General features: G+C 48.5%; 100 protein-coding genes and 10 pseudogenes (2 of these 110 running past the window's edge). 56 read left to right on the top strand and 54 right to left on the bottom strand.

The features are described 5' to 3' along the window. Positions 1 to 356: the beginning of a benzoate/H(+) symporter BenE family transporter gene (locus F4V72_RS05940; protein ID WP_053529055.1), read on the bottom strand. 823 nt of this gene lie to the left of the window's left edge; only the first 356 of its 1,179 coding nucleotides appear in the window; the start codon lies at positions 354 to 356; its stop codon lies beyond the left edge, outside the window. Positions 357 to 447: 91 nt separating this feature from the next. On the opposite strand from F4V72_RS05940, the gene F4V72_RS05935 reads away from it, so the two are divergent. Together F4V72_RS05935 and F4V72_RS05930 are read left to right on the top strand one after the other, a co-directional pair. Beyond that, the gene (locus tag F4V72_RS05935) at positions 448 to 984 is read left to right on the top strand and encodes a helix-turn-helix domain-containing protein (protein ID WP_136058284.1); all 537 of its coding nucleotides are present in this window, start codon (positions 448 to 450) and stop codon (positions 982 to 984) included. Between the two features lie 78 nt (positions 985 to 1,062). Continuing rightward, on the top strand, positions 1,063 to 3,027 hold the full coding sequence (locus F4V72_RS05930; RefSeq protein WP_136058283.1) for a peptidase U32 family protein: 1,965 nt from the start codon (positions 1,063 to 1,065) through the stop codon (positions 3,025 to 3,027). On the opposite strand, the gene F4V72_RS05925 is transcribed toward F4V72_RS05930, so the two are convergent. Beyond that, positions 3,028 to 3,258: a DUF2554 family protein gene (locus F4V72_RS05925; protein ID WP_023249425.1), complete on the bottom strand. Its 231-nt coding sequence runs from the start codon at positions 3,256 to 3,258 to the stop codon at positions 3,028 to 3,030. A 373-nt stretch (positions 3,259 to 3,631) separates the two neighbouring features. Here F4V72_RS05925 and F4V72_RS24065 point away from each other — a divergent pair. Both F4V72_RS24065 and F4V72_RS24730 read left to right on the top strand, forming a co-directional pair. After that, positions 3,632 to 3,811 (top strand): annotated as a pseudogene (locus F4V72_RS24065) (recombinase family protein); the annotation flags it as partial. A 297-nt stretch (positions 3,812 to 4,108) separates the two neighbouring features. Further along, positions 4,109 to 4,235, top strand: a pseudogene (locus F4V72_RS24730) (IS3 family transposase); the annotation flags it as partial. 178 nt (positions 4,236 to 4,413) lie between these two features. Here the strand turns inward: F4V72_RS24730 and pipB are convergent. The 5 genes and pseudogenes from pipB to F4V72_RS05885 form a co-directional block, all read right to left on the bottom strand. Further along, entirely contained in the window at positions 4,414 to 5,304 is an 891-nt protein-coding gene (pipB, locus tag F4V72_RS05910; protein ID WP_070801250.1) for an SPI-2 type III secretion system effector PipB, read from the bottom strand. Positions 5,305 to 5,745: 441 nt separating this feature from the next. Next, positions 5,746 to 6,164: pseudogene (locus F4V72_RS05905) on the bottom strand (PipA/GogA/GtgA family type III secretion system effector); the annotation flags it as partial. Positions 6,165 to 6,587: 423 nt separating this feature from the next. After that, positions 6,588 to 7,322 carry a non-specific acid phosphatase gene (locus F4V72_RS05900; RefSeq protein ID WP_136058282.1) on the bottom strand — a complete coding sequence of 245 codons (735 nt, stop codon included), beginning with the start codon at positions 7,320 to 7,322 and terminating at the stop codon, positions 6,588 to 6,590. 335 nt (positions 7,323 to 7,657) lie between these two features. Further along, positions 7,658 to 7,852 carry a PagK family vesicle-borne virulence factor gene (locus F4V72_RS24725; RefSeq protein WP_071790818.1) on the bottom strand — a complete coding sequence of 65 codons (195 nt, stop codon included), beginning with the start codon at positions 7,850 to 7,852 and terminating at the stop codon, positions 7,658 to 7,660. Between the two features lie 1,197 nt (positions 7,853 to 9,049). Then, positions 9,050 to 9,166 (bottom strand): annotated as a pseudogene (locus F4V72_RS05885) (transposase); the annotation flags it as partial. 243 nt (positions 9,167 to 9,409) lie between these two features. Between F4V72_RS05885 and F4V72_RS05880 the strand changes: the two are divergent. The 5 genes from F4V72_RS05880 (at position 9,410) to patD (ending at position 16,552) form a co-directional block, all read left to right on the top strand. Continuing rightward, positions 9,410 to 10,378 (top strand): hypothetical protein, encoded by a 969-nt coding sequence (locus tag F4V72_RS05880; RefSeq protein ID WP_070804391.1) that lies wholly within the window; start codon positions 9,410 to 9,412, stop codon positions 10,376 to 10,378. Between the two features lie 326 nt (positions 10,379 to 10,704). Next, the gene (locus F4V72_RS05875; RefSeq protein WP_053529060.1) at positions 10,705 to 11,205 is read left to right on the top strand and encodes a hypothetical protein; all 501 of its coding nucleotides are present in this window, start codon (positions 10,705 to 10,707) and stop codon (positions 11,203 to 11,205) included. Between the two features lie 1,455 nt (positions 11,206 to 12,660). Beyond that, entirely contained in the window at positions 12,661 to 13,422 is a 762-nt protein-coding gene (locus F4V72_RS05865) for a M15 family metallopeptidase (protein WP_088759921.1), read from the top strand. 144 nt (positions 13,423 to 13,566) lie between these two features. Continuing rightward, positions 13,567 to 14,976 carry a GntR family transcriptional regulator YdcR gene (gene ycdR / locus F4V72_RS05860; protein WP_079796382.1) on the top strand — a complete coding sequence of 470 codons (1,410 nt, stop codon included), beginning with the start codon at positions 13,567 to 13,569 and terminating at the stop codon, positions 14,974 to 14,976. 151 nt (positions 14,977 to 15,127) lie between these two features. Then, the gene (patD, locus tag F4V72_RS05855) at positions 15,128 to 16,552 is read left to right on the top strand and encodes an aminobutyraldehyde dehydrogenase (RefSeq protein WP_114048816.1); all 1,425 of its coding nucleotides are present in this window, start codon (positions 15,128 to 15,130) and stop codon (positions 16,550 to 16,552) included. A 104-nt stretch (positions 16,553 to 16,656) separates the two neighbouring features. Here patD and yncL read toward each other — a convergent pair whose 3' ends face one another. Next, positions 16,657 to 16,752, bottom strand: a complete 96-nt coding sequence (gene yncL / locus F4V72_RS05850) for a stress response membrane protein YncL (protein ID WP_001103198.1) — start codon at positions 16,750 to 16,752, stop codon at positions 16,657 to 16,659. 197 nt (positions 16,753 to 16,949) lie between these two features. On the opposite strand from yncL, the gene F4V72_RS05845 reads away from it, so the two are divergent. After that, complete coding sequence (locus F4V72_RS05845; protein WP_002952378.1) at positions 16,950 to 17,123, top strand: GhoT/OrtT family toxin; 174 nt, start codon at positions 16,950 to 16,952, stop codon at positions 17,121 to 17,123. A gap of 44 nt (positions 17,124 to 17,167) precedes the next feature. On the opposite strand, the gene srfC is transcribed toward F4V72_RS05845, so the two are convergent. From srfC to srfA, 3 genes are read right to left on the bottom strand one after another with little or no spacing between them, the layout of a single operon-like run. Continuing rightward, positions 17,168 to 19,312: a virulence-associated effector SrfC gene (gene srfC, locus F4V72_RS05840; protein WP_023249413.1), complete on the bottom strand. Its 2,145-nt coding sequence runs from the start codon at positions 19,310 to 19,312 to the stop codon at positions 17,168 to 17,170. Beyond that, positions 19,309 to 22,290 carry a virulence factor SrfB gene (locus F4V72_RS05835; protein WP_150342433.1) on the bottom strand — a complete coding sequence of 994 codons (2,982 nt, stop codon included), beginning with the start codon at positions 22,288 to 22,290 and terminating at the stop codon, positions 19,309 to 19,311. Before F4V72_RS05835 ends, srfC begins: the two co-directional genes overlap by 4 nt. Before the next feature lie 4 nt (positions 22,291 to 22,294). After that, positions 22,295 to 23,620 carry a virulence-associated effector SrfA gene (gene srfA, locus F4V72_RS05830; RefSeq protein ID WP_053529065.1) on the bottom strand — a complete coding sequence of 442 codons (1,326 nt, stop codon included), beginning with the start codon at positions 23,618 to 23,620 and terminating at the stop codon, positions 22,295 to 22,297. A gap of 223 nt (positions 23,621 to 23,843) precedes the next feature. Here srfA and F4V72_RS05825 point away from each other — a divergent pair, with 223 nt between their 5' ends. Then, positions 23,844 to 24,077, top strand: coding sequence for a YdcY family protein (locus F4V72_RS05825; RefSeq protein ID WP_000018717.1), 234 nt, complete (start codon positions 23,844 to 23,846; stop codon positions 24,075 to 24,077). A gap of 4 nt (positions 24,078 to 24,081) precedes the next feature. Here F4V72_RS05825 and F4V72_RS05820 read toward each other — a convergent pair whose 3' ends face one another. Together F4V72_RS05820 and mddA are read right to left on the bottom strand one after the other, a co-directional pair. After that, on the bottom strand, positions 24,082 to 24,531 hold the full coding sequence (locus tag F4V72_RS05820; RefSeq protein ID WP_023249410.1) for a DMT family transporter: 450 nt from the start codon (positions 24,529 to 24,531) through the stop codon (positions 24,082 to 24,084). Beyond that, the gene (gene mddA / locus F4V72_RS05815; protein WP_023249409.1) at positions 24,528 to 25,046 is read right to left on the bottom strand and encodes an L-methionine sulfoximine/L-methionine sulfone acetyltransferase; all 519 of its coding nucleotides are present in this window, start codon (positions 25,044 to 25,046) and stop codon (positions 24,528 to 24,530) included. The genes F4V72_RS05820 and mddA overlap by 4 nt, the downstream gene beginning before the upstream one ends. A gap of 221 nt (positions 25,047 to 25,267) precedes the next feature. Here mddA and F4V72_RS05810 point away from each other — a divergent pair, with 221 nt between their 5' ends. Continuing rightward, on the top strand, positions 25,268 to 26,305 hold the full coding sequence (locus tag F4V72_RS05810; protein ID WP_053529067.1) for an NADP-dependent oxidoreductase: 1,038 nt from the start codon (positions 25,268 to 25,270) through the stop codon (positions 26,303 to 26,305). A 331-nt stretch (positions 26,306 to 26,636) separates the two neighbouring features. Beyond that, the gene (gene mcbR / locus F4V72_RS05805) at positions 26,637 to 27,302 is read left to right on the top strand and encodes a colanic acid/biofilm transcriptional regulator McbR (protein ID WP_023249407.1); all 666 of its coding nucleotides are present in this window, start codon (positions 26,637 to 26,639) and stop codon (positions 27,300 to 27,302) included. A 45-nt stretch (positions 27,303 to 27,347) separates the two neighbouring features. Here mcbR and pqqU read toward each other — a convergent pair whose 3' ends face one another. Beyond that, on the bottom strand, positions 27,348 to 29,468 hold the full coding sequence (gene pqqU / locus F4V72_RS05800) for a TonB-dependent receptor PqqU (protein WP_136058281.1): 2,121 nt from the start codon (positions 29,466 to 29,468) through the stop codon (positions 27,348 to 27,350). A 263-nt stretch (positions 29,469 to 29,731) separates the two neighbouring features. Between pqqU and F4V72_RS05795 the strand changes: the two genes are divergently transcribed. Beyond that, complete coding sequence (locus tag F4V72_RS05795) at positions 29,732 to 30,793, top strand: YncE family protein (protein ID WP_070801238.1); 1,062 nt, start codon at positions 29,732 to 29,734, stop codon at positions 30,791 to 30,793. A gap of 142 nt (positions 30,794 to 30,935) precedes the next feature. Next, positions 30,936 to 31,157 (top strand): YgdI/YgdR family lipoprotein, encoded by a 222-nt coding sequence (locus F4V72_RS05790; RefSeq protein ID WP_023249404.1) that lies wholly within the window; start codon positions 30,936 to 30,938, stop codon positions 31,155 to 31,157. A gap of 76 nt (positions 31,158 to 31,233) precedes the next feature. Here F4V72_RS05790 and ansP read toward each other — a convergent pair whose 3' ends face one another. Then, positions 31,234 to 32,727, bottom strand: a complete 1,494-nt coding sequence (gene ansP / locus F4V72_RS05785; protein ID WP_023249403.1) for an L-asparagine permease — start codon at positions 32,725 to 32,727, stop codon at positions 31,234 to 31,236. Between the two features lie 384 nt (positions 32,728 to 33,111). Here ansP and F4V72_RS05780 point away from each other — a divergent pair, with 384 nt between their 5' ends. The 3 genes from F4V72_RS05780 to nhoA all read left to right on the top strand — a co-directional run bounded on the left by F4V72_RS05780 (position 33,112) and on the right by nhoA (position 35,390). Further along, positions 33,112 to 34,071, top strand: a complete 960-nt coding sequence (locus F4V72_RS05780) for a hypothetical protein (protein WP_053509706.1) — start codon at positions 33,112 to 33,114, stop codon at positions 34,069 to 34,071. A 112-nt stretch (positions 34,072 to 34,183) separates the two neighbouring features. Then, positions 34,184 to 34,417 carry a tautomerase PptA gene (gene pptA, locus F4V72_RS05775; RefSeq protein ID WP_023249401.1) on the top strand — a complete coding sequence of 78 codons (234 nt, stop codon included), beginning with the start codon at positions 34,184 to 34,186 and terminating at the stop codon, positions 34,415 to 34,417. A gap of 127 nt (positions 34,418 to 34,544) precedes the next feature. Further along, entirely contained in the window at positions 34,545 to 35,390 is an 846-nt protein-coding gene (nhoA, locus tag F4V72_RS05770) for an N-hydroxyarylamine O-acetyltransferase (protein ID WP_053529069.1), read from the top strand. Positions 35,391 to 35,426: 36 nt separating this feature from the next. Here nhoA and F4V72_RS05765 read toward each other — a convergent pair whose 3' ends face one another. The 3 genes and pseudogenes from F4V72_RS05765 to F4V72_RS05755 form a co-directional block, all read right to left on the bottom strand. Then, the gene (locus F4V72_RS05765; RefSeq protein WP_053529070.1) at positions 35,427 to 36,320 is read right to left on the bottom strand and encodes a PhzF family isomerase; all 894 of its coding nucleotides are present in this window, start codon (positions 36,318 to 36,320) and stop codon (positions 35,427 to 35,429) included. Positions 36,321 to 36,428: 108 nt separating this feature from the next. After that, positions 36,429 to 36,686, bottom strand: a pseudogene (gene narI, locus F4V72_RS05760) (respiratory nitrate reductase subunit gamma); the annotation flags it as partial. A 182-nt stretch (positions 36,687 to 36,868) separates the two neighbouring features. Next, on the bottom strand, positions 36,869 to 37,447 hold the full coding sequence (locus F4V72_RS05755; RefSeq protein WP_053529072.1) for a TetR family transcriptional regulator: 579 nt from the start codon (positions 37,445 to 37,447) through the stop codon (positions 36,869 to 36,871). Positions 37,448 to 37,564: 117 nt separating this feature from the next. Here F4V72_RS05755 and smvA point away from each other — a divergent pair, with 117 nt between their 5' ends. Further along, a complete protein-coding gene (gene smvA, locus F4V72_RS05750) occupies positions 37,565 to 39,052 on the top strand; it encodes a methyl viologen efflux MFS transporter SmvA (RefSeq protein ID WP_070804397.1) in 1,488 nt (495 codons plus the stop codon). A 24-nt stretch (positions 39,053 to 39,076) separates the two neighbouring features. Here the strand turns inward: smvA and F4V72_RS05745 are convergent, their stop codons facing one another. The 3 genes from F4V72_RS05745 to yddG all read right to left on the bottom strand — a co-directional run bounded on the left by F4V72_RS05745 (position 39,077) and on the right by yddG (position 42,100). After that, positions 39,077 to 39,457, bottom strand: a complete 381-nt coding sequence (locus F4V72_RS05745; protein ID WP_079813611.1) for a GFA family protein — start codon at positions 39,455 to 39,457, stop codon at positions 39,077 to 39,079. A gap of 145 nt (positions 39,458 to 39,602) precedes the next feature. Continuing rightward, positions 39,603 to 40,691, bottom strand: coding sequence for a porin OmpD (gene ompD / locus F4V72_RS05740; protein WP_136058280.1), 1,089 nt, complete (start codon positions 40,689 to 40,691; stop codon positions 39,603 to 39,605). Positions 40,692 to 41,218: 527 nt separating this feature from the next. Further along, positions 41,219 to 42,100 (bottom strand): aromatic amino acid efflux DMT transporter YddG, encoded by an 882-nt coding sequence (yddG, locus tag F4V72_RS05735; protein ID WP_023249393.1) that lies wholly within the window; start codon positions 42,098 to 42,100, stop codon positions 41,219 to 41,221. 277 nt (positions 42,101 to 42,377) lie between these two features. On the opposite strand from yddG, the gene fdnG reads away from it, so the two are divergent. Genes fdnG through fdnI form a run of 3 tightly spaced genes read left to right on the top strand, consistent with a single transcriptional unit; the run spans position 42,378 to position 46,972 of the window. Continuing rightward, the gene (gene fdnG, locus F4V72_RS05730) at positions 42,378 to 45,425 is read left to right on the top strand and encodes a formate dehydrogenase-N subunit alpha (RefSeq protein ID WP_077918502.1); all 3,048 of its coding nucleotides are present in this window, start codon (positions 42,378 to 42,380) and stop codon (positions 45,423 to 45,425) included. A 13-nt stretch (positions 45,426 to 45,438) separates the two neighbouring features. Then, a complete protein-coding gene (gene fdxH, locus F4V72_RS05725; protein WP_000061599.1) occupies positions 45,439 to 46,323 on the top strand; it encodes a formate dehydrogenase subunit beta in 885 nt (294 codons plus the stop codon). Next, entirely contained in the window at positions 46,316 to 46,972 is a 657-nt protein-coding gene (gene fdnI / locus F4V72_RS05720) for a formate dehydrogenase-N subunit gamma (RefSeq protein WP_023249391.1), read from the top strand. Before fdxH ends, fdnI begins: the two co-directional genes overlap by 8 nt. A 159-nt stretch (positions 46,973 to 47,131) precedes the next feature. On the opposite strand, the pseudogene F4V72_RS05715 reads toward fdnI, so the two are convergent. The 4 genes and pseudogenes from F4V72_RS05715 to bdm all read right to left on the bottom strand — a co-directional run bounded on the left by F4V72_RS05715 (position 47,132) and on the right by bdm (position 50,267). After that, positions 47,132 to 47,655, bottom strand: a pseudogene (locus tag F4V72_RS05715) (alcohol dehydrogenase catalytic domain-containing protein). Between the two features lie 283 nt (positions 47,656 to 47,938). Continuing rightward, complete coding sequence (locus F4V72_RS05710) at positions 47,939 to 49,636, bottom strand: NAD-dependent malic enzyme (protein ID WP_136058279.1); 1,698 nt, start codon at positions 49,634 to 49,636, stop codon at positions 47,939 to 47,941. A gap of 177 nt (positions 49,637 to 49,813) precedes the next feature. Further along, positions 49,814 to 49,957 (bottom strand): stationary-phase-induced ribosome-associated protein, encoded by a 144-nt coding sequence (sra, locus tag F4V72_RS05705; RefSeq protein WP_000841559.1) that lies wholly within the window; start codon positions 49,955 to 49,957, stop codon positions 49,814 to 49,816. Positions 49,958 to 50,051: 94 nt separating this feature from the next. Beyond that, positions 50,052 to 50,267, bottom strand: a complete 216-nt coding sequence (gene bdm / locus F4V72_RS05700) for a biofilm-dependent modulation protein (protein ID WP_000495700.1) — start codon at positions 50,265 to 50,267, stop codon at positions 50,052 to 50,054. A 515-nt stretch (positions 50,268 to 50,782) separates the two neighbouring features. Here bdm and F4V72_RS05695 point away from each other — a divergent pair. Further along, positions 50,783 to 51,214: an OsmC family protein gene (locus F4V72_RS05695; protein ID WP_023249386.1), complete on the top strand. Its 432-nt coding sequence runs from the start codon at positions 50,783 to 50,785 to the stop codon at positions 51,212 to 51,214. Positions 51,215 to 51,332: 118 nt separating this feature from the next. Here the strand turns inward: F4V72_RS05695 and hlyE are convergent, their stop codons facing one another. Both hlyE and F4V72_RS05685 read right to left on the bottom strand, forming a co-directional pair. Further along, on the bottom strand, positions 51,333 to 52,244 hold the full coding sequence (gene hlyE, locus F4V72_RS05690) for a hemolysin HlyE (RefSeq protein WP_023249385.1): 912 nt from the start codon (positions 52,242 to 52,244) through the stop codon (positions 51,333 to 51,335). 134 nt (positions 52,245 to 52,378) lie between these two features. Further along, on the bottom strand, positions 52,379 to 53,014 hold the full coding sequence (locus F4V72_RS05685) for a hypothetical protein (protein ID WP_024149762.1): 636 nt from the start codon (positions 53,012 to 53,014) through the stop codon (positions 52,379 to 52,381). 300 nt (positions 53,015 to 53,314) lie between these two features. On the opposite strand from F4V72_RS05685, the pseudogene F4V72_RS24340 reads away from it, so the two are divergent. The 6 genes and pseudogenes from F4V72_RS24340 to glgX form a co-directional block, all read left to right on the top strand. Next, positions 53,315 to 53,503 (top strand): annotated as a pseudogene (locus F4V72_RS24340) (efflux RND transporter permease subunit); the annotation flags it as partial. A 288-nt stretch (positions 53,504 to 53,791) separates the two neighbouring features. Further along, complete coding sequence (gene hdeB / locus F4V72_RS05675) at positions 53,792 to 54,121, top strand: acid-activated periplasmic chaperone HdeB (protein ID WP_023249382.1); 330 nt, start codon at positions 53,792 to 53,794, stop codon at positions 54,119 to 54,121. A gap of 140 nt (positions 54,122 to 54,261) precedes the next feature. Next, positions 54,262 to 55,047: an OBAP family protein gene (locus F4V72_RS05670; protein ID WP_064055841.1), complete on the top strand. Its 786-nt coding sequence runs from the start codon at positions 54,262 to 54,264 to the stop codon at positions 55,045 to 55,047. A gap of 130 nt (positions 55,048 to 55,177) precedes the next feature. Beyond that, entirely contained in the window at positions 55,178 to 56,962 is a 1,785-nt protein-coding gene (gene treZ, locus F4V72_RS05665; protein ID WP_136058278.1) for a malto-oligosyltrehalose trehalohydrolase, read from the top strand. Beyond that, positions 56,959 to 59,487: a malto-oligosyltrehalose synthase gene (gene treY / locus F4V72_RS05660; RefSeq protein WP_023249379.1), complete on the top strand. Its 2,529-nt coding sequence runs from the start codon at positions 56,959 to 56,961 to the stop codon at positions 59,485 to 59,487. The genes treZ and treY overlap by 4 nt, the downstream gene beginning before the upstream one ends. Positions 59,488 to 59,543: 56 nt before the next feature. Further along, on the top strand, positions 59,544 to 61,619 hold the full coding sequence (glgX, locus tag F4V72_RS05655) for a glycogen debranching protein GlgX (RefSeq protein WP_070804401.1): 2,076 nt from the start codon (positions 59,544 to 59,546) through the stop codon (positions 61,617 to 61,619). A 112-nt stretch (positions 61,620 to 61,731) separates the two neighbouring features. On the opposite strand, the gene F4V72_RS05650 is transcribed toward glgX, so the two are convergent. The 3 genes from F4V72_RS05650 to F4V72_RS05640 form a co-directional block, all read right to left on the bottom strand. Then, positions 61,732 to 62,934 (bottom strand): MalY/PatB family protein, encoded by a 1,203-nt coding sequence (locus tag F4V72_RS05650; protein ID WP_053509688.1) that lies wholly within the window; start codon positions 62,932 to 62,934, stop codon positions 61,732 to 61,734. A gap of 12 nt (positions 62,935 to 62,946) precedes the next feature. Beyond that, positions 62,947 to 64,398: a Na+/H+ antiporter NhaC gene (gene nhaC / locus F4V72_RS05645; protein WP_150342432.1), complete on the bottom strand. Its 1,452-nt coding sequence runs from the start codon at positions 64,396 to 64,398 to the stop codon at positions 62,947 to 62,949. A 143-nt stretch (positions 64,399 to 64,541) separates the two neighbouring features. Beyond that, the gene (locus F4V72_RS05640) at positions 64,542 to 65,549 is read right to left on the bottom strand and encodes a LacI family DNA-binding transcriptional regulator (protein ID WP_053509686.1); all 1,008 of its coding nucleotides are present in this window, start codon (positions 65,547 to 65,549) and stop codon (positions 64,542 to 64,544) included. Between the two features lie 449 nt (positions 65,550 to 65,998). Here F4V72_RS05640 and F4V72_RS05635 point away from each other — a divergent pair, with 449 nt between their 5' ends. Continuing rightward, the gene (locus F4V72_RS05635; RefSeq protein WP_023248440.1) at positions 65,999 to 66,355 is read left to right on the top strand and encodes a hypothetical protein; all 357 of its coding nucleotides are present in this window, start codon (positions 65,999 to 66,001) and stop codon (positions 66,353 to 66,355) included. Between the two features lie 542 nt (positions 66,356 to 66,897). On the opposite strand, the gene F4V72_RS05625 is transcribed toward F4V72_RS05635, so the two are convergent. From F4V72_RS05625 to F4V72_RS24335, 8 genes are all read right to left on the bottom strand, one after another. Further along, positions 66,898 to 67,095, bottom strand: a complete 198-nt coding sequence (locus F4V72_RS05625) for a hypothetical protein (protein ID WP_136058277.1) — start codon at positions 67,093 to 67,095, stop codon at positions 66,898 to 66,900. A gap of 225 nt (positions 67,096 to 67,320) precedes the next feature. Further along, entirely contained in the window at positions 67,321 to 67,521 is a 201-nt protein-coding gene (locus tag F4V72_RS05620; protein WP_136058276.1) for a hypothetical protein, read from the bottom strand. A gap of 121 nt (positions 67,522 to 67,642) precedes the next feature. Further along, positions 67,643 to 68,860, bottom strand: coding sequence for a type II secretion system protein GspD (locus tag F4V72_RS05615; RefSeq protein ID WP_136058275.1), 1,218 nt, complete (start codon positions 68,858 to 68,860; stop codon positions 67,643 to 67,645). Positions 68,861 to 68,870: 10 nt separating this feature from the next. Continuing rightward, positions 68,871 to 70,208 carry a zonular occludens toxin domain-containing protein gene (locus F4V72_RS05610; RefSeq protein WP_136058274.1) on the bottom strand — a complete coding sequence of 446 codons (1,338 nt, stop codon included), beginning with the start codon at positions 70,206 to 70,208 and terminating at the stop codon, positions 68,871 to 68,873. 11 nt (positions 70,209 to 70,219) lie between these two features. Continuing rightward, positions 70,220 to 70,585 carry a hypothetical protein gene (locus F4V72_RS05605; RefSeq protein WP_136058273.1) on the bottom strand — a complete coding sequence of 122 codons (366 nt, stop codon included), beginning with the start codon at positions 70,583 to 70,585 and terminating at the stop codon, positions 70,220 to 70,222. Between the two features lie 233 nt (positions 70,586 to 70,818). After that, the gene (locus F4V72_RS05600) at positions 70,819 to 71,154 is read right to left on the bottom strand and encodes a hypothetical protein (RefSeq protein ID WP_070801222.1); all 336 of its coding nucleotides are present in this window, start codon (positions 71,152 to 71,154) and stop codon (positions 70,819 to 70,821) included. A gap of 316 nt (positions 71,155 to 71,470) precedes the next feature. After that, complete coding sequence (locus F4V72_RS05595) at positions 71,471 to 72,427, bottom strand: hypothetical protein (RefSeq protein ID WP_088759929.1); 957 nt, start codon at positions 72,425 to 72,427, stop codon at positions 71,471 to 71,473. Further along, positions 72,414 to 73,622, bottom strand: a complete 1,209-nt coding sequence (locus tag F4V72_RS24335) for a hypothetical protein (RefSeq protein ID WP_232081667.1) — start codon at positions 73,620 to 73,622, stop codon at positions 72,414 to 72,416. Before F4V72_RS24335 ends, F4V72_RS05595 begins: the two co-directional genes overlap by 14 nt. Before the next feature lie 79 nt (positions 73,623 to 73,701). Here F4V72_RS24335 and F4V72_RS24330 point away from each other — a divergent pair. The 4 genes and pseudogenes from F4V72_RS24330 to F4V72_RS05575 all read left to right on the top strand — a co-directional run. Beyond that, a pseudogene (locus F4V72_RS24330) lies at positions 73,702 to 73,869 on the top strand (RHS repeat-associated core domain-containing protein); the annotation flags it as partial. Further along, positions 73,852 to 74,703, top strand: coding sequence for a YwqJ-related putative deaminase (locus tag F4V72_RS24325; protein WP_349251677.1), 852 nt, complete (start codon positions 73,852 to 73,854; stop codon positions 74,701 to 74,703). The pseudogene F4V72_RS24330 and the gene F4V72_RS24325, both read left to right, overlap by 18 nt. Then, positions 74,702 to 75,067 (top strand): annotated as a pseudogene (locus tag F4V72_RS05580) (recombinase family protein); the annotation flags it as partial. The gene F4V72_RS24325 and the pseudogene F4V72_RS05580, both read left to right, overlap by 2 nt. Then, positions 75,040 to 76,050, top strand: a pseudogene (locus tag F4V72_RS05575) (IS4 family transposase); the annotation flags it as partial. The pseudogenes F4V72_RS05580 and F4V72_RS05575, both read left to right, overlap by 28 nt. Positions 76,051 to 76,093: 43 nt before the next feature. Here the strand turns inward: F4V72_RS05575 and F4V72_RS05570 are convergent. From F4V72_RS05570 to F4V72_RS05550, 5 genes are all read right to left on the bottom strand, one after another. Continuing rightward, entirely contained in the window at positions 76,094 to 76,702 is a 609-nt protein-coding gene (locus tag F4V72_RS05570) for a hypothetical protein (protein WP_024149621.1), read from the bottom strand. Then, positions 76,689 to 77,117, bottom strand: a complete 429-nt coding sequence (locus tag F4V72_RS05565) for a hypothetical protein (protein ID WP_023247519.1) — start codon at positions 77,115 to 77,117, stop codon at positions 76,689 to 76,691. The genes F4V72_RS05570 and F4V72_RS05565 overlap by 14 nt, the downstream gene beginning before the upstream one ends. Further along, a complete protein-coding gene (locus F4V72_RS05560; protein ID WP_023247518.1) occupies positions 77,102 to 77,464 on the bottom strand; it encodes a hypothetical protein in 363 nt (120 codons plus the stop codon). The genes F4V72_RS05565 and F4V72_RS05560 overlap by 16 nt, the downstream gene beginning before the upstream one ends. Positions 77,465 to 77,752: 288 nt before the next feature. Beyond that, positions 77,753 to 78,829, bottom strand: coding sequence for an S-adenosylmethionine:tRNA ribosyltransferase-isomerase (locus tag F4V72_RS05555; protein ID WP_023247517.1), 1,077 nt, complete (start codon positions 78,827 to 78,829; stop codon positions 77,753 to 77,755). 196 nt (positions 78,830 to 79,025) lie between these two features. Beyond that, complete coding sequence (locus F4V72_RS05550) at positions 79,026 to 79,514, bottom strand: MarR family winged helix-turn-helix transcriptional regulator (protein WP_053510146.1); 489 nt, start codon at positions 79,512 to 79,514, stop codon at positions 79,026 to 79,028. 44 nt (positions 79,515 to 79,558) lie between these two features. On the opposite strand from F4V72_RS05550, the gene F4V72_RS05545 reads away from it, so the two are divergent. The 5 genes from F4V72_RS05545 (at position 79,559) to F4V72_RS05525 (ending at position 86,387) form a co-directional block, all read left to right on the top strand. Beyond that, entirely contained in the window at positions 79,559 to 81,076 is a 1,518-nt protein-coding gene (locus F4V72_RS05545) for an FAD-dependent oxidoreductase (RefSeq protein WP_136058271.1), read from the top strand. Further along, positions 81,057 to 82,298, top strand: a complete 1,242-nt coding sequence (locus tag F4V72_RS05540) for an MFS transporter (protein WP_136058270.1) — start codon at positions 81,057 to 81,059, stop codon at positions 82,296 to 82,298. Before F4V72_RS05545 ends, F4V72_RS05540 begins: the two co-directional genes overlap by 20 nt. 69 nt (positions 82,299 to 82,367) lie before the next feature. Continuing rightward, the gene (locus F4V72_RS05535) at positions 82,368 to 83,924 is read left to right on the top strand and encodes a PhoPQ-activated pathogenicity-related family protein (protein ID WP_079796720.1); all 1,557 of its coding nucleotides are present in this window, start codon (positions 82,368 to 82,370) and stop codon (positions 83,922 to 83,924) included. Between the two features lie 176 nt (positions 83,925 to 84,100). After that, positions 84,101 to 85,390 carry an MFS transporter gene (locus tag F4V72_RS05530; RefSeq protein ID WP_023247512.1) on the top strand — a complete coding sequence of 430 codons (1,290 nt, stop codon included), beginning with the start codon at positions 84,101 to 84,103 and terminating at the stop codon, positions 85,388 to 85,390. Next, on the top strand, positions 85,362 to 86,387 hold the full coding sequence (locus F4V72_RS05525) for a zinc-binding alcohol dehydrogenase family protein (RefSeq protein ID WP_053510154.1): 1,026 nt from the start codon (positions 85,362 to 85,364) through the stop codon (positions 86,385 to 86,387). The genes F4V72_RS05530 and F4V72_RS05525 overlap by 29 nt, the downstream gene beginning before the upstream one ends. A 59-nt stretch (positions 86,388 to 86,446) precedes the next feature. On the opposite strand, the gene F4V72_RS05520 is transcribed toward F4V72_RS05525, so the two are convergent. Together F4V72_RS05520 and F4V72_RS05515 are read right to left on the bottom strand one after the other, a co-directional pair. Next, the gene (locus F4V72_RS05520; protein ID WP_151347146.1) at positions 86,447 to 87,118 is read right to left on the bottom strand and encodes a FadR/GntR family transcriptional regulator; all 672 of its coding nucleotides are present in this window, start codon (positions 87,116 to 87,118) and stop codon (positions 86,447 to 86,449) included. Between the two features lie 165 nt (positions 87,119 to 87,283). Then, positions 87,284 to 88,375, bottom strand: coding sequence for a choloylglycine hydrolase family protein (locus tag F4V72_RS05515; protein WP_063390433.1), 1,092 nt, complete (start codon positions 88,373 to 88,375; stop codon positions 87,284 to 87,286). Between the two features lie 427 nt (positions 88,376 to 88,802). On the opposite strand from F4V72_RS05515, the gene F4V72_RS05510 reads away from it, so the two are divergent. Genes F4V72_RS05510 through hypA form a run of 9 tightly spaced genes read left to right on the top strand, consistent with a single transcriptional unit; the run spans position 88,803 to position 96,033 of the window. Then, positions 88,803 to 89,906, top strand: a complete 1,104-nt coding sequence (locus F4V72_RS05510; protein WP_001194448.1) for a hydrogenase small subunit — start codon at positions 88,803 to 88,805, stop codon at positions 89,904 to 89,906. Between the two features lie 2 nt (positions 89,907 to 89,908). Continuing rightward, complete coding sequence (locus tag F4V72_RS05505; protein ID WP_053530075.1) at positions 89,909 to 91,711, top strand: nickel-dependent hydrogenase large subunit; 1,803 nt, start codon at positions 89,909 to 89,911, stop codon at positions 91,709 to 91,711. Next, positions 91,662 to 92,405, top strand: a complete 744-nt coding sequence (cybH, locus tag F4V72_RS05500; RefSeq protein WP_000924456.1) for a Ni/Fe-hydrogenase, b-type cytochrome subunit — start codon at positions 91,662 to 91,664, stop codon at positions 92,403 to 92,405. The genes F4V72_RS05505 and cybH overlap by 50 nt, the downstream gene beginning before the upstream one ends. Before the next feature lie 5 nt (positions 92,406 to 92,410). Next, positions 92,411 to 93,019, top strand: coding sequence for a HyaD/HybD family hydrogenase maturation endopeptidase (locus tag F4V72_RS05495; RefSeq protein ID WP_053530074.1), 609 nt, complete (start codon positions 92,411 to 92,413; stop codon positions 93,017 to 93,019). Continuing rightward, positions 93,019 to 93,318: a HypC/HybG/HupF family hydrogenase formation chaperone gene (gene hypC, locus F4V72_RS05490; RefSeq protein WP_023247507.1), complete on the top strand. Its 300-nt coding sequence runs from the start codon at positions 93,019 to 93,021 to the stop codon at positions 93,316 to 93,318. Before F4V72_RS05495 ends, hypC begins: the two co-directional genes overlap by 1 nt. After that, positions 93,315 to 93,725: a hydrogenase gene (locus F4V72_RS05485; RefSeq protein ID WP_063390432.1), complete on the top strand. Its 411-nt coding sequence runs from the start codon at positions 93,315 to 93,317 to the stop codon at positions 93,723 to 93,725. The genes hypC and F4V72_RS05485 overlap by 4 nt, the downstream gene beginning before the upstream one ends. A gap of 17 nt (positions 93,726 to 93,742) precedes the next feature. Next, positions 93,743 to 94,804 carry a hydrogenase expression/formation C-terminal domain-containing protein gene (locus F4V72_RS05480; RefSeq protein WP_136058268.1) on the top strand — a complete coding sequence of 354 codons (1,062 nt, stop codon included), beginning with the start codon at positions 93,743 to 93,745 and terminating at the stop codon, positions 94,802 to 94,804. Then, on the top strand, positions 94,792 to 95,679 hold the full coding sequence (locus tag F4V72_RS05475; protein ID WP_053530073.1) for an ATP/GTP-binding protein: 888 nt from the start codon (positions 94,792 to 94,794) through the stop codon (positions 95,677 to 95,679). Before F4V72_RS05480 ends, F4V72_RS05475 begins: the two co-directional genes overlap by 13 nt. A gap of 12 nt (positions 95,680 to 95,691) precedes the next feature. Then, on the top strand, positions 95,692 to 96,033 hold the full coding sequence (hypA, locus tag F4V72_RS05470; RefSeq protein ID WP_000544772.1) for a hydrogenase maturation nickel metallochaperone HypA: 342 nt from the start codon (positions 95,692 to 95,694) through the stop codon (positions 96,031 to 96,033). Positions 96,034 to 96,162: 129 nt separating this feature from the next. Here the strand turns inward: hypA and ompC are convergent, their stop codons facing one another. After that, on the bottom strand, positions 96,163 to 97,281 hold the full coding sequence (gene ompC / locus F4V72_RS05465; RefSeq protein WP_023247502.1) for a porin OmpC: 1,119 nt from the start codon (positions 97,279 to 97,281) through the stop codon (positions 96,163 to 96,165). Positions 97,282 to 98,001: 720 nt separating this feature from the next. Here ompC and F4V72_RS05455 point away from each other — a divergent pair. Then, positions 98,002 to 98,529 (top strand): YybH family protein, encoded by a 528-nt coding sequence (locus F4V72_RS05455; RefSeq protein WP_023247501.1) that lies wholly within the window; start codon positions 98,002 to 98,004, stop codon positions 98,527 to 98,529. 55 nt (positions 98,530 to 98,584) lie between these two features. On the opposite strand, the gene F4V72_RS05450 is transcribed toward F4V72_RS05455, so the two are convergent. The 5 genes from F4V72_RS05450 to sad all read right to left on the bottom strand — a co-directional run bounded on the left by F4V72_RS05450 (position 98,585) and on the right by sad (position 104,228). Next, a complete protein-coding gene (locus F4V72_RS05450) occupies positions 98,585 to 99,499 on the bottom strand; it encodes a bestrophin family protein (RefSeq protein WP_023247500.1) in 915 nt (304 codons plus the stop codon). A 251-nt stretch (positions 99,500 to 99,750) separates the two neighbouring features. Then, positions 99,751 to 101,202: a tagaturonate reductase gene (locus F4V72_RS05445; protein ID WP_070801212.1), complete on the bottom strand. Its 1,452-nt coding sequence runs from the start codon at positions 101,200 to 101,202 to the stop codon at positions 99,751 to 99,753. Positions 101,203 to 101,481: 279 nt separating this feature from the next. Next, positions 101,482 to 101,841, bottom strand: a complete 360-nt coding sequence (locus F4V72_RS05440; RefSeq protein WP_063390429.1) for a DUF4186 domain-containing protein — start codon at positions 101,839 to 101,841, stop codon at positions 101,482 to 101,484. After that, the gene (glsB, locus tag F4V72_RS05435) at positions 101,841 to 102,767 is read right to left on the bottom strand and encodes a glutaminase B (protein ID WP_023247497.1); all 927 of its coding nucleotides are present in this window, start codon (positions 102,765 to 102,767) and stop codon (positions 101,841 to 101,843) included. The genes F4V72_RS05440 and glsB overlap by 1 nt, the downstream gene beginning before the upstream one ends. 72 nt (positions 102,768 to 102,839) lie before the next feature. Beyond that, positions 102,840 to 104,228, bottom strand: a complete 1,389-nt coding sequence (sad, locus tag F4V72_RS05430; protein ID WP_053530072.1) for a succinate-semialdehyde dehydrogenase — start codon at positions 104,226 to 104,228, stop codon at positions 102,840 to 102,842. A 102-nt stretch (positions 104,229 to 104,330) separates the two neighbouring features. Between sad and ptrR the strand changes: the two genes are divergently transcribed. Further along, positions 104,331 to 105,203: a putrescine utilization regulator PtrR gene (gene ptrR / locus F4V72_RS05425; protein WP_023247495.1), complete on the top strand. Its 873-nt coding sequence runs from the start codon at positions 104,331 to 104,333 to the stop codon at positions 105,201 to 105,203. 115 nt (positions 105,204 to 105,318) lie between these two features. Beyond that, complete coding sequence (locus F4V72_RS05420) at positions 105,319 to 106,509, top strand: sugar transporter (protein WP_023247494.1); 1,191 nt, start codon at positions 105,319 to 105,321, stop codon at positions 106,507 to 106,509. Between the two features lie 46 nt (positions 106,510 to 106,555). Here the strand turns inward: F4V72_RS05420 and F4V72_RS05415 are convergent, their stop codons facing one another. After that, complete coding sequence (locus tag F4V72_RS05415) at positions 106,556 to 107,221, bottom strand: MarC family NAAT transporter (RefSeq protein ID WP_023247493.1); 666 nt, start codon at positions 107,219 to 107,221, stop codon at positions 106,556 to 106,558. 258 nt (positions 107,222 to 107,479) lie between these two features. On the opposite strand from F4V72_RS05415, the gene marR reads away from it, so the two are divergent. Genes marR through marB form a run of 3 tightly spaced genes read left to right on the top strand, consistent with a single transcriptional unit; the run spans position 107,480 to position 108,561 of the window. Continuing rightward, on the top strand, positions 107,480 to 107,914 hold the full coding sequence (gene marR, locus F4V72_RS05410; protein ID WP_023247492.1) for a multiple antibiotic resistance transcriptional regulator MarR: 435 nt from the start codon (positions 107,480 to 107,482) through the stop codon (positions 107,912 to 107,914). 19 nt (positions 107,915 to 107,933) lie between these two features. Beyond that, the gene (gene marA, locus F4V72_RS05405; RefSeq protein WP_000091193.1) at positions 107,934 to 108,317 is read left to right on the top strand and encodes an MDR efflux pump AcrAB transcriptional activator MarA; all 384 of its coding nucleotides are present in this window, start codon (positions 107,934 to 107,936) and stop codon (positions 108,315 to 108,317) included. 28 nt (positions 108,318 to 108,345) lie between these two features. Continuing rightward, the gene (gene marB, locus F4V72_RS05400; protein ID WP_023247491.1) at positions 108,346 to 108,561 is read left to right on the top strand and encodes a multiple antibiotic resistance protein MarB; all 216 of its coding nucleotides are present in this window, start codon (positions 108,346 to 108,348) and stop codon (positions 108,559 to 108,561) included. A gap of 96 nt (positions 108,562 to 108,657) precedes the next feature. Here marB and F4V72_RS05395 read toward each other — a convergent pair whose 3' ends face one another. Further along, a complete protein-coding gene (locus F4V72_RS05395; RefSeq protein ID WP_023247490.1) occupies positions 108,658 to 109,269 on the bottom strand; it encodes a LuxR family transcriptional regulator in 612 nt (203 codons plus the stop codon). Between the two features lie 471 nt (positions 109,270 to 109,740). On the opposite strand from F4V72_RS05395, the gene F4V72_RS05390 reads away from it, so the two are divergent. After that, complete coding sequence (locus F4V72_RS05390) at positions 109,741 to 113,697, top strand: autotransporter outer membrane beta-barrel domain-containing protein (protein WP_232081668.1); 3,957 nt, start codon at positions 109,741 to 109,743, stop codon at positions 113,695 to 113,697. Positions 113,698 to 113,764: 67 nt separating this feature from the next. On the opposite strand, the gene eamA is transcribed toward F4V72_RS05390, so the two are convergent. After that, positions 113,765 to 114,667 carry an O-acetylserine/cysteine exporter gene (eamA, locus tag F4V72_RS05385; RefSeq protein WP_136058266.1) on the bottom strand — a complete coding sequence of 301 codons (903 nt, stop codon included), beginning with the start codon at positions 114,665 to 114,667 and terminating at the stop codon, positions 113,765 to 113,767. A 226-nt stretch (positions 114,668 to 114,893) separates the two neighbouring features. On the opposite strand from eamA, the gene ydeE reads away from it, so the two are divergent. After that, positions 114,894 to 115,343, top strand: the beginning of a protein-coding gene (gene ydeE / locus F4V72_RS05380) for an efflux MFS transporter YdeE (RefSeq protein WP_136058265.1). It continues 738 nt past the right edge of the window; the window shows 450 of its 1,188 coding nt (coding positions 1-450); the start codon lies at positions 114,894 to 114,896; its stop codon lies off the right edge, out of view.

Raw genomic sequence — 115,343 nt, 5'->3', positions numbered from 1 at the left:
ATCCGCATCAAACGCGCAAACAATCCCGTGACGCCGCACAACACAATCAGGGCATTGGCGACAATGAATATGCCCACGGCGTCTGGCAACGATAATCCCTGAAGCCCTGTCACCAACAGAGCGGCGCCAGGCGTAGACCAGGCAGTTAAAACCGGCGCACGATACCACAAGGTTAGCGCCAGTGTGCTTATGCCCATCGCTATACCGAGGGCGGTCATCCAGCCGGCGATCTCTGCGGGAGTTGCACCAGCAGCAAGCGCCGCCTGCCAGATAATGGCCGCAGAACTTGCATAGCCGACCAGAACGGCGACCAGACCAGATAATACAGTAGGTAACGGCAGTGATAACAGACGCATGATCGCCTCTTGTGCGTTATAACGGTCAAGTAATGTAGCATTGTGCGTTATAGCGCACAAGTGATACGCTATGGTCTTACAGGGGGAAAAAATGGATAACCTGACACATTATCTGGCGACCACGTTAAGAACGTTACGCCATCAACGAGGCTGGAGTTTATCGCGTCTGGCGGAGATCTCCGGCGTATCAAAAGCCATGTTGGGGCAGATAGAGCGTAATGAGTCCAGTCCGACAGTCGCAACGCTGTGGAAAATAGCGACGGGCCTGAATGTTCCATTCTCAATGTTTATTTCGTCTCCGCAGGCTGAATGTCCTCCGACCTTCGATCCCCAGCAACAAGCGATGGCCATCACACCACTGTTTCCGTGGGACCCTGAACTCGGTTTTGACTATTTTTCCCTATTACTGGCACCTGGCGCGGTCAGCGAATCAACGCCGCATAAAGCCGGCGTTATCGAACATGTGGTGGTGATTCAGGGACGGCTGGACATGTGTACTGGTGGGGTATGGCAAACAATAGACGCCGGTAAAGGTTTGCGTTTTGCCGGCGATACGGCGCATACCTATCGCAACAGCAGTGATCAGACGGTTCATTTTCACTCGCTGATCCATTACCCGCGCGATTAAGCAGGAAAACTATTTCGTTAGTTTGCGCTTCTGACTACAATAGCCGCCATTTCGCTGCTCTTGGATAAGAAAGACCGTATGCGCCAACAACTTCACTATCTCGAATTGTTAAGTCCGGCCCGTGACGCCGCAATTGCTCGCGAAGCGATTTTGCATGGCGCGGATGCCGTCTACATCGGTGGACCTGGTTTTGGCGCGCGTCATAATGCCAGTAACAGTCTGCGCGATATCGCCGATCTGGTCCCGTTTGCCCACCGTTACGGTGCCAGGATTTTTGTCACGCTGAACACTATCCTGCATGATGATGAGCTGGAGCCCGCACAACGGTTAATCACCGATTTGTACGACACCGGCGTGGATGCGCTGATTGTGCAGGATATGGGAATTCTGGAACTCGATATCCCGCCGATTGAGCTTCACGCCAGTACACAGTGTGATATTCGCAGCGTGGAAAAAGCGAAGTTTCTTGCCGATGTCGGTTTTTCACAGATTGTACTGGCGCGCGAACTTAATTTGACTCAGATAGCGGATATTCATCAGGCTACTGACGCCACAATTGAGTTCTTCATTCATGGCGCGCTGTGTGTCGCTTATTCTGGACAGTGTTATATCTCTCATGCGCAAACCGGGCGCAGCGCCAATCGGGGAGACTGCTCGCAAGCCTGTCGCTTACCGTATACGTTAAAAGACGATCAGGGGCGGGTGGTATCTTACGAAAAGCATCTGCTATCGATGAAAGATAACGATCAAACGGCTAACCTCGGCGCGTTGATTGATGCAGGCGTACGTTCCTTCAAGATTGAAGGGCGCTACAAAGACATGAGTTATGTCAAAAACATCACCGCGCATTATCGTCAGATGCTGGACGCGATTATTGAGCAACGTGGCGATCTGGCGCGTGCGTCGGCTGGTCGGACCGAGCACTTTTTTGTTCCTTCCACGGAGAAAACCTTCCATCGCGGCAGCACCGACTATTTTGTTAACGCGCGTAAAGGCGATATTGGCGCATTTGATTCACCAAAATTTATTGGCTTACCGGTAGGCGAGGTCCTGAATGTGGCGAAGGACTATCTCGATGTGGAGGCTACGGAGCCGTTGGCGAATGGCGATGGTCTGAACGTGTTGATTAAGCGTGTAGTGGTGGGTTTCCGCGCCAATACCGTGGAAAAAACCGGTCATAACCGCTACCGCGTTTGGCCAAATGATATGCCTGCCGATCTGCATAAAGTCCGTCCGCATCATCCGTTGAATCGTAATCTGGATCATCACTGGCAGCAAGCGCTGACAAAAACCTCCAGTGAGCGTCGTGTGGCGGTTGATATCATGCTGGGCGGCTGGCAGGAACAGCTTATTCTGACGCTGACCAGTGAAGAAGGCATCTGCATTACGCATACACTTGACGGGCTGTTTGAGGAAGCCAATAACCCTGAAAAAGCGTTAAATAACCTAAAAGTCGGACTGGCGAAGCTGGGACAAACGCTCTACTACGCTCGTGATATGCAGGTGACATTACCGGCGGCGTTATTCGTGCCAGGCAGTCTGCTCAATCAGTTCCGTCGGGAGGCGATTGATATGCTTGATGCAGCGCGTCTGGCCCATTATCAACGAGGTCGCCGGAAACCCGTGGCGCAGCCTGCGCCTGTTTATCCGCAAACGCATCTCAGTTTTCTCGCTAATGTCTACAACCACAAAGCACGGGAATTTTATCACCGTTACGGCGTACAATTGATCGATGCGGCCTATGAGGCGCATCAGGAGAAGGGCGAGATACCGGTCATGATCACCAGGCACTGCCTGCGTTTTGCGTTCAACCTTTGTCCAAAACAGGCGAAAGGAAATATTAAGAGCTGGAAAGCCACACCGATGCAGTTGGTGCATGGCGATGAGGTGCTGACACTAAAATTCGACTGCCGCCCTTGCGAAATGCATGTAATTGGTAAAATTAAAAACCACATTTTGAAGATGCCCCAGCCCGGCAGCGTTGTCGCTTCAATGAGCCCTGAAGCGCTGATGAAAACGCTGCCGAAGCGCAGGGGCGTTTAATTAACGGAAATAGCTCTCTGGTTTGCGCGATTTCTGCCAGTTGTGGTGCTCGCGCAAGCCTTCCGCTGATTCTTCCGCTGCCGCCCGTAATTCATCGCTGTCGGCTTCATGTTTGAGCTGGTGTCCTCCCGTCACAAACCATACAAACTCATGGCCTTGCTGTTTCGCCAGTAACTGACCTGAAAACAGCGCACAGGTCAGTAAAACTACTGATAACGCTTTTGTGAACATCATGCCACCTTCCAGTTATGTCGTGGGGTTATGATGCCAATAATTTATTTGAGTTATTATTCAACACTTCAAATTAGCGAAAACGGTTTGTCAATAATTGCGATAAGTTGTATGAGAACACGTAGCCGGGTACATGATTAGATAGCATTAACATTCCCAGCCCCGCCATAATGCGAAAAGACCAGAACCCCATCGTGGAGTTAGGACGATCTTCTTTCGGGAATTGGGGTTTGGGGAATAACGGAACAGTAAACACCGTTAAGTAGCCATTTTAAATAGCCAAAAATTAATCAGCCAAATACATCGCATATTGTTATTTTTAGCTACCTCTTTTACGTTAGCCAACTTAACTATATCATTTTGGCTACCGTAAATGAAAATTGCTCGCATCTATGAAAGGGGCCGTACATCAGAGCAGGATTTGGCCCGCCAAGCTGACATCGAAAAAACGACCATCGCCAGTGGTTTTTATATTGCCGGTATTTATCGGGAAAAAGCATCGGGTGCCAGGGCTGACGGACCTGAGCTTCTCCGCATGATCGCTGACCTTCAGGTTCCATTGATAATGGATTTGGAATCATATCGTTTGGCGGAAGTGGCGAGGGTAAACACTAAAGTGAATGCCACATCACTTGTGCAGGCCATAGGCCGCCTTCAGACAATACGTAACCTGGGAGTGACATTACCAGCAATTACGCCCGTTTCGGATACCCGTATTGCTGTCTTTTTTCATAACAGTTTTTCTACTGTCGTGGGGTCAGTCCCTTAAGATGGCTTAAAGAGAGGAGCCCATGAGCGGTAAGCGTTATCCCGAAGAGTTTAAAGTTGAAGCAGTCAAACAGATTGTTAATCGCGGTCAAGTGAAGCCAGTATCGTGACGCCGAACAGGCTCCAGCGGCAGTTTAATCCGAACGCACCCAATGAGCGTTGGGCCACGGATATAATGTACATCGCGGACCCGCGAAGGCTGGAGGTTTCACCTTATATCAGTAATGTAAAAATATGCTGAAAATGTTATTTTTATAATGAAATTAAGATGTCGGTAATTTTTTTAATAAAAAACAAGGAGTATTCTCTTAGTTGAATACTCCTTGCTATAAAATCCTTTACAAGGGATATTTTTATTAATATGGCGTGATCCAGAAGTCACGGCTATCACAACCAATCTGAAATTGGCAAAAGAGAGGGAGGCGTTTCATTAGTGTTATCCTGGGTGTCAAGACGATGTTGAACATCTGACAGGCCGGCTTCGGGTAATCGGTTTCCTGAAACTGCCTTTGCATCCTTTAGATTAACACCAGTTAGCTTTGCGTTGCATAGAACAGCATCAGTTAAGTCTGCACAGAATATGTTAGCGTTGGTCATGTCTGCATTAGTCAGATTTGCACCAGACATGTCTGTGTTTGCCATGTTTGCGCTAACTAGACTTGTGTAAGCCATTGTTGCGCCGTGTAGATTTGCGCCAGAAAAATTTACGCCAGAAAGATTTGAACCATAGAAATCTGTAGAGGATGCATCTATATTTTCAAAATTTTCATTCCGCAAATCTTTATAAGCCAGGTATACTCCACGTAGGTTAAGCTTACCTTCCTCGGTTAAAAGTGAATCCTCCTGTTGTATATTATATTTACGAATCAGTTTTAACATTTGACAGACATTCCAAAATGTATCACCATCAACTTCACTTGCTATCGTTTTTCCATCTTTACTCACTTCTATAGTGACCATGGGGGCTTTATTTTCATATTCAGGGACTGTGACACATGACAGGCATGTAGTACACCCGTTGATATCCTCCATAAATATTTTGGTACCTCTATAAAAAGCATCTTTATTTACATGTGATAACGCTGAAGTCAGCTTTTCCACTACCTCCTGAAAGCATCTTTCGTTGCTTCTCCTTACTCCACCACAGGTAAAAAAATTGACAAGCCATTCCAGTATACCGCGTGGTGAAGTTGAATTTTTCATCGCTTCTTTCGTACCAGTACCGGCCGCATGTAAATATTTTAATATATTTTCTGGAGACGTGTTAGTTATTGGCATTTTTATTCCTTATAGATCGGTGTGAGTCAAGCCACATTATGTAAGGAATATCAAAAAAAGATATAGGGTGATTTTTGTATTCAGAGTTTTGGTTGGGTTTGTGTGGGGGAGGGTAATGACTTGATTTTTAGATTTATTAAAGTGGAAAGTATTAAAACCATGAACGTGAGTAGTTATTCCTGAAAGTCCTGCTGTAAGTATCCCGCATAATCGAGCTTTAAGCGTGACAGGCTCGCGGCTATCCGCCTGGATAAGAGTCCCGGAATTTATCTCGCTGATACTGTACTGAATTTGGGCCAGGGGCAATTTTTCCGGGTTCTCAAAAAATGCTTGAAACTAAAATGGGTCTATTTACACAACCATCAGCTAAAATATTGAAGTACGTACAGTCAAGTCCGCTACTAAACGGGTTTTTTAGCGGTTTTTCGTTTCCGGATGTGTCTATTTATTGAAGATGTAGGCCATTCCTGGAGGTGAAGAATGCCCCATCTCTTTCAGAATAATGTTGGTATATTCGACAACAGGGCCCCTTAGATGATTTTCTTCTTTATCCTGAAGATAGGTCAGCGCATGACAACTTCATGGATAAATGAACGTTTTGCGTCAAAAGGTTGTGGACCTTCGTTACTTTCATAATACTCAGGATATGAGTCCTCATCAGTATCGTCCAGATTAAGACATATGACTCTCCTGCCTTCTGAAAGGTTGAAATCTTTCGGACTCACGGTAGTTTCAAAGGATTCACCAGCCCCCAGTAACCAGCGCTGCTCCACATCATGTAGTTCTTTTTCATAGGCGTAATTCATCAGTCTGCGGAATGTTTCGCTTTGGGTGTACGCATTTTGAAGTACGGAGGATAGGGCTGACAGGGTGCTGATGATTGAGCAGAACATGAAGAACAGGTTTAACCGGGAGAAGACAAGAGAGTAAATGGTTAAAATCCGGCCTGGATGCCGGGGTGGATATCTCTTTGATAGTGAGTTAGGCCTGATATTCTTTTGATTTTAGTGATTGAGCATGGCGTGCACAGTCCGGGCAGAGTTCCATCGAAGTCATATGCTATGCTGTATAATAAATTAACTGTCTGAAAACTATCCAAAAGGGCGTTGTTATTTCACTGGTACTCGCTGTTATCTGAGGAAAAAGGTGACTGGCAACCCTTGGCCTGGGATAGCTGGTATCCACGCTATAAGCTGGAGTACCAGCATCTGATTACTGTTAAATATTTCCGGGAGTACGACCAGACAATAAAATAATCTGTTCATTAACTCAGTAATTGCCGATTATTCATCTTTACTTAATAAATTATTTTTATTATTCAGCTCCTGACGAACTTTTGCTAATGATTCCTGAAATGCCGGAATTGTTTGCAATCTCGCAAATTCTACGGCTCCCACATAACGGCCAGCATCAACATCACTTTGCCAGTGAGCGCCACATATCACTCTACTTTGTCCGAATTCCCATCCCCGTCTGGCAAGTTCCTGGGCTCGTTCTGGTTTGGCTTGTGATAGAACTAAGGCTAAAAGTGTGCCATAAGCTGTATGCCCGGAAGGGTAAGAGCCATTTTTTCGTAAAGCATCCTCATCTTGGGGGCGACAGGTGGAGTGTTTAAATAAGACAAAAGGTCGTGTGCGCATGTAATATTTTTTTGCCGAAGCAGTGGCATAATAGCCACCCATGGTCAGAAGATTTTGTAACATTTTCCATGTCTCCGGGGTGTCATGTTTATTAATTTTAACCCCAATGACTGGTGAAAATATTCTGGCTATATTCTCCACGCTCACATCTGCATCTATAGCCGCTTGTTTCCAGCGGGGAGAGTCCTTCATGGCATAACCCCTGAAATACGCATCTTTGTCGTATCGGAAAGCGGGATCATCATTTCCTGGAGGGGGAGGTAAATAAAACTGACTGTTCACTGACTCTTCAGGTTCATGAAATGGTTCTACTGTGTTAGCTGTTGAATGTTTCACTATAAGTAATGGCAGGAAAAAGACTAAGTAATAGCTTTTCATAAATCACTCCATGTTAAAAAATAATGAATGTTCTTGCCTGCGTGATTTTATATTTGGATGTCTCAATGGTTACTCAACATAAGGCTGAAAGAAACGTTACTGGCTATAGAGGTGAGATACAGAGTTCGTTGATTCCCGAATGGTTCATAAACTAGCTATCTTGTCCTGACTGGCGGGGATTCCTGTAAGAAGTGATATCAAATTATGAAAAATCAGGCTGGCATCAATAAAATACACCAGCCTGAAGTAATATTAAGCTCAGGAAGAACTGATGAAACATAATAATCAGATACACCATCAGTATTGATGTGGTTGTAACAGACTTTTGTAAAAAATTAGCAACCACAAATCTGATACCACTCCGGTGGTTTCCCTATATCTGGTGGCCAGTTTTCACACCAGGGGGCGAATGGATGGGGCGGGTATTTATTATCCGGTGGGGATTTTATATCACTGGCAGCTATCGCTGATGCCGAAAAGGCTATCGCCAACGGCAACAGAAATAATGGTAAAAATATACGATTTATCATAATCTTACCTGTAAATTAAAAGCGTCTTCACCGCTTGAGTGCATATATCAAAACAGAGTGTTTTTGTTCGTAATGTAACCAGACTCCACCACAGTACCAGCAGATGGTATTTTTATAATCAATATCGGTAGTACTTTTTGGTTTGTCCTTCAACCATCGAGCCAGTGTTTATGATATATTAATATCAGCATATGAGGTAATCACTGCTTCAAGGAGGACATCGTCATCGGTATGCCGTCTCCCGTCAGCCCAACTGTGATTGATTTTATAATATCCAGGCATTTTTGTTCTCCCACTGGCAATGTATTGTGAGTTTTCACTTGCTGCTTATAAAAAAATCCCGCTCAAGAGAAATAAGCGGGCAGTAAATACTGAAGGTAAAGGGACCTCGACACAGATAAATCAGTTCACCAGAAGAAACCAGAGCGAAACTGACTGATGGCATCTGTATAACACCACACAATTTATACGTCTTTATTGTCTGGGATGAGCAGATAATTCTTAAAATAGTAAACATGGTAAACTACCATGTTATGGTAATAGCGTTGCGGTGAATCCTCCTGCACATCCGATACAATCGCGGGTTACGGCGGGTCAGGCAAAGATTTACCGGGAGGCTCCCGGCCACGCAACAGTTAACTGTTACCATGAATGGAGGCAAGGATGAAATGGTATATCTGGTTATTTCTACTGACGTGTTTTCTGGGGGGATTGACGATGTATTACGTGGGAATTGATCGTCTGGAGCAGGAATTGATTTTTATTGGGGGGATCAGGATTGATCTTGTCTGGCCATTCTGAGCATAAAACAGCCTTGTATAATTTTATCTGCTTAATGTAAATTTTCCTGGCGTGATAAAACTCTCTATTGCGTCATTACAGTATGCGCGAGGGTTTAATAAAACGACCGTAGCGGTAGCAAACAAGAGCGTGAGAATAATCTGGTCGATACTTAAAAATGATACAGAGTATCAGGCTACCGGAAGTTAATACTCTGCCAGAAAAGTTGCAGTGTACTGATAAATGGTGACAGGTTGCACCTGTACAATCGGAACCTGACTTTTCAAGACCGTCCAGTTGTTGAGGTGATTGTGTGCCGATTACCCATTTGGACACAGGTTTTTCTGATGCCGGATAGATATAAGCAATGACCCAAGACCAGAACCAGTGCTTGTAAAACGGAGGTAGTCCATAGATATAAAAAGTGACCTCAGAAATGCCCGTCTTTCTGCAGACGTCCCCGACGCGGGTGCCGGTTTCGGCCTGTTTCAGTGCAAACGCGATCTGTTCTTCGGTATAACGGGTCTTTTTCATGGCAATGCGCCTCTCTGTAGGGTGAAAGGAAGACCGGATACTTCAGTTTAGACTGATACTGTTTTCAGGGAGAAGCTCATTCTACTGTCATGGTCTTCCCCAAAACTCCGCCAAAAATTGCTCATGATTATTTTTTACATAGTAGACTAACAACCAGGCTTGGTGCATTATTTGAAAGTTTACACACACAAGTACAGCTATTATTAATATGTAAAGAAAGCTCATTAATAGTGGAGTATATATATGCCGATCACATCAGTTGGAACTTATGCCCGAGCGTTTAAAGCAGAAAGCAATCTTCATCACGCCGCAGGAAATTATGAGAATACATTGGCAACAAAGTTTGCAAAAGGAATTGTGGGCTTATTCACGCTGGGAATTGGCTATGGAATTTTTCGATTAATTGAAGATTGTCGTAACGTTAGACCTAAAGTGGCTGAGTTTTGTGCTAATGCAGAGAAAATTTATGCCGCACTTGCTATACGGGTCGCCTTACAAAGTGTCGATAAAACTGTAGAAGTCTGGCTTAATGATGGTCGTCTTTTAACGTTAGAAGAATTTACTGCCTGGCCGAGCGACGAAAGACATGTCAGAATATCCGATGGCGAACACACTGAAGAATTTGTCGGTACCTTCGATGATATTTGTGCAAAACTGGAAAAAGATTTTGAAATGATGCCGGGGCTTTATGGTCTTAGCGAGCATCACAGAACGCTTGCCTCATTGTCAGAGATGAGTGCCAGCAAAATAGCCCCTGTTATTAACTTTTCTGAGTCCGACGTTCGTCCCAAAAGTATATATACCAGTAATATGCGTATTATTCATCAGCACCTGAGTCAAGCCGTTGCTGAAGGCAATACAAATGTGATAGTTCCGTTGCATGAGGGGCTGAACGATGTAGGAGAGGTTGAATTTATAGAGGCGCTAAGTCGAAATAGTGTACTGGTTAAAAACAGAGAAGCTACTAAATTTGTTGAAGGGGGGCTGCGCGATCTTTGTCAGGAGTTTGAAACCATATTTCATACTCTTGACCCAAACGATGACTTTAAATCCGTTGATGACTGGATTAAGCAGTTAACGGACCCCTGCGAAATAGTCGATGATGTAAACTTAACGGGGGCTATTTCTCCGAGTGAAATCATAGAGGACTATTTTTCTGACGAATCAGCGCCGCGGCTGAAATTCGTTGATGACCATTACAGCAAAGTGTGAATACGCAGCATGATAATTAATTAACAGATAACCCTCTATTGTATCGAGTCATTTCGTATCTTTAAGTACTCATATCCATAGAGGATTATCATTACCATGAGGAAATGAATCATTCATTTTCATGTCCCACAGCTATTCTAACTTTTTTATCCATCACAGGCAGAAATTTCACCAGATGCTGCGAATAATTTCACGACTTATTGTTTTTATTGCAAGTAAATTTATTGTTAACAATAATCTTAAAGATAAGCACAAGTTTTTTAATGATATATTATAAACGTTTACGCTATCTGTTTTTTATCATCTTGTACAGGAGAAGTGACATTATGATTACGTATCAAGACATCAAAGCGAAACAGCAGTTAGCAACAGAATGTACGCAAGCATGCCTGAATAAAGTCTGTTATATGACAAAAAAGTTAATTGATATATATGTCAGGTCACTCAAATTGTCCTCTGGTAATTTGTGTGATGCTGTTGGCGATAAACATCCCTACGTTTACATAACGAATGGAAATGCGCGTTGTAGTCCTGCAGAAATCGTAACAGGGCCAGACAATATTACTTATTTCGATTTATACACAATAACAGATGACGATCCTCATCATCCAAAAGCCGAAAAAATCCGTATTTTAATGAATGTTACCGACTATGACACATTTGATGTAACAGTTGCTGGTTATCGTGTTGAAACTTTTCGAGCGGTAGATACAGATGAAAAAATTGCTGAGATTTCTGAATTTATTAAAAATGATATCATAATGTCATTGAATAACTCATCACTTGTTGGTTACAAAATAAAAGATCCTATCTATCTGTGGGATTGAGTACATCATTGATGCCAGGAATAGCGAAACGTATCGATATTTTCAGGATTCCACTCAACGGCTTGGTTTATATGTTTTTTCTGACAAGTATTAACAGCGTTATTGTTTGTTACAGCCTCCCCAAACATTTATTTATAACTTCTACACACATTAATTCTCCTCGATACTATTTCTCCTAAAAGTAAACTTTTACTAAACCAATATGTATATCGCCCTGCGAAAAATAATGCTGAATGTATTATTAGATTAACAAGGATATCATGTAGGTAAGGGATGCAGGTGCCATGCCAATTCCGGAGGGGATGGTGATATGAATTTAAAAACAACTTTATAATTTAGCTATGAATTTTGATAGTTTTAATGGTAAGTATTAGCTGACTGTATTTAATCAGCTAACTGATGATAAATATTAAAACCGATGAGGTGTCTAATTATGAGGAAGTCAGACAACTATACGCATAGAAAAACGCCACTTTGGTATGTACTGGAATCAGATTTGATAAATAATCCTTTGCGGTTTTTATTGCTGCTATTGTGCCGTTTCGCGATCGGATGGCTGCTTTTTCAGTTGGTTGCGATTATTGTTTTGGGAATCTTATTGCTGGGCGTTTTGCTCTTCAACCCTACGGCTTTCATACAGGCTATTGCAACCACCGAGAAGTTAAACCATGTCTCGATTGTATTATGGAATACGCTTAAGTTATGTACATGGCATTACGGTGTTATAGCTGGTTTTGTTTTTATGTTAGGATGTACTGTAAACAAAGGGATAAGACAGGCTCATCGCCTAACAAGAAGGTATGGCTCATAACAACTTAAACGTATCAACGCGTAGGTGAGACTCCTACACAATATTGCAAAAGGATTTTATGGTGGTGATGAATATCAACACGCTATCAATGATGTGCTGATCTTTTTATCAAAACTGAGTATTTCTTATATGCTTTATACGGGAGTATGGTATCCGGTAATGAAAATGACCTTTTAAATTTGCTGGAGGCTCGATGAAACGAGTGAAATCTATCGTTCTGGCATCTGTTTTAATATTGTTCGCTACAGTTTTTTCAACACCAGCGATGGCGTGGATTTGTACAGAACAAGGGCATCCACCAGATTTCTGTATGGAGGTATGCAGTGGGCAGACCTGGATACCACTTGCCTATAGTTTTTGCCTTTAATTAGTTATTGTAGTCAGTCGAGCCAGGCGTAAACACCGTTCTGGCCGACTGGTGATAATCATCAGCAAAACGTGGCGCTTTTTTATGGCTATTTTATCAGTCCGTTAATATTATGCAGGAAAAGTATTGATGCATTTATCCTGTAACTACCGATACGAACTCATATTATTACGTAATGAAAAAGATGCTTATTTTAACCATCTGTTTAAGCGCTGTCCGCTAATGTTTCCCTGCTCAAATACATAATCACCCCTGTGATTTCCGCGAGGTGTAGTATATGGTAAAATGCGTATCTCCTTTCCTCCTGTTCAGCCTGTTGTCTCTTCAGGCAATGCCAGCTGAAAGCCATATTGATTCCCACCGACCAAAAGATGTTGTCGATATTACTACGGTCGCCCCCGACGTACAGGTAGACATGCGATACTTCACTTCCCATAACTTTATTGGTCGCCCGATTAAAGGTTATAAAGCGCCTGTTTGCCTGTTAACACGGCCAGCCGCGAACGCGGTAAAGCAGGTCGCCGATCGTCTATATCCCTTCGGACTTACCTTAAAAATATATGATTGCTACCGTCCGCAAACTGCAGTGAACGACTTTATCGCCTGGGCCAAAGATCCTTCTCAAAACCAAATGAAAAACGAATTTTATCCGCATGTAGAGAAAAGTCGCCTGTTTGAGGAAGGTTATATTGCCGCCAAATCCAGCCACAGTCGGGGAAGCACGCTTGATCTAACGATCGTTCCACTCGACAGTAAGATACCGATATACCATCCAGGCCGACCACTGGTGAATTGTACTGCGCCAGCGGCGCAACGTTCGCCTGATAATAGTCTCGATTTTGGTACCGGCTTTGACTGTTTTAGTCCGTTATCCCACCCCGATAATATTATGCTTACCGCTCAGCAACGCGCAAATCGATTGTTATTACAAACATTGATGCGTGATGCCGGCTTTACGTCACTGGATACCGAATGGTGGCATTTCTCTCTTACTAATGAGCCATACCCGGAGACTTGGTTTGATTTTCTCGTTCAGTAGAGACCCTGAAACGACGTTTTGTTGCGAAATCTGATCATTACGCCTGTTGGAAAACACCATAACAGTTAGCAAATCGTTGTTAATTTTAATAACTGATATACACTGCAGTTGCCACCTGCAAGTAGCGCTCAATGAGAACGAATAATGAAAAAATATCAACGTCTGGCGGAGCAAATTAGAGAACAAATCGCTTCTGGCGTTTGGCAACCCGGCGATCGACTGCCCTCTCTGAGGGAGCAGGTCGCCAGTAGCGGTATGAGTTTTATGACTGTCGGTCATGCGTACCAGTTGCTGGAAAGTCAGGGACGGATTATCGCCCGTCCGCAATCCGGTTATTATGTCGCGCCGCATCCGGTTTGTCGGTCAGTCGCGACTCCGGCGCACGTTATTCGGGATGAAGCAGTAGATATCAATACCTATATTTTTGAGATGCTCCAGGCCAGCCGCGATGCCTCAGTCGTACCCTTTGCTTCAGCGTTTCCCGATCCGCGCCTGTTCCCCTTGCCGCAACTGAATCGCTCTCTGGCACAGGTCAGTAAAACTGCGACGGCAATGAGCGTAATCGAAAACTTGCCGCCGGGTAATGCAGAATTGCGCTATGCGATAGCACGCCGTTACGCACAGCAGGGAATTACCGTTTCTCCTGACGAGATTGTCATTACCGCCGGCGCGCTGGAAGCGTTGAACCTCAGTTTACAGGCAGTGACGTCGCCGGGAGACTGGGTGGTGGTGGAGAACCCCTGTTTCTACGGTGCGCTACAGGCCCTGGAGCGATTGCGTCTGAAAGCGTTGTCGATACCCACCGATGTCAAAGAAGGGATCGATCTTGTGGCGCTGGAACAGGCGTTACAGGAGTATCCGGTGAAAGCATGCTGGTTAATGACCAACAGCCAGAACCCGTTAGGGTTTACGCTGAGCGCTGAGAAAAAAGCGCGGCTGGTTGCGTTACTTACGCACTATAACGTGATGCTAATTGAAGATGATGTCTATAGCGAACTCTACTTTGGCCGTGAGAAACCGCTGCCCGCCAAAGCATGGGATCGCGCCGATAGCGTGTTACATTGTTCGTCTTTTTCCAAATGTCTGGTTCCCGGTTTTCGCATTGGCTGGGTGGCGGGAGGAAGCCATGCCAGACAAATTCAGCGTTTGCAGTTAATGAGCACATTATCCACCAGTTCCCCCATGCAATTGGCGTTAGTGGATTATCTCTCGACACGTCGATATGACGCGCATCTGCGCCGATTGCGAAGGCAGCTTGCCGAACGTAAACAGCAAGCCTGGCAAACCCTTTTGCGCCATCTCCCGGCGGAAGTAAAAATTCACCATAACGATAGCGGTTATTTTCTTTGGCTGGAGCTGCCTGAACAGCTTGATGCCGGCGAACTTAGCGCTAAAGCGCTTGAACACCATATCAGTATCGCGCCGGGGAAAATGTTTTCAACGTCCGGTGCCTGGACGCGTTTCTTTCGTTTTAACACCGCATGGCACTGGGGAGAACGAGAAGAACAGGCCGTAAAACAGCTTGGCTGTCTGATTCGCGAGATGCTGCGCTAAATACCTTGCCGTCAAGGTGGAATGCGTGCCAGCTCACAACCTGGCTAAATTTCCCGAGCGTGCCGGGTGAGCATCTGGCGCGCCGTCTATTTTTAGGAAAGCGGCGGCCTGTTCGCCGGAAAATCGATTAACGACGATATGGGAAAATGCTATGCAATATCAATTACTGATTAATGGCGTACTGGTGGACGGCGAGGGAGAAAGGCAGTCCGTTTATAACCCGGCGACAGGCGAGGTAATACTTGAGATTGCGGAAGCGTCGCCCGCGCAGGTTGACGACGCGGTGCTGGCCGCCGATAGCGCGTTTACCGCATGGGGGCAGACCACGCCCAAAGTACGGGCGGAATGTCTGTTAAAACTGGCGGACAGCATCGAGCAAAACGCTCTTGTGCTCGCCAGGCTGGAATCGCAAAACTGTGGTAAGCCTTTGCACTGCGTAATCAATGATGAAATTCCGGCAATCATAGATGTCTTTCGCTTTTTTGCTGGCGCGGCCCGTTGTTTGAATGGGCTGGCGGCGGGCGAATATCTGGAGGGACATACGTCGATGATCCGCCGGGACCCGATTGGTGTAGTTGCCTCTATCGCGCCGTGGAATTATCCGCTCATGATGGCGGCCTGGAAGCTGGCGCCCGCGCTGGCGGCAGGTAACTGCGTGGTGATTAAGCCTTCTGAAATCACGCCGCTGACGGCGCTTAAACTTGCCGCGCTGGCGAAGGATATCTTTCCGCCGGGGGTGATCAATGTCCTGTTCGGACGAGGGCAAACTGTTGGCGATGTATTGACCGGACATGCAAAAGTACGCATGGTCTCTTTAACTGGCGCTATCGCGACCGGGGAGCATATTCTGCGTCATACTGCGTCAGCGATAAAACGCACGCATATGGAACTCGGCGGTAAAGCCCCGGTGATTGTTTTTGATGATGCCGATCTGGATGCGGTGGCGCAGGGCATCCGGACCTTCGGTTTCTATAATGCCGGACAAGATTGTACTGCGGCGTGCCGTATATACGCACAACGCGGTATCTATGATGCGCTGATCGAAAAGCTAGGAGATGCGGTGAGCAGCCTGAAAATGGGCGCGCCGGAGGATGAATCAACAGAGCTGGGGCCGTTAAGTTCGCTGGCGCATTTGACGCGCGTCACAGCGGCTGTCGAGGAGGCGAAGGCGCTCGGCCATATCCGCGTAATTGCCGGCGGAAATCAAATGGAAGGTAAAGGTTACTATTTCGCTCCGACGTTGCTGGCAGACGCAAAACAGGAGGATGCCATCGTTCAACGCGAGGTCTTCGGCCCGGTGGTCAGTATGACCGTCTTTGATGATGAAGATCAGGTTCTGAGGTGGGCCAACGATTCTCGCTATGGTCTGGCATCCTCCATCTGGACTCAGGACGTTGGGCGGGCGCATCGGGTTAGCGCCAGATTGCAGTACGGCTGTACCTGGGTTAATACCCATTTCATGTTGGTTAGCGAGATGCCGCATGGAGGGCAAAAACAGTCGGGATACGGCAAAGATATGTCATTGTATGGTCTGGAAGACTACACGATTGTCCGCCACATCATGGTTAAGCATTAAGGATCATTTACTCTTCAGAAAAGTCATGAAAAAATAGGCGGGTGTCGGCGGAGAGGGGAACCTCCCCGCCAACATGCGCAGCAAGTACTCAAAGGGTGAACACATCAAGCAAACCAGCCGAATCTCAACGAGATCAGACCCAAAAGTCCTGCAGCAGCAAAGACATTAATCAGCACTACGGTTTTACTGGAAACATTCATTTTTGCCACCTTTCATCATAACCCATATGGGTATAGTACGGGTTGGCGAGATCCGCAATAATACTTAAACAGGACATTCTGTGAGCGGAGCAGTGCATTGAGAACATTTTGCTGTTAAGGCGGATAAACCTTGATGTGTGTCAAAAAAAAGAGCATATTGCGCGCGTTTTTTCCTCTGGCTGGCGCGGATGCCTGATATGTCCCTCTATCAAAAGATGTTAGTTTTTTACGCCGTCATGGCGGTAATATCATTTCTGATCACCTGGTTTTTGACTCATGACAAAAAACGAATTCGTTTCCTGAGCGCCTTTTTGGTTGGCGCGACATGGCCGATAAGTTTCCCCGTGGCATTGCTGTTTTCGCTTTTCTGACCTCAAGCCCGATAAACGTTACCGGGCATGGTTTTTCCGCCAGATCAGGTTATCAGGGCAATTAATTGCTCTCTGTCTACGTCGGTAATGTCCTGCGGATGCCGATATCCTGCGTTCTCATTGGCCAGGGTATACAGCGCAACAAGCCAGTCATAGACATAGCGGCTGGCGGCGTGAACGGGCTGTTCGTCAAGCTTTGTTAAACGCAACATTGTCGAACGCTGCGTTGCGGCGAAAATGGCTGCGCCTTTCTGAACGCGGCTGGCCGGGCGTTGGGCCTCCTCGATATTTGTGTATCCAAGCCAGGCGATGAAGTTACCGATGATGGCATGGAGCTGAGCACCGCTCACCTCCTCACGCTGCATGGTTTTCTGTAACTGCAGAGGTAAGCCGAGACGATAGCTGGCGGTAATTAAAATATCCGCCACGGCGTTGAGCATCTGCGGTTCCAGTCCCAGACGCTGCGCATTATCCTGGCAGCGGGCCCACTGGCGCAGATGATTGATCCACATTTTGTGCGCCTGATAGCCCGTTTCGTGACCTTCTGACGCTGAAGCGCGCGTTGGTTCGTCGGCAAAGAGATCGATCGCGTCATTAAATAAACCGCTGACCTGTTCTTCTCGCGACTGTCGGGTGCGCAGCAACGCGTCGAAATTCTGTATCGGTGGTAACAGCCCGGCCAGCAGGTCACCATGTCTGGCGGCCTGGGCCTGAAGACGCCGGATCACGGTTTCAACCGGTAGTCGCGCGTCATCAAACACCGGTAACAGATCGCGCACGCGGTCTCTCAGTTGTTCGCGTAACGCCTGTAAGCGCGCCTGTCGCTGTGGTGCCGATGTCGCCTGCGATAGCCATTCTACCAAACGCTGCATACTGTGTTTATCCAGTGCCTGCAACGTTCCCCAATGCACGCCAGGTTTACCCATCAATTGCTGGACGGCTTCATCCAGATTTTGCTGGGTGGCAAAACGGGCATCCTGTGGAGTAATTGCCCAGACGACGCCAGGTAACGCTGATTCACGCTGCGGCTGAGTGGCGTTAACCCACTCCAGTAAGTGACGGGCGGCGGTGGACGTTTGTGAGCGGGATGCCAGAGCATTGCAGATCACCAGAACATCGGGCTGTACCTGCTGACGGTAATGGGCCAGCATCCAGCCTAATTTCGCCCGCCATAACGGATGAGGATGAATGCCTGGCGCGACCGGAATATCCAGTAAATCAACGTTATCCAGTACGCTATTTTCAACGGTTAGCACCAGTTCGCGGGTAAGCAGCGCCAGAGAATCAAGCGAAAGGCTGACCGCATTGAGCAATCGGCCCTCCTTAACCGGATGCACCACCACATCGCTTTGCGTATCGCTGGCGGTTAGCGCCATTTGCGTCAGGAAGTTTTCCGCCGGTAAGCCAAAATGATCGACCAACAGGCTGAGCGGCGCCGCCAGTTCCTCCGCATGACCTGTTTGTTGCAACATATGCGCCAGCGCCAGCCATTGCTGGGTGATCTCCGGCTGTTCTCCCCACAGTAATGCCCAGGCGTGCGCCCGTGTCGTGAGATCCACCGCAGGCAAGAGCGAGGCAAAGTGTTGCCATGTCGCATCATCAATATGTTGTCTGGCGGACGGGAGGCAAGAGCGCCAGAAACGCGCGATGGCGGCTACCTCTTCAGCGGTAACGCCGGGGACGGGCTGAGGTTGGCGAAGCGATTGCCATTTCTCCAGGCGTGAGGTGATAATGGATTTTTCGACCTGGCGACAAACGGAGGACGAGCTGGTCCAGGCAATAAAAAGCTGCACCAGTTCGGCTTCACTGATCAAGCGCAGGCGCAACGGCCAGCCACTCTCGTTTGAACAAACGTCGCGCGTAAAGCGAATAGCCATATTCGCTGGCGCATGACCCGGATTGATGTGGCTGAAATAATCATAGTTACGGTCCGGCGTGGTAATTTCCAGCTTGCCATTCTCGTTACCGCATAGCGTCGTTAACAGATATGCTTTTGCGGATTGCGCATACCCATACAGACCGACGCAGCCATGTGATGCGCAGGCGGCGTTGAGCGCTGACTCATCCGCTGCGGCGAGCGTAAGTTGCGCCAGCAGAGCGTCGGCTTCGTCATCCAGTCGCGTTGCGTAACGGCGCGTGTTGTTAACCCACTCGATAACAGCCTGGGTGGCGTTTAACGGTTTTGTCATTTCAGGTATACACTCCCGCTATCTATCCAGTAGTGGCTACCGCTGTGGCGGCGGTCAGCCAGCGTATTCAATTTTAATGTCAGCGCATCGGCGGCGATCGGCGTCCCGTCCTGGAGCCAGGCATCACTTAATGTGAACGATTCCGGGGCGCTATCTTTGCTACTGCCGTGTAATTTCAGTCGGACATTCAGTACACCGTCGCCAGCGATGGTTTTCGCCAGTTCGGCGGAATTAATGTTCAGGCAATAGAGTGGGGTCGCAGGCCAGCGACTATTAGCCAACTGACGAAAACCCAACGTCACATTGCCGCGTAGCGGAAAATGCAGGCGAGCGTCCAGCGTTGCGCCGGGTTTATCCAAATCGATCTCGTGATACCAGATGTTTTCATCGCGAAGCGTATTAACGGTATTATCCAGTACGCCGAGATAACGCACAGTCGAATACGCGCCGATATCAGCCGCTTTAAAATTGAAATGCGGCAGACGTAAATCCAGCGCCAGGCTGCATAACATCGCGCCCACTGCGGCAGTGGATTTTGGATTACCAATACGCCCTTGTTGACTGAAGGGATACCATTCGTGTACCTGATACTTATCCATCCAGACAATGCGATTAACCGGCACCGGTTGTAAGTGCCGGATGAGCGCCTGCACGCCGGGTAAACAGGTCGGTCTCCCCGTCACCAGCAAGATATCGCAGTGGTAGTGGGAGATCGCTTCGCAGACCGCATGAAGCGGCGTTGTCAGCGTAAACTGACCGGCCAGCAGCGCCTCCTGAAGCTGGCTAAACTGGATTTGCAACGGCACATTGAATACATCAAATGCCAGCGAACCAGACGGTAAGGCATGGTCGATCGCCTGCTGGATATAGTTCATCACGTTACTCGTTGGGCGGCGGGTTAGCAGATCGCCAAATGTCGCATGTAAACCGGCAAACGGATCGCTAATGTCGCTTTGCTCCCAGGCGGAAAGTACCGCGTGGCCCAGCGGCATAAATAATTGCAGCGCCGTTTGCTGGCGCAAAATGGCCTGAGTATCAATACGTCCCGAATCGCCAAATAAGGTCGCCAGCAGGGCGGCGGCATCCGTAACGCCTGCTCCTTGCAACGCCGTTTGCAGGGAAGGGAGTACGCAGCGCTGAATGATATCCAATAGCAGATCGTCCCCGGCGACTTTAAAACCTTCGCGGAACAGGAGATGAGGCGTAATTTTTACATTGGCCCCCACGCCGTCATCTAACTGATAGTGAACGATCGCCATATCCGTCGTGCCGCCGCCAATATCAATTGATGCCACGCGCAACGCGCGTCCGGGGTCTACGCCGGGTTCCGGCTGGCGATCCGGTCTGGCCAGCGCGTTAAAAAAGGATTCGGTACGTCCGGCGTAATGCGAAATGGCTTCGTTATAAAGCCATACCAGTTGGCCACAACTTGCTTCATCCCATTCCATCTGTATTTCTGGTACCGGAACCACGCTTTTTTCACGCTGCTTAGGCGTGGTGAAATCCTCATCCTGCGGATGCCAGCCCATGGCTTTCCAGACCAGCGCCAGCGCTTCAAACATTCTCTGGCGGAAAATTTCTCGCTCCTGTTTCGGCATGGCGGAAGGCAGCGTTAAAATCAGGGTGCGTAGCTGGCGCGGCGAGGCGGGGAAGCCGAGTCGCAGCCGGGTGGCGACGCTGTTAATTTGCCCCAGTGCCTGAGCCAGAATTTCGCACAACATATGCGTCATCAAGGTGCTACGGCTGTATTGCGGCGAAAAAACCGGTAGTCTTTCTTCATGCGGCAGGCTGAATAACGGCTGTCCGTCGTCGTTCATCAGATTCATCAGCGGAAACGCGGTGGCAAGTGGTTCGCGCTGCGTTTTACCGTGCATCTGGCTAAAACGCCAGTCTTGCAAGGCGGGGGTTTCATCCCACAGGTAGCGGCGCGGGCTGGAGATTCCGCTACTGCCTTCGGTACCCAGACGTTGCATAGCAAGGGCGCGGGCCTCATCGCCCACACGCACAATGGAAGGCCAGACAAAGGCGTCGTCTCGTCCGCTTTCGACAGAAAAGTGTTGTTTGCCAAAGCGCGCTTCTGAGAACTCCACCCGGCTGGTAAATAAAGGATCGTTCAGATACTGCGGCTCGCTTAAAGAACGTACCTGAAGCTCTGCCGTCTGGCGTAACCCGTCATTCGCATCGCCATGATCCTCGATCAATACGCCGCAGGTATGCGTATTGCCGACATCCAGAATCAGATCGACCGGGATTGCGGGCGTGCTTAACGTATGTGTCACAAACTTCACTTCCGGCACCGTAAGCTGTTCGCCTAACAGCGTCAGTAAATTCAACCAGTGCGCCTGATACTCAAAGCTACGCAGCGCTTGTTGAATGGCCTGTTCCGAACGGTTTTCTACCTGTGAGGCATACTGAAGAAACGACTCGCGCAACCAGCCGTCAATCCATGTCTGGTCAAGAAAATCGGCAACTTCTTCATCGCGCCAGGCGAGCGCAAAACGTGTGCCATTGAGCAGATCGTTTTCGCAAGGCGCCAACGCCGGAGGCATATTTTTTGCCAGTTGACTGTCGAAGGCGAGGGTGATCCGGTGTGTGTTTCCGGCGCTATCTGGCTCGCTGAGTTTACGTACCTGAATGCGCGCCCAGTTATCCGGCCCGTCAATAAAGGTACGCGGCGGATTAAAACGCAGAAATGGTAGGGGAAGCCAGATCCCATCGAGTACGTCCAGAGAATAGTGCAGCGTCTGAGTACTTTCCGGTTTCACGACTTCGGGTTGGCCGCCAGCACGTCCTGGCAATGTGTAGCGCCCGCTGGTCAGATCAAAATCGAGGCGCAGTAGCGGACCGTTTGCCGTTTTGCGCACAAAACGTCCGTAGTGGGCCGACTCTTGCGGCGTTAAGCCAAAATCAAGAAACTGGACGCCGCTGTTTGCAATGAGCGTGACGCTCTGTTTGTAATCACACAGATTGACCAACATAAAATCAGGTACCTATCTTTTTAAACGTCAACGGAATTGCCGTGTGGTCGCCATAACGGGCGGTACAGGTTGCGACGTCATTGACGCCCGCTTTACAGGTAATTTCCGGCATCGGATAACGTGAGCCATCGGTGCAGCGCGCATTGCCGCGGCTTTTAATCATCAGCTCGCCCGTTTGATGCAGACCAGAGAAAATCTCCGCCCGACAAACCACGTTATCGCCATGTACTACGCGCGCGATACCTTTGTTATTTTGGATCTGGTAACGCAGAGAGGGCGGCTTGCCGGTAATCGGATCTTTGACATCCACACTGACCCGCCAGTTACCGTTTAAAAAGCGCGTGGTTCCAAGCTTCATCTGCGTATTGTCCATCACCAGTGCGTCTTTGGGGATAGCGGCAATGATAACAGGCGCTTCCGGCAGCGGCGCCGCTTTGGGGGCGGGCGTCACATCAGCACGATGCAGCGGCAAATGAGTGGTTAATTCAGGCAATGGGGTAACGTTAGTTTTCGCGATAGCGACAGGCGCGACGCGAGCAGGAGAGGAACCGTCAACGGATGAGGATTGCCAGAAAAAGGGCGTGGCGACGATGGCGATCACCACGGCAGCTATAGGTAAGCTCCACAGCGGTAGACGGCGAGATCTTTTCGCCTCAGCGACCGGGATGGAAGTGGCCGGCTTCGGTTCGCTGGCGATAACTTGCGGCGCAACAGGTTCTTCCGGCATTTTCGGCGGCTCAATGACAGACGTTAACAAAGGTTCATCCGCCTGACTAAATGCCGCCTCTACAAGCGGTTTTTCTTCAGGTTCCGGTTCCGGCTCGACCAGAGGGATGTCAGGGATCGCCTCGGTTATCCGCAGGCAGTCCAGTACATCATCGCGTGTATTTTCGTTGAGATTAACGAATCCCCAGAAGGTGATAACCGGTTTGCCGTTAACCAGGAAAACATGATTTTCGCCGGGAAATTGCGTCGTTTTTTCAAGTAGCGACCCAAATAGCTGAAGCGCGGTTTTACCGGATTGCAGGCTTTTTCGACTGAGAGCAGCCGCGCTTTCAAAAGTGCTGGCTAAATAACGTAATGCCCGAAAACGTGTCTCTTCGTCAGCCGCTTTCCACGCTATCGCCTGACCTTCAATCGGCGAATACCAGTCAACCCGATCGCCATTATCGTTAAGTTGCGGAATCGCCAGACAGTCAACCATCGCCTGCTGTTTACGCAGACGAAGCGTTTCACGAATTTGCAATGCTGATTCAAATACGGCCTGACCACCGCCGCCCACGGCCTGATAGTCATCCAGATTGCCGCTGCGCAAGAGAGTTTTTGCCACGTTGTTATCCCTTAGACTTCTTCACGCATCTACTTTACGGGGTCTATACGCAAGCAAACGGCGGAAGAAAGGCAAAAAGGAGCGAATTCTCGGTCTATTAAGCCCCGTGTTTTCACTTGACGTAAGTTAAATCAGGCTGGCGGCGGCGAATTACCGCATCGGGCGACAATAACGCGTATAATAGGCGAATCATGCTGTTACAGAATAAAGAGTAGGAGAGCTTATGTCGCACCTGGAGGAAGTGAGCGCCCGCGTGGATGCCGCCATCGCAGAGAGCGTTATTGCCCATATGAATGAATTGCTGATTGCCCTGAGCGATGACGCTGAATTACGTCGCGAAGATCGTTATGCGCAGCAGCAGCGTTTACGCACGGCTATCGCGCATCATGGCAGGCAATATAAAGAAGATCGGGATGCGCGCCGCGAACAGCTCACCAAAGGCGGCACGATCCTGTAACCTATTAAAACTGGCGTTTCGCAATCAGCCATGCGCCAATGACCAGCAACAGTGCGCCAAACGCTGGCCCGACCATTGCGCGTAACGTGACGCCGTGGCTACGCGCGATATCCAGCGCCAGTCCGCCGATTAACTGGCTGGCGACCAGTACTGCGATTGTCGTCGCGGCACCGACGTTCTGATACCCGCTAATGCTGGCAAATACAAAAAATGACCCCAGCAGACCGGGGATCAATGTCCACCAGCGAACGCTGGCGAGTAGCTCGCCGAAGCCCGCAGCGCCTTGCTTAAACCACAATATCGTAACAAATAAAACGATCCCTACCAGCGAGTTCAACAGCATAGCGATCAGAATCGTCGATGATGTCTGCGTAATACGCACCATAATACTGTTTTGTACCACCAGCCCGACGCCGGCGGCGATCAAAAAGATCAGCGTCAGAGACTGGTTCATTCGCAGGCGTCCGGCGCGGCGCGTTCATCAAGCTGGAGCTGCATAAACGTGAGATCTAACCAACGGCCAAATTTTACGCCGACCTGCGGCATTTGCGCGGTGACGGTAAACCCCAGCGAATGATGCAGGCGTATTGAGGCCGCATTCTGCGACTCAATGCCGGCCACCATCACGTGCTTGCCGCAGCGTCGGGCTTCGTCGATCAGTCTGCTGAGCAGTTTTCGCCCCAGTCCTTTCCCCTGGTGCGCCGGATGAACATAAACCGAGTGCTCGACGGTATAGCGAAAACCGTCGAAACTGCGCCAGTCGCCAAATGATGCATAGCCAGTCACCACGCCATTTTCTTCGCTTACCAGCACCGGATAGCCCGGTAATTGACGGGCCTCATACCAGGCAAGGCGATTATCCGTATCGACCGTCCGATCGTTCCAGATGGCCGCAGTATGTAATACCGCATGGTTATAGATTTCGGTAATCGCGGCGCAGTCTGCTTTATCGGCAAAGCGTATCGTCATAGGAACTCCAGGGAATGTTCACGATAGTGTTAGAAATACTATTGAAGGCGGCATAAATCAACGGATTAGCGCAAGAATTCACGTTGGGCGAGGGGCTGAGGCAGTCGTTCATAAAAGCGCACAGCGGCGAAAGGCGCCTGATATCTGAGAGTGTTTAACTCCCTCAGATAGCGAATGTTCGACTATTATTGATGGATTATGCCAGGCATGAGGAGAATAGAATGAAGCAACACACCAACCGAAATCGTCGTTGGGTTTTGGCCTCGCGTCCCCACGGCGCGCCGCAGATGGATAACTTCCGCCTCGAAGAAGATGACGTCGCGACACCCGGTGAAGGGCAGGTGCTATTGCGTACCGTTTTTTTATCACTCGACCCTTATATGCGTGGCCGCATGAGCGATGAAGCCTCTTATGCGCCGCCTGTTGAACCTGGCTGCGTTATGGTTGGCGGTACGGTCAGTCGCGTTGTCGCGTCAAACCATCCTGATTACCGACCAGACGAATGGGTGTTGAGTTACAATGGCTGGCAGGATTATGACATTTCAGATGGCGAAGGGTTGGTAAAGCTGGGTGATAATCCGCACCATCCTTCCTGGTCGTTGGGAATTTTAGGAATGCCGGGGTTTACCGCCTATATGGGGTTACTGGATATCGGTCAGCCGAAAGAGGGCGAAACGCTGGTTGTCGCAGCCGCCACCGGCCCCGTAGGCGCAACGGTTGGGCAAATTGGCAAGCTGAAGGGCTGCCGGGTCGTGGGTATTGCCGGCGGCGCGGAAAAATGCCGTCATGCGACGGAACTTTTGGGGTTTGATCTGTGCCTTGATCATCACGCTGATGATTTCCCGCAACAGCTTGCGCAGGCCTGCCCGCAGGGAATCGATATCTATTATGAGAATGTTGGCGGTAAAGTCTTTGACGCCGTCTTACCACTACTGAATACTTCGGCGCGGATTCCACTCTGCGGTCTGGTTAGCGGCTACAATGCGACAGCGTTGCCGGACGGTCCAGACAGACTGCCTCTGCTGATGGCGACGTTACTCAAAAAGCGTATCCGCCTACAAGGATTTATCATCAACCAGGATTATGGTCACCGGATACATGAGTTTCAGCAAGAAATGGGACGTTGGATCAAAGAAGGAAAAATGCATTATCGGGAGCAGATTACCGATGGGCTGGAGAAGGCGCCAGAAGCGTTTATGGGGCTGCTGGCGGGGAAGAACTTTGGCAAAGTTGTGATACGCTTAGCGGACGATACGTAAAGAAAAAATGGCGGCATTATGTCGCCATAAAAATGTGCAAATTTTAAAATTCCGGCTTTACTTATATATTCATCATACAGGTCGCGGTGAGGCAGTTTATCTCCTTCAGCAGCCTGAATCGGTCAAAAATCTCGATACGAGAGGGAATGACGAAGCTAAAGCGATTGCCATAAAGGAACCTGTATTGTTGTAAAAGATGAGAATATCACGCAAGTAAATTATCACTTTTATTTGGCCGTTCAGGTCTGGATTATCTTTTTTACAATTAAGTTCCGAAACTTCTTCGGGACTCAATTGCGATGTTGTTCTGCCAAGAGGTGAAGGAAGGAAAATGCCGGGTACGGAAAAAACACAACATATAAGCCTGACCACACAGGTTGAAAATGGGTTAAAGCATCAATTGTCTATTGGCGCATTAAAGCCAGGCGCAAGGCTTATCACTAAAAATATCGCTCAAGAGTTAGGTGTAAGTATTACGCCGGTGCGTGAGGCCCTGTTAAGGTTGGTCTCTTCCAGTGCTTTGGCCGTGGCGCCAGCACAGGCGTTTATGGTGCCGGAGATCTCGCTGGAACGTTTGCTGGAAATTAATACGATTCGTACTGCCCTGGAGGAGATGGCGGTGGTAGCTGCTGCGGGTAAGATTACCCCAGATCGCGAGCAGACTCTGAATGCGTTATTAGAGGAATTTCAACAGGCGCTGGAAAGTGGGGCTATGGAGAAAATTCTTTTGGCCAACCGCGCATTCCGCTTTGAGATCTATCACTACGCGGATATGCCAACACTGTATGCCATGATCGAGCAATTATGGGTATGTCTGGGGCCAAGTCTGCATTTTTTATATGATAATTTTAAACTTGATGATTATCAAAATGGCGTTAATCTGTACAGGAAATTGCTTAATGCATTAGTGGCCGGTGATAAAGAAGCCAGCCGCCACTGTTTACAGGACGTTTTGCAACAAAACATAGCGACGATTAAAAATCAGTACGTCATGTAACTATGACTTATCAATAGCGGGGGCTCCCCCGCTATTGCCGGATGTTTACTCAAATCGCCATGCCAGATTAATCCCCACGCCATAGTTACGCCCTGGCGCTGGCTCATAATATCGGCCATTCGATTCATTAACGATCACCGAACCGATATATTCTTTATCAAATAGATTATCTACCCGCCCAAAAATATCGACGGTAAGCTGACTGTAATTAAATTTATACCCTGTATTCAGTCCAACAACGGTATAAGAAGGGGTTTTTGCGGTATTTTCATCATCGACCATGATATCGCCCATATACCGAACGTCAGTTCCGGCGTACCAACCCTCATCCGGGATAAAGCCTAATGAGGCGAATCCCATATTACGTGCGATGCCAGGCATCCTGTTTCCATCACAGTTTTGCCCCTGACAAACGTTACTGCGATAGGTCGCATCCAGCCAGGTCCACGATGCTTTCACCCGCCAGTCGCCGGCGAAGCGCTGGTCCAACGCGAGTTCTGCGCCCTGGCGGCGAGTTTTACCCGCGTTTTTGTAGGTAGTGCGTCCCCCCATACTGCTGGCGACGACAATTTCATCATCGGTATCGGTTTGAAATAACGCAGCGGTCAACAAGCCATTACCAATCCGCGTTTTACTGCCGACTTCCACCGTATCATTTGTCGACGGTTTGAGGTCAAAGTTGAACCCGCTTTGGCCGTCAGCGCGATAAGAAAGCTCATTGATAGTGGGGGTTTCAAATCCGCGACCGGCAGCAAGATAGAGATTCCAGGCATCGGTTAACGCATATTTTAGCGATCCGGCGGGTAACCATTGATGATAGCTGGCGTCGCCGCTGTCATCGCCATTGCCGGGCGCGATATAGTGATCGTTAGAATCGAACCACACGGAACTGTAGCGCACGCCAGCATCCAGCGAGAGTTTTTGCGTAAGCTGCCACTGGATTTGCAGATAAGGATCGACATTCCACATCAGGTTACGCTCATCCCGCCGTAAATCGCCTTTATGCCCAAACTCAGGGGTGCCGTTGTTGAGGCGGAAGTTATTGTAACCCTTTCGGTTTTCGCTCATGTTTTCATAATTTAATCCGCCAGTGAAGGTGACCGGTACACCTAATTCTCCACGATGGGTCCAGCGGGAATCAATGCCCTGATAGTGGCGTTGCAGTGTAATCACGCCGCCAGCCTGGGCCGGTTTTAGCTGTGCCACCAGGGGAATAGACTGGTATTGCGTGGTTTCCCGCTCTCCGGCGTAGGCCATCACGCTGATATCATCCTGCGCGCTGAGCTGACGTTCATAACGCAATCCAGCCTGAGTTTGTTTGATAGTTTTACGCGTATTGTACTGTTCAGCGCGCGGCGCCTGTTGCGGATCGGCTTTCCATTCAGATTCGGTGAGTCCGCCGGGATCGTCCGCCTTAATGTCCACACTATTAAAAATCAGCGAGAGTTTACTGGCATCGTCAAGGCGCACGCCCAGTTTGGCATTAGCCAGATTTTTTCGCGCGCCGCTATGATCGCGGTAGCCGTGGGTGGTGAAACGGGTAGTCGATACCGTGTAATCCACGTCGCCAGGCTGTGTGCCGTCACCCATCGCGCCCGTGGCTTTTAGCCCATAGCGCCAGCTTCCATAACTGCCGTAGTAGCTGCTGGCCTCAAGGGTGGGCGGCTGTCGCCCGGTTTCAGTGGTTACATTTATCACGCCGCCGGAAGCATTGCCGTATAACGCTGAGAAGGGGCCGCGTAACACTTCAACGTCTTGTATGCTGTTAATATCAATATTCGAAATCTGGCCTTGTCCATCCGGCATGGTGGCGGGGATGCCATCAACATACAGACGAATGCCGCGCACGCCAAAGGCGGAACGCGAGCCAAATCCACGGATAGAGATTTGCAGATCCTGCGCGTAGTTTTGCCGGTTTTGCATCTGCAATCCCGGGACGCTGGTTAAAGACTCAGATAAATTGACGCGCGGCCTCGCCAGACGCATATCTTCCCCCTCAATGACGCTAACGGCGGCGGGTGTATCCAGTTCGGATACGGTTTGCGGCGTTGCGGTGACTATCATGGTTTGTTCATTGGGTGCGCTGGCGGCCTGAAGGACCGGGGAAAAGGTCAGGGGAAATAAGAGGGCGGGATAAAGTCGCTGTCTAACGGAAATAATTTTCATGAAAATGCCGGGTAAATGTAAGCGTATCAACGGAAAACGTGACATTAAGGGTAGTCAATATGTAAAGTTTTGAAATTTTAATCGCACATTAAGTTAAGAAAATGTGCGGTATTTAAGGGCTAAAACGCTCGCAGGCGAGGAAAAGCTCCACTTTCTGATGAATAATGATTATTATTCTCAACTTATAATAAGCGCGGAACGAAGATTCCGTACAGTGAAGTAGTGTGAAGCAGCTATATAAGTTTTTATCAAAGGGAGTCGTCATGCACTTACGTCATCTTTTTTCGCCGCGTCTGCGTGGTTCTTTATTGTTAGGTTCGCTCCTCGTCGCCTCCTCATTTAGCACGCTGGCGGCGGAAGACATGCTGCGTAAAGCGGTAGGCAAAGGCGCTTATGAGATGGCCTGGAGTCAGCAAGAAAACGCGCTCTGGCTGGCTACATCGCAAAGCCGTAAACTGGATAAAGGCGGCGTGGTTTATCGTCTCGACCCGGTGACGCTGGAAATCACGCAAGCGATTCATAACGATCTCAAGCCGTTCGGCGCCACAATCAATACCGCGACCCAAACACTGTGGTTTGGCAATACCATTAACAGCGCTGTTACCGCGATTGACGCCAAAACTGGCGATGTAAAAGGCCGTCTGGTACTTGATGCGCGCAAACGTACCGAAGAGGTTCGTCCGTTACAGCCCCGTGAACTGGTTGCCGATGCGTCTACCAACACGGTCTACATTAGCGGTGTTGGTAAAGAGAGCGCCATCTGGGTTGTGGATGGCGAAACCATCAAACTGAAAACGGCGATTGAAAATACCGGCAAAATGAGTACGGGTCTGGCGATCGACAGTAAAGCGCAACGCCTGTACACCACCAATGCGGATGGCGAATTCATCACCATCGATACCGCCAGCAATAAAATTCTCAGCCGCAAGAAGTTGCTGGATGACGGCAAAGAACACTTCTTTATTAACCTGAGTCTCGATACCGCAGGTCATCGCGCGTTTATCACCGACTCGAAGGCGGCTGAAATCCTGGTTGTCGATACCCGTAATGGCAATATTCTGGCCAAGATAGCGGCGCCTGCCTCTTTGGCCGTCCTGTTTAACCCGATGCGTAACGAGGCCTATGTGACGCATCGTCAGGCAGGGCAGGTCAGTGTGATCGATGCGAAGACCTATAAAGTTATTAAAACGTTCGATACGCCGACATACCCGAATAGCCTGGCGCTATCGGCAGACGGTAAAACGCTCTACGTTAGCGTGAAGCAGAAATCGACGCGTGAACAGGAAGCGACGCAGCCGGATGATGTTATCCGCATTGCTCTGTAAATAGATATGGAGGGGGGAACCCCTCCAGTCATCTCTTTAAACGCACCGATACGCCTCGTTACACCCCGCTGATAGCCTGATGATTCTGTGAGAATTACACTGCCTTTTGTTGTAGTTAACTCATTATATTCACGAGAGAAATATGAAAAAATTATTTATATGCTCAGGTTTGGGCATGATGTTTTTTATGCTTGCGGGTTGCACAACCAACTATGTGATGACGACGAAGAATGGGCAAACGATCGTAACTCAGGGTAAGCCGCAATTAGATAAAGAGACGGGAATGACTCGTTATACCGATCAGGAGGGTAACCAGCGGGAAATTAACAGCAATGATGTGGCGCAGTTGATTAAGGCTGACTAACCATTGGGCGCGATGCGGTGTTGGTGGCAACGAGCATTAACCCCGGCAGGTCTGGCGCTGCCGGGGAAGGGTAATGTTATGTCGCGGCCTCTTCTTTCAATACGACACTCACTGTCGAATCCGCAGTCACTGGCGCAGTGCGATGGATCTCCGCCACGCGACGGCGCACGCCAAACCAGCCGGCGACCAGCAGAATGGCGATCAGCGGCAACGAGGCGATAGTGTAAGTTCCATTCGGGTAGTCAAACGCCATGAGTACCAGCACGCTTAACAAAAACAGCAGCGTTAGCCAGGAGGTAAAAGGCGCGCCGGGCAGTTTAAAACTGACGTCTGCGGCTTTACCTTCTTTTATCGCCTGGCGTAAACGCATCTGGCACACCATGATAAACGCCCACGACGCGATAATGCCGAGCGAGGCAAAATTAAGAACGATCTCGAACACGCGGGAGGGGACGAGGTAATTCAGGAACACGCCGACCACGTAAACTACCAGAGTCGCCAGAATACCTGCATAGGGCACATGCTGACGGCTCATTTTCGCCATGAATTTCGGTGCGGACCCCCCCATCGACATTGAGCGTAAAATTCGCCCCGTACAGTAAAGGCCGGAGTTCAGGCTGGAAAGCGCGGCGGTTAACACCACGATATTCATAATGCTGCCAATATAAGGCACGCCAAGTTTAGAAAAGAAGGTGACAAACGGACTTTGTCCCGCCTGATAGGCGTTCCACGGCAGCAGTAAAACCAGCAGTACGACCGATCCCACATAGAACAGACCGATACGCCAGATCACGCTATTGATGGCTTTCGGCACCATCGTCTGTGGATCTTTGCACTCGCCGGCGGCAGTACCGACCAGCTCAATCGAAGCAAAGGCAAACACCACGCCCTGAATCAGTACCAGCGCGGGCAACAGGCCGTGCGGGAACAATCCGCCATTATCTGTAATCAGGTAGAAACCGGTGGCATTGCCATCAAGCGGTTGACCGGTGCCGAGAAAAATCGTGCCCACCACCAGGAAGATAACAATCGCGAGTACTTTTATCAGCGCGAACCAGAACTCCATTTCGGCAAACCATTTTACGCCGATCATATTCATGGTACCGACAATGGCTAACGCGCCGAGCGCGAACACCCATTGCGGAACGTCGCCAAATGCGCCCCAGTAGTGCATATATAACGCCACGGCGGTGATATCGACGATCCCGGTCATCGCCCAGTTAATAAAGTACATCCAACCTGCGACGTAGGCCGCTTTTTCACCCAAAAACTCACGGGCGTAGGAGACGAAGCTCCCGCTGGAAGGGCGATGCAATACCAGTTCGCCCAGCGCGCGTAAAATGAAAAAAGAAAAAATACCGCACACTAGATAGACCAGCGCCAGTGCCGGTCCGGCCATTTGCAATCGGGCGCCTGCGCCTAAAAATAATCCGGTGCCAATCGCGCCGCCGATAGCAATCATCTGAACCTGGCGATTTCCCATCGCTTTGTGATACCCCTCTTCATGGGCGTTCAGCCAGCGTCGTTTCGCCGCATGTTGCTCTGCGGCGTGCGTAGTCTGTGTTTTCATTACGTTACCTGTTATGGCCTGTCTGACAGAAAAATCCCTTATGCCGCGACGGGTGCTAACCAATCGATTACCTGCAATGGCGAATACGGTTTTTCCCTTATTCTGTTAAAACCGCCGGCGGTGCATCCTACCTGCAATTGTTAAATGACGCAAAATATACGAAAAGGACAAAATGAGGATGTCGAGTCTATTTGTGTGGTCAGAGGTGGTGTAAAGCGGTCACGATTCAGCCAGCAGAGACGACATTATAAACTTATGGCTGGCGTGTCGCGCCCTAAATAACCCGTGTTAAACCTTGCACACGACCTGGGCATTATTTGAAAGTTTCCACCATCGTCTAAAGGTCACTATGGCATAAACATGAACTGACAACGGAGTATTACGATGCCATTAACATCAGCTGGAACCTACGCGCGGGCATTTAAAGCAGAAACGAATCTTCCTCAGGCTGCGGGAAACTATGAAAATAAGCTGGCGACTAAATTCGCCAAGGGAATGGTGGGCGTATTCACGCTGGGAATTGGCTATGGAATTTTTCGCTTGATTGAGCATTATTGTAATGTTCGACCTAAAGTTGCCGAGTTCTGTGCTAATGCAGAGGGTATACACGCTAATCTCATGGCCGCGTCTGCGTTACAAAAAAAGACGGTGGAATGTAATCTTAAAAGCGGCGGCCAGTTGCGACTGGAAGAAATTTCTGTCGGCCCCAATGGCGAGTCGGTAGTAAGAATATCCGACGACAACCACACGGATGAGGTTCCCGGTACGTTCAAAGAGATCTGCGTAAAGCTGGAACAGGAATTTGAAACAGCGCCAGGATTATATGCTCTTAGCGAAAGTTATAAGACTCTGGCGGCATTTTCAGAAATGAACGCCTTCAAAATAGCGCCAATTATAAACGGTCCGGAGCCGCAGTTCTATGGTGAGAACTTATATGTCAGAAGTATGTATAACATACATAGGCAATTAAGCCAGGCTGCGGCTGAAGGTAAAACCACTGTGAGAATGACCGTATGCGAAGAGGCAGGCGAACAGTACCCTCTTGAGTTTATAGAATTTCCGGACCCGGTAACGGAGCAGATAAAGGTAATACTTACAAACGAGGCCACCCAAGAGGACATTACCATTGAGGGCAATTTTGTCCAGTTTTCTGAGGAGTTTGAGAGAATATTTACTGCCCTTGACTCAACAAATGAGACGTTTAAACCGCTGGAAGAGAGAATCATTGACGTTGCCAGAAGCGCTATTGCAACAGGGGTAAGACCTGCTGACGATGCCAGTTCCATCATGTCGACGATTCCACTGCTGAGGGAGGAAGACTCGTCTCGTCTAGATCCAGGTTAACTCATTGGCACGCCTCGTCTTTTACGGGGTGTGCTGTAATTCCCCCTGCCTTCTATACACCCATCAACGGGTAAGGTAATGTTAACGTCCTATTGTTCACAGGAACATCATTATGCCCCACGTTGATATCAAATGTTTTCCCCGCGATCTGACCGACGAAGCAAAATTGGCGCTGGCCGCCGACATTACCGATGTCATCATCCGCCATTTGCAAAGCAAAGAGAGTTCCATTAGCGTAGCGCTTAACCACGTACCGCCCGAAGAGTGGCAGGCGGTATGGGATACCGAAATCGCCCCGCAGATGGAAACGCTAATTAAAAAACCCGGTTACACGATGTCGAAATAGTCTATCTCGTCGCGCTGTTTTAGCGGTGTGTTAGCAGAACCTAATTGCCGTTTGTACGCCGCAATGCCATGAGTCCCCAGCGCTGAGATGGGGGACTCAACGTGGAATACCTTAATGGAAGCCTCAGATGACCTCTTTTTTACATGCTTATTTTACGCGGTTAAATTGTCAGCCGTTGACCGTTCCTACGGTTGAAACGCTTAGAACGCTTCACTTAGCGCACAACTGCGCCATTCCTTTTGAAAATCTGGATGTACTACTACCTCGTGAAATACAGCTTGATGAGACAGCATTAGAAGAGAAACTGCTTCATGCCCGACGCGGTGGATACTGTTTTGAACAGAATGGCCTGCTTGAACGCGCACTACGCGACATTGGTTTTAACGTCCGAAGCTTATTGGGGCGGGTAATTCTGTCTAATCCCGCCACTTTACCGCCGCGCACGCACCGTTTGCTGCTGATTGATGTTGAGGGCGAGCAGTGGATCGCTGACGTGGGTTTTGGCGGCCAAACGCTAACCGCGCCACTTCGTCTGCAGGCCGAAATTGCCCAGCAGACGCCGCATGGCGACTACCGCCTGATGCAGGAGGGGAGCACATGGATTTTACAATTCCGCCACCATGAGCACTGGCAGTCAATGTACTGTTTTGATCTGGGGGCGCAACAGCAGAGCGATCACGTGATGGGCAATTTCTGGTCGGCTCACTGGCCGCAATCCCATTTTCGTCATCATTTATTGATGTGCCGCCATTTGCCTGATGGCGGCAAGCTGACATTAACGAATTTCCACTTCACGCGTTACCACCAGGGACATGCCGTTGAACAGGTCAATGTACCGGATGTGCCGTCGTTGTATCAGTTACTTCAGCAGCAGTTTGGTCTCGGAGTAAATGATGCAAAGCACGGTTTTACCGAGGCGGAGCTGACTGCGGTAATGGCTGGATTTGATACCCATCCGGAGGCAGGAAAATAATTTTTTGCCGCCGAGGGTTAGCTGGCCTGACAAAGATTAAAAATTAATGGCCCATTCGGCATGAAACAGAATGACCGCCTGACCGGAGATGGTGACGTTTTCCGGCTGGTTATCGCGAATGGCGACGGTGATATCAATAGTACCATCTTTGCCTAAAGCGCGCCCCTGATGGCCTTTAATCTGCAGCGTTTTACCGTCATGCGCCATCAGGCCATGATGGACGAGCCATGCTGCCATCGGGCCATTGGCATTTCCCGTTACCGGATCTTCCACAATCCCCATTGCCGGGGAAAACATTCGCCCATCGGTTTCGTTTTTTCCCGGACGAATCTGGAAAGGAAAAAAGCCGTTACAGCCAATTTGCTGGCCAATTGCCATCAGGGCTGCCAGATCCGGAGAAAGGGCATCAATATCAACGTCTGGTTTGAGCAGAATCATCACTTTTGCGTGTCCGGTTGAAGCCACCTGAATTGGCGCTCCCGGCACGATATCATCTTCAGTAAGGTTCAGCGCGGCGATGATGGCAGCCCGAATCTCTCCGACAAACGGTAGTTCAAAAGAAGGCTTACCTTGTTCCAGCGTGATGCGATAGTCGTTGTATTCGGCATGAATTTCAACGCGATGACGACCCGCTAACGAGGTTTGCCAGACGGTGGTGTTTCCCAACCCCAGTACCGTTGCCCGAACATAATGCGCGGCCACGGTGGCATGACCACAGATGGGGACTTCTACTGTCGGTGTAAAGTAGCGTATGCGTACATCGCTCTCTTCGCTTTTTAGCAAAAAGGCGGTTTCCGAGTGACGAAGTTCACGGGCAATTAGTTGCATCTGCGCGTCGCTTAGTGTATCCGCATGTAAGACAACGCCGGCAGAGTTGCCGCGAAAGGGTTCGCTGGTGAAGGCGTCAACATGATAAATCTGCGGTTTCATTGATGTTCTCCTTTGACTGAAGAGTCATCATAGCCTGTGCGTTGCCGAATGACGACGCACAGGCGTTTTTCTTTGCCCGGTAAGCGTGCGCCCTCCGGGCAAAGAGAATTAGCGGCGGGTACGAACAATCGGGTAGCGGCGGGTGAAATACTCAAACGACGCGCTCCAGACATGGACCAGACGGGTGAACGGGAAGAGCAGAAAAATAGCCATTCCTGGTACCAGATGGACGCGGAAAACAAACGCCACACCGCTCAGCATTTCCGAAGACCCACCACGGAAGGTAACAATACTTTGCGCCCAGCTCACCAGCTTCATCATTTCGCTGCCATCCGGATATTGCGCCGAAAACGGAATGGTGTTCAGGCAGTAAAACACAAAAAAAGAGACAGAGCGTTACGCGCTCTTTTGAGAACTTATTGAAGTTTTTTTAGAATGTTGAGTGAAAGAATAGATAAAAAAATAGGCCAGCGCGAAGAAGAGATATGGTGTTTCTTAATTGTTACCACTTGTAGATTAAAAGTTAATTTATTACACTTTTTGTAACTTTACGCAAAGAGTTCAAGCGTAATCATACGATCCAGATGATATTCAAACGCGGGATCGGCCATCTCCGGAATACCCAGCACATACATACCGTCCAGCCCGCACACCAGTGCGATAAGCCGCCAGGCGATATCCGTGGCGTTAGACGTAAAGGTAAATTCACCTGCCTGTTTGCCCTGCTTGATAATAGCGACCGTTTCCTCATGCCACATCTGCATCGTAAGGAGATAAGCATCCCTGATATACGGATCCCGGTCAGCCAGAATTTGCGCCTCTCGCCACAATTTAATGTAAGGCTCAAAGCCGCCGTCTTCGCTACCCAGCATGGCATGAAGCCGTTCACGCCAGGTGGCGGGCGGCGGAACTTGTCCGGCATCAAGTAGGGTACGGATCAAATGGACAAAGGCCAGCGCTTTAAGCTCGCCCGCCGAGCTGAAGTGGTGATGCACTTGTCCGGCGGCGACATCGGCTTCTGACGCGATCCGTCGCACCGTCATGGCAGCAAAACCCTCTGCCAGCGCCACGCGCATCGCCGCTTGCAGGATCACTTCGCGGCGTTCATCCCGGTTAAGGTAACTCATATTTTCCCCACATTAGCCAATGCGCGCAGTGTAACAAAAAGCTGGACATTCGTTCAACTTACCGTACGATCCTGAAACTGGACAGGTGTCCAAATTTGATTTTTTGAAGGGAGATTTATGTTTCGTCAGTGGTTAACGTTAGTCATTATTGTACTGGTCTATATTCCTGTCGCCATTGATGCCACGGTCCTGCATGTCGCCGCGCCGACATTAAGTATGACGCTGGGCGCCAGCGGCAACGAGCTACTGTGGATCATTGATATTTATTCTTTGGTCATGGCAGGCATGGTGCTACCGATGGGCGCGCTTGGCGATCGTATCGGTTTTAAACGTCTGCTGATGCTGGGCGGAACGCTCTTTGGCCTGGCGTCATTGGCGGCGGCGTTTTCGCATACCGCCAGTTGGCTTATTGCCACCAGGGTATTACTGGCTATCGGCGCGGCAATGATTGTACCGGCGACGCTGGCCGGGATACGCGCCACCTTTTCCGAAGAGAAGCATCGCAACATGGCGCTGGGCGTCTGGGCAGCGGTAGGTTCGGGCGGAGCGGCGTTTGGGCCGCTCATCGGCGGCATATTACTGGAGCATTTTTACTGGGGATCGGTTTTCCTGATCAACGTGCCGATTGTGCTGGTCGTCATGGGCTTAACCGCCCGCTATGTTCCTCGTCAGGCGGGCCGTCGCGATCAACCGCTCAATCTTGGCCATGCGGTGATGCTGATTATTGCCATTTTGCTGTTGGTCTATAGCGCTAAAACTGCGCTGAAAGGGCATTTATCGCTGGGGGTAATCTCGCTGACCTTACTTATCGGCGCGTTGCTACTGGGACTCTTTATCCGCACACAGCTTGCGACATCGCGTCCGATGATTGATATGCGACTGTTTACCCATCGCATTATCCTGAGCGGCGTCGTGATGGCAATGACCGCGATGATCACTCTGGTGGGCTTTGAGCTACTGATGGCGCAAGAGTTACAGTTTGTCCACGGGCTATCGCCCTATGAGGCCGGGGTATTTATGCTGCCGGTGATGGTCGCCAGCGGATTCAGCGGGCCGATTGCGGGCGCGCTGGTCTCGCGTCTGGGACTACGGCTGGTCGCGACGGGCGGAATAGCGTTAAGCGCGCTGAGTTTTTATGGCCTGGCGATGACGGATTTCAGCACCCAACAATGGCAGGCCTGGGGGCTGATGGCGCTGCTGGGATTTAGCGCCGCCAGCGCATTACTGGCTTCCACATCGGCAATTATGGCCGCTGCGCCGGCAGAAAAAGCGGCGGCGGCCGGCGCTATAGAAACGATGGCTTATGAACTGGGCGCGGGACTGGGCATCGCTATTTTCGGTCTGCTACTAAGCCGTAGCTTCTCCGCCTCTATCCGTCTGCCTGCCGGGCTTGAGGCGCAAGAGATTATCAGAGCGTCATCTTCAATGGGGGAAGCGGTGCAGTTGGCGAATAGCCTGCCGCCGACACTGGGGCAGGCAATACTGGACGCCGCCAGACAAGCCTTTATCTGGTCGCATAGCGTGGCGTTAAGCAGCGCCGGAAGTATGCTTCTTTTACTGGCGGTAGGGATGTGGTTCAGCCTGGCAAAGGCCCAACGCCGATAACATAAAGCCTGGTGAGATAAGTGCTTAATGCGCTAACTGGCAGGGGTAGTCCATTTCCTCAACTTCTTTACCGCTGAGGCGTGCGTATTGCCCCGTCAGTCGCCAGAAGGCAGGTTGGGTTTCGGTATAAATTTCCGCAGCCAGAATCAGCCGACGACGATCAACTTCGTTCAGTTCCAGTAAGGTCCAGGGAATAAAATAGCGATCGGTATCGGTAAGCCGAAACCACAGCGGACACCCGCAGCCGGAACAGAAGTAGCGTTCGCCGCGCGAAGAGGATGAAAAGTGTGGTGGTTCCGGGGAAAGGGGGGCTAGCTGTGGTTGCCCGCAGGCTTCCAGATACATGGCTATTCCGCCCGACCATTTTTGACACAGCGTGCAGTGGCAGGCATAGACATCGAGTATTTCGACGTTAACGGTAAAATGGCTCCGCCCGCAAAGGCAACGTCCTGTGAACGTTTGCACGGCATACTCCTTATGACCGGTTCAACATCATGAGAAAAAGCCAGCCCATCATGGGCTGGCCTGGACTTCATTACATCATGCAGGATTAGAACTGGTAGTTCAGACCAACAGCAACGATGTTGTCGGTAGACACTTTAGCCGCTTTGGTGAAATCGCTGTCGTCCAGCAGGTTGATTTTGTAATCAACGAAGGTGGACATGTTTTTGTTGAAGTAGTAGGTTGCGCCGACATCGATGTACTCAACCAGATCCTGGTCGCCGTAAGTACCCAGGTTTTTACCTTTGGATTTCAGGTACGCGATGGACGGACGCAGACCGAAGTCGAACTGATACTGAGCAACCGCTTCAAAGTTCTGGGTTTTGTTCGCGATAAACGCGTCACCAGCTAAATCTTCACCGAAGGTGGTCATGTTCAGCGTTTCGGAGTAAGTGGTCGCCAGATAGATGTTGTTCGCATCATATTTCAGACCGGCTGCCCAGACTTCAGCATTTTTACCCGCGGCATTGAGGTTGCTCGCAGCCTTAACCTGGGTGTTAGTACGGTCAGACTTCGCATAGGTCGCACCTACGCCAAAACCTTCGTACTCATACGTTGCGGAGAGACCAAAACCGTCGCCGTTAGCTTCATACGCGCCGTCACGGTCATTTTTGCCCTGGTACTGCGCGGCGAAGTTCAGACCTTCAACCAGGCCGAAGAAGTCAGTGTTACGGTAGGTTGCAACACCAGTAGTACGGCCAGTCATGAAGACGTCAGTTTGTGTCCAGGTGTCGCCGCCGAATTCTGGCAGAACGTCGGTCCATGCGCCGATGTCGTAAGCAACGCCATAGTTACGACCATAGTCGAAAGAACCGTAGTCAGCGAATTTCAGACCAGCAAACGCCAGACGGGTTTTGTCTTTGTCAGCGCCCTGGCTTTCAGTACGGCTGCCTTTGAATTCATATTCCCACTGACCAAAACCGGTTAACTGATCGTTGATCTGCGTTTCGCCTTTAAAGCCCAGACGCGCGTAAGTTTTGTCACCATCACTCGCATTATCATCAGAGAAATAATGCTGAGCATGAACTTTACCGTACAGATCCAGTTTATTACCGTCTTTGTTATATACCTCGGCTGCGTTTACTACGCCTGCTGCCAACAGGGAAGTCACTGCCACTGCCACTAACTTAAGTTTCATTTTAATAGTCCTTATAATTTTCTTAGCGAGTTTCCTCAACCATTGTTAAACGAGGCGTTTGTCAATGGCAGACTATTTTTAAATGACGGAGTGGTATAAGTTCAATAATAAGTTTCATAAGATTACAAATTATTTTAATTTGTGTGATCCAGATCGCCTTAATACATCTGAGAGAATTAATTTAAATAGGAACTGTCTTGTAAAATATATTTTCGGGCGGGATTATTGGTCTGTTTATGGTTTTATTTTTGGTAGTAACAACTGATTATTATATGCACTAATACCGTTGTTAATCAGCGCTAACTATATATTTTATCATATCGATATCATTATATTAACATGTTTAACCATTTTGTAAAATTTGTATTTTTTTCCAGCGCAATCCTGGTACGGCGCAAGGTTAGCACTTAAAAAATAGCAAAACCGTCAAATGAAACAGGCAATATAGATAAAAGCGTAGTTGTGTTATGAAGGGTGTCAAGTTGCAGCGGGTCGATTTTATATCAACATCGGCCCGCCTGTCGCTATCAGCCCCGGCGCGTTGCCAGCCAACAAAGTAGCGAGCCTACGCATACCATGACTGCGCCTTGCCAGAAAGAGAATGACAGCGGTGAGCTGAGTAACAGCGCAGCCAGAGCAGAGGACATGACTGGCGTAAAATAAGACCCTACGGCCATGATAGTGACATTGCCATGAAGTATACCCACATTCCATGCCGCATAGGCAAATCCTAACGTTAATGCCGCGGTAAAAAGTTTAGCAATCACTGGCAGGCTAAATATCATGGCAGGTTGCGGCGTAAGAAAATAGTGGAACCACAGCGCCACGGCGGTGAGTAACACAAAGACGGTGATACCGTTAAAACCACGCGCATATTTATTTGTGACTGTGCAGTACGTCGCCCATATAAACGCACCAAGAAATGCCAGTAAATAACTTAGCGGACTGCTGGCGACATTGCTGACAATTTCTCCTGGATTAAGACCATTCTCACCTCCAAGAACCCAGCAAACGCCAGCAAGTGCGATAAGTAATCCTGGAACAATAAGCCAGTTAGTTTTTTGTCCATTAAAAAGAATGGCAAACAGAATAGTCAGGCTGGGCCATAAATAGTTAACCATGCCTACTTCGATAGCCTGATGGCGAGTGGCGGCATAACCGAGAGAAAGCGCCAGGCATATTTCGTAACTGACAAACAATACGCTGCCTGCGATGAGGTATCGACCCGGGAAACGACGGATATCAGGTAATCCGACAGTAAAAATCAGCAGCAGGCCGCTTAACGAATAGATCATGGCCGCGCCGCCTACCGGCCCGAGACCTTCGCTGACGCCGCGAATTAACCCAACCATCGTGCTCCACAGAACGATGGCGACAAGCCCTATTAGCGTTGCTTTTTGTGATGTCATGCTTTGTTACTGTCCTGAATACCGCGCTAAATAAGCTGCCACTTATAGCACTTTTCCCGAGGGTGATACCATGCCGCGTCATTTTTTAGTACCTCCCTGGAGTTATTGCGCTTTAAAAATAGGGCTATTTAGTAGCGGAACCGTTTCAATATTGATTTGACGCAAAAAAGTTATCGATTTTACTGTTAGTTTCCTCGCGAAGTTATACGCGCATCCTGGATTGAGGTCTTGATGCAGTTCGATGGATGTGTGCATCCCTGGAAAAAAGAGGAAAACAATGGACGTCAGCCGCAGACAATTTTTTAAAATCTGCGCGGGCGGTATGGCGGGAACAACGGTGGCCGCGCTGGGTTTTACACCTAAAATGGCCTTGGCTCAGGCGCGAAACTATAAGCTGTTGCGCGCGAAAGAGATTCGTAACTCCTGCACATACTGTTCCGTAGGTTGTGGGCTATTAATGTATAGCCTGGGCGATGGGGCAAAAAACGCGAAAGAAGCGATTTACCATATTGAAGGCGATCCGGACCATCCGGTAAGCCGTGGCGCACTGTGTCCGAAAGGGGCCGGTTTGCTCGACTATGTTCACAGTGAAGATCGTCTACGCTATCCGGAATACCGCGCGCCGGGGTCCGACAAGTGGCAACGCATTAGCTGGGATGACGCTTTCACGCGGATTGCCAAATTAATGAAAGCCGACCGTGATGCCAATTTTATTGAAAAGAATGAGCAGGGCATCACGGTTAACCGCTGGCTCTCCACCGGGATGCTGTGCGCCTCAGCGGCCAGCAATGAAACGGGTATGCTGACGCAGAAGTTTGTGCGTTCTCTCGGCATGCTGGCGGTAGACAACCAGGCGCGCGTCTGACACGGACCAACGGTAGCAAGTCTTGCTCCAACATTTGGTCGCGGTGCGATGACCAACCACTGGGTGGATATTAAAAACGCTAACGTCGTGATGGTGATGGGCGGCAATGCCGCAGAAGCGCATCCGGTGGGTTTCCGCTGGGCGATGGAAGCGAAAAATAATAACGATGCGACACTGATTGTCGTTGATCCACGCTTTACGCGTACGGCGTCGGTGGCGGATATCTATGCGCCAATACGTTCCGGTACGGACATTACCTTCCTGTCCGGCGTTTTGCTGTACCTGATCGAAAATAACAAAATCAACGCTGAATACGTTAAGCATTACACCAACGCCAGCCTGCTGGTGCGGGATGATTTTGCCTTTGATGACGGCCTTTTCAGCGGCTATGACGCCCAAAAGCGTCAGTACGATAAATCCTCCTGGAACTACCAGTTCGATGAAAACGGCTATGCCAAACGTGATGAAACGTTGACGCACCCACGTTGTGTGTGGAATCTGCTGAAACAGCACGTTTCGCGCTATACGCCGGAAGTCGTGGAAAACATCTGCGGTACGCCGAAAGCGGACTTCCTGAAAGTGTGTGAGGTGTTGGCTTCTACCAGTGTTCCGGATCGCACTACCACTTTCCTGTATGCGCTGGGCTGGACGCAACATACCGTCGGGGCGCAAAACATCCGTACCATGGCGATGATCCAATTGTTGCTCGGCAATATGGGGATGGCTGGCGGCGGTGTGAACGCCTTGCGCGGCCACTCTAATATTCAGGGCTTAACGGATTTAGGGTTGCTCTCCACCAGCCTGCCTGGTTATCTGACGCTGCCGTCGGAAAAACAGACCGATCTGCGAACTTATCTGGCAGCGAATACCCCTAAAGCGACGCTGGCCGATCAGGTCAACTACTGGGGTAATTATCCTAAGTTCTTCGTCAGCCTGATGAAATCTTTCTATGGCGATGCGGCGCAGAAAGAGAATGAGTGGGGCTTTGCCTGGCTGCCTAAGTGGGATCAGTCCTATGACGTGATCAAATATTTCAACATGATGGATAGCGGGAAAGTCACCGGCTATTTCTGTCAGGGCTTTAATCCCGTAGCGTCCTTCCCGGACAAAAACAAAGTGGTGCAAAGCTTAAGCAAACTGAAGTATCTGGTTGTTATCGATCCGCTGGTGACTGAAACCTCAACGTTCTGGCAGAACCACGGCGAATCTAATGATGTCGATCCGACAACGATTCAGACCGAAGTCTTCCGTCTGCCGTCTACCTGTTTTGCGGAAGAGGATGGCTCTATCGCTAACTCTGGTCGCTGGCTACAGTGGCACTGGAAAGGTCAGGATGCGCCGGGCGAAGCGCGTAACGACGGCGAGATTCTGGCCGGTATTTACCATCGTCTGCGTGAAATGTATCGCGCAGAAGGTGGTAAAGGCGCCGAACCACTACTGAAGATGAGCTGGAACTACAAGCAGCCGGATGAACCGCATTCGGAAGAAGTGGCGAAAGAGAACAACGGCTATGCGCTGGAAGACCTCTATGACGCCAACGGTACTCTGCTTGCCAGGAAAGGCCAGTTGTTGGATAGCTTTGCCCTACTGCGCGATGACGGTACAACATCCTCCTCCTGCTGGATTTATACCGGTAGCTGGACGGAACAGGGTAACCAGATGTCCAGGCGTGATAACGCCGACCCGTCAGGACTTGGCAATACGCTGGGCTGGGCGTGGGCGTGGCCGCTAAACCGTCGCGTATTGTATAACCGCGCCTCGGCGGACCCGCAGGGCAAACCGTGGGATACGAAACGGATGCTGATCCAGTGGAACGGCGCGAAGTGGACGGGGAACGATATTCCGGACTTTAACAACGCGGCGCCGGGTAGCGGGACCAATCCGTTTATCATGCAACCGGAAGGGCTGGGACGTCTGTTTGCTATTGATAAGATGGCGGAAGGACCGTTCCCGGAACACTACGAGCCAATGGAAACGCCGCTGGGCACTAACCCACTGCACCCGAATGTGGTCTCGAACCCGGCTGCGCGTCTGTATGAAGAAGATGCGCTGCGCATGGGTAAGAAGGAACAGTTTCCGTACGTGGGTACGACTTACCGACTCACTGAGCATTTCCATACCTGGACCAAACATGCGCTACTTAACGCTATCGCTCAGCCAGAACAGTTTGTGGAGATCAGTGAGACGCTGGCGGCAGCGAAAGGTATTGCTAACGGTGACTATGTGAAGGTGAGCAGTAAACGCGGGTTTATTCGCGCGGTCGCGGTGGTAACTCGTCGAATTCGCACGCTGCATGTCAACGGTCAGCAGGTTGAAACGGTGGGTATCCCGATTCACTGGGGCTTTGAGGGAGTCGCGCGCAAAGGCTATATCGCCAATACACTGACGCCAAATGTCGGTGATGCAAACTCGCAAACGCCGGAATATAAAGCGTTTTTAGTTAACATCGAGAAGGCGTAGGGGAGGCGAACATATGTCTATGGAAACGCAGGACATTATTAAACGGTCTGCAACAAACGCCATCACGCCGCCTCCGCAGGCGCGTGATTACAAAGCCGAAGTCGCGAAACTGATCGACGTCTCCTCCTGTGTCGGCTGTAAGGCCTGCCAGGTGGCCTGTTCTGAATGGAATGACATTCGTGATAACGTCGGCCATTGCGTCGGGGTGTACGATAACCCTGCCGATCTCAGCGCCAAGTCCTGGACGGTGATGCGCTTTACCGAAACCGAGCAGAACGGCAAGCTGGAGTGGCTGATTCGTAAAGATGGTTGTATGCACTGTGAAGATCCGGGCTGCCTTAAAGCCTGTCCATCTGCCGGGGCTATCATCCAGTACGCAAACGGGATTGTTGATTTTCAATCTGAACACTGTATCGGCTGTGGTTACTGTATCGCCGGGTGTCCGTTTAATATTCCGCGCCTCAACAAAGAGGATAACCGCGTTTATAAATGTACGCTCTGCGTCGATCGCGTCAGCGTGGGCCAGGAACCGGCCTGCGTCAAAACCTGCCCGACCGGAGCTATTCACTTCGGCACCAAAAAAGAGATGCTGGAACTGGGCGAGCAACGCGTGGAGAAGTTAAAAGCGCGCGGCTTTGAACATGCCGGTATCTACAACCCGCAGGGCGTCGGCGGTACGCACGTGATGTATGTGCTGCACCATGCCAATCAGCCGGAGTTGTACCACGGCTTGCCGAAAGATCCGCAGATCGATACTTCAATCAATCTGTGGAAAGGGGCGCTAAAACCGCTGGCCGCAGCGGGCTTTATCGCCACTTTCGCCGGTCTGATTTACCACTACATCGGTATTGGCCCGAATAAAGAAACGGACGACGATGAGGAGGATCATCATGAGTAAGTCGAAAATGATTGTGCGCACGAAATTTGTCGACCGCGCCTGTCACTGGACGGTGGTGATCTGCTTCTTCCTGGTGGCGCTATCGGGGATTTCGTTTTTCTTCCCGACGCTACAATGGCTGACGCAAACCTTCGGCACGCCGCAGATGGGACGTATTTTGCACCCGTTCTTCGGTATTGCCATCTTCATCGCGCTGATGTTTATGTTCGTGCGTTTCGTCCACCACAACATCCCGGATAAAAAAGATATTCCGTGGCTGAAAAATATTGTCGAAGTATTGAAAGGCAATGAGCATAAGGTGGCGGATGTCGGCAAATACAATGCCGGACAGAAGATGATGTTCTGGTCAATTATGAGCATGATTTTTGTGCTGCTGGTGACTGGCGTGATTATCTGGCGTCCGTATTTCGCGCAGTATTTCCCAATGCAGGTGGTGCGTTATAGCCTGTTAATTCATGCGGCGGCGGGCATTATTTTAATGCACGCGATCCTCATCCATATGTATATGGCATTTTGGGTGAAAGGCTCGATTAAAGGCATGATCGAAGGGAAGGTCAGCCGTCGCTGGGCGAAGAAACATCATCCACGCTGGTATCGTGAAATCGAGAAGGCGGAAGCGAAAAAAGAGAGCGAAGAAGGCATTCGATAATGCTTTCACGCTCTGATAAACAAGGCGCTATCCCGGTAGCGCCTTGTTTTCATCTGCCTGATGGCGCTGGGCGCTTATCAGGCCTACTGGCGATTACAGATGCCTGGTACGCCATATTTAACCACTCTTCAGGACAGCCAGACGCTACTGGCAAATCGTTTAACGACGGAAATCGATGACCATACGACCACGAATTTGTCCCTGTTCCATCTCTTTAAAAATAACGTTGATATCTTCAAGCGGACGTAAAGCGACTTTTGGCACGACTTTTCCTTCCGCCGCGAACTGGAAGGCTTCGGTCAGATCCTGACGTGTTCAATACACTCTTCGGCCATGCCGCCATCTACCGTGTAACCGGCATTTTTCACGTTGCGGCATAAGGTTTCATTGCCCGTATTGCAATACTCACAGTGTCCGCATCCTTCAAAAAACCACGCGACACTCGCGCGATCGCCGGGTTTCAGGGAGGTGACGCCGGGACCAACTTCCTCCACGACGCCAATGCCTTCGTGTCCCAGAATAACGCCGGTTTTATCACCGAAATCTCCGTTTTTCACGTGTAGATCGGTATGGCATACGCCGCAGCACTCCATTTTCAGCAAAGCTTCACCGTGGCGAAGGGGACGCAGCGTTTTCTCAGTAACATCAACCTGATGATCTTGTGTGACAACAGCAGCTTTCATAACCTTCTCCTTTTATTAATAGTGAACTGCATAGCAGGTAAGGCGCTATTACCTCTTTAGGATTAATATTTCTGATGAGTTATGCAAGGTGGTAGAAATACAATGTAATAGTTTAGCCAGGATTTTCCTAATAAATCCCCGTTCAATACATAAAGGTAGCTAATGTTAGTGGCTTGACAAATAAGCAGGATAAGGAATTCAGCGCGGATAAGCGGCGTGTCGGCAGACTCGCCAAAACTAAGGAAGAAAGTGATATCCGGCGGCATTCACCGCCGGGTGCGCATTAAATGGAAGTACGACGGTAGTCGCGGTATTCCGCTTTCCAGAAGTTATCGTCAATCGCCTGTTGCAGTGCTTCTGCAGAGGTTTTCACCGCTACACCTTGTTGCTGCGCCATTTTGCCTACGGCAAAAGCAATAGCGCGCGACACGACCTGGATGTCCTTAAGCGCTGGCAACACTAATCCTTCGCCGTTATTCACCAGCGGAGAATGTTTCGCCAGCGTCTCACTGGCTGACATCAACATTTCGTCGGTAATGCGCGACGCGCCGGAAGCGATTACCCCCAGGCCAATGCCGGGGAAAATATAGGCGTTATTACATTGTGCGATCGGATAAACCTTATCTTTCCAGATGACCGGCGAGAATGGACTGCCGGTTGCCACCAGCGCGTTGCCTTCCGTCCAGGCGATAATGTCCTGTGGCGTGGCCTCCACACGAGAGGTGGGATTAGAGAGCGGCATGACGATCGGGCGAGGGCAATGCTTATGCATCTCGCGGATGATCTCTTCAGTAAAGAGCCCGGTTTGGCCGGAAACCCCGATCAGGATATCCGGCTTCACGTTACGCACCACATCCAGTAGCGACAGTACGTCATTCTCGGTATCCCAGTACTGGAGATTGTCGCATTTCTGCACCAGTTTTGTCTGGAACGGCAATAAATTAGGCATTCGGTCCGTCAACAGGCCGAAGCGATCGACCATAAAAACTTTCTGCCGGGCGGCATCTTCGCTTAAACCTTCACGCTGAGTCTGCGCGATGATCTGTTCGGCAATTCCACATCCGGCGGAACCCGCGCCGAGAAACACGATTTTTTGCTCGCTAAGCTGACTGCCGGCAGCGCGGCTGGCGGCGATCAACGTGCCGACGGTCACGGCTGCGGTGCCCTGAATATCATCGTTAAAGGAGCAAATATCATCACGATAGCGCGCCAGTAGCGGCATTGCGTTTTTCTGCGCGAAATCCTCAAACTGAAGCAGGATATCTGGCCAGCGCTGTTTAACAGCCTGAATAAACTCATCGACAAACGCATAATACTCATCGTCGATAATGCGCGGATGACGCCAGCCCATATAAAGCGGATCGTTGAGTAACTGCTGATTGTTGGTGCCGACATCCAGCACAACGGGAAGGGTATAAGCCGGACTAATGCCGCCGCAGGCGGTGTATAATGACAGCTTACCGATAGGGATACCCATCCCGCCGATGCCCTGATCGCCAAGCCCCAGAATCCGCTCGCCATCTGTCACCACAATGACTTTAATATTGTGGTTAGGCACGTTCTGCAAAATATCATCCATATTGTAACGGTTCGGATAAGAGATAAATACGCCGCGCGCCCGACGATAAATCTCAGAGAAGCGCTCACAGGCCGCACCTACTGTTGGGGTATAGATAACCGGCATCATCTCTTCAAGATGGTTCTGCACCAGTCGATAAAAGAGCGTTTCGTTGGTATCCTGGATGTTACGCAGGTAAATATGCTTATCGATTTCCGTTTTAAACCCCTGATACTGGAGCCAGGCGCGCTCGGCCTGTTCTTCAATCGACTCGACGACCTCTGGTAGCAGTCCTAACAAATTGAAGTTGCGGCGCTCTTCTACGCTAAAAGCACTACCTTTGTTTAACAGGGGAAATTCCAGCAATACAGGGCCAGCGTAAGGGATATAAAGGGAACGCGCTTTCTTGGTTGTAGTTTCCATGTCACTCACTCTTTTTCGAATAACTGTCCCTGGCACCGTCGTTTATCATCATATATTGCCTTTCCACCAGGGAGTCGGCCCTGAGTATAAAGCATTGTGAGACGTTAAGGTCATTCCTATAAACAAAAACACCATTGCAGATGCAATGGTGTTTAACGTCATTTCAGGACTGTACGATTACTTTTGGCTATCGGCGCGGCGCTTTCTGCCGGTTGGATTATTCACCACGCTGCTGGTGTCGCCTTCAGTAACAACCTTACGCTGGTTGGATATTCTGTAATCCAGCCCAAGTATATGACGAGCCTGACGGTTCGATTTCATGTTAACTCCTCAATCCTGTTGCTAGTTTTAAGGACAAATTCGCTTACGCGAAAGAAACGTAACCCCTAAGGTTGCCGTTACAGCATAGCAGGTTTTACAGAGTCGGGTGCTGCCCGCTCACCACATAGTTGATGGTCTGCTGATAGATGTCACTGAGAATGTCATTGTCGGAAGCCTCAACCCATTTGGTCAGCTCCATTAAAATATCATCTTCGGTGACAACGCCTAACTCCGCGCGTAATCCTTGTTCAATTGCGTTGACCAGGGCCGGTTGTGCTGCTGAGGTATTTGCTGAGTGATAAGTAAACATATAATGCCTCCGTGAAGATGTATTTATTTAGTACGGCTCGCAGAAAATTAATTCGTATTCAGCATGGCAAATATTGTTGCGACTGTGGTTAAGATTAGTCCTGGAATTATTTTTACGCAAGGCAGTTCTGTTAATTATTTACCGCGACAGGAAATGTAATGCGCTTGTTAAAGTGATTTTTTAATTACATACCCTCATGCAAATAGCAGCTATTGTATATATATTTAAAATGCCACTTTTAATATTTTTACCTTTAATTACAAAGAGATGCGGCAGGTGTTAATGTGAATAAAAATATACAAAAAGAAATATTCTTCGAGGAAAACAAGTAAGGGTAAAAGAGGGAATATATTCTTTAAAGAAGAGTGAAGCTGTTGGTATAATATACATAAACAAAAAGCATAACGTCATTTTCTATATCTGAAATGCGGGTGCTTGACAACATCCATCAGCAGATCAACTCAGATTAGCAGGATGGTCTATACTTTCTTTTTTGAGCCAACAGGAGAGCAGAAATGACAATCCATAAGAAAGGTCAGGCACACTGGGAAGGCGACATTAAACGAGGTAAGGGGACAGTATCAACAGAAAGCGGCGCCCTTAACCAACAACCGTATGGCTTTAATACACGTTTTGAAGGCGCGCAGGGTACCAACCCGGAAGAGTTAATTGGTGCCGCGCACGCGGCCTGTTTCTCTATGGCGCTGTCGTTAATGCTGGGCGAGGCAGGGTTTACGCCGACATCGATTGACACTACCGCTAACGTATCGCTGGACAAAGTGGAGGCGGGTTTCGCCATCAGCAAAATTGCGCTACAAAGCAATGTCGCCGTACCGGATATTGATGACGCCACGTTTGAGCAAATTATCCAGAAAGCGAAAGCCGGATGCCCGGTTTCGCAGGTACTGAACGCCGAAATTACCCTCAACTACCAGCTTAACGCCTGATAACTCCATCAGCCCGGTAACGACTCTCGTTTATCGGGCTGTGGAATATCGCTTTTTCTCCCTCTCATTTTCTTCACGCTATCGGGCGTTAAGAGTACACAGAGCGGATGAAAATGTATCAGACGTCAGGAACCTCGAGAAGCGTCTTCTTACCGTGTCTTTGTTGGTATTCATTACAGGTGTTAATCATTTTCTTTGCAGCTCCTTTTAGTAAAGAAAGCATTAAATCATCATAATCAACGTAGAATCTGGTTGTTTCGGTTTCCGTTTTTATCTCCCCAATTGCTGCTATTTCGGTGGCTAATTTCAATTTTGCCGCATCGATATCTTTATTCGCTTGTTTCACTGTAGCCGATAAGGTAGTAAAGAAACTTTGCACTGCTTTTAGCCTGTTATTCAATTCTGGAATCAGTTTCCCTTCAATCACGCCAGCAGCAATAGAATAGGAAATAATTAATCCAAACGGACCGGCGACTATGCCGGCTGCAGCACCGGCATAAGCTTCCTTACGAATTTTATCCACCTGTGACTGGAAATAACTGCTTTTTTCCGAGAAATCATTGGTTAACTGGCTATCTAATGCCAGCAGTTTTCCGGAAGCGGTGTTGAAACTTTGTGAACTTACCAGGAGAGATTTTTGCGCTTCATTCAGTTTCTTGACGCCATCATCTAATATTCTAATGAGAATGTCTTTCTGGGCTGATGCTTTCTTCTCATTATATTCATCAAATAGTAAAATATACGCTGTGAGTAATTGCGTCGCGACACCACACCATTCATAAACAGTTTGTGTCGCTTCAAAATACTTATCCTGGCTGTCCATAAGCAAAACTTTAATATCACCGACTAAAACAGAAGCTGCCTGTGAATACTCATGTTTAAAACGGCTTAACTCTTTTATGGTTTCATCAAAGGTCTTCCAGGGGATGACCTGGTCGAGGTACTTGTTATAAAGATCTAATGCCCCATCTGCGGTTTCGATCGCGCTTTTAACTACCTCTACAGTTTGATTTGCAAATATTTCAGTCATAATCATTTGCCTCTTTAAATATATAAATTGTAATTAAGCTCCTGTTTTATAACTTATTCTTACCTATTACCTCCAGACAGCTTTTGTAGCTTAAGTTAACATTCCAGAAGCTGGAAATACTGGCAGCTTCCTACTTATCTACGCAGGGCGCGATTACTCTGCTGCATTTTCTCCAGAATACGACCAAAAGAAACTGTTTTGCTTCCTACTTTCACCATCCCATCTTCCGGCAAGTAGCTAAATTTGACGTACAGCATATTGTTGCTGGTTTTATCTTTTTGCTTCATAGCCAAAATGGCTTGCTGTAATGCTTTTAGGTCGGAGGGGATCCCCGCCGCATCGGTGATATCGGAACCGGGCACAAATTTCGATACCTGATCAACAGTTTGAGTCAATATATCCTGTAGCGGAAATAAGCCGGTAAAACGTTGTTTGGGCTTATATTTTGTCACTCCCATATAAATATCAGGTAGATCTTTAATGTGGTTTTCAATGCCGCGAGTTTTATTTTGCAACATAAATTCGCTAATCTCTACCGGAGAGCCGATCAATACCAGCGGTTTCACTCCTGCACCTTTTTCGGAAAAGAGATAGTTGTTATTGCTGCTTTTTACTGCTTTCTGCAACTCGCCACGATCCACGATTAAACTGTAATATTTACCCTCTTTCACAACAGGTTTGGGTTCACGCCACATATTGATATCGCTAGCTTGTGCCATACTGGATACCATCATGTAACCGAAAAACGCCAATGTTACGGATAGTTTCATTAACTTTACCTTTTTAATTAGCCAAAAAAATAGCACTCATAAAAAGTATAAAGACGTGGTTGCAACAAAACGTAAACGTCGCTCACTTCACCGATAATCATTTATTTATCTTAATTATGTAAATTTCCCTCCCAATAATACCTGAATTATTATCTTTTGGATTCAACTGCTTGCAGTTATAGTGCTAAATAAAAATAAATCTACTGGAAGTATACCGTTTGTGTACGAAAGGTGTTTTTTATGCTTACGGAAACCTGAAATTGTCCGACTATCTGTAAATGCTATGAAATTGTATTGTAGATCCGATTGCGCCCGATGCTGATGACTACCGGGGCAATAGTGTTTGGTTTAGCCCTGCTACTGTTCGCCAGCGGCGTAGACGCCGCAAGCCGTTTTGGCCTGGGGCTGGTGATTGCTTCCGGGATGCTGACAGGCACTCTGTTTACGATGTTTGTTCTGCCCACCGTTTATGTCTGGCTGGCGCGCGATTGCGCCGTTGCGACGGCATGTCAGAGCGAAGTTCCCTTTCATCAGCTCAACGCAGTGCATACCACGTCATTTGCTGTTGTCGTGGTATACTTTTTCGTCCTAAGATCTGCTCGCCATGTTGCTTTATTCATCAAACATCAAAATCAGTCAACGTAAATATCAATAATAGCCATATCACGCGTCGTAGTCTTTATTCCTGGGAGTGGAGGGGTATTATTTCTTCGTTCTACATTAACGGGTTAACGCGCAGATGTAGAGGTTATTTATATAATTACTGGAGTAACAACAATGAATAAATTCTCCCTTGCTACAGCAGGTATTATCGTGGCAGCGCTGGTAACCAGTGTTAGCGTGAATGCGGCAACAGATACCACTAAAACAAATGTTACGCCTAAAGGTATGAGCTGCCAGGAGTTTGTAGACCTCAATCCGCAAACTATGGCGCCAGTCGCTTTCTGGGTGCTGAATGAAGATGAAGATTTTAAAGGCGGGGACTACGTTGATTTCCAGGAAACCGAAACGACAGCGGTGCCATTAGCCGTTGAACTTTGTAAGAAAAACCCACAGAGTGAATTAAGCAAAATAAAAGACGAAATCAAAAAAGAGCTCGCAAAATAAGAGTAAACTGATATTAAAACCCGGCAAGTGTGTCGGGTTTTGACGTTTGTGACGCTGTCACAAATAACATCTTCCATTTCTTCTACCAATTGCGCGGTATTGCACTATTTTCATTAGAGCCCTTTCAATATGGAGATCTAATGAAAACCTTACCGCTGGCACTCTTTATCATTCCTTTTCTGACCGGATGCGGCGCCAATAATACGCCGCCTAAAACGCCTGTCCCGGGTGAAAAAACCTCTACCAAATTACGTACCCTGGAAACAGGCGCGGCGGCTATTCAATCCCGACCTCCTGTCGATGCCATCAGTACCTACCTTGACGGGTTCCATTTTTATAGCGGTGATAAAAACGGACAGATGGAGGCCCACCATTACGTTACCGTCCTGAATGAAGATGTAATGCAGGCGGTAATTTACGACGGCAATACTAAAAACGCGCGCCTGATGGGGGTGGAGTACATTATCAGCGAACGTTTATTTAAAACGCTTCCACCCGAGGAGAAAAAACTGTGGCACAGCCACCAGTACGAGGTGAAATCCGGCAGCCTGGTGGCGCCTGGCTTACCGCAGGTCGCTGATAAGGCGTTAATGAGTAAGATTGTTAATACCTACGGTAAAACCTGGCACACCTGGCATACTGACCGGGATAAAACCCTGCCGATGGGTATCCCTGCGCTGATGATGGGCTTTACTGGCGAAGGGCAGCTTGATCCGGCACTGTTGGCCGATCGCGATCGCCGTCTGGGGATTGATACCCAGGCCATTAAGCACGCGCGGCAGGATCTGCCAGCGCACCCCGTCATTAAGGGCGCTAACGCCTGGGAGCAGGGGGAAATTATCCAGCTACAACGTGTTCAGGGTTCTGGCGAACACGGGCGAGGCGATACCGCGCATTTCGGCAAATCTGAGCAATCCCGACAATAATTCCACGGTTTACTACAGGCGGATACGAAAAAGACCAACCTTTATGTGACAGTGTCACTTAAAGAGTAGCCACATAGTCTATGCTTGTTCTTCGGATGCTGTAGAGGTTATGGGTTAAACGGAGCGACAAATGAGTTCAAAAATTTTTTGCAAAAGCTGGGGGGCTGAATATATCGCCGCTGATGTTGTCCGCTTTCGTCTTTGGGCCACCGGCCAGCAAAAGGTTATGCTCCGGCTTGCCGGTAAAGATCATGAGATGCTGGCGAGCGGTGACGGCTGGTTTACGCTGGAGGTATCCGGGGTATCGCCAGGTACGGAGTATAACTTTGTACTCAGCGATGGCATGATTGTCCCCGATCCGGCTTCCCGCGCCCAAAAAACTGACGTCAACGGTCCGTCATATGTAGTTGACCCAGGAAGCTACACGTGGCGCAACACCGGTTGGAAAGGCTGTCGTTGGGAGCAGGCCGTGGTGTACGAAATGCATACAGGCACGTTCACTCCGGAAGGCACCTTCCGCGCCGCAATAGCAAAGCTGCCTTATCTCGCTGAACTCGGCGTCACCGTTATTGAAGTGATGCCCGTTGCGCAATTTGGCGGCGAGCGCGGCTGGGGATATGACGGCGTGCTGCTTTACGCGCCGCATTCTGCCTATGGGACGCCGGATGATTTCAAAGCGTTTATTGACGCCGCGCATGGGTATGGTCTTTCTGTCATCCTGGATATTGTGCTGAACCATTTCGGCCCGGAGGGAAATTATTTACCGCTATTGGCGCCGACATTTTTCCACAAAGAGCGCATGACGCCGTGGGGAAATGGTATCGCCTATGATGTCGACGCCGTGCGGCGCTATATCATCGAGGCACCGCTATACTGGCTGACAGAATACCATCTCGACGGCTTGCGCTTTGACGCTATCGATCAGATCGAAGACAGTAGCGCAAAGCATGTGTTGGTTGAAATCGCACAACGTATTCGGGAAGACATTACCGACAGGCCCATTCATCTTACTACCGAAGATAGCCGCAATATTATCTCCCTGCATCCCCGTGAGCAGGGTGGTAATGCGCCGTTGTTTACCGCCGAATGGAATGACGATGTTCATAATGCCGTCCACGTTTTTGCGACCGGAGAGACCCATGCCTACTACAACGATTTTGCTGATGCCCCGGAAAAACACTTCGCAAGAGCGCTGGCCGAAGGATTCGCTTATCAGGGAGAAATTTCACCACAAACCGGCGAACCTCGCGGCGTAAAAAGTACCGGACAACCCCCAGTCGCCTTTGTGGATTTTATTCAGAATCATGATCAGATTGGTAACCGCGCCCAGGGCGACAGACTGATAACCCTGGCAGGCGCTGAACGAACAAAAGTATTGCTCGCCACGTTGCTGCTTTCACCGCATATTCCGCTACTTTTCATGGGCGAAGAGTATGGCGAGAGCCGTCCTTTTCTTTTTTTTACCGATTTCCATGGGGATTTAGCCCGCGCCGTTCGCGAAGGTCGCGCAAAAGAGTTTGCCGATCATGCGGGTGAGAATGTTCCGGACCCGAATGCACCAGAGACCTTTCAACGCTCAAAACTTAACTGGAAGCAACAGCACAGTGAAGAGGGTAAAGCGTGGCTGGCGTTTACCCGCGAACTACTGCTTTTGCGCCAGAAGCATATCGTGCCGCTTTTGTTCGCTGCCCGTGAGAGTTCAGGAACCGTATTGCAAACCGCGCCCGGGTTTATTGCCGTCAGTTGGCATTTTCCGGGAGGAACGCTGTCGCTGGCGCTGAACATTAGCGCCACGACGGTATTGCTGCCCGATTTACCGGGTAAGACCCTCTTCGCCTGGCCTAATGAATCCACCGGGTCGCTTTCCCAACATTCTCTTATTGTCCGCTTAGCCCAGGGAGAGTCTGCATCATGATCCCAACTGCAACGTATCGCCTTCAGTTTCGCAATGGCATGACCTTCGATCGAGCTGCGGCGCTGGTGCCTTACCTTAAAAATCTGGGTATCAGCCATCTTTATGCCTCACCCATCTTTACCGCCACCAAAGCGTCAACGCATGGTTATGATGTTACCAATACGAATGAGATTGAGCCTTCTATTGGCGGGCGCGAAGGATTTGAACGACTGGTGGCCGAGCTTAAAGCGCAAGGTCTGGGATTGATCATTGATATTGTGCCTAATCACATGGCCAGCTCGCTGGAAAACGCCTGGTGGCGCGACGTGCTTGAATATGGCAAGGAGAGTCGTTACGCGCGCCATTTCGATATTGACTGGTCGCGCCGACTGACGCTGCCTTTTTTAGGTGACACGTTTGACGCCGTACTGGAAAACGAAGAAATTACGATTAAGCCCGACCCCGCTACGGGTAAACCCGCGTTCGCCTATTATGAAAATTATTACCCGCTTGCTCCGGCGACGTGGCAGGGGCGTGAGGCTGAAATACTGGCACTTACCGATAAGGCCGCCATTGCTGATTTGCATGAGCGCCAGCCGTGGAAATTAATGTCCTGGCGCGATGCCGCTCACTCGCTCTCGTATCGGCGTTTCTTTGAGGTAACAGGGCTGGTGGGAATGCGGGTGGAAGATAAAACCGTCTTCGACGATACACATCGGCTGATTCTGGAGCTGGTCAGAACGGGAGCGGTCGACGGTTTACGTATCGACCATATCGACGGCCTTGCCGATCCGAAAGCCTATCTTGCGCGTTTACGTCAGGCAGTGGGGCCGACGTGCTATATCACCGTGGAAAAAATTCTCGCTAAAGGCGAGCAACTTCCCGATGACTGGCCGGTTTCCGGCACCACAGGCTATGAATTTATCGCCTCGCTGGCGGAGGTGCTGGTTGACGATGAGCAGATCAACAATCTGCGCCAGGCTTACGAGACCGTAAAAGGCACGCCAGTGGATATGCGGGCGGAATTACGGGCGGCTAAACTGCTGATGGTCGATCGCAATTTCGAGGGGGAATTTACCCGGCTGCTCGTGCTTGCGCTGTCGATTGCCAGAGAGCTACAGATTGCACAGGAAGAGAGCGTCGTTCGGCAGGCATTACGCGAGTTATTAATTGCCTTTCCCGTATATCGCACTTACGGCACGGCAGAAGGACTACCGCCGACCGATATTTGCCTGTTACACCGTATTGTGGAGCGGGTAAAGACGCTTGAAAACCCTCCGCAGCCAGATGCGCTTACACTTCTGAGCCGTCTTCTTACCGGCGATGTTCCCACCTCCAGCCAGGAGGAGGCGACACAGTTTCGCGTTCGGTTCCAACAACTCACCGGTCCGCTGATGGCGAAATCGGTAGAGGATACGCTTTTCTTTCGTCAAAACATGGGGCTGGCGTTAAATGAAGTCGGTGCCGAGCCCGTCGCGCATCACTTTTCCATCGAACGTTTTCACCATGAGATGAAAACCCGACAGGCGCGACAGCCTGATGCGTTATCCGGTACCTCGACCCACGATACCAAGCGCGGCGAAGATGCGCGAGCACGCCTGTATACGCTTACCGAAGCGCCGGAGCAGTGGAGCGAATGCCTTGCCCGCTGGCGGCAGATGAACCAGACCCATGTCAAATTTTTGAATGATGGCACTGCGCCAAAATCGGCGGATACGTGGATGTTATATCAGGCGCTGACCGGCGTCTGGCCCCCGATGCTAAATCCCCAGGACGAAACAGGTTTAAACGCGCTGAGAACACGCTTTGAAGCCTTTGTGGAGAAAGCGTTACGTGAAGCGAAGCTGCGTACCGATTGGGTGGACAGTAATGAGGCTTACGAAACGGCAATGCTTGATTACGCCCGTTATTTACTGGCGCCGGATAATCAGACATTTTTGCAGGACTTTTATCGTTCCTTGCAACCCTTCATCCGCGCAGGACTGGTTAACAGCCTGACGCAGACCGTTATCAAATTAACCGCGCCGGGAGTACCTGATATCTATCAGGGGAGCGAGGCGTTGAATTTTAGCCTTGTCGATCCCGACAACCGCCGCGAACCGGATTTCGCCACGCTGGCGCAGCAGTTAGACCAACTAGCGCCGAGTGTTTTCTCGCGTGAAGAAAGCTGGCTGAACGGACAGGTGAATCAGTATGCCACCGCCGCATTACTGCGTCTGCGTCAGCAGAATCATGATCTATTCCGTTTTGGCGAATATGTGCCGTTGCGGGCTGTTGGTCAGCGCGCCGACAAGGTCATCGCTTACGCCAGAGTCAATCATAATGACGCGCTGATTGTCGTTGCGCCCCGGCTGGTGTTCGCCGAATGTGACGGCTTATTGTCGCAATCACACGTCGGTTTTTGGGCAGGAACCGACATTATTATACCCGGACAACTTAATCAGCGTCGTTATCGCAATGCGCTTACCCAAGAGAGGTTAACGCTTGATGAACACCTGTCGTTGGCCTCACACCAGGGCGGCGTACTGGTTTTAATGAGCGACTGAGTTTATGTGTTGATGTGCCGTTACAGGACAACTTTTACCGTGGGTGGAGAAAGAGAATGACAACAAACAGGACTTTTGAAATCAGATCAGGGTACAGCCATACGCTTGGCGCGAATTATGACGGCGAAGGCGTGAATTTCGCTATTTTTTCCGCCCATGCGGAACGCGTCGAGCTTTGTCTTTACGATCCGAGCGGGGAACATGAAATCGCTCGTCTGGAGTTACCGGAATATACCGACGAAATATGGCACGGCTATGTCCCGAATTTGCAGCCCGGCACGCTGTATGGGTACCGCGTTTACGGTCCTTATGACCCGGAAAATGGTCATCGTTTTAACCCCAATAAGCTGCTTATTGACCCTTATGCCCGTGAGCTGATGGGCGATATTCACTGGAACGATGCGCATTTCGCGTATCAATTACTCCATGACGATAAAGATTTGACCTTTGATGACCAGGATAGCGCGCCATTTACGCCTAAATGCCGGGTGATTGATCCGGCTGAGGCTAACTGGGAGGACAGCCAACGGCCTTCCATACCGTGGTCGAACGCCATTATTTATGAAACGCATGTAAAAGGCTTTACCCAGCTTAATTCCGCGATCCCTGAGCCTCTACGCGGTACGTTTGAGGGTATGGGGCATAAAGCCAGCGTGGATTACATTAAAAGCTTGGGTATTACCTCCGTCGAGCTTTTACCCGTTCACTGGTTCCCGGACGATCAGCATCTGCTCGATAAAGGTTTGAAAAATTTCTGGGGATACAACTCGCTTGGCTTTTTTGCGCCGGCGACGCGCTACTATGGTCCAAAAGGTATTCAGGGATTCCGCGATATGGTGCGCGCTTTCCATGATGCCGGTGTCGAAGTGATACTGGACGTGGTCTATAACCATACGGCAGAAGGGAATGAGCTTGGCCCCACGCTGTCATTTAAAGGTATCGATAACTTTTCTTACTATCGCACTATGCCCGATCAGCATCGCTATTACATTAACGATACAGGGACAGGTAATACCGTCAATACCTCTCATCCGCGGGTACTGCAAATGGTGATGGATTCCCTTCGCTATTGGACGGAGTCAATGCATGTCGACGGTTTTCGTTTTGATTTGGGCACCATTCTTGGACGTGAGCCGGAAGGCTTTGATCAGCGAGGCGGCTTTTTTGATGCGGTAACGCAAGACCCGGTGCTGGCAAAACTGAAACTGATTGGCGAACCCTGGGATATCGGACCGGGCGGCTATCAGGTTGGCGGTTTTCCACCGGGGTGGGGCGAATGGAATGATAAATACCGGGATACGGTACGCGAATACTGGAAAGGTGACAACGTCACAAATGATTTTGCCGCACGCCTGCTGGGTTCCGGCGATCTCTACGATTTGCGCGGCCGTCGCCCCTGGTCAAGCGTAAACTTTATCACCGCCCATGATGGCTTCACTCTGAACGATCTGGTGTCTTATAACGACAAACATAATGAAGCCAATGGCGAAGATAATAATGACGGGCATAATGATAACCGCTCCTGTAACTATGGCGCAGAAGGGCCAACCGACGATGAAGGCATCAATGCGATACGCGAGCGACAGAAACGCAATTTCCTGACCACCTTGCTTTTCTCGCACGGCACGCCGATGTTATTAGCGGGCGATGAGTTTGGTCGCAGTCAGATGGGCAATAACAATGGCTACTGTCAGGATAGTGAAATATCGTGGGTCCACTGGGATAATTTGCCGGAAACCGCCAATGCGCTACGGGAGTTTACCCGTCATCTGATTCAACTGCGCGCCACGCAGCCGTTGCTGCGTCGGGAGAGCTGGCGTGACGGTCTGGAGATCCGCTGGTTTAACGCCGGGGGAGGACCGCAGCAATCCGAACAATGGGATGAGGGATCGACGATAGGCGTATGCATTAGTCGTCCCGATCTCCAGCCGGAAGCAGGGATCTGGCATGACGCCTTACTGCTTTTCAATCCGTTTGAAGGCAGCGTACCGTTCCGTATTCCGATGTGGGGAGAGGGCGGCTGGGTGCTTGAGCTGACGACTGACGATGACGCGCAGCAGGGAATGCGGATTACCGAAGAGATAGATTTCGATCTGGCCGGGCGCAGCATCGTGTTATTCAGACGCCCCTGATACTGAAACTGCGCTCCAGACCCAACCGGCCTTTATGGCCGGTTTTTTTACTGCCACTCAGGCGATATCATGTCGCAGAAATAACACCGTTCTCCGTTTACCGTCCAAAATTTCATCCGCCTGTTGGTGCTCCTTTGATTGACTTCACCGAGATTCGCTTCAGGCCGTCTATTGCCATTTCAAGGTAGGTACGGGGACATCCCAGATTTAAACGGATAAATCCGCTGCCCGCCGGGCCAAAGCCGCTGCCCATTGAAGGGGCGATACCCGCGACATCCGCCATCACCCATTTTAGCTGTTCGTCATCCAGTCCCAGTTTTTTACAATCCATCCATAATAAATAGGTTCCCTGCGCCGGGACAATTCTTGCCCAGGGAAGATGCTCTGCCGCCTGTTCAACAAACCAGCGGCGATTTTCCGCCAGGTAATCCAGTAGCGAATCCAGCCATTGTCTGCTTTCATTCCATGCAGTAGTCGCCGCCTGAACGGAGAGGGCATTAAAGACGTCCAGCCCATGAGCGTCCAGACGAGATAAGAATCGCTGGCGAAGCGTAGGATCGGGAATGAGAAAGTTAGAAATTCGCAGCGACGATAAGCCAAACGTTTTGCTGGCCGCAGTGGCGGAGATGACCCGTTTATGCCAACGCTCCCCTAAATGCAGTACCGAGGTAAAGGTTTCTCCGGGCAACAATAGATCGGCCCATATCTCATCCGAGATGAGGGTGACATCATAAGTCTCACATAATAAAAGCAGTTGCTCCAGTTCGTTGGCCGACCAGCAACGCCCGGTTGGATTATGTGGATTACACAAAATCATCAGCGGAGGGCGTTCATGGCGAAACAGCCTTTCCAGTTGGCAAAAATCCATCTGGTAGCCTTCGTCCGGCGACTCGCTAAGGGGATTCTCCAGCAGTTTTCTACCATTAAACGTGATTATTTTGGCGAAGGAGCCATAGTATGGCCCCTGTACCACTACGCCGTCACCTGGATGCGTCAACATTTGCACTAAGAGTGCCAACCCTGGTACGACGCCTTCCACGCTGCATACCCATTCCTGTTTTAGCGTGAGCTGGTGGCGTGACAAAAACCAGTGAAGCAGGGCGTTAAAGTATGCCTCATCACGTTCGCTATAGCCAAATACGCCGTGCTCGATTCGCTGATGCAATGCCGTCTGAACCTCAGGCGGGCAGGCAAAATCGAAATCAGAAACCCACATCGGTAGCAGTTTGCCGGCGCCGTCGCCAAAGTGACGCTCAATAAAATCCCACTTTACCGAACCAGTATTGTTGCGATTGATAATCTGGTTAAAATCCATCTTGTTTCCTTATTATTCCGTCACTGACGATTGCGGCGACTTTTCTGAGGCGGGGGCGGTTCTGGCGATACCAATTCCGCTAAAACCATAAATTAATGCGAAGAAGATCGCTGCATAGCACTGGATAGCCCAGGGCAGAAGATCCAGCGTGCTAACGCCCAATGTAGTCGCCATGTAGACGCCAGCCGAGGTCCACGGCAGGAGAGGTTCGATAACGGTACCGGCATCTTCTATCGTACGTGAAAGGTTTTTAGTATCCAGCCCCATGCGACGATAGGCATCTTTAAACAATTCGGCGGGAACTAACAATGCCAATTTACCGTCGCTGGTCGCCCCGGTGACCAAAATTGTGGTGCCGATAGTGGCGGCAATTAGCTGACCAACGCTATGAATAATGGTCAACAGCCGGTTAATGATGATCGTTAACGCGCCGGTTAACGTTAGCGCTCCGGCAAACGAAAAAGCGCAGAAAACCAACAGTATCGTTCCCATCATCGAGAACATTCCCCCCCGGTTTAACAGGCGTGGAAGATCGGCCACGACACCTTCAGCGCCTTGTGGGAACATGGCGATATCAAATCCATCAATGAAGGCGTCCAGCCCCTGTTTGATGCTTAGTCCCTGCATGATGACGCCGAGGAACAAGGCAAGTACGCAGGCGCTTAACATTAATGGGATGACAGGCTTCTTGCGGATTGCGCCCCACAGTACGATCACCGGTGGCAAAATAAGAACAATATTAAAATGATATAGCGACTCCAGCGAGTGGATGATGTCCGTGACCCGCTGCGGCGTAGCCACTTCGCCCAGCATATTACTGTGTCCGGCGATAAGATAAACCACGGCGGCTAGCAGGAAACTTGGCAGGGTCGTCCAAAGTAAATGCTGAATATGTTCAAACAGGGTGGTGTCTGCGACAATGGCGGCAAAGTTAGTCGAGTCGGACAACGGTGAGATTTTGTCGCCGAAATAAGCGCCAGAAACGACGGCGCCGGCCGCCGCCGCAAGCGACACGTCCAGCCCGGCGGCAACCCCCATTAACGCAACGCCAACCGTCCCGGCGGACCCCCACGATGTACCGGTACAAACGGAGACCACGCTGGTTAAAAAGAAGGCCGCAATCAAAATATATTCCGGGCTTATCAGTTTTAGCCCCCAGTACACCATGTAGGGAATGGTGCCGCTAAACATCCAGGTGCCAATCAAACCGCCCACGCAGATCAGGATCATGATAACCGGCATTGCTTTAGCCAGTTTATCCACCACTGAGTTGATGATGTCTTCCCAGCAGTATCCTTGCCACCACGCAATGCCTGCCGCTACTGCCGCAGAGCACAGAAGGAGCGGTTCGATACGTAGCCCCATGATGCCGTAACCGATTATCAACAATAACAACATGGAAATGACAGGGATTAGCGCTAAACCCAATGACAGCGTTTTCTTCTTGTTTTGTGATGCACTCATAATGGAGCTCCGGTCAGTAAGGTAGCTCAAGGGTAGGGGAATACGCTTCTCACTACTGTGATCCATTACTTTCGTCCATGTAACCGATTACATGAGAAGGGTTAATTTGATAGTCATCACAGTTTTTACCGTTGACGACGCATTCAACGTGAAAAATAGGGCGCGACAGAATCTCGGATCACCAGTTCAGCATTGAAACGGTTACTGCTGGGCGGCGGCGTAATGCCCTGGTATAACTGTATCGCCAGTTGCGCGGCACAACGCGCCATTTGTTCGACCGGATAATGCATTGTTGTTAACGCCGGATAAAGATACCGGGCCAGCACCACATCATCAAAGCCGACAATAGAGAGCTGTTGCGGAAGGTGAACGCCGCGTTGATGAAGAATACGCATAATGCCAGCGGCCATAACATCGTTAAACGTGACCGCCGCCGTAAGGGGAAGCCCGCTATTAATAAGCTGATGTGCGGCCCGCTCGCCGCCTTCTTCGTTAAACGGAACGCTAATCACCCAGCAGGGATCTGGCGAAATACCATATTCTTCCAGCGCCTGACGATAACCATCAAGACGTTCCTGACGATCGATAATGGGCAAGTCAGATGTCACACAGGCAATGCGCCGATGCCCGTTCGCTAAAAGATACCGGGTCGCTTCCCTGGCGGCGCTGCGATTTTCCAGCCAGATACAGCGGTTGGCCATACCAGCGATATAACGATTAACAACAACCAGCGCCGGAAAGTGGGCTGCGTAGCGCAGCAGCTCTTTATCCGCTAATCGACTGGCGTGTACTACGATAGCCTCACAGCCTTGATTAACCAGGAAATCCAGTCCCGCTTTTTCCATGTCTTCATCGTGGCCGCCGCTACATACCATCAGGCGATACTGCTGTTTACGAGAAACATCTTCTACGCCGCGAGCAAGGCGGGCAAAAAAAGGATCGGCCAGATTGCCGGTTAACAATCCGAGCATATCGCCGCTGCGTTTCGCCAGTGCGATAGCGGCGGCGTTTCGGCGATAATTGAGATCGCGCATGGCTTTCTCTACACGTTCGCGCGTGACGGGTTCAACCCACGCAGTCTGGTTAATGACGCGTGATACAGTCGCGGTTGATACACCGGCCAGGGATGCAACATCCTTTATTGTCGCCATGTTAAGCTCATATTTGTACGTTTAAAGGGTATCAAAGCCAATGATTATCACGTTACGTAGAAATCAGTGCAATAACTGCGGCGCAGTCTGAATTTATAAACATTGTTAAAATCATCCTGAATCCCGGTAACTGCAAACCGCGCCCCTTATCGTGGCGACAAGTATTTAAAAACCTGCGTGCGCAGGCGTGGTGGTCTTATCGCGACCGTGGACGAAGGTATAAAGCCGAAAGACGGGATGATTGCCTTCAGTAACAGAATAGAAACCCGCTATGAAATGGATCAAGGTTAGGGCTATGATTTCGGGTAGAGTTTTTAGGGCGATGGAGACCGCCTTCGCAAAACTATCTTTAATTTAACTATTCTGGGTTTTGGGGATGTACATAATCAAAAACATCATTATAAAACATATAATCATCTGTATTTAAAGTAATAGGAGAGTTAGATTTTATGAAAATTAAATATATTTTGTTTATTTTGTTTACTTCATATTCTGCGGCAAGTGTTGCCGCATTTTCTGAGGAAGAAAATAGCCAACTAGCGAGTATTAATCAGAAAAGTTCAGGGGAAGTAAAAACGGCATTAGACAATTTGAACAAATCGGTTGATACACAAATCAGTAACAATCCAGACCGTAAGCCTTTGATTTTGGAACTTAAAAAATCATGGGGAGATATGATTGATAAAAAATGTCAACTGGAAACCTTTGATTCCAAAGGAACTGATGCAGAAACAACCGAAGTGAGCAATTGTCTAGTAAGATACTACCAAGAGGAAATGAAGTATTTCGACGCGATGCTCCCGTAACAACCGCTCCAGACACGCATCTTTTTTTGGTAGCACGCGTTATGTTGAATAGGCCGCTGCGAGAATTGAGCACCACAGCGACCTATTTACACATAGCCTCATTGTGAGAACTAAATCTCGTAGTTACACCAGATTCGAGACAAGTCAGAATGTTTTCCTGTGTCCCCAGATGCTTCTTGCTCAGCTCATTCATTCCATAAATTGTGACGAACATGACGGGCAGGGTAGTCACGTCATCAACCATGAGATGAGTTCTCTGGTTGTTCCTAGATAAATGTAAGATGGAATATGTCATGAACTTAACGATATCCCCATAATTGTTGCGTTATGAAGTTATCGTAAAGCCACAACTGAACTTTAGCAAACGACTGATTCGCCGGTAAGTTCCTGAAAGAGAGGTTCTCATGAACTTAACTACAAACCCAGCATATTTAACATAATATACATTATGCGCACCACGGCTTACAGCCTCAGAAAACGCCACTCCGGGCAACTCAATGCCCGCCAGTTCCGGCACCGCATTATGATACCCGGACACCATATTATGATACCCGGTTATCGTTATTGCGTAAGTTTTCATTCAGGAATTTTGACTGACAGAAACGATGCGCGGTTTTTACTAACCTGCTGATTTTAAAGAAATGGCGCCGCGCCGGTGATTGAGCTGCAGCACGACCGGCCGCAAAATTTTCAACGCCGGTTGCACAAATATTTTGATGTATCGTTACGTCATTTTTCACGTAACCACACCGCCCGATTACGTGAAATTTTCACGTAACGGCCAGAAACTACGGCCAACAACCCGGACGAACGCCACGCAGCCGGACGACAGACACAAAAAAGCCCGGCAATTAGCCAGGCTGTTTATCGATAACTCAGAACTAAAGAAAATGCCGCCACAAATAATAAAGAACCCACACCAGACAAAAAACAAGTAAGAACGTTACAAAAGTCATAGCATCCTCTTAATCATCATCCAGCCAATACTCATCATCCGGGCCGCCTTCCTCGTCATCAGGCCATAACTGAAGAAAATCATTGTATTCAATTGTGCCCACATAAAAAATTTCAAAATCATTACCGCGCCAACGGTCTGTCAACTCGCTATAATCCTCACGATACAGCCACGAACCATCAGGCCAGACAAAAATATCATCACCATCCATACTAAAATACCCCCTGCTTAAAAAGAACATAAAAAAGACCAAAAACAGCAATACCACCATAAGTAAAAACTATAAGAAATAATAAAAACCAAAACCGCTTAAGAACCTTATCAGACATAAATCACCCCTTAACTTTTTTAGCCTGCAATACAATCAATAAATCCGTATTAGATTTCTGATTAGACTTTGTTGACCAGGACTTAGGCAGAAAAGATAAACCTGTATTCTGATTACTGTCCTTATTCTCAGCAAGACCCGATAACACAATAATATCCCCGTCTTTCATATTCACGTTGGTAATAATCTGCCTGTTAGTAAACGTGGGCGAATTATTCACACCTGTAGTCGTTTCCGCATAATCGCTCATTTGCTGATTAATATTCATAGAAACAAGATTCTGAGTAATAACAGGTTTAACCTGGAACGTAACACCCGTATTCCGGTACGTCACCGACTGTACAGGTGTGCCGTTCTCATAACTGACAGAACCCAGCGTGGGTACACTGGCACCCACTGCAAACGACGATTGTTGACCTGAAACCACGCGCAACCGTGGCGAACTGACCAAAGAAAAACGGTTATCCGTGCGGAACAACTCATACAGCGCATCAAGCGACGGGCTGTTAAACTGGATGAAATTCCCGTAACCCTGACGGCCACCAATATTAATGCTGAAACGGCTGTTAAGCAGTTTCGCCGCCAGTTGAAGACCGGAACCGTTACGCTCATCCGTGGAAACCTCGAACACGTAGGCCGAAACATCAATCTGGTCTGCCCGCACATCTATTTCCGGCAACAACGCCTTAATCTGAGCAATATTACGCGCCGTACCACGATAGACAAACGTATCCCCGGTTGTGGACATAAAAGCCTGCTCCTGATTATCCGAAATAACAGGCGCAGACGTTCCAGCAGCCGAAGAAGACACCGCGCTATTCTGAGTGAAAGACGTCCCCAGTACAGAAGCCAGATAAGCCACGTCACGAAATTTCGGAATATACGTAAATGTATAAAGTTTTGGCGGTTGCGGAATTACCTGATAAGGATATAAATAATCAATACCTTTTTTAGTCGAGACACGAATATGCATATTATCCAGATACCGGATAATAAATTCACGTTCATCATTATCAGGCTGAATGTGCAACGTTAATTTACGGGTATCCAGCGTTAAATCAGGCGACAACATAAACGGCTTATGTAATACCTGATTCCAGAGAACACCAATTGCATCAGGTAACGGCATTGCAGTCACTTCAAAATCTGTACCCTTAGCATATACCTGATTATATGAAGAGAATAACAGGCAAATAACAACAGATTTAGCTAATTTCATCATCTCATTCCTTTTATCTCAGTAAAGAAGATGCCGAACCCTGAACCACTCCACTCATGGCACCAGAAACCACACCAGGCAAATCAGGCATTGCAGGAGACGAAGGCACAGCCGTTGCAGAACCGGAATAAAACGTCACTATTTCATTATCGACAACAATTTGCGTAAACTGCCCGTCATACGAACTGTCAGAACGAAAATAACGTATATTCCCGACAGTATCACGAAGAATAAAATAACCCTCATTATCTGAACGTTTCAGATAACCAGTAAGACGCCAGCGGGGAGAAATAACCGGCTCAGGCGGAGGTTGAGGCACATCATTAACCTGCACAGGCTGACCCTGCTGATTAATAACCTGCCCTGTTTTCAAGTCATCCTTATCACTGTTAAAAACATAATGGCTGAGAAACTGCCATGAAATATAACCAAAAACACAAAATAAAACTGACCTGAACAATCTGAAACGGGGCTTTTTAACCGGCTTATTATCAGAGGATTTATCATTATTTTTACTGTCCGGTTTAGTATCAGTCATAACAGACACCTCAGATGATTTACTGTCTGCAACTGTATCCCTGCCCTCATGCCAGTTAGTCCAGTCAGATAAAGGAGAAGAAAGATATTTACCCGGTAATAACGTGTAAGGAACACGCATATCAATATCTTTATTGTTTAAATGTTCGATGCCATCAACAAACTTAAAATCAGTATCGTAGAGGTTATAATAATCCTTAGCCATTATAGAATATTTATCAATGGGCTTATCACCTGCTGATTTCTTTTTATAATAAATAAACACCTGAACAATATGAGGAATTAACGTATTACGCCGTTTATTGCGACGAGGCTCTTTTGAACCAAACATCTCTTTAAATGATGTATAAAAAGGTATGCGGATTTTACTTAAATCCCGCAGAATAACAAGATTTTCTAATGTAGCATCACGAAGCTGATTATCAAGACTGTCAGGGTGCTGAACAATAAAATATACATCCCAGTGATGTTTGCGGGCATGTCGAAACCAGTCAAGCATTTTTAAACGGTCGTGACGTTTAAAATCACGGGAATTAAGAAACTCGCTACATTCATCAATAATCAGACAGCCGAAATTGTCCTTATACGAAGGCGGCGAACCATCCCCCAAAAACTCTAAATCTTCCACACGAACACTACAAGGAATAACAGTGATTTCTTTATCTGAATCTTTACCCAACAAATAAGTATCTAAAGGATAATTAGTAGCAACCCTGATATTCTTGTCAGGATTATTATAATAACGGGATGCAATAAAAGCGGCAAAAATCCCCTTTCCTGCTCCTAATTCCCCCTGAGTAAAATAAACCGCCATTATAAAGACCCTTATTTAGTTTTAACAGACATTTTGTCAGCAGACGACTGTACAAATAATTTACCAAACAGAATCAACAAACGCAGGCCAATAACAAAGGAAACCGCAGAAACAATAATCTGAAAATTAGACGGAAGATTAACCGGAAGGAGGCTGACAAAACACAACCATAAAGAATTAGCCATTGGATTAAACGCAAACAAGGAATTTATATAACCCGTAAACGCATCCATCAATAACGCGACAGCCCGATTAACAACCAGAATAAACGCAGTCACCATTAAAAACTGACCAGCAAGAGATATCCCCGACATCTGTAATAACGCCGGAATAGCATAAGCTGTAAACAACCTGCCAAGCTGCTTAATAAGCAACATTTGTATCTCCATTAATTTATTGCATACAGGACAGAATGAGTTAATATTTATTAATCAAGTATTTCAGCCTTGACCAAAGATATAATGGGAGAACCTTTTGCATTGATACAACCAATATTCACCCATTTATTATCTGGCGGAGTCTGTATAACCCTTACCTTATCTCCGAGAACAAGGCAAGCACTGGCCTCATTATTGATACTCGGCAAATAAAAATAAATTTTATTTAATCTTTACGGTGGTTTTGCGGTAATTCCACTCAGATATCCAGAAACAGATTCTGATACAATTCCTTTCGCTTTTTTATTTTCCTTAGATAGCGAGTCATACCGAAGCATGTTGGCTACCTCTCTTACATCCATTCCAGAAAAATCATCTATCGTTTTATTTATCACCGGACGCATTGACTGGAAGTCAAATTTATCTGCATTTACACCTCCTGAACTGTCTAATACATCTTTATTACTCACCCAGCTATAACCACATGCCTCACCATCCCAGGCATTAATAATGCAACCATTGGTCATATCCACGACACTAAAATAAGCTTTATCGGTATATTTTTTCACGCCATCACCGAACTCTACATATCCCCAGGAACACTCGTTACGATAAGATATTGCTGCCGACGTCAGGCTGTCGCCATCTGACGCCTCCCCTCCCCCTTATTCATCAAATCCTTATCCCGGCCCAAAGTAACCTGACTGAATGTTCTTGCGGCATCTTGTGCTTGTTTGCTGCTTGTCTTCTTAGAATATAACTATCCGTTTGTGCATCTTGAGGATAATTAGCATAGTATGCAAATTTATCCATTAGCACTTGAGATCTAATATTATATATTTAAAATTTATTTGAGAATTCTTCAGAAACAATATTGGCTGTTGTTTACTGGATAAGTTTCATATAAAAGGTGAAGGGATATTTTTTATTCCCTGCGGCACTTGACCATGTCCCTTTAAACTGCCCATTTTCTAACAGACCATCAAACGTCTCTATTCCCTCAGGAACAGAGGCTGTCAGCGTCAATCTCATACCATTTCGACGACCGGTTATATTTATTTTTCTTTTCACTTTTTCATAAAAATAAAAACCAGAAGTGCTATCATTATTATATTTGAGGTGCATGGCTATTCTGAATTTTCCGTTCAACTTCCCTATGTAATTAACTGAATCAATGTCTGTATCACAGTTACTTAAACATCCGATATCATTCAAATTTATAGCATCAGCATCTTTACTATCGAGAGCAATTACAGGGAGTTGTTTTTTTTCAACGCCATTAGTAATTTCCGACAAATTAAATAAGATATCATTCCCCACATATTTATTGGGGGTGTACGCTAATTTAAATTTATTAATACACAACTCCGAAGCAACCTGTAATAATAATCCATCTTTTTTTTCTGGAATTATCCCTGTCGATGTGTCGCATTGTTTGCCAGACCATTTCTTTACGTTGTTACTGAAATCAATTGAGCTCTCAATATAATAATACCTTACAGGTGAAAGGGCTTTGTTATCATACTTGAACGCAATAAACTCCATAGCCTTGGAACTATCAAGATAATATTTCGAAAAAACGTATTGCTCTCCATACTTTTGCAAAGTAACATTTTCTGTTGTTTCGTTCATATCAAAATAAGGGAATATTTTTTCATTTTTAGTATCTACCAATTCAACTTTGTAAGATACTTCATTAACATTCCGTTCCATTTTTAAAAAAACATCGCAAGACGTGTTTTCCCTTAAAGAACAGTCAATAACACCTAAGTCATCATTTGCATGTACATAAAAAGAGCATATAAATAAAATCAGAAACCATACACTATCAAATTGTTTCATTTATGATCACCTCAAATAACTCAGCATAATCTTTAAACTCATTAGCTTTATCAGGAATACCATCTCGATAACCATTGATGATTAATCTTGCATTAAAGTAATCATGTTTACCTTCTCCCAAATAAGTATCTAGTGAATATCCGGTTCTAAAACCACCATCTTTCATCCCTTTCATCATAATCGAAACAGCAGTGCTCATTTCAAGGCAAAGATCCGGACTAGCAACTATATCTATACCTGTTATAGACTTGAAATTCTCATAGGAAATTTTCCATGTTAACTGAACTAAACCACGTCCGCGATATTTATAGCCATCACCAATATTGGTGTTGTGGTTCAGTATAGCTCTTTGTCGGTTAGATGCCGTTGGCCCTGAGCCATAATCTACTTCCGCCTTATCATATGAAATATCCTCACTAATTGGTTTAAAGAACAATTTTTGCCTGTAGGCATAAGACTCTATTCTTATTGTAGCAAGCATATAGGAAATAAATTTTTCATTAAAATCGTCAAAATAATTATAATACTGTTTCTTCATTTCAATTAAAAGCGTTCGCAATGACTCTTCAGAATCCTGAGTCAATGCAGGGATGGTTATTTTTTTTCCACGATCATAAAACCCAAAGACTACTGAATGTTTTTCTTTGTACTTTTGAATAAATTTTTCGATATCAAACCATTTAGATGAAGGATTTATTGCCTCCAAAAACACCACAGGATGCATATGCCACACCTCCGGCCCCACTGCCACGCCCTTTTCCGACACCGCCTTCATCCACGTCATATTCTCCAGAAACTCTTCCAGATACGTTTTCCACAACGGCGCATCCGTGGTTAACGTATCTAGGTATGTCTTCCACAGCGGAGCATCCTTGCCGTAGTACCATTCACTAGCGTGCTTCGCAATCACACGGTACAGATGGTCGCGGTAGGATACATTATGAACCGCCTGAAGATACTCCTGCTCCGAGTAATGCCCGTCCTGGTTACTGTCTATCAACGCCAGCAGGCGTTTGTAGTTGTACTTATTCAGCACGTGAGTGGTACGGCTTTCCTCCTGTGCTGCTTTATACAACTGCTCCAGAATACCCTTCACCACGTTATTCGGTTGTTTTATACCATCAATCAGGTCAAAACTCTCCGGTGCCTTATTCAGCGTGACAAAGCCGAGCTCACCAAGCGCATACTGCGACACTTTCTGTACACTGGCAGCGGCCAGCCAGCCACCTTCCGGGCGTATCTGATAGTATGCCGCATCCTTGTTATCCGTGCGTTACTCGGGCAAGGAGCGTGACGCGACGGGGCTGTATTACTACGGATACCGTTATTACCAGCCGTGGGCGGGGCGCTGGCTGGGCGCAGACCCGGCGGGGACGGCGGACGGGCTGAACCTGTTCAGGATGGTACGGAATAATCCTGTATCCATGAAGGATAACGATGGGCGTGTTACAGAATGGCTTGACCTGGCATATCCACACAAGTCATTTAACGTTGTAGCGCTTATGTATAAAAATAATCCTATGCTAAAGTTATATCATCGAATCTTTACGCAAGAAATAAAGAAAATACTTGACGAAGCTGAAATAAATGAATCCAGCCTTAAAAAACTAAAACCTAATAAAAGACAAAAAACATCGAGAGACATGAAATATACTAAAACAAAATTAAAGAACTATGCAGCACATGCCGGATTTTTAAATGTACCCAGCGGCAGCGGTGAAACTCCGAGATTTAAATCTGGATTTGTAAATTTACCCGGAAGCCTGAGCAATAAAAACACATTCCCGGGAGTCCGTCTGATAGATGAAAAAGTCAAAAGAAGGTTTGAGGAGTACTCTCCAGAAAAGCTAAAAGAATCAACAAAATGGAGACCTGAAACGAGCCTTGGTTATTATCATGTGGAAAATGTTGACATTTTCATTTCTGAAATCAAGAAATTATATGCAGCGTCAGGTTCGGAGCTTCATGAGGTTGTTGAACGTAGGATCAGAAATCATCTGGCGAGCAATAATAATATATTACCAAGAATGGCTGGGATTGCAGGGCTGCACGCTGAGGTACAGGCGCTGAACCATATCATATCCATGACTGATACTGAGGCTAGAGTAGCTAGTAAACTCAGTTCCAGTTACATATATACCCAACGTCTGGTTGGAGCCAGAAATGAGGATTTCCCTGCATGCCATAACTGCTCAGGAATTATTAATGGGCTTGAAAACATCATGACAGGGAGAGTTGAAGGTCACACAAGATTAATAAGAAGGAAATCCATCTGACTTCCTGCGCCCGGGTGATGCGCTGATGGTGACGCGGGTAGATCGTCTGGCGCGCAGCATCCGGGATTTGCAGGATACCGTTTACAGCCTGAATCAGCGGGGGATCACCCTCAGGGCCACAGAGCAGCCGGTGGATACCAGGAGTGCTGCCGGCAAGGCTTTCCTCGATATGCTGGGGGGGGGGGCGCTGAATTTGAAACCAACCTGCGCCGTGAACCGTCAGATGGAAGGCATCGTTGCTTTTACAAAACGAGCGGAGGGCGCGAAAGTTAAAGGCATAAAAAAGATCTCAAGAAGATCCTTTTGTTTCATCAGGCAGCCCCCTGTAAGTCTGAGGAATCCCCAGAAAAAAAGACAGGCATAGAGTTTTGTGATCTACTGATTGCGCTAACAAATTCAATGAGATCACCTCTATGCCTGCCCGAACATTTTATCGCTGTCGACTGGAGCGGTTACCCGTCCCAGGAATATCACATCCTTCGTGCCAGTCTTATCTGTGATGGGCGTTCAATCCCTCTGCTTAGTCGGCTTGTATCTTCAGCAAAGCAAAATAATTTGCTGATACAAAAAGAATTTCTCGATGAACTTCACCGGCGCGTAAATCCCAAAGCAAAAGTCATACTTATTACAGATGCGGGGTTTCAGAGTGCATGGTTTCGGCACATAAAATCACTGGGGTGGGACTTTATTGGCCGCATAAGGGGAACGGTTCAATTCTGTCTGCTGCATGATGACGAAAGATGGCTGAAAATAACGGATGTTCGGGGTAAAGCAAGCCCGGAATATCTGGGAGCAGGATGGCTTGTCCGGGCGGAATATGCCCGGTGTTCAGGCCATTTTTATCTTCATAAAAGGGAAACCAGAGGACGTAAAAACCAGCGTTCCAGAGGGCGATTATCCAGCCCAACGACAGAAAAGGAAAAACAGGCCTCAGCGAAAGAGCCCTGGCTGATATTTACCAGCACAGAAGAGTTTAAGCCGCCAGAAATCACGAAGCTATATAGCAGAAGAATGCAAATAGAGCAGAATTTCCGTGATGAGAAAAGTGAACGCTTCGGATTCGGCCTGCGGGCCAGTTACAGTCGTTCTGCCGGGCGGCTGTCAGTCCTGAGCCTTCTGGCGACACTGAGCACAATCGTGCTGTGGCTTATAGGATATCATGCTGAAAACACAGGATTACATCTGAGATACCAGGCCAACAGCATTAAATCACGGCGTGTTATCTCATATCTGACATTAGCGGAGAATGTCCTGCGACACTCTCCGCTAATTTTGAAGCGAACAGCATTAGACGTCGTTCTTCATCATCTCGCCAGAACCTACCGAAGTATGGTGCTGGTTTATTAGCACTGGTTTTGTGGGGATCTCTCAGCCTGTAAGTGGTTAAATATCAATCAACGGAACACCCTTGCTTATCCTCAACCACTTTAGAAAATTGGTTATTTTTCAAAATATAATAGGTCGTCTGACACGGATTAGTTATCGGGATACCATTTTCATCGTGCTCTATTTTTTGAGGGATCGCCTGGCCGGTTAATATCATCAAATAGCTACTTTTCCGAGTATCTATCCTGAAATCTTCACCAACAGGAGTACCGTTATCAGCAACTTGCTGATAAACATTGGTTCCAGCAACAGCAGGAAGCTGCACAACAACCGTCCCTGATAGCTTATCTATAACCCAGCCACACACGCCACCTTGATGATCGAGACATTCATTTCCAGTGCTCTTATCATCAGTATATATACGATAATGCCCAGCGAAATTTACTGGTTTTTTTAATTCACTGTTTGTTTTTTTCTTCCAGTAACTGGAGTATTTCTCCTGCTCACTAGAAAGATCTAACCAGGTGGTAAATGGGCCTTTGTTTATATCAGCCGGATAATCTTTAAATTCAGGCATACCTTTAACATGCAACTCCGCTGCATGAACAAAGGGGATCATCAGACAGGCTATTCCACTAAGTAAATAGGGAAAAATTCTGTTAGTTAGCGCCACTTTTCGACGCCCTCAATATATTAATCATTTGATTAGGTGTCAGATGTGCATGATTAAGACCATCACCAGAGTAATAAGAACCTCCTTCTACCTGTGCAATCCGCCCTTTACTAATAGTATTCCCCTTGCGAACTCCAGCAGATGCAAACTCTTTAGCCCAGTCATATATTGCATCTTCAACACTACCATTGCCTTCCAAATAGGCAATAATCGCAGGCCGTTTAACCTTAATTATGTACTCCTCAAAAATCTGATCCTGGGCTGCCTCATCATACAAGGAATTAACGTCAAGCTTGAGCCATTTCACCGCATCTATTAACGTTCCCGGTATGATCTGAAAACGACCAGTGGCAAACATAATATTCGTATGCATTTGATTTTGCATGACTTGCTTAATGGTCATAGATAGTAGCATAAATCCCCCCAGTACCACGGCACGCTGAGGTAATCCCGGTTAATCCGGTAGGCCACCACCTCACCGTCCGCCATGCTGCGCACGGCCTGCTCCCCCGGAAACGGTACCGGGAAATCCACCGCCTCATTCATCGCCTGACCGCTGAGCGCACACCACGGCGTGGTGGTGTCACTGATGTGAATGCCGCCGTGCCACATGCCATTGCGGCCGATAAGCCAGTGCCCGGTAGCCTCACCCTCCAGATGCGCCAGCATCTCCTCCAGGTTACTGAACTCCCCGCCCCGGTTATTTTTCGGCACCGGCCAGCGAATGGCCGGGAGCTGCGGGCCGTTTTCCGGATTCGACATAGAAAATCCTTTTAGTTTGTCTGGTTAAGTATCGGTCCATCATACACCGCAGGCATTTTACCGCCGTTTCCGGAGGGACAAACAAAAGTAAGATTTTGTAAGACGGGGCAATTTAACTCACTGGACTGGCTGCTTTTCCCCTGAGAATAGTCTGTCGTGTGGTACTGAATTCACGGGCCACGGCACCCAGCGCCAGGCAGTGAACACTGCCAGTTGTTTCACCATTTTCCCGTCAGAACCGATCGCATTATGTGTACCGGTTTTAACTATGATGAACATCGATTTTATTCATCCCTGCCCTTCATCCTGTATGATTAACATGCAATCACCAAACATATCGAACTGGCATGACTGGATCTCTTCTGACGCATAGGCCTTCATTAGTAAATCAACTCCAGCAAACTGGCCGGTTAACACCATATGCGTCGTTTTTGGCTGATGTAAGTTCGTTAGCAGACAGTCAACCACTTTCAGTTGGTAGCCTGGATGTATATAAAGCGCTGTCCAACCAGAACTTGCTTTGAGGCAATTGTGCTCCCTCGAATACGCGGATTCCAGACATCGTGTAACGGTAGTTCCTACGGCAAAAATACGTCCGCCATTTTTCTTCGCAGTATTAATGGCATCTGCTGTTGCTTGCGGAACATCGTAGTATTCTTCGTTGATAGTGACATCTTCTACGCATTTTGTTTGTATTTTCCTGTTGGTCAAGATTTCTGCTGATGCAACATGTAAAGTGATGAAGGCTATTAATCCACCTTTATCTTTGATTTTTTGGATAAGGTCCCATGTAAAATGAATGCCAGCAGAAGGTATTTCTAAAGAACCATATTTTTTAGAAAAAACGGAGCGGTAAGCATCTGGATATTTATAAAAAAAGCTGGAGTCCACATACTCATCAAGGCGCTCACCATGACTGACTAAATAGTAAATTAAGGCATCATGATTTTCTACGACGGCCTGGTACTGGTTCTCTTCGCTAAACTCCTGCTCTATCACAATAGAAACATTATTATCAACCAAGTAGAGAACATCTCCGCCGTCAAATTTTTCTTTTAAAAGCCCGGAAATAATTACTCTATTCTCTGGTAAGAAACCTTCTAAAATAATTTTAACCAATATATTACATTTTGTTTTGCATATAAACATATGGTTTATTATAGTGCTGTCGTTAAAACAAACCACATCACCTTCTTTGATGTAATCTATTATTTTGCTAAAGTCTACCTTATGAAATTCCTCTTTACTTCGGTTGAGGACAAGCATCTTACACTTTTCCCTGTATGCATCATTGGATATCCAATGAGGTCTGAGTGGAATAGTCATCGTATCGACAATGCGAAAATTATATTTTTCGGTAAGCATATGTTCAACCTTTGAAAAAAAACATTAATAGTGCTATTGCGCTGTATATCCATATCCTGCAGTATACGTTAGCCTTCCAGGGAGTGAACATTAACGCTATAAATGTTGTCCTTATATTTACTTTTCTGGCTATTTAATTAATGCGTGGTACTGATATTTACCAGGACGATCAGGCTTGACCGCCCTCTTCTTCTGCTTATTCCTGCGTTGAGACATCATTATCCATTGCATTGGCAAACTTCTGCATTAACCGAACAAAGATATCAAGTTCATCCTGAGACCAGTCTTTAAAAACAGCATTGCCCATTTGCTCTCGCGCCGCATCTATACGCTCTGTCATCGCCTTGCCTGTCGGGGAAATAACGGCCTCGCGTATACGGCGATCGATGACATTATGCTGCCGTATTACCAACCCCAACTTTTCCAGTTTGGCAACCTGTCGGCTTACCGTCGTATAATCACGACCGGCACATTCGGCTAACTCAACCACGCCAATAGGCCCTAATCGTTCGATACTGATAAGGATCGAAAATAGCGCACGATCAAGTTGAATCCCCGCGTCTGCAATTAACTTCTCATCATTACGAGGCCGATTAAGAGCGCTCACAATGCGAATCAACGCACCGTGCAGCGTCTTCATCTGCTCGGAAATATGTGTATCTTGCACATTTTTATTTTCTGACATAGCATGTCTCCTCTTATGTGCATAATACACATATTGGAGAGACGATGACAAGATATACCACGACCGATGTACTGATCTGCGGCGCTGGCGCTACCGGGCTTACTTTAGCCATCGAACTGGCGCGCCACGGTATCTCATTTCGCCTGATTGAGAAAAGAACGACGCCTTTTACCGGCTCCCGCGGTAAAGGTATTCAACCGCGAACGCAAGAAATCTTCGAGGATCTTGGGATACTCAATAAAGTGGTCGCCGCTGGCGGGCGCTATCCCCGATTACGAACCTACCGTCACGACGGAAGCTACGTGGATTCAGATATTGCGCATAATACAAAACCGACCCACGCCGAGCCCTACCATCTGCCATTGATGGTTCCACAGAACGTAACAGAAACGATTATGCGGGAGCAATTAAAGACATTGGGGCATCGGGTGGAATTCGGCTGCGAGTTATTGCATTTTACGCAAACCCCACGAACTGTCACCGCATATGTTGCCGGGCCGACTGGCGAAGAGGTCATCATCGCGCATTATTTGGTAGGCGCAGATGGCGGCGGAAGCTTTGTCAGAAAGAAATTAGGCGTCAGCTTCCCCGGTCGTACGTTGGGAATCCATGCGCTTGTGGCTGACGCTTCGCTTTCCGGTCTAAACCGGGATGTATGGCACCACTTTAATGATGGCGATATGGCGCGGATGATAACGATTTGCCCTCTCGCCGGCACGCAGCTCTTTCAAATCCAGGCGCCGTTGACCCCGGATGACTCGCAGGATTTCTCAGCCGACGCGCTCACGGCTTTTATCACTGAACGAATCAGGCGGACAGATGTTCGCATCCTTTCAATTCCCTGGGTATCGAAGTACCAGATGAATGCGCGTATAGCGGAACATTACCGCGTAGGTAAGGTATTTTTGGCCGGTGATGCCGCTCATGTGCATCCGCCAACGGGTGGGCAAGGGTTAAATACCAGTATCCAGGATGCCTATAACCTGGGATGGAAAATGGCAGCCTCGCTGCGGGGCGCAGGAGAAGAACTTCTCGATAGCTATGAACAGGAACGTCGCCCGGTAGCCGAATCGCTGCTCCACCTTTCTACCCGATTGCTTGAATCTCAAAAACAGGGCGGCATCAAACGAGAACGCGATGTCCAACAACTTGATATCCATTATACCAACTCCCCCTTAGCCCACACGTTACCCGAACATCAGCATGGGTTACAAGCAGGAGAAAGAGCTCCGGATGCTCCTCTTTTGGGAGCAGGCGGCCAATCATTACGGTTATTTCAGTTACTACAAGGTCCGGACTGGAATCTGTTGGCCTACGAAACCCGCGGAAAGGTAATCGACGCGCGGCAAGGTCTGCGTATTCATCATATTGGCGAGCAGGACGAGCTCATCGATACCATGGGGCACTTGCGGGAGTCCTATCATCTGGCGTCGGGTGAATGCGTGCTGATCCGACCCGATGGCTATGTCGGTGCATTCTTTCACAGCAACCAGATCAACGATATTGAAAATTATCTCTCTCGTTTTGCCATAGGGATTAAAGATGAATACCACTATCTGTGAGAACACTGACAGTGAAACTATCAAGCCGCTTAACAAGCGGCGGATTTTTCCAGTTTTCCTGATTGTCGGCCTTTACGCCGCCAGTACAGCGGCTGTGATGTCGGTACTGCCTTTTTATATCCGCGAGATGGGCGGTTCGCCGCTTATCATTGGAATCATCATGGCCACTGAAGCTTTTAGCCAATTTTGTGCGGCTCCCCTGATTGGCCACCTTTCCGATCGCGTTGGCCGCAAGCCAATACTGATTGTCACGCTGGCTATTGCGGCGATGAGTTTACTATTACTTGCCAGCGCGCAAAGCATCCTGTTTATCCTGCTCGCCCGTACGCTTTTTGGCATTAGCGCCGGGAATTTGTCAGCCGCCGCAGCCTATATTGCCGATCATACGCACGTCAGAAATCGGCGTCAGGCAATCGGCATCCTCGCAGGCTGCATTGGCTTAGGCGGTATTGTCGGCGCGGGAGTTTCAGGATGGCTATCGGGTATCAGTCTGAGCGCGCCAATCTACGCCGCCTTTATACTCGTCCTTGCGTCTGCCCTGGTCGCGTTTTGGGGGCTAAAAGACCATTCCACGACATCACTTACCACAGATAAAATAGCGGCGTGCTCTGCCCGCGTTATTTTAAAGATGCCTGTCCTTCGCGTATTAATCATCGTAATGCTTTGTCATTTCTTCGCCTATGGCATGTACTCTTCACAATTACCTGTTTTTCTTTCTGATACCTTCATCTGGAATGGGCTTCCCTTTGGGCCAAAAGCGTTAAGCTACCTTTTAATGGCAGACGGAGTCATTAATATTTTCGTTCAGCTATTTCTGTTAGGTTGGGTGAGTCAATATTTTTCGGAGCGAAAGCTAATTATTCTAATCTTCACCCTTCTTTGTGCTGGATTTCTCACTGCGGGTATCGCCACGACCGTGCCAGTGCTTATTTTTGCTATCGTTTGCATTAGCATCGCCGATGCGCTGGCCAAACCCACTTATCTTGCCGCCTTGTCCGTCCATGTCTCGCCTGCCCGACAAGGTGTCGTCATCGGAACGGCGCAGGCATTAATCGCAATTGCTGATTTTATATCCCCCGTACTGGGTGGATTTATCCTGGGATATGCCCTGTATAGTGTCTGGATCGGTACGACTATCGCTATCGCCATTATTGGTCTGGCGACAGCAATGACTTATCTTTCAAAAAGTTCACCGCTAATAGTGAAACCAGAAACAGAATAAGGTGACAACGTCACAAATAGCGTCACTCTCTTCTGCAATTATTTATCAAAAGCATTGTACTTATATTGAATGTTTAAGAGGTATTTATGGAAATTACGCTGGTTGACATTTGCCTTTGTAAAGCGCGGGGAAAGCATGAAAAAAAGATATCTCGTTGTTATAGTAGTGCTTTTTATTTCTACAAATGTTTTTACACTACTTCATAACAACATATTATTTTGCCGAAATAGCCCGGAGTGTGATTTGTCTCATGTGCTCCCCGACTACCGTGATCAGATTTCAGGTACACCACTGAAATATACCTTAATTAGTACAGTTCAATTAGCACAAGTGGTGCTCAGACACTATGAGTTATTATCGCAGCACTGGTCGCCAGATGACATGGTAACCCCTGCGCAATGGCGACATAACGTTGATATTTATATCCCTGAAACGGCAAAAGAACGCCATGCCCTGGTGGTTGTAAACAATGGAATTAATTACGAAAAAGGCGTGCAAATCCCTAGCAAAGCCGTTGATTTTACTCAGGAAACACTGGCAAACATTGCCCGTGATACAAATACTATTGTAATATCAGTTAGTGATATACCTAATCAATATTTAACCTTTCAGGGTGACAAAAAACCTCTGAAAGAGGATGAGAGTGTTTCCCGGAGTTGGGCATTATTTATGGAAGCGCCGGAGCAACGTAAGTTAATGCCTTTAAATATTCCTATGGTCGCAGCCCTGTCGCAAGCGATAAGATTAGCAAAAAAGGAATTAACGCAATGGAATATACATTCTTTTATCATTACTGGCATTTCAAAACGTGGATGGACCGTCTGGTTGTCAGCTATTGCCGATCCTGATGTTGAAGCAATTGTTCCCTTCGCTATTGATCTACTTGATATTGATGCTTCGCTTGAGCACATTTATCAATCATACGGCGGGAACTGGCCAATTACATTCTATCCCTACTATCAGCAAGGCATAGATGAAAAAATAAAATCTCCCCCATTTAGCCAGTTAAGACAAATAATAGATCCTTTAAGATATCTCAACACTATTTATCAGCCCCGCCTTGCAATACCGAAATATATTATTAATGCAAGCGGCGATGATTTTTTCGTACCAGATAACACTCGCTTTTATTATAGTAAACTCCCTGGAGTAAAATCATTACGTATAGTGCCCAATATGAGCCACTATTCAATTAAACAGATTACTGAAGAAAGCCTCGTTCCATTTATTAACAGATTTCAAAGTAAAAAAACATTACCACAGTTGATCGGCCTTATTCATCATCATCTTCTTACGATCTATTTCTCAGAAGAGCCGATAAAAATCGTTCGCTGGACAGCCAATAATTCAAATGCACGTGATTTTCGTTATGCCTGTGGTATCCGCTACCAGCCATTTACGATAGATATTCCTATCAATAATAGAATCACTATTACGCTAAATGAGCCTGAAACTGGTTGGGAAGCTACCTATATCGAAGCAACCTTTGATGATGGTTATGTCGCAACGACCCAGGTTTATATTACGCCCGATGATAAATATCCACAGACAGCGCCGCCATCAGCCAACGCCGCATGTCAAACGTTGCCGGGGCGTGGATTAGGGGAAAACGATCGCCTCGATTAAATCTTCAAATAATTAATTGATTTTAAAGAATTTAATCCCTCACGCTTACGATGGATAGAAATCCTATGTGATAAATTTTCGTTACATTGATCACGTTCTAATCACAAGAGAGGTGATTTGAAAATAACCTTAAAATATTGTGGTCAGGCCGCTAGACCACAATAAGAGGATAAATCATGAAAAGAAAAACAATGGGATGGCTTATCGTTTTTCTTCTTTTTATAGTTTACATGCTTAACTATATGGATCGTTCAGCATTGTCGATAACCGCCCCCTTGATTGAAAAGGAGTTAGGATTTAACGCCGCGGAGATGGGGATGATCTTCAGCGCATTTTTTATCGGATACGCCCTGTTTAATTTTATTGGTGGCTGGGCCAGCGACAAAATTGGGCCAAAAACGGTTTTCCTTATCGCAGCGTTACTATGGTCTGTTTTTTGTGGGTTAACCGGTCTGGTCACCGGATTGTGGACAATGCTTATCGTGCGCGTTCTTTTCGGTATGGCTGAAGGACCGGTCAGCGCTGCCGGAAATAAAATCATCAATAACTGGATTTCCCGAAAGGAGTCTGCCACGGCGATCGGAATTTTTAGCGCTGGTTCCCCGCTCGGCGGCGCGGTGTCCGGGCCGATAGTGGGACTGCTGGCGTTATCATTAGGCTGGCGTCCCGCATTTGGCATTATTTTCTTATTTGGCCTGGTATGGGTACTACTGTGGTACTTTATCGTTAGCGACAAGCCAACAATGAGTAAACGCCTGGCGCCGGAAGAACGCATTGATTTTGAAAATCATGAGGACATTATTTTATCTGATGATGGTCGGGCTACGCCTTCGCTCGGCTATTACATGAAACAACCAATGGTATGGGCGACAACGCTGGCTTTTTTCAGCTATAACTATATTCTTTTTTTCTTCCTGACCTGGTTCCCAAGTTATTTGAACCATTCATTACATCTGGATATTAAAGAAATTAGTATTGCCACGGTAATTCCCTGGGTTATCGGCGCCATTGGTATGGTGCTCGGCGGCGTCTGTTCTGATGTAATTTATCGGATTACCGGTAATGCTCTGCTCTCACGTCGACTTATTCTGGGCGTATGTCTGGCAGGTGCGGCGGTATGTGTTGCGGTTTCCGGTACCGTTAGCACTATTGGTAGCGCAATTACGCTCATGTCAGTTTCACTCTTCCTGCTCTATTTAACTGGCCCAATTTATTGGGCAGTTATTCAGGATGTTGTTCATAAAGATAAGGTAGGGAGCGTCGGCGGAGCCATGCATGGTCTGGCTAATATATCCGGCATTATCGGTCCGCTTGTCACAGGTTTTATCGTTCAATTTAGCGGTAAATATGACTATGCGTTCTATCTGGCTGGTGCTATCGCTATCGTTTCAAGCCTGTTGGTCTTCGTATTTGTAAAAAGTAAAGGATTCAAAGCCAATGAAAGTCAAAGCTGTGTTCATCAATAAGCCCGGTGAAGTTGAAACCCTCTGGGTGGATTATCCACATAAGAAAGAGAATGAAGTATTAATTAAAGTTGATGCTGCAGGAATTTGCGGATCGGATATTGGGGCTTTTCGTGGAACGAACCCACTTGTTACTTACCCAAGAATTATCGGGCATGAAGTGACCGGAATTGTTCTTCAGGAAGGCGCAGGAATGCCGGACAATATAAAAAAAGGCGACCGCGTGATTGTTGACCCTTATATTTATTGTGGTCACTGCTACCCTTGCTCTGTTGGCAGAACTAACTGTTGTGAAAATTTAAAAGTCATTGGCGTGCATATCGATGGCGCAATGCAGGAGGTGGTTACTCATCCCGCACATTTAATTCATAAAATACCAGATAATGTGCCTTCTGAAATGGCGCCGCTGGCAGAACCGCTCACTATCGCTCTGCATGCGCTGCATCGGGCAAACGTTAAGGCCGGGGAATATGTTGCTATCATCGGCGCGGGAGCAATTGGTCTTATGGCGGCATTAAGCGCGCGTCATTACAAGGCAACGCCTATTCTGATCGATATTGTGGAAGAACGGTTACGCTATGCGCAAAAGCTTGGCGTTCCCTATGTGCTGAACGCCACTGACGGTCAGGTTATCGACGCTATTAAAGACATCACACACGGCACCATGGCGCAGGTCGTTATAGAAGCCTCCGGCGCAAATAGCGCTATTCGAAATACGCTTGATTTAGCATCGTTTGCTGGTCGCATTTCTTTCACTGGATGGCCAAAGCAGGAAACGTCGCTGCCGACGAACCTGATCACCTATAAAGAACTGGATTTACGCGGTTCCCGCACCAGTGCCGGTGAATTTGACGAGGCATTACGCATGCTATCCGCGCTGGAGATTAATCCGCAAGATGTTGTCAGTAAAGTCGTCAATCTTGATGAGATCCCTGATGCAGTTAAAGAACTTGATCGGTATCCGGAGCGCTACTTAAAGATTAATGCTGTTTTCCATTAATTTTACAGCGAGTTCTACCGCATGGTATGGTCGCCATGCGGTACTATTCACCGACAAATTTAGCCGCCAACAATCTCTCTCACATAGCGTAAATGTTCCAGAGATTCCTGATAGGCGCTGTCAACATCAGACTGGCGCATCGCTTCCACTATCGCTTTATGTTGTTTGTTGAGATTAAGTAAAACATTTCTGTCTCCAGACCGCTCATCAAGCCCGGCATAAGGGATATTAATCCGCTGTTCCCATAACATACGGGACATATCGAACAAGACCCGGTTACGGCTGGCTTCAGAGATCGCCAGATGAAACTCTTTATCCAGCGAGTAAAAGCCGTGGACGTTATTATCGTTAATGGCTTGCTCCATACGATGATAAATCATCTCTATTTGGCTGATGACGTCATCGTTATCGTTTTGCGCTGCTAAGCGCGCGCAATGGCCATCAACCAACTCGCGAGTAGAGAGGATCTCTTCGATGGTATAGTCGCTGGCAGGGTGTTTTTTATCTGAAACGATAACTCCATTCCCGGACTGGATCACGATCCATCCGGAGATCTCCAGTACAATCAGGGCTTCTCGCAAGGAAGCGCGGCTAACGCCAAGCTGTTTTGCCAGTTCGCGTTCTGGCGGTAAAAAACTTCCCGGTGGAAAAATATTATCATTGATCAGCTTAATGATGAGGTTGGCTATCTTCTGATAGAGCCTCTCCTGCCTGACCTCAGGTATAACCATGCGCCCTCCAATCCATATCCAGGGGATTTTGAATGGATTTAGCATACCACCCCGGCGCTGATGATCGTGATAATTAATTACCTCGCACGGCAAAGAGAAGCAACCATCGGTAGTCTCGTATTCCCTTCGCTGAGACTACCGAGGAACCTTACCAGGACGAACGATTTATCCTTTAACGTTGATTTTCTCGAACACGGGCGCAGTCGCATTCTTAAACTGAGAAAGAGACCAGGTTTTATAGTTGATATCATTGTATCCGCGCACCATCATATCGCCGTGCGTTAAGTCAGATAGCGTCGTCCAGACCGTATATTCTGAGACCGGTTTGCGGGTGGCGTTGCCTTCCCCTTCACTCCCCATATAATCAACCGTAATATTTTTCGGACGATCGAAACGGCTCATAATATGCGCAAGGGTATTCATTGCATCGTGGGCGGATGTCGCCTGCGGCGCATATGTGGTGTAATAAACGCCGCGTATAAAGCGGGAAACCGAAGTATCGGATGACGGCAAGTCTGCAATAGCGATCCCGCTGTCAGGTTGCATAACTTTTATCCCGCCCAATGTGCCTGAAGAGCGGTCCACATTGGTTAACTGCGTATAATTATTCAGATTTGTCAGATGCCAGGGAAATGCAGGACCATTTGTCATTACGCGAGTGGGATTGTCATAGACATGAAATTCGCCATTTTCCACTTCAACGACAATGCTTCCCCCTTTCTTGTCATAAAACGCATAATGAAATGGCGATTTCAGATCGCCAAACCGATGCAGTTCCGGTGACCAGAATTTGCCCTCTTTTATCGCCTGTTTTACCTCGCCGACGGTAGCAAAACGGGCCAGCGCCCATTCTCCCAGTGAGGTGACAGGAATTGCCTGTTTATATTCACTCGTGGGCAATGGCGGCAATTGCGCATCCATGATCATGTTTTCACTAAATGACAATCCCGCGCTGTTCATGCCTTCAAGTATGTCCCTGCTATCACCATCAGTGATGGTGGACGTAATGGCCAGTATTGGATACTTCGCCTGATAACTTACTCCCTGGCTGCCATCCGGCGTTTTTTTAACAAACTGCGTTCCCGCTGGATAATATGTTAACCATGATGGTAAATCCTGCATATATTCCAGCGTGCGTCCATGAAAAATATCGCCTTGTTTATCCTGAATGGCAAGGGTTGTGCAGGCCTGTGAAGCCAGGGCGTATGAAAACAGCGCCGGAGCGATAAATAACATTGCTTTACTTTTTTTCATCATGCTCTCCTTGTTTGTAAAATAGATTGGATGAATATATTAAATTAAACCTATCAATGGTTATTCGGTACGTAATTTATTGTGATCTTATTTTACAAAAAATAAATTTAACTGACGGATTGAGGAAGAGTTAAACACAGCGAACTGGCTCGAAAACGGGTTATCCATGCGACTATATTTAAATATTTCCATCGCGTTATAAATAAAAAACGAGGTTTTTTATTGACATTAAGATATACCATCACAACGTTATATCTACTCTACATCGGCAATAACATTAAATTAATTTATGTTTTTGAGGCATGGTAGTAGCACACATGTAATCAGTTGTTACGAATTAGAAACATAATTGCTACTAAATCAAGTTGAGAAAGACAAGATATGCAACATATTATGCCCACACTAACTATAGTGGTTTGGGATAAACGTTATGCAAACACAAGATACATTCTATCAAGTTATGCGTAGACACGGCGTGACAAGGCGTAGCTTCCTCAAGTTTTGCAGCCTTACCGCAACGTCTTTAGGCCTGAGTAGTTCGATGATTCCTCAGATAGCTTACGCCCTGGAGAATAAACCCCGTACGCCAGTGATATGGCTGCATGGTCTTGAATGTACCTGTTGTACCGAGTCTTTCATTCGCTCTGCGCACCCACTGGCAAAAGATGCCATTCTGTCGCTCATTTCCCTGGATTATGACGACACCATTATGGCCGCCGCGGGGCAACAGGCCGAGCAGGCGTTGGCGGATGTGATGCGTGAATACAAAGGAAATTATATCGTTGCCGTGGAAGGTAACGCGCCGCTGAATGAAGATGGGATGTTTTGCATACTGGCGGGCGAGCCGTTCCTGGAAAAGTTAAAACGCGTCAGCGCGGATGCTAAAGCTATTATCGCCTGGGGGTCCTGCGCGTCATGGGGCTGCGTGCAGGCAGCCCGTCCAAACCCAACTAAAGCTACGCCGGTTCACAAATTAATTACCGATAAACCCATTATTAAAGTGCCTGGCTGCCCGCCTATACCTGAAGTGATGTCCGCCGTTATCACCTATATGCTGGCATTTGATCGTATCCCTCCCCTTGATCGTCTTGGACGACCCAAAATGTTTTATGGTCAGCGGATTCATGACAAATGCTATCGACGCGCGCATTTCGATGCCGGTCAGTTTGTGGAAGCGTGGGATGACGAAGGCGCCAGAAAAGGGTATTGCCTGTACAAGATGGGCTGTAAAGGCCCAACTACCTATAACGCCTGTTCAACCGTTCGCTGGAATGATGGCGTTTCTTTTCCTATCCAGTCGGGTCATGGATGCCTCGGATGTTCGGAAGATGGATTCTGGGATTATGGATCGTTTTACAGCCGGGCAACGGGCATTCCGCAAACCGGTATTGAGGCTACCGCCGATAAAATCGGTCTGGGCGTTGCCGGCGTCGCGGGCGCTGCCGCCATCGCTCACGCCACGGTCAGCGCCATAAAACACGCCCGTAATAAAAACAACACGTCATCAGAAAACGCTCCGGAAGAGAAAAAATAATTATGTCATATCCTTATCAGACTCAAGGTTTTACGCTGGACAATAGCGGACGACGAATTGTGGTCGATCCGGTTACTCGCATCGAAGGACATATGCGCTGCGAAGTGAATATCGACAGTAATAATATCATTACTAATGCCGTGTCGACCGGCACCATGTGGCGCGGCCTTGAGGTTATCCTGAAAGGCCGCGATCCGCGAGACGCCTGGGCATTCGTTGAACGCATTTGCGGCGTCTGCACCGGTACACACGCTCTGACCTCAATCCGTGCCGTAGAAAATGCGCTGGGAATCGCGATTCCAGACAACGCAAACTGTATCCGTAATATGATGCAGGCTACGCTACACGTTCACGATCACCTGGTGCATTTTTATCATCTGCACGCGCTGGACTGGGTCGATGTGGTTGCCGCCCTGAAAGCCGACCCGCATCAAACCTCCGCCATCGCGCAAAGCCTTTCCGCATGGCCGCTGTCCTCGCCGGGATATTTCCGCGATTTACAAAATCGTCTGAAACGGTTTATCGAGTCCGGTCAACTTGGCCCTTTCCGTAACGGCTACTGGGGACATCCGGCTATGAAACTTCCGCCGGAAGCCAATTTGCTGGCGGTCGCCCACTATCTTGAAGCGCTTGATTTTCAAAAAGAGATCGTAAAAATTCACACCGTTTTCGGTGGTAAAAACCCGCATCCTAACTGGCTGGTGGGCGGCGTTCCTTGCGCCATCAACCTTGATGAAACGGGCGCGGTCGGCGCAGTGAATATGGAACGTCTGAATCTTGTCAGTTCCATCATCAAAAAAGCTCGCCAGTTCTGCGAACAGGTCTATCTTCCGGACGTCTTGCTGATTGCCAGTTATTACAAAGACTGGGCAAAAATCGGCGGCGGGTTATCGAGCATGAATCTGCTGGCTTATGGCGAGTTTCCGGATAACCCTAACGATTATTCCGCCAGTAATCTCCTGCTTCCGCGTGGGGCTATCATTAATGGTCGTTTCGACGAAATTCATCCTGTCGATTTAACCGCCCCCGATGAAATTCAGGAGTTTGTCACTCACTCCTGGTATACCTATGGTAACGGCAATAATGATAAGGGCCTGCATCCGTGGGATGGTCTGACCGAACCGCAACTGGTCATGGGCGAACACTATAAAGGCACAAAAACCTTTATCGAACAGGTGGATGAGTCCGCTAAATATTCATGGATAAAATCGCCGCGCTGGAAGGGACATGCTATGGAGGTAGGTCCGCTGGCGCGTTATCTGATTGGATATCATCAAAATAAACCGGAATTTAAAGAACCCGTAGATCAACTGCTTAGTGTATTAAAGCTGCCTAAAGAGGCGCTCTTTTCTACATTAGGGCGTACTGCCGCGCGTGCGCTGGAATCCGTATGGGCAGGCAATACACTGCAATATTTCTTCGATCGCCTGATGCGTAACCTCAAGTCCGGCGATACGGCGACGGCAAACGTCACGCTCTGGGAACCCGATACCTGGCCTACATCTGCAAAAGGCGTTGGTTTCAGCGAGGCTCCGCGCGGCGCGCTGGGCCACTGGATAAAAATTGAAAATCAGAAAATCGACAGCTATCAGTGTGTGGTACCGACGACCTGGAATGCCGGACCACGTGACGATAAAGGTCAAATTGGCGCGTACGAAGCGGCGTTAATGGGAACTAAACTCGCCGTTCCCGATCAACCATTGGAGATTTTACGTACTCTGCACAGCTTCGATCCCTGCCTGGCCTGCTCCACCCATGTTATTGATAATCATGGAGGGGAGCTGGTCAGGGTTCAGGTACGATGACGACGATTCGGAGGTCTCAATGCATCTCAAAGAAATAACCAGCCAGGGGTACTATATCTATGAAGCGCCGGTACGTTTATGGCACTGGATCACGGCGTTATCCATTGTCGTTCTGGCTGTTACAGGATATTTCATTGGCCGCCCCCTGCCATCGATTCAAGGTGAAGCGACCTTTATGTTTTGGATGGGCTGGATACGCCTGATCCATTTTACCACGGCGTATATTTTTACTGTCGCTCTGCTGTTTCGTATTTACTGGGCATGTGTCGGCAATGAGTACGCCAGAGAGATGTTTCTGGTTCCGTTCTGGCGCCGTGCCTGGCGCAAAGGCGTTATCAGCGAAATCCGCTGGTATTTTTTCCTCGAAAAAGAGGCCCATCGTTACTATGGACATAATCCGGTGGCGGGACTGGCGGTAATGTTCTATTTCTGGATGTCCGTACTGATGGTGTGTAGCGGCTTTGCGCTCTATGGCGAAGGGCTTGGAACGGACAGTTGGGCGTATCAATGGTTTGGCTGGATGATTCGCTTGACTGGCAACGATAGCCTCGCGCTGCATTTCTGGCACCGGCTGGGCATGTGGTTCATTATTGCATTCGTCATTGCGCATGTTTATACCGCTATCCGCGAAGACATTATGAGCCGACAAAGCGTGATTTCCGTCATGATAAGCGGCTGGCGCTGGTTCAGGTGATAACAATGGCAGAAGTAACAATCTTAGGGCTTGGCAACCTGCTTTGGGCAGATGAAGGGTTCGGCGTCAGAGCGGCGGAAAAGCTGTTTGAACAGTATGCCGATAACGAGAAAGTTGACGTTGTTGATGGCGGTACGCAGGGGCTGGCGCTGCTTCCCTGGCTACAACAGACCGAAAAACTGTTAATCATGGATGCTATCGATTTTGGTATGGCGCCAGGTTCGCTGGCGATGTTTCGTGATGAACAGGTTCCCGCCTATCTGACGGCGAAAAAACTCAGTTTACATCAGACCAGTTTTTCTGAAGTGCTGGCATTGCTGCAATTAACCGGCTGCCCATTAGCGGAGATTGTTCTGATCGGCGTGCAGCCGGAATGTCTGGATGACTATGGCGGAAGTCTCACGCCGCAGGTAAAGGCGCAACTGATGCCCGCGGTCTATCTCGCACAGCAAGTGCTGGCGCAATGGGGTATCACCGCCTCTTCAGCGGCCTTGACCACTGAAAGACTCAATCATTATAGCCTGTGTATGGAACGCTACGAAGATGAACGGCCAGATGCGCAAAGCGCTTGCCGGGTCGGTGATATTCGGGTGCTACAAAGAGAGAAATCATAATGTGTATTGGCGCTCCTGTGCAGGTTATTTCACCAGGTCAGTGGTTCGCCAAATGCCGCGACCGACACGGCGATCTTATCGACGTTGATATTCGGCTTGTAGCTCCCCCATTAGCTGGCGCATGGCTGCTGACATTTGGCGGCGCAGCACGACGGGAAATGGACGAAGCGGAAGCCATTGAGGTACTGGCAGCGCTGGACTCGCTGGAACAGGCCATGCGCACGCAAAGCGATCCGCTGGCCGGTTTTGCCGATTTATTATCTCGCACGCCTGAATTACCGGAGCATTTGAAAAAATGACTATCTCACCCCAAAAACCTGTTTGTCCTCTGGCGAACAAAGGCTTTCTGATTACCGATGCGCAAACGCTCCCGTCGTTGATTAATGCGCATCCGACTCTTCTGGTTTTGCTGCAAAGCGACCCAAACAAACACCCGGAAGTCGCCGACAGTTGGGTTATTATCCCGGAGATCCTCAAGCAATTTCCGGCGACGTCTTATACCGCGGCATTTGCGGATAGCGAACAGAGTGAACTGATCGCCCGGGAGTATCGCATTCTGAAATATCCGGCACTGCTTTTCTTTCGCCAGCACCGTTTTGTCGGCAGTCTGGCGGGATTATATAGCTGGCAAGAATACTCTCAGCGGGTGGCCGCATTGCTGATCACACCGGGCTATCGTCAGGATATTCCCGTTATCACGCAATAGAATGAAAGGTAACACACGTGAATCATTCCAGAACTATTCCAGTCGTTAATATTGCCGGACCAGGCTCGCAGCCAGAAGAGGAAGACTTTAACTTTCTTCCTATCCCCGCCGGCATTAATCTCCCGCTGACGCCGGTTTTACCGGAACAGGCGCTGCCCGCTGAGCTTCATGTAGCCAGACACGTCCTGACTACGCTTATTGGCGATATGGATACCCCAGTGGCAAGACTCTCATTTCCCCTGATCTATAAGCTGAATGCTTCTGAGCAACAGAATAGCGGTTTGTTGGATCAATTGCTCGGCGAAGGTGAAATATCCGCCCGGGTACTGTTACCCGATGGAAAAGAACAGCGTATTCAGGAGACGGTTTTTACGGGCGTCTGGCGTATACGTGAATTTAACGCTGACCAGCAACGGGTTGCCGATGAAATTATCATTGGCCCGATCCCTGAGAGCATCTGGCGGACGCATCCGCAACCGCCGATTACGCCAGAATTGCCGCCGCAACCGACGGGATTGATGAATGGCGCCTTTATCGCGCATGAAATAGCCGAACGCGTAAAACAGCCGGTAAAAGAACCGCATATCATTAACTTAACGCTATTACCAGTAAACGATGCCGATCGCGAGTATCTGGATCATTTTTTAGGCGAAGGCTGTAGCGCTATTTTTTCACGCGGATATGGTAAATGCCGGATTGTAAGCACACATTTTCCCGGCGTATGGCGGGTCAATTATTTCAATGATATGAATACGTTACTGCAAGATATGATTGAGATAGCGGATATTCCTGATATCGCCGTCGCAGGTATAGACGATATTGAAGATGCCTGCGCGGGGCTGAAAAATACGCTGAAATGGTTGAAAGAATACCCTGTTACAGAAAATGAGCCAGTGGTGCGCATGGAGTGCAAAGTATGTTGGTGGGTTTACGATCCTGAACTGGGCGATGATGTCTGGCAAATCCCACCTGGCGTGCCCTTCAACCAATTACCTGATTACTGGTGCTGTCCGGTTTGCGAAACCAGTAAATCCGGGTTTATGGTGATCGATGAAGGTAATAATTCGTGCAAAGATTGACCGTCTATTCTCACCCGCTACGGATTATCTGGCAGGAGCCGCCGATCGGTCGTTTGTTACAGGGCGCAACGCCGGTATACGCGAAAACGCTTATTTCACGTTTGTTTACGTTGTGCGCTCAAGCGCACAGCGCGGCGGCGGCTTTACTGCTGTTTCCTGAAGAGGAGCCAGATATGCAGGCCGCACAACAAGAGCTGGCGCGAGAAACGCTCCGGCGCGCGTTGACCGACTGGCTCCCCCTATTTAGCCACCGACAGGCAACCGTTGAAGAATGGGCGTTGTTACGTCGCGGAGACTTATCCCCGCTGGCGAGCACAATCTTTTTCGACGATGATCCTCATATCTGGCTTGCCGCTGGCGTACAGGGCTGGGAAGCATGGTTTTTGCAAGAGCGTTCTGAAGCCGCCCGCTGGCTGGCGGCATTACAGAATATTATTACACCTACACTACCGATGGCGTCGTCCCCGGACCATACGTTAATAACCCATGCTCCCCTGGATGTCTCGCCTCTGGCTATCGAATATCCGCTGCTGTCAGCCTGTTGCCTTAGCGGAAAACCGATTGCGCTGCGTCTGCTGGCCCGCTGCATTACGCTCGCCCGAAGTTTGAGCGCCCTTCCCACCCTGCGCTGGAATCGTTTTGATGATGGCGAGTGGAAAATAGCGGTAGTGGAAACCGCGCGAGGATGGTTAGTTCATCAGGCCAGACTGACGACGTCAGGCAATATTCTTGATTACCGTATTATTTCGCCCACCACTCGTCACGCCCAATCTGACGGAGTCATTGCTCGCGAACTGTCTGCTATTCCTGTCTCATTGTGGTCGCGACAATTACAGGTTATTGATCCTTGTGTCGCCGTAAATATTGTTGAATAAAGGACCTGGCCCATGCATGAATTAGCCCTGGCGCAAAATATTATCGAATTGCTGGAGGAACAGGCAGTAAATCACCAGTTCAGCAAGGTAAAGCAAGTCTGGCTGGAGATTGGCGTCATGGCCTGTGTTGAAGTGCCGGCGCTGCATTTTGGCCTGGATGTCGCTGCTCGTCATACTCTTGCTGACAATGCGCGTTTCCACATTACTATCGCACCGGCGCAAGGTTGGTGTCTGTCCTGTAATCAACCCTTCACCTCTCAAACATCCACACTCTGTTGTCCCTTTTGTCATTCAGGTAAGGTGCAGATAGATGACAGTAGCAGAATGCGTATTCGGGAAATCGAAGTCGAATAGTCAATAAAAAAGGACGCCAGAAGCGTCCTGAAATAATAAAAGAATAAATTAACAATAATAAAGGTTAAGCAGTGACACAGTTTCGGGGAAAGGAGGGTATCCCTAAACTGTCTTAATCAACAAGTTTTATCAGAACTCGTAGACTAAGCCGAGCGCCACGGTGTTGTCTGTATTAGGATTCGATGGGTTGCCATCTTTTAGCAGATTGATTTTATAGTCAACATACGCGGACATATTTTTATTAAAGTAGTAATAGGAACCCACATCAATATATTTCACAAGGTCGAACGATCCGAGACCATTAACATCGTTGGCTCTGGATTGCAGGAACGCCAGTGATGGGCGTAAGCCATTATCAAATTGATATTGCCCTACCATTTCCCAGTTATCGGTTTTATGTGCAAAGCCGCCCAATGTATCGCCCATATAGGTCATATCATAAGTACGGGTATAGTTTGCCGCCAGATAAATATTATTGGCATCATACTTCACACCACCAGTCCAGGCTTCAGCGCGGTCGCCATTATCGTATTTATCTTGCGTAATCTGATCAAGCGTGCGTTTGGAACTGGTATAGGCTGCCCCCAGGCTCACCCCCATGCCCAGATCATATGTCGCTGATGCCCCGAAACCATCGCCATTCTGGTACGCGATACTTTTTCTGGCATTATTGCTTAAAGGATCGCCTTCTTTCGACAGGCCGTCATTTTTACCCTGATACTGCAACGCAATATTCAGACCATCAACCAGACCAAAGAAATCATTATTGCGATAAGTCAGAACGCCATTCGCACGTCCGGTCATAAAATTATCGGAAGCTTCATACGAATCATTACCAAATTCAGGCAGTACGTCAGTCCATGAACCAATGTCGTATAACACGCCATAGTTACGACCATAATCAACAGACCCCATATCGGCAAATGCCAAACCAGCAAAACCGAGACGCGTCCAGCTTTGTGGAGAACCGCTGGAGTCACCATCTTCCGGACGGTTGGCGTTGACCTGATACTCCCACTGTCCAAAACCGGTTAGCTGATCGGTAATTTGGGTCTCACCCTTAATACCCATACGGATATAAGATTGATCACCATCCGTACTATGATTACTGGAAAAATAATGCAGGCCGTCGACCTTGCCATACAAATCCAGTTTGTTGCCATCCTTGTTATAGATTTCTGCTGCGTTGGCGGCTCCAGCCATCATTACGGCTGCGGCTACCGCAGATAACACCACTACTTTTTTCATTTTATATGCCTTATTTGTCTTATTTTTGGACTTTCCGCAAAACCTGCTCGCGGAACTGTCCAGGACAATATCACTAACAATTACCGTGCGTTAAGTTTCAAAGTGTAATATTAGCTTGCTATGTATTAGTGATAATAAAATGCAAGTTAAGCATCACTACATTAATCGGTGCACTATTTTCTGCTGTAATAACAATGGGTTTGCCAGTAGAGAGCGGGCTTAACGTCCGGGATGGCGAGGCCAGAATGGCGCTGAGCAATCTGCTGACGTTGGTTAAGGTGGAGTCACTATCAGGAGAATTCCACCCTTAGTTTTCTATATAATTTGTTACGTTTACATTTATTTTTAAATTAGCGTTATAAAAAATACCGTACTACTGAAATAGCACTTCATCGATTTGTATATTTTTACCATAGTTAATTATCACATAGCGCAAACGGTCATTTGTGTATCACTATTCATAAGATGAACTGTTTACCGGCGGTAATAAACACAAAAACAAATCAAGGGACAGCAACAATACTGAAACTCTAAATTTTCATATTTTGAGTCATGCCGTTACAAACAAATACGATATTCTTAATTGCGTCATTCCCTTTTCGGGGTAATTCTGTAGAAGAATATTTTTTATTGTTCGTGAGCAATGTCCCCTTTAGCACAAATGTGAACGTAACAGGAAAAATAAAGCGACTTAAAAACAGACTTTATGGGCTAAATATTATGCAAAAAACGTCACTATTTTTCCCAGCCGCCGCGATAACGTTAACTCTAATGGCGTCATCGGCATCGGCGGCAACGCCAACCGCCGCGCAAAATGAAGCTACGTCGGCCGTTAAACAACAAATTACAGAAGGCATTAACCGTTATCTTTATTCAATAGATAAGGCAGATCCAACGTTGGGTAAGCAGCTTTTTTATGTTTCACCGGAAACCAGTTTTATTCATCCACGCGGCCACGAACGCGGATGGCCCCAGATCGCTGAAAATTTTTATGGTACCACTATGGGTAAAACGTTCAGCAAACGCACGTTAAAACTGGACGCTCCCCCTACTATTCATGTGTATGGCAATGCCGCCGTTGCAGAATTCGACTGGCATTTTACCGCGGTACGCCGTGATAATGGACAGACTCAACATACGACAGGCCGTGAAAGCCAGGTGTGGGCGAAGATACCAAACATAGGATGGCGAATCGTTCATATCCACTACTCTGGTCCGGCCAAAACCGGCGTTGGAGAAGGCTATTAAGCTTTGCTCTTCAGGTTATGGCGCAGATGAACATTCTGCGCCAGTTAAGACGAGCTCAGGTCAGTTGATAGCGCTTATCCGGTATCCGTTTTGCCGGAATATCCCTTTCATCATTCATTTGCAGTAAATCGATTTCTATCGCATTGCATATCGCATCCAGCGGTAAATCATTATTTTCAGTACCGAACGGATCTTCCAGCTCTTCCGCTAACGCATCCAGCGCGATAAACGTATAAGAAATAAGCACCGAAATAAAGGGCGTCATATAGTGCAGATCAACCACCAGTGCAAATGGCAACATAATGCAGAAAAGATAAACCGTACGATGCAAAATTAACGTATAGGCAAAAGGCACCGGTGTGTTGGCGATGCGCTCACAGCCGGCCAACACTGACGACATATCATTTAATCGGTTGTTGAGACTATGAAATAAGATATCGGAAAGTTTTCCGCTGCGGCGACGAATTGCCAGCCACTCTCCCATCAGCAATAAGATACGGTTAGCGGGCGAATGGGAAGCGACAACTTTCTGTAACGCGTCCTGGTCAAGATAGTTCCCCAGAACTTGCGTTTGAGGCTGTCGACGCAATGTCATACGCAAACAGTGGGCAAAAGCGATTTGTAAACGAACAAAACCCTCCATACCACGTTCATCAGGCAAGGTTGTTTTCACCTCTCGCAGTATTGAGCGTGAAGCGATCATCAACTGCCCCCACAAATGTCGGGCTTCGACATAACGCGCATAGCAGGCATTATTGCGAAAACCCAAAAAAATGGCGATAGCAACGCCCAGTATGCTAAACGGCGCAAGGGTAAATTTAATACCCAGCATTGTGTACCAGGGCAGCATGATAATAACGGCGATAGAAAGAAGAAAGTTAAGTAGCAGCCGTGAAAAGATTTTAGATAGCACTGAACCATGCCAGACAAATATCAGGCGAATCCAGTGCTGTTGTGGTCTAACGATCATGATTATCTTCAGCAGGTGAAAAGCTCTGTTATTAAACGTGATCCAGATCAAGGTTGCAAGCTTCTGTGATACAGGGATTCTCTGCCCTGTTGAGCATTTATTTGCACGGTGCTGACAGGTATTGAAAAAAACAAATAACATGTATGTTGTAACTAAAAATGCTCTTCAGCGCATGAGAAATATGACGGTCAACGGCTTCTATCTGTGGAATATCGCGGTCAATAGGCCCGGCGTCCGCCGGGGCTTTCTGCTTAACAAAGCGGTTTCACTGCGTTACGCATGCCATTTTCGAGGATAGTATCCAGATAGGTTGTAACCTGCTCAACCAAACCAGTGATACACGTCAAATCCTGCCCCCAATGCCCTTTTTCAGCCAGCACGGATTTCACTAACGCCGCGGTGTCGATCGTCTGGTCGCGATGTTGACGCCATAACTGCGCGTAACGTTCGATCCAGAATGCATCATCCTGAATGGGATAGGATTCGCCAGACCGCTCGCCGCGATAAAAAGCAAGTAATGCCGCTAAGGCAAATGTCAGACGCGCAGGTAACTGCCCATTGGCCTGCTGCCCTTCCAGTAACTGCGGCAAAATGCGGGTACGGAATTTCGTCATACCATTCAGGGCGATAGATAATAGTTGATGCTTAATATAAGGATTGCGGAAACGGCCAGTCACTGCGCTGGCGAACGATTCCAGCGCTTCACGAGGCAAATCCAGAACTGGAATAATTTCCTCATAAATTGCTTTTTCGACAAAGGCGCAAATTCCGGCATCGTTCATCGCGTCGCCAACGGTATCAAGGCCAGCCAGATACGCTACCGGAACCAGCGCCGTATGTGCGCCGTTAAGAATTGCCACTTTACGCGCTTTATACGGTTTAATATCGTCAACAATCAGTACGTTTAACGGGTACTTATCCAGACGTAGCTCCTGAGCCAGCGACTGAGGTCCTTGAATCACAAACAGGTAAAAGTGTTCTGCCGTATCCAGAAACGCATCGTGATACCCCAGTTCCGCTTCCAGTCGCGTAGCTTCATCACGCGGATAACCGGTAACAATACGATCCACCAGCGTAGAGCAGAAGACGTTAGCCTGATCCAACCACTGCAAAAATGCAGCCGGTAATGCCCACTCTTCGGCATAACGCACAATTAATTCACGCAGCGCCTCGCCGTTGTAATCAATCAACTCGCAGGGAATGATAATCCAGCCTTTATCCGCCGCCCCGCTAAAATGGTGGTAACGTTCATAAAGCAGTCGGGTTAGCTTAGCCGGATAACTCACCGCTGGCGCATCATCAAATTTATCGCCCGCATGGTAGCTGATGCCCGCTTCGGTCGTATTTGAGAAAACAAAACGGATATCCGGATTATGCGCCAGTTTGAGAAACGCCTCATACTCACCGTAAACGCTAATTTCACGATTAACAGCACGAATAAGCCGCGCGTCACTAACGGCCTCCCCTTTATCATTCAGACCACGAATAATTGTTGTATAAAGGCCATCCTGCGTATTTAAGGAAGGGGGAAAATCGCTTTCTATAGGGCGCACAATAACCACGCCGGCATCAAGATCGGTATGTTCATTAAGCAGATCGACCTGCCAGTCCACAAAAGCGCGTAGAAAGTTTCCTTCGCCAAACTGAATGATGCGTTCAGAATACCGCGCACCGGGGAAATCACGACGGTTTAACGTTTTCACAACGGGTTCCCTTTTAAATTAGTCATACAAGATGATTTATTGGTCCAACAGGTTAGCAAACTTTACGACTCTGAACCCCTGTTTTGATCAAGACGTCGTGACTATTTTTGCCCGATTGGTATATCCAGTGAAATGGCGCCGCTCCGACGTCGATAAGAAAACGGCTTCATAGGAGATATGCCCACGTATAGCCCGCAGGACGAAGAGAAAAAAGAAAGGATAAACCGGGAGAGTATTAAGGTAATTCAATCATGAAGCGTCGACGGCAACAAACGTCTCCTACCGCTGATTCATTTGTATAACCAGCCAGTAATGGATAACGCTGACAATATACTGTTGCTGCGCTTCGCTCAGTGCTTCGCCCTGGGGAATGTGATGCCACTTTGCCAGACATCCGCGACAGCAGGTCGCCGTCGCGTGTTGCGCGATAAACACCGGGTGTCCCCGCATCGGCGTTTGCTTACCATCATTCGCCGGGTGAGCTGACGCCAGTCGTTGGGCGATAAAATCGGCGGCGTGTTTATCAATCACCTCCGCGCCTTTATCCCAGCAATATTGTCTTTCTTTTACCCCGAGACGAAAACGCGAACGAAATGTCGATCGCGCCAGGCGGGCAAAAAGCGGTTCAAGCGCATTCATCAGTATACCGAGCGTCCTAATGTTTGTGTTAATTGTTCAAGCGCGGCAATACCCGCCAGAGAGTTTCCCGCAGGGTCCAGCTCCGGACTCCAGACGGCAATCGCCATTTCATGCGGCACAATGGCGACAATACCGCCACCCACGCCGGACTTAGCGGGCAATCCTACACGCCAGGCAAACTCTCCGGCGTTCTGATACATACCACTGGTCGCCATCAGCGCGTTAATCTGCCGGGCCTGCATAGGTGTAACTACCGGCTCGTCGAGATGAAACGCCTCGCCCTGATTTGCCAGAAAGACAAACGTCCTCGCCAGTTCCATGCAGCTCATTTTCAACGCGCAGTAGTGGAAGTAATTTTGCAACACGGTAGGCACATCATGATGAAAATTACCGAACGATTTCATCAGCCAGGCAATAGCGGCGTTACGGGCGGAATGCTCAAATTCAGAGCGAGCGACCGTAGTGTCATACGTAATATCCGATACGCCGCAAAGCGCGCGCACAACTTCCAGCATCCGCTGACGCGGCGCGCTAAGCCGTCCTTGCAACATGTCGCATACCACCAGCGCGCCCGCATTAATAAATGGATTACGCGGGATACCTTGTTCCATCTCTAACTGAACCAGCGAATTGAACGGCGAGCCGGAAGGATCTTTTCCGACGCGCTGCCAGATCTCCTCTTCTGGATAATGACGCATCGCCACCACCAGACTGAGCACTTTCGAAATAGACTGAATAGAGAAGCGTTCGTGCGCATCGCCCGCCTGATAATGCTGCCCGTCCACGGTACAAATCGCTATTCCCAGCTTTGAACCCTCGACGGACGCTAATGCCGGAATATAGTCAGCGACTTTGCCCTGGCCAATGAGGGGGCGAACGCGCTGTAAAATCGTCTCTAAAATTGCATTATCCATGGCCCTGGCCACAACATGCTCCTTGCTCGCAGGTCTGAAAAGGCCTGCGAGTATAGCAGAGGGCACGACGCGACGTCAGGACGATTAGACACGGTTCTTCCAAACGGTCTGCACATTGCAAAATTCGTGTAAACCAAAGTGCGAAAGCTCGCGACCGAAGCCGCTTTTCTTCACCCCGCCGAATGCCACACGCGCATCGCTGGCGCTGTACCCATTAATGAATACCCCACCGCACTCAAGACGCGCCGCCATCTCCGCGGCCAGCGTATCGTTGGCGGTAAAGATCGTCGCCGACAGGCCAAACTCACTGTCATTCGCCAGCGCGAGGGCGTGCGCCGCATCTTTTGCAACGGTAATGGCGGCAACAGGCCCAAAAAGTTCCTGACGAAATGCAGTCATGTCAGGCGTGACATCAGCCAGAACGGTCGCAGCATAATAGTTGCCTTCCCCGGCGATTTTCTCGCCGCCCAACAGTAGCCGTGCGCCTTCGGCGACAGAAGCCTGCACCTGTTGATGGAGTTCATCACGCAGATCAAAGCGCGCCATCGGTCCCAGGTCATTCTCTTCAACCAGAGGATCACCTATCTTTAATGCCGCGGCAGCCGCCACAAATCGCTCGGTAAACGCCTGTGCAATGCCCTCTTCGACAATAAAACGTTTGGCGGCGGCGCAGACTTGTCCGGTGTTTTGATAGCGTCCTGCAACCGCAGCGTTTACCGCCAGCTCAAGATCGGCATCATTAAGCACAATAAACGGATCCGACCCACCCAGTTCCAGTACGCATTTTTTCAGCGCCGCCCCAGCCTGAGCGCCAATCGCCGCGCCGGCGCGCACGCTGCCTGTCACCGTCACCGCCGCGATTCGCGGATCGTTAATCATCTGACTCACGCCCTCATTATTAGCGTTCACCCATCCATAGACGCCAGCGGGAGTACCGGCTTCCGTCAAGATTCGGTCTATCATCTGCGCGCAACCAGTGACATTGGGTGCATGTTTTAACAAGTAGCTATTCCCCGCCAGCAGTATCGGCACTGCCCCGCGTAACACCTGCCATAAAGGAAAATTCCACGGCATTATCGCCAGAATGACGCCCAGCGGACGGTATTCAATCACCGCCTGCTGATTTTCTACCAGTGTAGGCTCAGGATTCAGCATTGCCGGACCATGTTCCGCATACCAGTCGCATAACGCGGCGGATTTCATCACTTCCGCACGCGCCTGTTTTATGGGTTTACCCATTTCACGCGTAATACATTGCGCCATCTCTTCTGCATGAGCGCGAAGCGCCTGACCAATATCGCGTAATGTTTGCGCCCGTTGCGCTACCGACGTCATTTTCCACTTTTTGCAACCATTCGCCGCCAGATTCAGCGCATATTCAATCTCTTGCGCGTTAGCCCAGGGCCTTGTCGCCAGCGTCTGCCCGGTCGCAGGATTCATGGATAGCGCCTGTGTTGCAGTCATCATGGTCATGTTCTTTCTCTCGTTATCAGGGAAGTCATACCATCATGACGCCCTTTACCCTTTCCGAGAAATGAATAATATTAACCAGAACATTCACGAATTGAGAAAACCATGGACCTGACGCAACTGGAAATGTTTAACGCTGTCGCTCTAACGGGTAGCATTACGCAGGCGGCGGCAAAAGTGCACCGCGTTCCGTCTAACCTGACCACGCGTATCCGCCAGCTTGAAGCCGACCTTGGCGTCTCTCTGTTTATTCGCGAAAACCAGCGTCTCAGGCTGTCGCCAGCCGGACATAACTTTTTACGTTACAGCCAGCAGATCCTGGCGCTGGTCGATGAAGCCCGCATGGTGGTCGCCGGAAAGGAACCGCAAGGACTGTTTTCACTCGGCGCGTTAGAAAGTACTGCCGCCGTACGTATCCCCGCGCTGCTGGCGGGCTATAACCAGCGTTACCCTAAAATTCAGTTCGCGTTAACGACAGGTCCTTCCGGCGCCATGCTGGATGGCGTGCTCGAAGGAAAGCTGAACGCCGCCTTTATTGATGGCCCGCTAATGCATCCGGGGCTGGAAGGTATGCCGGTTTACCAGGAAGAGATGATGATCGTCGCGCCGCACGGCCATCCCGTCGTTTCGCGCGCAAGCGAGGTGAATGGTTGTAACATATATGCTTTTCGCGCCAACTGTTCTTACCGGCGGCATTTCGAAAGCTGGTTTCATGCCGATGGCGCGACCCCCGGTACGATTCACGAAATGGAGTCATATCATGGAATGTTGGCGTGCGTAATCGCCGGCGCAGGTATTGCGCTGATGCCAGCAAGTATGCTCAACAGTATGCCAGGACATCATCAGGTGGAAGCCTGGCCGTTGGCGGAGAAGTGGCGCTGGCTTACCACCTGGCTAATTTGGCGGCGCGGGGCGATGACGCGCCAGCTTGAGGCCTTTATAGAGCTACTTAACGCCCAACTGGCGAGCGTCGACTGAAGACGAAACGGCCTGCGAAGTAAATGAGACGCAGGTCACAAAATGATTGTCTTTTCGCCAGTAAACGTTTTAAGATCACGGCCTCACCTTCTCGCAACTAACCCGAAATATTTTTATGACTATCAATCCAGTTTCCCGCAAGGTCGCGTGGCTACGGGTAGTTACGCTTGCTATCGCCGCTTTTATTTTCAATACCACGGAATTTGTGCCGGTTGGTTTGCTGTCAGACATTGCCGAAAGCTTTCATATGCAAACCGCGCAGGTCGGCATCATGCTAACCATTTACGCCTGGGTAGTTGCCGTCATGTCGCTACCTTTTATGCTTCTTACCAGTCAAATGGAGCGCCGTAAGCTACTCATTTGTCTGTTTGTTCTGTTTATTGCCAGCCATGTGCTCTCCTTCCTGGCGTGGAGCTTTACCGTGCTGGTCATTAGCCGTATCGGCATCGCTTTCGCCCACGCTATTTTCTGGTCGATAACCGCGTCTTTGGCGATCCGCCTGGCCCCTGCCGGGAAACGCGCGCAGGCATTAAGTCTGATAGCGACCGGAACCGCGTTGGCCATGGTGCTTGGGCTGCCGATAGGTCGCGTTGTTGGTCAGTATTTTGGCTGGCGCACCACCTTTTTTGCCATCGGCATGGGCGCATTAATTACGCTGCTATGTCTGATTAAGCTTCTACCGAAATTGCCGAGCGAACATTCCGGCTCACTAAAAAGTTTACCTTTGCTATTCCGACGCCCGGCGCTGATGAGCCTCTATGTACTGACCGTCGTTGTGGTGACTGCGCATTACACGGCTTATAGCTATATTGAACCGTTCGTTCAGAATGTCGCCGGGCTCAGTGCGAATTTTGCTACCGTCCTGTTACTGATCCTGGGCGGCGCCGGAATCATCGGCAGCCTCGTGTTTGGTAAACTGGGTAATCGCCATGCCTCGTCGCTCGTCAGTATCGCTATTGCCCTGCTGGTTGTCTGTCTGCTTCTGTTGCTGCCTGCGGCGGATAGCGAAGCGCATCTGGCCATACTGAGCATTTTCTGGGGAATCGCGATTATGGTGATAGGGCTCGGTATGCAGGTGAAAGTACTGGCGCTGGCCCCGGACGCGACCGATGTCGCAATGGCGCTATTTTCAGGCATCTTTAATATCGGTATTGGCGCTGGCGCGCTGGTAGGAAATCAGGTGAGTTTGCACTGGTCAATGTCGGCCATCGGCTATATTGGCGCCATACCCGCCTGTGCCGCGCTGGTATGGGCTGTGCTCATATTCCGTAAATGGCCAGTGATGCTGGAAGAACAATCGCATTAAGACATTCGTCTGCCGGGAACGCCTTTCCGGCAGACGAAAATGCGCCTTAGTGGTACGTTTTAATAATTTCTACCACGCCGTTGATAATAAATTGTACTCCCATACACACCAGCAGGAATCCCATTAAGCGGGAAATCGCTTCAATCCCCCCTTTACCCACCAGCCGCATGATAGCGCCGGAACTGCGTAAACATCCCCACAGGATCACCGCCACGGCAAGAAAAATAATCGGCGGCGCGACCGTAATGACCCAGTCGGGAAACTCGCCGCCATGACGCACTGTGGAAGCGGAACTGATGATCATTGCAATAGTCCCCGGTCCTGCGGTGCTTGGCATAGCCAGTGGAACAAACGCAATATTGGCCGTCGGTTCGTCCGCCAGCTCCTCCGATTTGCTTTTCGCTTCCGGCGACTCATGCGCCTTCTGCTGCGGGAAAAGCATTCTGAAGCCGATAAACGCTACGATTAACCCACCGGCGATCCGTAGCCCTGGAATCGAAATACCGAAGGTGTTCATGACTAACTGCCCGGCATAGTACGCCACCATCATAATGGCGAAGACATAAACCGAAGCCATGTATGACTGTCGGTTGCGTTCCGCACTATTCATATTGCCCGCAAGGCCAAGAAACAGCGCCACGGTGGTTAGCGGATTGGCTAAAGGGAGCAGTACGACCAGTCCCAATCCAATCGCTTTAAACAAATCCATCATAATACTATCTCTTACCCATCAGCGTTTCATGAACCGGAAGTATAAAGTGAAACTGCCCCGGCGCGCCATTTTGCCAGTGCGTAAGTCAATATCCTCCGTAACCTATAACCTGTAATTATCAATTAGTTACAGGTTATCACAACACATTACCTTGTACGCCTTTTAGCAAATCGTGGCATCGGTTAATTCATTCAGTTGACTTATACTTGCCTGAGAAATAGTATCTGACGAAATTAATTACTTGCCGGGGCAACCATTTTGAAAAGCACCAGTGATCTGTTCAATGAAATCATTCCGCTGGGTCGCTTGATCTACATGGTAAATCAGAAAAAAGATCGCCTGTTAAATGACTACTTATCCCCGCTGGATATCACCGCATCACAGTTTAAAGTGCTTTGCTCGATACGCTGCGCGGGATGTGTTACCCCGGTTGAACTTAAAAAAGTGCTGTCTGTCGATCTCGGCGCATTGACGCGGATGCTCGACCGCCTGCTGTGCAAAGGCTGGATCGAAAGACTGCCGAATCCTAATGACAAACGCGGCGTACTGGTGAAGCTAACGCCGGACGGCGCGGCAATTTGTGAGCAATGTCATCAACGACCAGGGCAAGACCTGCATCAGGAATTAACAAAAAACTTAACGGCGGACGAAGTGGCAACGCTTGAGTATTTGCTCAAGAAAATTCTGCCGTAGACAAAAAAGAGGTATGACGATGTCCAGACGCAACACTGACGCTATTACTATTCATAGCATTTTGGACTGGATCGAGGATAACCTGGAATCGCCGCTCTCACTGGAAAAAGTGTCTGAGCGTTCAGGGTACTCCAAATGGCACCTGCAACGGATGTTTAAAAAAGAGACCGGTCATTCATTAGGCCAATACATCCGCAGCCGTAAAATGACGGAAATTGCGCAAAAATTAAAAGAGAGCAACGAGCCCATCCTCTATCTGGCGGAACGCTATGGCTTTGAGTCACAGCAAACATTGACCAGGACGTTCAAAAACTATTTTGACGTGCCGCCACACAAATACCGGATTACCAATATGCATGGCGAATCACGGTATATGCTGCCGCTGAACCATGGCAACTGCTAGTTTGTTTATGCGCCACGCGAAGGGCACCATGAAAATACTGTTTCCCGTCCTGCCGGGTCTGTTACTTATCGCCTCCGGATATGGCATCGCAGAACAAACACTGTTACCTGTGGCACAAAATAGCTGTGATGTGATGCTTCTGCCCTCCGTGGGCGTTCCGCCAAATGACCTTCACCCCGTGAGCGTGAACAGCGATAAGTCAGATGAATTAGGCGTGCCCTATTATAACGACCAACGCCTTTAACCTATTTGCCCCGTTTAACGGGGCATTTTTTGAGTACCTTCTGGCTATGACGAGTCCGCCGTTATCGCTTCGCGGCGTGGTCTGAAGCCAGTGAAATTAGCATTTATCTTCAATCTTATAATAAAGACCTGCCAGATTATTGACCTGAAATTTCTTGTAGATACTGCGCCGATAGTGGCAAATCGTCTTTTCGCTTAGATCAAGATGCCGCGATATCTCTTTGTTTTTTTTGCCTGTCATAATAAAAGGCAGTACGTTCACCTCTTTTTTCGATAGATTCACCTGTTTTTCAAGGCAATAAAGATTGCTGTTTTTAGTAATCACTCTATTATGTTTAGCCTCTCCATAATTCGCGAGGAATCCGCTAATTTTCTTCAGCGCATCCTTACAATCCACGCTAAAATCGGATAACGCATTAATAAGAATGTTATCAATAGTACTCTCATAGCAAGTATCTCGCGTAATGAGAATAATATAGCTATCAGGGTGATGGGTTTTAAATTCAAACAGCGAGCTTAGCAAATGTATATCTGCCTGACCATAATCAACAATAATCGCTTTCACCCTTTGCAGGGTTTGCTTATTTACACATCCAATGTGCTTAGCATAGACGACCTCAGTAAATGAACAGTACTCCCTCCGGATATCATCAACGATATAACCAAATCCTTTTTTAAAGTATTCACATGTGGTGATGACAATAATCACTATTCCTTACCTTTATCATGGTTTATTTCATAATTCTGACGCATAAATTAAATTCAGAGCAATTCAGAAAAACGCTGCAATGATAAGAAAGTTCTTATCACATTTGTCTCATTTTGTGCGAAAGCGCACAATTTAGAATTTAATTAAAAATATATCCCTATAATAACAAGTCATTAGCCAGTGAATAAGACTTTTCTTAACTCGCGTTAAGCCTTCCTATATCGCTAAAACAGGCGCTCTGATACATTTCAAAACGTAACAAGAAGTAAACACTCATTATTAATTGAAAACATTGCGGTCACTTATCGCATTCGGAAGGATACTATTATGGAAAATAATCTCCGCCCGTCACACATAGCAACATGTATAAGCCTGATACTGGGAGGCGGTCTGGCATTATACGTGCCTCCCACTTTCTCTGCTTGTGGTGAATACAACCAGGTCGGCACCTGCGGTTTAGCCGAATTTACCATGACTTCCCCTATAACGCCTTTACCTACCGCCTGGTATTTTGTGCAACCCACTCAGGAAGCCGCCATCAATACTCTTGCTAAAGCGCAGAATATTTATTTTGGCGGAGGCAGCGCTATCCGTAAAACGAGCGACAATCAAAGTCTGCTGGTCGATGGCGCGAATTTAAGCGGCTATTATATCAATGCCAGTAAAGAAGGTTCCGCAACTATCGCTCTGGTTAATCATGCGACCGTCGACTGGCTGGAGGCTGGTGGAAGTAAAACCAATATTCATGTGCTCGTTGATAATTCAACGCTTAACGGCGCAAATGCCGAAACCGATTATGACCGTACGGAAAAAAAACCAAACTACAGTAAAAATTATGCCAAAGGTATGGCAGTTTATCTTTCCTATACCGATGGCGGCGATCATCTCGTTGATATAGTCAATAACAGTACGCTAAACGGCAGTGTGATCACCGGAGGCGCAGGCATTCATCAAATCGCCTTGACCGACAGTGAAATTAAAAAAGGGAATATCCTGATCTCCGGGGCAAATAATGATAACGCGATTATTTTAAAAAATGCTCTGGTAGATACCCGCGATGCCATCAGTAAAACGGCAAGCGCGATCTCAATCACCAGCACTAATCATAAAAATCACACAAATACCGTCACGCTGGAAGAAAACAGTCGTCTGATTGGCGCATTAAATATGGACAGTTCAGGCGGGCATAACAGCGTTGACCTGCGAGACGGGAGCCATATTTCCGCCACAACCACGGCTAACGCCATTAATATTACCAGCGGCTTAACCACTCAACTGGCGCTTGATCGTGCGACTATTGACGGCGATACCCTGCTGACCGCCAGCAATACTATCGCAACGACCATGGCGGGCAGTCAGTTGAACGGCGATGTTGTAATGAAAAAAGCCGCCAGTGCGAGCCTGGTCATGACCGGTTCAGGACTGTCTGGTTCGATTGACGCCAGCGCGGTCAGCGGCGACGTTAGCGTGTATCTGGATAATAGCGACATCACTGGCGATGTGATTTTAAATAACGGTACTGTCACGCGCGCTGATGTCTATCTGGACAATACCGTCATCGGTGGGCATCTGTACGGAAGCGACAACAGTACTCTGACTCTGGGTGAAAGTCTTCATCAATTTCAGGGCGATAAATTTAGCCACTTCAGCAACCTTAATGTAAGCGGTACAACATCACTCAGCGGCGGCTTCAATGACGATAACGTCGGCGCCCGTTTACAGATAAATGATGGCACGCTCATCACCCCGGTCAACCTTTCTCAAGGGCAGTTGGTATTTAATCAGGCGAGACTTATCGCTGATACGCTGGCGCTGCGTGAATCCGCGTCTCTGGCGCTGACTAATCACAGTCTGTTAGAGACCCACTCCGCGCAACTCTTCCAGCATGACGATGAGGCAGCCGTACTATTTACGCAGACCGGCGCTCGCCTGACGCTGAATAACAGCACGCTGGCGTTAACCGATGAGACTTATGAGCTGGAATATCTGAAATCGATCAACACGCTGCTTGGCGATCAAACCGGTAGCCGACTGGTGATGATGGGTACACTGCTTGATAACAATATTGCCACCGGTACCGCCACGCTCGACGATGCGGCAACCACGGGCGCCGTTCTGGCGAAAGTGGAAGTGACGGCGGATAAAAACCAGTTAAGGATCGGCAGCGCTACCCCCGCATCTGATGACGAGCAGGCCGTTGAGAACAGCTTCGGCGCAGCGAAATTATCTTTAGGCGGCGTTGGCAACGCGGTGGTTTCCATCGTTGGCGGTAAGGCATTAACGCTCACCGGCGCTTCCGGTACACAGCTTATCGATATGGCCGGGCAGCCTGACGCCAGCGTAACGGTCAATGTGGAAAACGGCGCGCTAAACCTCGGCGCGATTGTGGTCGGCGATACGGTGAACGTTTTACAAGGGGCCGTCAACGTTGGCGAAACTGGCGCGCTGAATATTGTCGCCGGCGATCATACCATCGAGGATGAAAGCGGTTCAGGCGTTACCAGCGCAGGTCAGATTACTATCCTGCATAACGCGGCTTTACATACCAACGTCACGCTTGCAGGCCGCGGGGAGTTATCGGTTAACGGCACGCTGCAGGCTAACACTCTGAACGCCCATTCCGATACGCTAATCACAGTAGGTAATGCAGAAAACGCCGGGCTATTACGCGCAGATAACGTTGATTTACAGGGTGCCAGGATGTTTATCGATCCGCAGTGGCAAGCAAATCCTGCTCTAAAGGACACATCCCGGGTGGCACTGAACGGTGAGACCGTGAATGGACGCCTCACGGTAGGACAAAATGCGCTGCTGGTACTTGGCGATAAGGATACCTACACGGCTGAGACTGATTTTGCCGACAGCGGATTACGCTGGTCGCCTGACGGCATCACGGCAGCGTTGGCCATCGAACGCGCCCAGTACCTGAACCCGACACAAGGCGGTCTGCGCGTTGACGGCGCGTTACACAGCGGCGCCGGTGACTATGACGCGACGTTCAACCAGGCCGAATTTGGCGAACGCTCTCTGCTGATGGTCAATCGCGACAGCACGTCAGGCGGTAATGCGGCTTTAACCGCCTCCAGCGGCACGTTAAAAGTGGCAGATACGGCGATGCTGTATGTTAAAGACGCCGTCGCTAACCAGACTTACACTATTGCTAAAGGGTTTAGTGATGTCGAACTGGCGGGATCGGGCTGGCAAAATGAACGCCTCATCCTGAATAAACTGCTGAATGCCACGACGATGGAGCACGACGGCTCGGTCATCGTGTCAACCCTCGCTAAAAAAGCGGAAGACATCCTGCCTGGCGTCGTGCCTGTACATATGCTGGATCAGATGATTAACAGTGGAGCCAACTCGCTGACCAGTCCCTGGGCGGGCATACGTTTCTTGTCCCAGGCGGTCGATGATCCGCAGGCCAGCGTCCATGAAGTGGTCAAAACCGTAAATAGCGCAGCGCAGCTCGCCATCGCTGGCGGCGTACAGGCCAGTACGCTGGCAGCCGGTCTGGCAGCGTCACAAGCAATTCAAGACAGAACGTCATTAGCAAACCGCACGTTGCAACGGGAGGATGCCGTTTGGGTTCAGGCTTTATATGGCAACCAACGGGCGCGTGATTTCTCCGCCGGAAATATGGATTACGGCTATGACAGCGATTATTACGGCCTGATGCTTGGCGCCGACGCCACGCTGGAAAGTGACAGCGGGAAATGGCGTACCGGCGCGGCCCTCCATGCCGGACACGGTAACGCGGACTCCCGGGGAGATTTTAACTCAACGCATAACGCCATGGATTTCTGGGGCATTTCTCTTTATCAGAACTGGAATAACGGACGCGTCAACGTGACGGGCGATATCGGGTATAACGCCAGCAGTAATGATATCGAACAAAAAATTCCTGGTTGGATGAATGCGGGCAGTACGCTGAAAGGCTCGCCAGACTCGCAGCTTATCACCGCAGGCATCACCGGTGAGTACCTGATCAGTACGCAAGCGATAGATATTCTCCCCCACGCGGGCGTGCGTTATAACCAGTTAAAAACGAAAGGTTTTACCACCAAAAATACACATCGGGAGGCGGTATTTACTACCCAGGAAGAGACGCTGGATATCTGGCAGTTCCCGGTCGGCGTCAAACTGAATAAGACGTTTGATCTGGATGCCGGATGGGGATTATCAACGCAGGCGGATTTCGCCGTCATTACCAACATCGGCGATACGCAATCCGCGACGAAAGTCAGCGCCGTCGGCATTCACGCCAGCGATGGAATTAGCGCCAACTTCATTGATAAGACCACATTTGCAGGGCAGATCGGTGTAAAATTACAGAAAGGCGACATGCGCTGGGGACTGGGCTATAGCGTCAATACTTCCAGTCATAATACCGATCAGATGATTAACGCCATCTGGCAGCTTAGTTTCTGATAGCCAACCGCAATAAGCCCGATGACGCCAGTTCATCGGGCTTTTGTATCAATATGATGCCAATACCTCATCCCCTGACGCACGCAGTACGGCGCACACGAAATCCAAACACATTGATATAGAGTCCAGCCATAATCAGTACTGCGCCTGCAAGTTGCATTGCGGTCAACGTTTCTCCGAGTAATACCGCGGCGCTCGCCAGCCCGACTACCGGCACCAGCAATGATAACGGCGCCACGCGCCAGGTCTCATAGCGTCCCAGTAACGCGCCCCAGATGCCGTAGCCAAGGATAGTGGCGACAAAAGCCAGGTAAAGCAGCGACAATATCGTCGTCATATCAATGGTAATAAGGCTTTGCGTAATGTGATCCGCCCCTTCCAGTAGCAGCGACGACAGCAGGAACGGCAGGATCGGGATCAGCGCGCTCCAGACCACCAGCGACATCACCGCCGGACGCGGGCTATGTTGCATAATTTTTTTATTAAAAATATTGCCGCAGGCCCAGCTAAATGCCGCCGCCAGAGTCAGCATAAATCCCGACATCGCTATATGCTGTCCGTTCAGACTGGCTTCAATCAATACCAGTACGCCAATAATCGCCAGGGTAATCCCCACCAACTGCTTACGTTGGAACCGCTCGCCAAAAACAAACGCCCCCAATGCCATGGTAAAAAAGGCCTGCGCCTGTAATACCAACGACGCCAGTCCTGCGGGCATACCAAACTTAATCGCGCAAAAGAGAAAGGCGAACTGCCCAAAGCTTATCGTCAGCCCATAGCCCAGCAACAGCGCAAGCGGGACTTTAGGCCGGGCAACAAAGAAAATTGCCGGAAACGCCACCAATAAAAACCGTAATCCTGCCAGCAATAATGGCGGCATATGGTGCAGACCTACTTTGATGACAACAAAATTTAGCCCCCATGCGACAACCACCAGTAACGCCAAAAACCCGTCTTTTCGCGACATCATCGGCCTCTGTCATTATTAAAATTTTGTAAAGAGGTAAGTTATCGAAAATCAGTGCACCATAACAGAACTTTTCTTTTTACCACGAGCAGGGCATTGAACAACACACGGTGGGCAAAATCCTGCGCTATGGTATGTTAAGACTGTACTGTAGCGCATAGACATCATGCTTTTGCGGGCACGGAGATTAAAACGCCCCGAAACGTAACCTCCATTTCAGGCAGGAAAAATGAATTCAGGATTGAGACGTTCAACGCTGGCTTTACTCGCCTCATCGCTGTTATTGACGATTGGACGCGGCGCCACACTCCCCTTTATGACCATCTATCTTAACCGCCAGTACGGTTTGGGCGTGGATCTGATTGGTTACGCGTTGACCAGCGCGTTAACAATCGGCGTCGTCTTTAGTCTTGGATTTGGGATTCTGGCGGATAAGTTTGATAAAAAGCGCTACATGCTACTTGCGATCATCGCCTTCGCCTGCGGATTTATCGTCATCCCAATGGTGCATAATGTCGTACTGGTTGTCCTGCTTTTTGCGCTCATTAACTGTGCCTATTCGGTTTTTTCTACCGTCCTGAAAGCCTGGTTCGCCGATAACCTCACCGCCACGACAAAAACGCGGATTTTTTCGCTCAACTATACCGTACTCAATATCGGCTGGACGATTGGCCCACCG

The sequence above is a fragment of the Salmonella enterica subsp. diarizonae genome, from assembly GCF_008692785.1.
Taxonomy (GTDB): Bacteria; Pseudomonadota; Gammaproteobacteria; order Enterobacterales; family Enterobacteriaceae; genus Salmonella; species Salmonella diarizonae.
The sequence above is the reverse complement of the archived record's forward strand: the minus strand, read 5'-3'. Positions and strand labels throughout refer to the sequence as shown.

Bases quoted from the DNA above. Each gene is read 5' to 3' on its own strand.
- F4V72_RS05810 (WP_053529067.1), top strand. From the start codon at position 25,268: ATGAAGCAACACACCAACCGAAATCGTCGTTGGGTTTTGGCCTCGCGT.
- F4V72_RS05505 (WP_053530075.1), top strand. From the start codon at position 89,909: ATGTCATATCCTTATCAGACTCAAGGTTTTACGCTGGACAATAGCGGA.
- mcbR (WP_023249407.1), top strand. From the start codon at position 26,637: ATGCCGGGTACGGAAAAAACACAACATATAAGCCTGACCACACAGGTT.
- patD (WP_114048816.1), top strand. From the start codon at position 15,128: ATGCAATATCAATTACTGATTAATGGCGTACTGGTGGACGGCGAGGGA.
- F4V72_RS05780 (WP_053509706.1), top strand. From the start codon at position 33,112: ATGCCATTAACATCAGCTGGAACCTACGCGCGGGCATTTAAAGCAGAA.
- F4V72_RS05925 (WP_023249425.1), bottom strand. From the start codon at position 3,258: ATGTTCACAAAAGCGTTATCAGTAGTTTTACTGACCTGTGCGCTGTTT.
- F4V72_RS05510 (WP_001194448.1), top strand. From the start codon at position 88,803: ATGCAAACACAAGATACATTCTATCAAGTTATGCGTAGACACGGCGTG.
- ompD (WP_136058280.1), bottom strand. From the start codon at position 40,691: ATGAAACTTAAGTTAGTGGCAGTGGCAGTGACTTCCCTGTTGGCAGCA.
- F4V72_RS05635 (WP_023248440.1), top strand. From the start codon at position 65,999: ATGAAAATTAAATATATTTTGTTTATTTTGTTTACTTCATATTCTGCG.
- F4V72_RS05820 (WP_023249410.1), bottom strand. From the start codon at position 24,531: ATGAACCAGTCTCTGACGCTGATCTTTTTGATCGCCGCCGGCGTCGGG.
- F4V72_RS24725 (WP_071790818.1), bottom strand. From the start codon at position 7,852: ATGATAAATCGTATATTTTTACCATTATTTCTGTTGCCGTTGGCGATA.
- F4V72_RS05695 (WP_023249386.1), top strand. From the start codon at position 50,783: ATGACAATCCATAAGAAAGGTCAGGCACACTGGGAAGGCGACATTAAA.
- marB (WP_023247491.1), top strand. From the start codon at position 108,346: ATGAAAATACTGTTTCCCGTCCTGCCGGGTCTGTTACTTATCGCCTCC.
- F4V72_RS05620 (WP_136058276.1), bottom strand. From the start codon at position 67,521: ATGGATGGTGATGATATTTTTGTCTGGCCTGATGGTTCGTGGCTGTAT.
- F4V72_RS05930 (WP_136058283.1), top strand. From the start codon at position 1,063: ATGCGCCAACAACTTCACTATCTCGAATTGTTAAGTCCGGCCCGTGAC.
- F4V72_RS05415 (WP_023247493.1), bottom strand. From the start codon at position 107,221: ATGATGGATTTGTTTAAAGCGATTGGATTGGGACTGGTCGTACTGCTC.
- sra (WP_000841559.1), bottom strand. From the start codon at position 49,957: ATGAAATCGAACCGTCAGGCTCGTCATATACTTGGGCTGGATTACAGA.
- F4V72_RS05450 (WP_023247500.1), bottom strand. From the start codon at position 99,499: ATGATCGTTAGACCACAACAGCACTGGATTCGCCTGATATTTGTCTGG.
- F4V72_RS05595 (WP_088759929.1), bottom strand. From the start codon at position 72,427: ATGAAACAATTTGATAGTGTATGGTTTCTGATTTTATTTATATGCTCT.
- F4V72_RS05530 (WP_023247512.1), top strand. From the start codon at position 84,101: ATGAAAAGAAAAACAATGGGATGGCTTATCGTTTTTCTTCTTTTTATA.
- F4V72_RS05670 (WP_064055841.1), top strand. From the start codon at position 54,262: ATGAAAACCTTACCGCTGGCACTCTTTATCATTCCTTTTCTGACCGGA.
- smvA (WP_070804397.1), top strand. From the start codon at position 37,565: ATGTTTCGTCAGTGGTTAACGTTAGTCATTATTGTACTGGTCTATATT.
- F4V72_RS05565 (WP_023247519.1), bottom strand. From the start codon at position 77,117: ATGCTACTATCTATGACCATTAAGCAAGTCATGCAAAATCAAATGCAT.
- F4V72_RS05710 (WP_136058279.1), bottom strand. From the start codon at position 49,636: ATGGAAACTACAACCAAGAAAGCGCGTTCCCTTTATATCCCTTACGCT.
- F4V72_RS05440 (WP_063390429.1), bottom strand. From the start codon at position 101,841: ATGAATGCGCTTGAACCGCTTTTTGCCCGCCTGGCGCGATCGACATTT.
- yncL (WP_001103198.1), bottom strand. From the start codon at position 16,752: ATGAATGTTTCCAGTAAAACCGTAGTGCTGATTAATGTCTTTGCTGCT.
- mddA (WP_023249409.1), bottom strand. From the start codon at position 25,046: ATGACGATACGCTTTGCCGATAAAGCAGACTGCGCCGCGATTACCGAA.
- F4V72_RS05535 (WP_079796720.1), top strand. From the start codon at position 82,368: ATGTTTAAGAGGTATTTATGGAAATTACGCTGGTTGACATTTGCCTTT.
- F4V72_RS05865 (WP_088759921.1), top strand. From the start codon at position 12,661: ATGGTAAAATGCGTATCTCCTTTCCTCCTGTTCAGCCTGTTGTCTCTT.
- glgX (WP_070804401.1), top strand. From the start codon at position 59,544: ATGACAACAAACAGGACTTTTGAAATCAGATCAGGGTACAGCCATACG.
- bdm (WP_000495700.1), bottom strand. From the start codon at position 50,267: ATGTTTACTTATCACTCAGCAAATACCTCAGCAGCACAACCGGCCCTG.
- srfC (WP_023249413.1), bottom strand. From the start codon at position 19,312: ATGACAAAACCGTTAAACGCCACCCAGGCTGTTATCGAGTGGGTTAAC.
- F4V72_RS05640 (WP_053509686.1), bottom strand. From the start codon at position 65,549: ATGGCGACAATAAAGGATGTTGCATCCCTGGCCGGTGTATCAACCGCG.
- F4V72_RS05455 (WP_023247501.1), top strand. From the start codon at position 98,002: ATGCAAAAAACGTCACTATTTTTCCCAGCCGCCGCGATAACGTTAACT.
- nhaC (WP_150342432.1), bottom strand. From the start codon at position 64,398: ATGAGTGCATCACAAAACAAGAAGAAAACGCTGTCATTGGGTTTAGCG.
- F4V72_RS05935 (WP_136058284.1), top strand. From the start codon at position 448: ATGGATAACCTGACACATTATCTGGCGACCACGTTAAGAACGTTACGC.
- ptrR (WP_023247495.1), top strand. From the start codon at position 104,331: ATGGACCTGACGCAACTGGAAATGTTTAACGCTGTCGCTCTAACGGGT.
- F4V72_RS05790 (WP_023249404.1), top strand. From the start codon at position 30,936: ATGAAAAAATTATTTATATGCTCAGGTTTGGGCATGATGTTTTTTATG.
- hypC (WP_023247507.1), top strand. From the start codon at position 93,019: ATGTGTATTGGCGCTCCTGTGCAGGTTATTTCACCAGGTCAGTGGTTC.
- fdnI (WP_023249391.1), top strand. From the start codon at position 46,316: ATGAGTAAGTCGAAAATGATTGTGCGCACGAAATTTGTCGACCGCGCC.
- F4V72_RS05900 (WP_136058282.1), bottom strand. From the start codon at position 7,322: ATGAAAAGCTATTACTTAGTCTTTTTCCTGCCATTACTTATAGTGAAA.
- F4V72_RS05685 (WP_024149762.1), bottom strand. From the start codon at position 53,014: ATGAAACTATCCGTAACATTGGCGTTTTTCGGTTACATGATGGTATCC.
- F4V72_RS05550 (WP_053510146.1), bottom strand. From the start codon at position 79,514: ATGTCAGAAAATAAAAATGTGCAAGATACACATATTTCCGAGCAGATG.
- F4V72_RS05605 (WP_136058273.1), bottom strand. From the start codon at position 70,585: ATGTTGCTTATTAAGCAGCTTGGCAGGTTGTTTACAGCTTATGCTATT.
- pptA (WP_023249401.1), top strand. From the start codon at position 34,184: ATGCCCCACGTTGATATCAAATGTTTTCCCCGCGATCTGACCGACGAA.
- F4V72_RS05420 (WP_023247494.1), top strand. From the start codon at position 105,319: ATGACTATCAATCCAGTTTCCCGCAAGGTCGCGTGGCTACGGGTAGTT.
- F4V72_RS05515 (WP_063390433.1), bottom strand. From the start codon at position 88,375: ATGATGAAAAAAAGTAAAGCAATGTTATTTATCGCTCCGGCGCTGTTT.
- hdeB (WP_023249382.1), top strand. From the start codon at position 53,792: ATGAATAAATTCTCCCTTGCTACAGCAGGTATTATCGTGGCAGCGCTG.
- F4V72_RS05765 (WP_053529070.1), bottom strand. From the start codon at position 36,320: ATGAAACCGCAGATTTATCATGTTGACGCCTTCACCAGCGAACCCTTT.
- ansP (WP_023249403.1), bottom strand. From the start codon at position 32,727: ATGAAAACACAGACTACGCACGCCGCAGAGCAACATGCGGCGAAACGA.
- F4V72_RS05650 (WP_053509688.1), bottom strand. From the start codon at position 62,934: ATGGATTTTAACCAGATTATCAATCGCAACAATACTGGTTCGGTAAAG.
- pipB (WP_070801250.1), bottom strand. From the start codon at position 5,304: ATGCCAATAACTAACACGTCTCCAGAAAATATATTAAAATATTTACAT.
- F4V72_RS05525 (WP_053510154.1), top strand. From the start codon at position 85,362: ATGAAAGTCAAAGCTGTGTTCATCAATAAGCCCGGTGAAGTTGAAACC.
- ycdR (WP_079796382.1), top strand. From the start codon at position 13,567: ATGAAAAAATATCAACGTCTGGCGGAGCAAATTAGAGAACAAATCGCT.
- F4V72_RS05880 (WP_070804391.1), top strand. From the start codon at position 9,410: ATGCCGATCACATCAGTTGGAACTTATGCCCGAGCGTTTAAAGCAGAA.
- F4V72_RS05835 (WP_150342433.1), bottom strand. From the start codon at position 22,290: ATGTTGGTCAATCTGTGTGATTACAAACAGAGCGTCACGCTCATTGCA.
- F4V72_RS05845 (WP_002952378.1), top strand. From the start codon at position 16,950: ATGTCCCTCTATCAAAAGATGTTAGTTTTTTACGCCGTCATGGCGGTA.
- F4V72_RS05540 (WP_136058270.1), top strand. From the start codon at position 81,057: ATGAATACCACTATCTGTGAGAACACTGACAGTGAAACTATCAAGCCG.
- F4V72_RS05485 (WP_063390432.1), top strand. From the start codon at position 93,315: ATGACTATCTCACCCCAAAAACCTGTTTGTCCTCTGGCGAACAAAGGC.
- hypA (WP_000544772.1), top strand. From the start codon at position 95,692: ATGCATGAATTAGCCCTGGCGCAAAATATTATCGAATTGCTGGAGGAA.
- treY (WP_023249379.1), top strand. From the start codon at position 56,959: ATGATCCCAACTGCAACGTATCGCCTTCAGTTTCGCAATGGCATGACC.
- ompC (WP_023247502.1), bottom strand. From the start codon at position 97,281: ATGAAAAAAGTAGTGGTGTTATCTGCGGTAGCCGCAGCCGTAATGATG.
- cybH (WP_000924456.1), top strand. From the start codon at position 91,662: ATGTTATTGATAATCATGGAGGGGAGCTGGTCAGGGTTCAGGTACGAT.
- F4V72_RS05610 (WP_136058274.1), bottom strand. From the start codon at position 70,208: ATGGCGGTTTATTTTACTCAGGGGGAATTAGGAGCAGGAAAGGGGATT.
- eamA (WP_136058266.1), bottom strand. From the start codon at position 114,667: ATGATGTCGCGAAAAGACGGGTTTTTGGCGTTACTGGTGGTTGTCGCA.
- fdxH (WP_000061599.1), top strand. From the start codon at position 45,439: ATGTCTATGGAAACGCAGGACATTATTAAACGGTCTGCAACAAACGCC.
- F4V72_RS05875 (WP_053529060.1), top strand. From the start codon at position 10,705: ATGATTACGTATCAAGACATCAAAGCGAAACAGCAGTTAGCAACAGAA.
- yddG (WP_023249393.1), bottom strand. From the start codon at position 42,100: ATGACATCACAAAAAGCAACGCTAATAGGGCTTGTCGCCATCGTTCTG.
- sad (WP_053530072.1), bottom strand. From the start codon at position 104,228: ATGACCATGATGACTGCAACACAGGCGCTATCCATGAATCCTGCGACC.
- nhoA (WP_053529069.1), top strand. From the start codon at position 34,545: ATGACCTCTTTTTTACATGCTTATTTTACGCGGTTAAATTGTCAGCCG.
- F4V72_RS05545 (WP_136058271.1), top strand. From the start codon at position 79,559: ATGACAAGATATACCACGACCGATGTACTGATCTGCGGCGCTGGCGCT.
- pqqU (WP_136058281.1), bottom strand. From the start codon at position 29,468: ATGAAAATTATTTCCGTTAGACAGCGACTTTATCCCGCCCTCTTATTT.
- F4V72_RS05755 (WP_053529072.1), bottom strand. From the start codon at position 37,447: ATGAGTTACCTTAACCGGGATGAACGCCGCGAAGTGATCCTGCAAGCG.
- F4V72_RS05390 (WP_232081668.1), top strand. From the start codon at position 109,741: ATGACTTCCCCTATAACGCCTTTACCTACCGCCTGGTATTTTGTGCAA.
- F4V72_RS05555 (WP_023247517.1), bottom strand. From the start codon at position 78,829: ATGCTTACCGAAAAATATAATTTTCGCATTGTCGATACGATGACTATT.
- F4V72_RS05520 (WP_151347146.1), bottom strand. From the start codon at position 87,118: ATGGTTATACCTGAGGTCAGGCAGGAGAGGCTCTATCAGAAGATAGCC.
- treZ (WP_136058278.1), top strand. From the start codon at position 55,178: ATGAGTTCAAAAATTTTTTGCAAAAGCTGGGGGGCTGAATATATCGCC.
- F4V72_RS05795 (WP_070801238.1), top strand. From the start codon at position 29,732: ATGCACTTACGTCATCTTTTTTCGCCGCGTCTGCGTGGTTCTTTATTG.
- F4V72_RS05825 (WP_000018717.1), top strand. From the start codon at position 23,844: ATGTCGCACCTGGAGGAAGTGAGCGCCCGCGTGGATGCCGCCATCGCA.
- marA (WP_000091193.1), top strand. From the start codon at position 107,934: ATGTCCAGACGCAACACTGACGCTATTACTATTCATAGCATTTTGGAC.
- F4V72_RS24325 (WP_349251677.1), top strand. From the start codon at position 73,852: ATGAAGGATAACGATGGGCGTGTTACAGAATGGCTTGACCTGGCATAT.
- hlyE (WP_023249385.1), bottom strand. From the start codon at position 52,244: ATGACTGAAATATTTGCAAATCAAACTGTAGAGGTAGTTAAAAGCGCG.
- F4V72_RS05560 (WP_023247518.1), bottom strand. From the start codon at position 77,464: ATGTCGAATCCGGAAAACGGCCCGCAGCTCCCGGCCATTCGCTGGCCG.
- F4V72_RS05495 (WP_053530074.1), top strand. From the start codon at position 92,411: ATGGCAGAAGTAACAATCTTAGGGCTTGGCAACCTGCTTTGGGCAGAT.
- F4V72_RS05615 (WP_136058275.1), bottom strand. From the start codon at position 68,860: ATGATGAAATTAGCTAAATCTGTTGTTATTTGCCTGTTATTCTCTTCA.